Annotated in this window: 100 protein-coding genes, 8 pseudogenes and 1 riboswitch (2 of these 109 running past the window's edge); of the genes and pseudogenes, 50 read left to right on the top strand and 58 right to left on the bottom strand. The window is 62.3% G+C overall.

The features are described from left to right. Together PSH87_RS26915 and PSH87_RS26910 are read right to left on the bottom strand one after the other, a co-directional pair. Positions 1-392, bottom strand: the 5' end (the start) of a protein-coding gene (locus PSH87_RS26915; protein ID WP_305431724.1) for a DUF3482 domain-containing protein. Its footprint begins 976 nt before the window's first position; 392 of the gene's 1,368 nt are visible here — the first part of the coding sequence; it begins with the start codon at positions 390-392; its stop codon lies beyond the left edge, outside the window. Continuing rightward, positions 385-1,755 (bottom strand): DUF2868 domain-containing protein, encoded by a 1,371-nt coding sequence (locus PSH87_RS26910; RefSeq protein WP_305431723.1) that lies wholly within the window; start codon positions 1,753-1,755, stop codon positions 385-387. Before PSH87_RS26910 ends, PSH87_RS26915 begins: the two co-directional genes overlap by 8 nt. Positions 1,756-1,824: 69 nt before the next feature. Here PSH87_RS26910 and PSH87_RS26905 point away from each other — a divergent pair, with 69 nt between their 5' ends. Further along, positions 1,825-2,337, top strand: coding sequence for a dihydrofolate reductase (locus PSH87_RS26905; RefSeq protein ID WP_305431721.1), 513 nt, complete (start codon positions 1,825-1,827; stop codon positions 2,335-2,337). Positions 2,338-2,431: 94 nt separating this feature from the next. On the opposite strand, the gene PSH87_RS26900 is transcribed toward PSH87_RS26905, so the two are convergent. After that, positions 2,432-3,823 carry an L-cystine transporter gene (locus tag PSH87_RS26900; protein ID WP_305431720.1) on the bottom strand — a complete coding sequence of 464 codons (1,392 nt, stop codon included), beginning with the start codon at positions 3,821-3,823 and terminating at the stop codon, positions 2,432-2,434. Between the two features lie 239 nt (positions 3,824-4,062). On the opposite strand from PSH87_RS26900, the gene PSH87_RS26895 reads away from it, so the two are divergent. The 4 genes from PSH87_RS26895 to PSH87_RS26880 all read left to right on the top strand — a co-directional run bounded on the left by PSH87_RS26895 (position 4,063) and on the right by PSH87_RS26880 (position 9,381). Then, positions 4,063-5,121: a haloacid dehalogenase-like hydrolase gene (locus PSH87_RS26895; protein WP_370695286.1), complete on the top strand. Its 1,059-nt coding sequence runs from the start codon at positions 4,063-4,065 to the stop codon at positions 5,119-5,121. A 206-nt stretch (positions 5,122-5,327) separates the two neighbouring features. Next, positions 5,328-5,861, top strand: coding sequence for an RNA polymerase sigma factor (locus PSH87_RS26890; protein ID WP_305431719.1), 534 nt, complete (start codon positions 5,328-5,330; stop codon positions 5,859-5,861). Continuing rightward, positions 5,858-6,805, top strand: coding sequence for a FecR family protein (locus PSH87_RS26885; protein WP_305431718.1), 948 nt, complete (start codon positions 5,858-5,860; stop codon positions 6,803-6,805). Before PSH87_RS26890 ends, PSH87_RS26885 begins: the two co-directional genes overlap by 4 nt. Before the next feature lie 134 nt (positions 6,806-6,939). Next, complete coding sequence (locus PSH87_RS26880; protein WP_305431716.1) at positions 6,940-9,381, top strand: TonB-dependent siderophore receptor; 2,442 nt, start codon at positions 6,940-6,942, stop codon at positions 9,379-9,381. Positions 9,382-9,587: 206 nt separating this feature from the next. Here PSH87_RS26880 and ilvD read toward each other — a convergent pair whose 3' ends face one another. Then, a complete protein-coding gene (gene ilvD, locus PSH87_RS26875; protein ID WP_017734762.1) occupies positions 9,588-11,429 on the bottom strand; it encodes a dihydroxy-acid dehydratase in 1,842 nt (613 codons plus the stop codon). 289 nt (positions 11,430-11,718) lie between these two features. Between ilvD and PSH87_RS26870 the strand changes: the two genes are divergently transcribed. After that, positions 11,719-13,452: a DUF4153 domain-containing protein gene (locus PSH87_RS26870; protein WP_305431714.1), complete on the top strand. Its 1,734-nt coding sequence runs from the start codon at positions 11,719-11,721 to the stop codon at positions 13,450-13,452. Here PSH87_RS26870 and PSH87_RS26865 read toward each other — a convergent pair. Next, positions 13,427-14,602, bottom strand: coding sequence for an MFS transporter (locus tag PSH87_RS26865; protein WP_305431713.1), 1,176 nt, complete (start codon positions 14,600-14,602; stop codon positions 13,427-13,429). The genes PSH87_RS26870 and PSH87_RS26865 overlap by 26 nt on opposite strands. Before the next feature lie 194 nt (positions 14,603-14,796). Next, positions 14,797-15,993 (bottom strand): class I SAM-dependent rRNA methyltransferase, encoded by a 1,197-nt coding sequence (locus PSH87_RS26860; protein WP_003213799.1) that lies wholly within the window; start codon positions 15,991-15,993, stop codon positions 14,797-14,799. Between the two features lie 279 nt (positions 15,994-16,272). Here PSH87_RS26860 and PSH87_RS26855 point away from each other — a divergent pair, with 279 nt between their 5' ends. Together PSH87_RS26855 and mutM are read left to right on the top strand one after the other, a co-directional pair. Next, positions 16,273-17,085, top strand: coding sequence for an HDOD domain-containing protein (locus PSH87_RS26855; RefSeq protein ID WP_177325309.1), 813 nt, complete (start codon positions 16,273-16,275; stop codon positions 17,083-17,085). Between the two features lie 22 nt (positions 17,086-17,107). Continuing rightward, entirely contained in the window at positions 17,108-17,920 is an 813-nt protein-coding gene (gene mutM / locus PSH87_RS26850) for a bifunctional DNA-formamidopyrimidine glycosylase/DNA-(apurinic or apyrimidinic site) lyase (protein ID WP_017734767.1), read from the top strand. Positions 17,921-18,025: 105 nt separating this feature from the next. Here mutM and PSH87_RS26845 read toward each other — a convergent pair whose 3' ends face one another. The 5 genes from PSH87_RS26845 to PSH87_RS26825 form a co-directional block, all read right to left on the bottom strand. Next, positions 18,026-18,277 carry a YfhL family 4Fe-4S dicluster ferredoxin gene (locus PSH87_RS26845; RefSeq protein ID WP_017734768.1) on the bottom strand — a complete coding sequence of 84 codons (252 nt, stop codon included), beginning with the start codon at positions 18,275-18,277 and terminating at the stop codon, positions 18,026-18,028. Positions 18,278-18,379: 102 nt separating this feature from the next. Beyond that, positions 18,380-18,859 carry a pantetheine-phosphate adenylyltransferase gene (gene coaD / locus PSH87_RS26840; RefSeq protein WP_003176711.1) on the bottom strand — a complete coding sequence of 160 codons (480 nt, stop codon included), beginning with the start codon at positions 18,857-18,859 and terminating at the stop codon, positions 18,380-18,382. A gap of 103 nt (positions 18,860-18,962) precedes the next feature. Next, positions 18,963-20,558, bottom strand: a complete 1,596-nt coding sequence (locus tag PSH87_RS26835; protein WP_305431712.1) for a GMC family oxidoreductase — start codon at positions 20,556-20,558, stop codon at positions 18,963-18,965. Positions 20,559-20,724: 166 nt separating this feature from the next. Continuing rightward, a complete protein-coding gene (locus PSH87_RS26830; protein ID WP_305431711.1) occupies positions 20,725-21,270 on the bottom strand; it encodes a twin-arginine translocation pathway signal protein in 546 nt (181 codons plus the stop codon). 28 nt (positions 21,271-21,298) lie between these two features. Beyond that, the gene (locus PSH87_RS26825) at positions 21,299-22,726 is read right to left on the bottom strand and encodes a coniferyl aldehyde dehydrogenase (protein ID WP_305431710.1); all 1,428 of its coding nucleotides are present in this window, start codon (positions 22,724-22,726) and stop codon (positions 21,299-21,301) included. A gap of 147 nt (positions 22,727-22,873) precedes the next feature. Here PSH87_RS26825 and PSH87_RS26820 point away from each other — a divergent pair. Then, positions 22,874-23,547, top strand: a pseudogene (locus tag PSH87_RS26820) (TetR/AcrR family transcriptional regulator). A 33-nt stretch (positions 23,548-23,580) separates the two neighbouring features. Beyond that, positions 23,581-24,435, top strand: a complete 855-nt coding sequence (locus PSH87_RS26815; RefSeq protein ID WP_305431709.1) for a sulfurtransferase — start codon at positions 23,581-23,583, stop codon at positions 24,433-24,435. A 118-nt stretch (positions 24,436-24,553) separates the two neighbouring features. Here PSH87_RS26815 and PSH87_RS26810 read toward each other — a convergent pair whose 3' ends face one another. From PSH87_RS26810 to PSH87_RS26795, 4 genes are read right to left on the bottom strand one after another with little or no spacing between them, the layout of a single operon-like run. Then, the gene (locus tag PSH87_RS26810; RefSeq protein ID WP_305431708.1) at positions 24,554-25,549 is read right to left on the bottom strand and encodes a hydrolase; all 996 of its coding nucleotides are present in this window, start codon (positions 25,547-25,549) and stop codon (positions 24,554-24,556) included. 14 nt (positions 25,550-25,563) lie between these two features. Further along, positions 25,564-26,172, bottom strand: coding sequence for a 16S rRNA (guanine(966)-N(2))-methyltransferase RsmD (rsmD, locus tag PSH87_RS26805; protein WP_305431707.1), 609 nt, complete (start codon positions 26,170-26,172; stop codon positions 25,564-25,566). Then, positions 26,172-27,662 (bottom strand): pitrilysin family protein, encoded by a 1,491-nt coding sequence (locus PSH87_RS26800; RefSeq protein WP_305431706.1) that lies wholly within the window; start codon positions 27,660-27,662, stop codon positions 26,172-26,174. Before PSH87_RS26800 ends, rsmD begins: the two co-directional genes overlap by 1 nt. Beyond that, the gene (locus PSH87_RS26795) at positions 27,655-29,010 is read right to left on the bottom strand and encodes a pitrilysin family protein (protein WP_026136941.1); all 1,356 of its coding nucleotides are present in this window, start codon (positions 29,008-29,010) and stop codon (positions 27,655-27,657) included. The genes PSH87_RS26800 and PSH87_RS26795 overlap by 8 nt, the downstream gene beginning before the upstream one ends. 234 nt (positions 29,011-29,244) lie before the next feature. Here PSH87_RS26795 and ftsY point away from each other — a divergent pair, with 234 nt between their 5' ends. The 4 genes from ftsY to rpoH all read left to right on the top strand — a co-directional run bounded on the left by ftsY (position 29,245) and on the right by rpoH (position 33,283). Next, positions 29,245-30,612 carry a signal recognition particle-docking protein FtsY gene (ftsY, locus tag PSH87_RS26790; RefSeq protein WP_305431705.1) on the top strand — a complete coding sequence of 456 codons (1,368 nt, stop codon included), beginning with the start codon at positions 29,245-29,247 and terminating at the stop codon, positions 30,610-30,612. Continuing rightward, positions 30,609-31,280 carry a cell division ATP-binding protein FtsE gene (gene ftsE / locus PSH87_RS26785; RefSeq protein ID WP_017737950.1) on the top strand — a complete coding sequence of 224 codons (672 nt, stop codon included), beginning with the start codon at positions 30,609-30,611 and terminating at the stop codon, positions 31,278-31,280. The genes ftsY and ftsE overlap by 4 nt, the downstream gene beginning before the upstream one ends. After that, positions 31,277-32,302 (top strand): permease-like cell division protein FtsX, encoded by a 1,026-nt coding sequence (gene ftsX, locus PSH87_RS26780; RefSeq protein ID WP_017737951.1) that lies wholly within the window; start codon positions 31,277-31,279, stop codon positions 32,300-32,302. Before ftsE ends, ftsX begins: the two co-directional genes overlap by 4 nt. Positions 32,303-32,428: 126 nt before the next feature. Further along, positions 32,429-33,283 carry an RNA polymerase sigma factor RpoH gene (gene rpoH, locus PSH87_RS26775; protein WP_305431704.1) on the top strand — a complete coding sequence of 285 codons (855 nt, stop codon included), beginning with the start codon at positions 32,429-32,431 and terminating at the stop codon, positions 33,281-33,283. 178 nt (positions 33,284-33,461) lie between these two features. On the opposite strand, the gene mtgA is transcribed toward rpoH, so the two are convergent. Beyond that, the gene (gene mtgA / locus PSH87_RS26770) at positions 33,462-34,184 is read right to left on the bottom strand and encodes a monofunctional biosynthetic peptidoglycan transglycosylase (protein ID WP_305431703.1); all 723 of its coding nucleotides are present in this window, start codon (positions 34,182-34,184) and stop codon (positions 33,462-33,464) included. A 70-nt stretch (positions 34,185-34,254) separates the two neighbouring features. Between mtgA and PSH87_RS26765 the strand changes: the two genes are divergently transcribed. From PSH87_RS26765 to trmB, 4 genes are all read left to right on the top strand, one after another. Next, a complete protein-coding gene (locus PSH87_RS26765; RefSeq protein ID WP_017737954.1) occupies positions 34,255-34,632 on the top strand; it encodes a DUF423 domain-containing protein in 378 nt (125 codons plus the stop codon). Positions 34,633-34,703: 71 nt separating this feature from the next. Further along, a complete protein-coding gene (gene thiS / locus PSH87_RS26760; RefSeq protein WP_305431702.1) occupies positions 34,704-34,904 on the top strand; it encodes a sulfur carrier protein ThiS in 201 nt (66 codons plus the stop codon). 52 nt (positions 34,905-34,956) lie between these two features. Beyond that, complete coding sequence (locus tag PSH87_RS26755; protein WP_003234615.1) at positions 34,957-35,751, top strand: thiazole synthase; 795 nt, start codon at positions 34,957-34,959, stop codon at positions 35,749-35,751. An 8-nt stretch (positions 35,752-35,759) separates the two neighbouring features. Continuing rightward, on the top strand, positions 35,760-36,485 hold the full coding sequence (trmB, locus tag PSH87_RS26750) for a tRNA (guanosine(46)-N7)-methyltransferase TrmB (protein ID WP_017737956.1): 726 nt from the start codon (positions 35,760-35,762) through the stop codon (positions 36,483-36,485). A 143-nt stretch (positions 36,486-36,628) separates the two neighbouring features. Here the strand turns inward: trmB and PSH87_RS26745 are convergent, their stop codons facing one another. From PSH87_RS26745 to PSH87_RS26705, 9 genes and pseudogenes are all read right to left on the bottom strand, one after another. Next, complete coding sequence (locus PSH87_RS26745) at positions 36,629-36,952, bottom strand: DUF3392 domain-containing protein (RefSeq protein WP_010207241.1); 324 nt, start codon at positions 36,950-36,952, stop codon at positions 36,629-36,631. A gap of 18 nt (positions 36,953-36,970) precedes the next feature. Then, positions 36,971-38,174 (bottom strand): annotated as a pseudogene (gene hemW, locus PSH87_RS26740) (radical SAM family heme chaperone HemW). Further along, complete coding sequence (gene rdgB, locus PSH87_RS26735; protein ID WP_017735311.1) at positions 38,171-38,767, bottom strand: RdgB/HAM1 family non-canonical purine NTP pyrophosphatase; 597 nt, start codon at positions 38,765-38,767, stop codon at positions 38,171-38,173. Before rdgB ends, hemW begins: the two are co-directional and overlap by 4 nt. Continuing rightward, entirely contained in the window at positions 38,764-39,198 is a 435-nt protein-coding gene (locus PSH87_RS26730) for a DUF4426 domain-containing protein (RefSeq protein ID WP_017735310.1), read from the bottom strand. Before PSH87_RS26730 ends, rdgB begins: the two co-directional genes overlap by 4 nt. A 21-nt stretch (positions 39,199-39,219) precedes the next feature. Next, a complete protein-coding gene (gene metW, locus PSH87_RS26725) occupies positions 39,220-39,840 on the bottom strand; it encodes a methionine biosynthesis protein MetW (protein WP_017735309.1) in 621 nt (206 codons plus the stop codon). 7 nt (positions 39,841-39,847) lie between these two features. Continuing rightward, the gene (locus PSH87_RS26720; RefSeq protein ID WP_305431700.1) at positions 39,848-40,987 is read right to left on the bottom strand and encodes a homoserine O-acetyltransferase; all 1,140 of its coding nucleotides are present in this window, start codon (positions 40,985-40,987) and stop codon (positions 39,848-39,850) included. Between the two features lie 187 nt (positions 40,988-41,174). Further along, a complete protein-coding gene (locus tag PSH87_RS26715; protein ID WP_305431698.1) occupies positions 41,175-41,762 on the bottom strand; it encodes a YggT family protein in 588 nt (195 codons plus the stop codon). A 27-nt stretch (positions 41,763-41,789) separates the two neighbouring features. After that, the gene (gene proC / locus PSH87_RS26710; RefSeq protein ID WP_305431696.1) at positions 41,790-42,608 is read right to left on the bottom strand and encodes a pyrroline-5-carboxylate reductase; all 819 of its coding nucleotides are present in this window, start codon (positions 42,606-42,608) and stop codon (positions 41,790-41,792) included. 33 nt (positions 42,609-42,641) lie between these two features. Continuing rightward, complete coding sequence (locus PSH87_RS26705; protein ID WP_017735305.1) at positions 42,642-43,328, bottom strand: YggS family pyridoxal phosphate-dependent enzyme; 687 nt, start codon at positions 43,326-43,328, stop codon at positions 42,642-42,644. 57 nt (positions 43,329-43,385) lie between these two features. On the opposite strand from PSH87_RS26705, the gene PSH87_RS26700 reads away from it, so the two are divergent. Beyond that, entirely contained in the window at positions 43,386-44,420 is a 1,035-nt protein-coding gene (locus PSH87_RS26700) for a type IV pilus twitching motility protein PilT (RefSeq protein ID WP_305431694.1), read from the top strand. Between the two features lie 151 nt (positions 44,421-44,571). Here PSH87_RS26700 and PSH87_RS26695 read toward each other — a convergent pair whose 3' ends face one another. Next, positions 44,572-45,201, bottom strand: a complete 630-nt coding sequence (locus tag PSH87_RS26695) for a C40 family peptidase (protein ID WP_032864999.1) — start codon at positions 45,199-45,201, stop codon at positions 44,572-44,574. A 249-nt stretch (positions 45,202-45,450) separates the two neighbouring features. Here PSH87_RS26695 and PSH87_RS26690 point away from each other — a divergent pair, with 249 nt between their 5' ends. Further along, positions 45,451-45,879, top strand: coding sequence for a TM2 domain-containing protein (locus tag PSH87_RS26690; protein ID WP_017737767.1), 429 nt, complete (start codon positions 45,451-45,453; stop codon positions 45,877-45,879). A gap of 163 nt (positions 45,880-46,042) precedes the next feature. Here PSH87_RS26690 and PSH87_RS26685 read toward each other — a convergent pair whose 3' ends face one another. From PSH87_RS26685 to gshB, 7 genes and pseudogenes are all read right to left on the bottom strand, one after another. Next, positions 46,043-47,314, bottom strand: coding sequence for a dihydroorotase (locus PSH87_RS26685; protein ID WP_305431693.1), 1,272 nt, complete (start codon positions 47,312-47,314; stop codon positions 46,043-46,045). Beyond that, positions 47,311-48,317 (bottom strand): annotated as a pseudogene (locus PSH87_RS26680) (aspartate carbamoyltransferase catalytic subunit). Before PSH87_RS26680 ends, PSH87_RS26685 begins: the two are co-directional and overlap by 4 nt. Positions 48,318-48,340: 23 nt before the next feature. After that, the gene (pyrR, locus tag PSH87_RS26675; RefSeq protein ID WP_017739434.1) at positions 48,341-48,847 is read right to left on the bottom strand and encodes a bifunctional pyr operon transcriptional regulator/uracil phosphoribosyltransferase PyrR; all 507 of its coding nucleotides are present in this window, start codon (positions 48,845-48,847) and stop codon (positions 48,341-48,343) included. 73 nt (positions 48,848-48,920) lie between these two features. Further along, a pseudogene (gene ruvX, locus PSH87_RS26670) lies at positions 48,921-49,356 on the bottom strand (Holliday junction resolvase RuvX). Next, positions 49,356-49,926 (bottom strand): annotated as a pseudogene (locus tag PSH87_RS26665) (YqgE/AlgH family protein). The pseudogenes ruvX and PSH87_RS26665 overlap by 1 nt, the downstream one beginning before the upstream one ends. Before the next feature lie 94 nt (positions 49,927-50,020). Then, positions 50,021-50,926, bottom strand: a complete 906-nt coding sequence (locus PSH87_RS26660; protein ID WP_305431691.1) for an energy transducer TonB — start codon at positions 50,924-50,926, stop codon at positions 50,021-50,023. Between the two features lie 77 nt (positions 50,927-51,003). Further along, positions 51,004-51,957, bottom strand: a complete 954-nt coding sequence (gene gshB, locus PSH87_RS26655) for a glutathione synthase (protein WP_017739431.1) — start codon at positions 51,955-51,957, stop codon at positions 51,004-51,006. 239 nt (positions 51,958-52,196) lie between these two features. On the opposite strand from gshB, the gene pilG reads away from it, so the two are divergent. From pilG to PSH87_RS26605, 10 genes are all read left to right on the top strand, one after another. Then, positions 52,197-52,604: a twitching motility response regulator PilG gene (gene pilG / locus PSH87_RS26650; RefSeq protein WP_026137140.1), complete on the top strand. Its 408-nt coding sequence runs from the start codon at positions 52,197-52,199 to the stop codon at positions 52,602-52,604. Positions 52,605-52,650: 46 nt separating this feature from the next. After that, on the top strand, positions 52,651-53,016 hold the full coding sequence (gene pilH / locus PSH87_RS26645; RefSeq protein WP_017739429.1) for a twitching motility response regulator PilH: 366 nt from the start codon (positions 52,651-52,653) through the stop codon (positions 53,014-53,016). Between the two features lie 12 nt (positions 53,017-53,028). Continuing rightward, on the top strand, positions 53,029-53,553 hold the full coding sequence (locus tag PSH87_RS26640; protein WP_017739428.1) for a chemotaxis protein CheW: 525 nt from the start codon (positions 53,029-53,031) through the stop codon (positions 53,551-53,553). After that, entirely contained in the window at positions 53,550-55,601 is a 2,052-nt protein-coding gene (locus PSH87_RS26635) for a methyl-accepting chemotaxis protein (protein ID WP_017739427.1), read from the top strand. Before PSH87_RS26640 ends, PSH87_RS26635 begins: the two co-directional genes overlap by 4 nt. 160 nt (positions 55,602-55,761) lie before the next feature. Further along, positions 55,762-61,581 (top strand): Hpt domain-containing protein, encoded by a 5,820-nt coding sequence (locus PSH87_RS26630; RefSeq protein ID WP_305431689.1) that lies wholly within the window; start codon positions 55,762-55,764, stop codon positions 61,579-61,581. Beyond that, positions 61,574-62,029 (top strand): chemotaxis protein CheW, encoded by a 456-nt coding sequence (locus tag PSH87_RS26625; RefSeq protein WP_017739425.1) that lies wholly within the window; start codon positions 61,574-61,576, stop codon positions 62,027-62,029. The genes PSH87_RS26630 and PSH87_RS26625 overlap by 8 nt, the downstream gene beginning before the upstream one ends. 344 nt (positions 62,030-62,373) lie before the next feature. Further along, positions 62,374-62,610, top strand: coding sequence for a DUF6124 family protein (locus tag PSH87_RS26620; protein WP_017736389.1), 237 nt, complete (start codon positions 62,374-62,376; stop codon positions 62,608-62,610). 61 nt (positions 62,611-62,671) lie between these two features. Then, a complete protein-coding gene (locus PSH87_RS26615; protein ID WP_305431688.1) occupies positions 62,672-63,301 on the top strand; it encodes a nucleotidyltransferase domain-containing protein in 630 nt (209 codons plus the stop codon). Beyond that, on the top strand, positions 63,264-63,698 hold the full coding sequence (locus tag PSH87_RS26610) for a hypothetical protein (protein WP_017736387.1): 435 nt from the start codon (positions 63,264-63,266) through the stop codon (positions 63,696-63,698). The genes PSH87_RS26615 and PSH87_RS26610 overlap by 38 nt, the downstream gene beginning before the upstream one ends. Before the next feature lie 85 nt (positions 63,699-63,783). Next, positions 63,784-64,401: a hemolysin III family protein gene (locus PSH87_RS26605; RefSeq protein WP_017736386.1), complete on the top strand. Its 618-nt coding sequence runs from the start codon at positions 63,784-63,786 to the stop codon at positions 64,399-64,401. Positions 64,402-64,526: 125 nt separating this feature from the next. Here PSH87_RS26605 and PSH87_RS26600 read toward each other — a convergent pair whose 3' ends face one another. Then, a complete protein-coding gene (locus PSH87_RS26600; RefSeq protein WP_305431687.1) occupies positions 64,527-65,429 on the bottom strand; it encodes a LysR family transcriptional regulator in 903 nt (300 codons plus the stop codon). Positions 65,430-65,537: 108 nt separating this feature from the next. Here PSH87_RS26600 and PSH87_RS26595 point away from each other — a divergent pair, with 108 nt between their 5' ends. From PSH87_RS26595 to PSH87_RS26585, 3 genes are read left to right on the top strand one after another with little or no spacing between them, the layout of a single operon-like run. Beyond that, complete coding sequence (locus PSH87_RS26595; RefSeq protein WP_305431686.1) at positions 65,538-66,770, top strand: D-amino acid dehydrogenase; 1,233 nt, start codon at positions 65,538-65,540, stop codon at positions 66,768-66,770. A 10-nt stretch (positions 66,771-66,780) separates the two neighbouring features. Next, entirely contained in the window at positions 66,781-67,131 is a 351-nt protein-coding gene (locus PSH87_RS26590) for a RidA family protein (RefSeq protein WP_305431685.1), read from the top strand. Between the two features lie 24 nt (positions 67,132-67,155). Beyond that, the gene (locus PSH87_RS26585) at positions 67,156-68,058 is read left to right on the top strand and encodes a transporter substrate-binding domain-containing protein (protein WP_017736382.1); all 903 of its coding nucleotides are present in this window, start codon (positions 67,156-67,158) and stop codon (positions 68,056-68,058) included. A 137-nt stretch (positions 68,059-68,195) separates the two neighbouring features. Here PSH87_RS26585 and PSH87_RS26580 read toward each other — a convergent pair whose 3' ends face one another. Further along, positions 68,196-68,918: a 16S rRNA (uracil(1498)-N(3))-methyltransferase gene (locus PSH87_RS26580; RefSeq protein ID WP_305431684.1), complete on the bottom strand. Its 723-nt coding sequence runs from the start codon at positions 68,916-68,918 to the stop codon at positions 68,196-68,198. A gap of 87 nt (positions 68,919-69,005) precedes the next feature. Further along, positions 69,006-70,412: an adenosylmethionine--8-amino-7-oxononanoate transaminase gene (locus PSH87_RS26575; RefSeq protein ID WP_305431683.1), complete on the bottom strand. Its 1,407-nt coding sequence runs from the start codon at positions 70,410-70,412 to the stop codon at positions 69,006-69,008. Positions 70,413-70,662: 250 nt separating this feature from the next. Here PSH87_RS26575 and PSH87_RS26570 point away from each other — a divergent pair, with 250 nt between their 5' ends. Then, on the top strand, positions 70,663-71,214 hold the full coding sequence (locus PSH87_RS26570) for a cytochrome b (RefSeq protein WP_017735709.1): 552 nt from the start codon (positions 70,663-70,665) through the stop codon (positions 71,212-71,214). Positions 71,215-71,246: 32 nt separating this feature from the next. Beyond that, positions 71,247-71,825, top strand: a complete 579-nt coding sequence (locus PSH87_RS26565; protein ID WP_017735708.1) for a YceI family protein — start codon at positions 71,247-71,249, stop codon at positions 71,823-71,825. 251 nt (positions 71,826-72,076) lie between these two features. Here PSH87_RS26565 and PSH87_RS26560 read toward each other — a convergent pair whose 3' ends face one another. From PSH87_RS26560 to ahcY, 5 genes are all read right to left on the bottom strand, one after another. Continuing rightward, the gene (locus tag PSH87_RS26560; RefSeq protein ID WP_017735707.1) at positions 72,077-73,966 is read right to left on the bottom strand and encodes a DEAD/DEAH box helicase; all 1,890 of its coding nucleotides are present in this window, start codon (positions 73,964-73,966) and stop codon (positions 72,077-72,079) included. A gap of 221 nt (positions 73,967-74,187) precedes the next feature. After that, positions 74,188-74,979 (bottom strand): ABC transporter substrate-binding protein, encoded by a 792-nt coding sequence (locus tag PSH87_RS26555; protein WP_017735706.1) that lies wholly within the window; start codon positions 74,977-74,979, stop codon positions 74,188-74,190. Between the two features lie 63 nt (positions 74,980-75,042). After that, the gene (locus PSH87_RS26550) at positions 75,043-76,125 is read right to left on the bottom strand and encodes a hypothetical protein (protein WP_017735705.1); all 1,083 of its coding nucleotides are present in this window, start codon (positions 76,123-76,125) and stop codon (positions 75,043-75,045) included. An 84-nt stretch (positions 76,126-76,209) separates the two neighbouring features. Beyond that, positions 76,210-77,055: a methylenetetrahydrofolate reductase [NAD(P)H] gene (gene metF, locus PSH87_RS26545; RefSeq protein ID WP_207040492.1), complete on the bottom strand. Its 846-nt coding sequence runs from the start codon at positions 77,053-77,055 to the stop codon at positions 76,210-76,212. Between the two features lie 170 nt (positions 77,056-77,225). Beyond that, positions 77,226-78,635: an adenosylhomocysteinase gene (ahcY, locus tag PSH87_RS26540; protein WP_305431681.1), complete on the bottom strand. Its 1,410-nt coding sequence runs from the start codon at positions 78,633-78,635 to the stop codon at positions 77,226-77,228. Positions 78,636-78,656: 21 nt separating this feature from the next. Continuing rightward, a riboswitch (S-adenosyl-L-homocysteine riboswitch) is annotated at positions 78,657-78,763 on the bottom strand. A gap of 198 nt (positions 78,764-78,961) precedes the next feature. Here ahcY and PSH87_RS26535 point away from each other — a divergent pair. From PSH87_RS26535 to PSH87_RS26525, 3 genes and pseudogenes are all read left to right on the top strand, one after another. After that, positions 78,962-79,366 carry an acyl-CoA thioesterase gene (locus tag PSH87_RS26535; protein ID WP_207040494.1) on the top strand — a complete coding sequence of 135 codons (405 nt, stop codon included), beginning with the start codon at positions 78,962-78,964 and terminating at the stop codon, positions 79,364-79,366. 99 nt (positions 79,367-79,465) lie between these two features. Further along, positions 79,466-81,378: pseudogene (locus PSH87_RS26530) on the top strand (patatin-like phospholipase family protein). Between the two features lie 59 nt (positions 81,379-81,437). Further along, the gene (locus PSH87_RS26525; protein ID WP_017735700.1) at positions 81,438-82,325 is read left to right on the top strand and encodes a formate/nitrite transporter family protein; all 888 of its coding nucleotides are present in this window, start codon (positions 81,438-81,440) and stop codon (positions 82,323-82,325) included. Here PSH87_RS26525 and PSH87_RS26520 read toward each other — a convergent pair. After that, positions 82,319-83,578 (bottom strand): sodium:proton antiporter, encoded by a 1,260-nt coding sequence (locus PSH87_RS26520; RefSeq protein WP_017735699.1) that lies wholly within the window; start codon positions 83,576-83,578, stop codon positions 82,319-82,321. The two genes, PSH87_RS26525 and PSH87_RS26520, sit on opposite strands and share 7 nt — an antisense overlap. 192 nt (positions 83,579-83,770) lie before the next feature. On the opposite strand from PSH87_RS26520, the gene PSH87_RS26515 reads away from it, so the two are divergent. Continuing rightward, a complete protein-coding gene (locus PSH87_RS26515; protein WP_305431680.1) occupies positions 83,771-84,157 on the top strand; it encodes an MAPEG family protein in 387 nt (128 codons plus the stop codon). 126 nt (positions 84,158-84,283) lie between these two features. Here the strand turns inward: PSH87_RS26515 and PSH87_RS26510 are convergent, their stop codons facing one another. Continuing rightward, positions 84,284-85,480, bottom strand: a complete 1,197-nt coding sequence (locus tag PSH87_RS26510) for a murein transglycosylase A (RefSeq protein ID WP_305431679.1) — start codon at positions 85,478-85,480, stop codon at positions 84,284-84,286. A 129-nt stretch (positions 85,481-85,609) separates the two neighbouring features. On the opposite strand from PSH87_RS26510, the gene PSH87_RS26505 reads away from it, so the two are divergent. After that, complete coding sequence (locus PSH87_RS26505; RefSeq protein WP_017735696.1) at positions 85,610-86,059, top strand: cytochrome c; 450 nt, start codon at positions 85,610-85,612, stop codon at positions 86,057-86,059. A gap of 6 nt (positions 86,060-86,065) precedes the next feature. On the opposite strand, the gene PSH87_RS26500 is transcribed toward PSH87_RS26505, so the two are convergent. The 5 genes from PSH87_RS26500 to PSH87_RS26480 form a co-directional block, all read right to left on the bottom strand. Next, entirely contained in the window at positions 86,066-86,461 is a 396-nt protein-coding gene (locus PSH87_RS26500) for a DUF1090 domain-containing protein (RefSeq protein ID WP_207040500.1), read from the bottom strand. 42 nt (positions 86,462-86,503) lie between these two features. Further along, complete coding sequence (gene ligB / locus PSH87_RS26495; RefSeq protein WP_305431675.1) at positions 86,504-88,168, bottom strand: NAD-dependent DNA ligase LigB; 1,665 nt, start codon at positions 88,166-88,168, stop codon at positions 86,504-86,506. A gap of 95 nt (positions 88,169-88,263) precedes the next feature. After that, positions 88,264-88,614 (bottom strand): hypothetical protein, encoded by a 351-nt coding sequence (locus PSH87_RS26490; RefSeq protein ID WP_017735694.1) that lies wholly within the window; start codon positions 88,612-88,614, stop codon positions 88,264-88,266. 219 nt (positions 88,615-88,833) lie between these two features. Continuing rightward, positions 88,834-90,024: a methionine adenosyltransferase gene (metK, locus tag PSH87_RS26485; RefSeq protein ID WP_017735693.1), complete on the bottom strand. Its 1,191-nt coding sequence runs from the start codon at positions 90,022-90,024 to the stop codon at positions 88,834-88,836. A gap of 19 nt (positions 90,025-90,043) precedes the next feature. Next, the gene (locus tag PSH87_RS26480; protein WP_026136660.1) at positions 90,044-91,039 is read right to left on the bottom strand and encodes a metalloregulator ArsR/SmtB family transcription factor; all 996 of its coding nucleotides are present in this window, start codon (positions 91,037-91,039) and stop codon (positions 90,044-90,046) included. A 260-nt stretch (positions 91,040-91,299) separates the two neighbouring features. On the opposite strand from PSH87_RS26480, the gene tkt reads away from it, so the two are divergent. From tkt to fba, 6 genes are all read left to right on the top strand, one after another. Then, on the top strand, positions 91,300-93,297 hold the full coding sequence (gene tkt / locus PSH87_RS26475; protein WP_305431674.1) for a transketolase: 1,998 nt from the start codon (positions 91,300-91,302) through the stop codon (positions 93,295-93,297). 163 nt (positions 93,298-93,460) lie between these two features. Beyond that, positions 93,461-94,516 (top strand): erythrose-4-phosphate dehydrogenase, encoded by a 1,056-nt coding sequence (gene epd, locus PSH87_RS26470; RefSeq protein ID WP_305431673.1) that lies wholly within the window; start codon positions 93,461-93,463, stop codon positions 94,514-94,516. A 17-nt stretch (positions 94,517-94,533) separates the two neighbouring features. Next, complete coding sequence (locus PSH87_RS26465; protein WP_017735689.1) at positions 94,534-95,697, top strand: phosphoglycerate kinase; 1,164 nt, start codon at positions 94,534-94,536, stop codon at positions 95,695-95,697. Between the two features lie 29 nt (positions 95,698-95,726). Then, positions 95,727-95,954, top strand: coding sequence for a hypothetical protein (locus PSH87_RS26460; protein ID WP_017735688.1), 228 nt, complete (start codon positions 95,727-95,729; stop codon positions 95,952-95,954). 47 nt (positions 95,955-96,001) lie between these two features. Then, entirely contained in the window at positions 96,002-96,337 is a 336-nt protein-coding gene (locus tag PSH87_RS26455) for an MliC family protein (RefSeq protein WP_017735687.1), read from the top strand. A 276-nt stretch (positions 96,338-96,613) separates the two neighbouring features. Further along, the gene (fba, locus tag PSH87_RS26450) at positions 96,614-97,678 is read left to right on the top strand and encodes a class II fructose-bisphosphate aldolase (protein ID WP_017735686.1); all 1,065 of its coding nucleotides are present in this window, start codon (positions 96,614-96,616) and stop codon (positions 97,676-97,678) included. 66 nt (positions 97,679-97,744) lie between these two features. Here fba and PSH87_RS26445 read toward each other — a convergent pair whose 3' ends face one another. The 3 genes from PSH87_RS26445 to PSH87_RS26435 form a co-directional block, all read right to left on the bottom strand. Then, entirely contained in the window at positions 97,745-98,284 is a 540-nt protein-coding gene (locus PSH87_RS26445) for a hypothetical protein (RefSeq protein WP_157356487.1), read from the bottom strand. A 254-nt stretch (positions 98,285-98,538) separates the two neighbouring features. Further along, complete coding sequence (locus tag PSH87_RS26440) at positions 98,539-98,829, bottom strand: fructose-bisphosphate aldolase (RefSeq protein ID WP_370695335.1); 291 nt, start codon at positions 98,827-98,829, stop codon at positions 98,539-98,541. 99 nt (positions 98,830-98,928) lie between these two features. Next, entirely contained in the window at positions 98,929-99,594 is a 666-nt protein-coding gene (locus PSH87_RS26435; protein ID WP_305431669.1) for a polysaccharide lyase family 7 protein, read from the bottom strand. 310 nt (positions 99,595-99,904) lie between these two features. Between PSH87_RS26435 and PSH87_RS26430 the strand changes: the two genes are divergently transcribed. Genes PSH87_RS26430 through PSH87_RS26420 form a run of 3 tightly spaced genes read left to right on the top strand, consistent with a single transcriptional unit; the run spans position 99,905 to position 102,869 of the window. Continuing rightward, on the top strand, positions 99,905-102,010 hold the full coding sequence (locus PSH87_RS26430; RefSeq protein WP_017735683.1) for a bifunctional diguanylate cyclase/phosphodiesterase: 2,106 nt from the start codon (positions 99,905-99,907) through the stop codon (positions 102,008-102,010). A 42-nt stretch (positions 102,011-102,052) separates the two neighbouring features. Continuing rightward, a complete protein-coding gene (locus PSH87_RS26425; RefSeq protein WP_017735682.1) occupies positions 102,053-102,553 on the top strand; it encodes a M48 family metallopeptidase in 501 nt (166 codons plus the stop codon). A gap of 19 nt (positions 102,554-102,572) precedes the next feature. Next, entirely contained in the window at positions 102,573-102,869 is a 297-nt protein-coding gene (locus PSH87_RS26420; protein ID WP_017735681.1) for a helix-turn-helix domain-containing protein, read from the top strand. Positions 102,870-102,975: 106 nt separating this feature from the next. Here the strand turns inward: PSH87_RS26420 and PSH87_RS26415 are convergent, their stop codons facing one another. Continuing rightward, positions 102,976-103,428 (bottom strand): GNAT family N-acetyltransferase, encoded by a 453-nt coding sequence (locus PSH87_RS26415; RefSeq protein WP_305431664.1) that lies wholly within the window; start codon positions 103,426-103,428, stop codon positions 102,976-102,978. A 177-nt stretch (positions 103,429-103,605) separates the two neighbouring features. Between PSH87_RS26415 and PSH87_RS26410 the strand changes: the two genes are divergently transcribed. After that, positions 103,606-104,343, top strand: coding sequence for an ABC transporter substrate-binding protein (locus PSH87_RS26410; protein WP_305431662.1), 738 nt, complete (start codon positions 103,606-103,608; stop codon positions 104,341-104,343). Positions 104,344-104,448: 105 nt separating this feature from the next. On the opposite strand, the gene yccS is transcribed toward PSH87_RS26410, so the two are convergent. From yccS to PSH87_RS26380, 6 genes and pseudogenes are all read right to left on the bottom strand, one after another. Then, complete coding sequence (yccS, locus tag PSH87_RS26405) at positions 104,449-106,632, bottom strand: YccS family putative transporter (RefSeq protein ID WP_017735678.1); 2,184 nt, start codon at positions 106,630-106,632, stop codon at positions 104,449-104,451. A gap of 205 nt (positions 106,633-106,837) precedes the next feature. Continuing rightward, positions 106,838-108,016, bottom strand: coding sequence for an NAD(P)/FAD-dependent oxidoreductase (locus PSH87_RS26400; RefSeq protein WP_305431660.1), 1,179 nt, complete (start codon positions 108,014-108,016; stop codon positions 106,838-106,840). Between the two features lie 143 nt (positions 108,017-108,159). Continuing rightward, entirely contained in the window at positions 108,160-109,497 is a 1,338-nt protein-coding gene (dbpA, locus tag PSH87_RS26395; RefSeq protein ID WP_235865629.1) for an ATP-dependent RNA helicase DbpA, read from the bottom strand. Positions 109,498-109,627: 130 nt separating this feature from the next. Continuing rightward, positions 109,628-111,056: pseudogene (gene mdtD, locus PSH87_RS26390) on the bottom strand (multidrug transporter subunit MdtD). Positions 111,057-111,093: 37 nt separating this feature from the next. Beyond that, positions 111,094-111,943 (bottom strand): annotated as a pseudogene (locus tag PSH87_RS26385) (alpha/beta fold hydrolase). A 257-nt stretch (positions 111,944-112,200) separates the two neighbouring features. After that, positions 112,201-113,165 carry the 3' portion of a TldD/PmbA family protein gene (locus PSH87_RS26380; RefSeq protein ID WP_305431658.1) on the bottom strand. Its footprint extends 352 nt past the window's final position, so only the last 965 of its 1,317 coding nucleotides appear in the window; its start codon lies beyond the right edge, outside the window; it ends in the stop codon at positions 112,201-112,203.

Here is a 113,165-nt window from a genome sequence, read left to right as displayed (position 1 = left end):
GCCAGCACCGGCTCGCGGGCGTCGATCACATACAGGCCGGCGTCCGAGGCCAGCAGTTGGCGCAGTACCTTGGCTTCCTGTTCGAAACGCTGGCGCGCTTCGCTGCCTTCCAGGAACCGCGCCAGGCGCGCCGGGCCGTCGAGGCGCTCGCCCGGGCGGTCCAGGCGTTCCAGGTAGTCGAGCAGGGCGATGGCATCTTCCAGGCCGGGGGTGTCGTACAGCTCCAGCAAGGCTTCGCCGTCCACCGACAGGCGCGCCCCTTCGACATGCCGCGTGGTGCTGGGGCGATGGGACACTTCGCCAAAGCCCACGTCGCGGGTCAGCGTGCGCAGCAGCGAAGTCTTGCCGACATTGGTGTGGCCGACCACGGCGAGTTTCAGTGGTTTAGTCATGCCCGGTCTCCAGCCAGTTCAGCGGCGCGCAGTCGGCGAAGGGCAGTTCCAGCTGTCGCAGTGCGGTGTGCCAGTCGCCCAGGCGCTCGGCGTCCAGCGCCTGGCCGTGGGGGGCTTGCAGCAGCCACACGCGGGTTGCGCTGGCGCTGCGCGCAAGTTCGGCGATCAACGCCAGGCTGCCGCGATCCGGTGAGCGCCGTGGGTCGCAGGCGATGGCCAGGCGCGCGGGCGGGAAGCGCGTGAGTTGCTCCAGCAGCTTGTGGCGCGATTCGCGGCTGTCGAGGATGCCCGCATCTTTGACGTTGGCCGGCAGCTGGGGCGGCCATGGGTGCTGATCGTCCAGTTCAATGGCCACCAGCAGGGCGCCGGCGCTTTCCAGTTCGCTGACGCCGCTGCTGACCTGATGCAGTTGGTCCGGTGCGGCGTCGTTGACGCCGAGGCGTTCGCTGCTGGGCATCAGGCGTTCGCGCAGTTGGCTGTAGCCGGGCAGGTTGAGGTCCAGGTGCAGGGCGGCGCGCCCGCGTTGCCAGCGCCACAGGCAGAGCAGGGCGAGGATCAGGCGCGGCAGCAGGCCGTAGACCAGCAGCACGCCGACCAGCCACGCGGCCCAGGACTGGCGGGCGCTTTCGATATTCAAGGCGGAGTCGCCGCTGGCGCGGATCATTTCGACCGTCGGCACATTGAAGCCGAGCAGGGTGGGCAGGCTGCCCAGGGCCTGGGTCGCGGCAACGAAGGTGTCGGCGCTGAGGATGGTGGTTTCCCACACGAAGCCGTAGCGGCGCGTGGCGAGCAGCATCAGCAGAATCACCAGCGCACTGAGCAATGCCAACAGCCACAGGCCGTTGACCAGCACACCGACGGCCCAGCGATTGAGTTTTTGCCGTTGCAGCAACAGCAAAAGCGCCGGTGCCAATTGTGCGGCCTTGGCGTCGCGGGCGAGCTTTTCGCTGAGCCACAACCACAAACGCCCGAGGCTGGCGCCGTGTTCGCCGGCAAACAGCAGGCCCAGGGCCCAGCTTATGAGCAGGATCAGGTTCAGGCCGAGCAGGCTGCCCAATGCCCAGAACACATTCACCGGGGCCAGGCCGTTGCCCATTGCGGCGAAGGCCAGGCCCGCGCCGCTGAGTACGGCGACGACCGCCAGCAACACCAGCGCCAGGCGTGCGCCTTGCAGCCAGCGGGTCAGGGCGGAGGTCAAACCATCGCGCTCGGCCAGGTGCAGGGCGCGCCGCTGGATGCGCGTCGGCAGGTCGCCCCCGGCCGCGCGGGCCAGGCGGTTGGCTTCCTGGTCTTCCAGGTTGCCGGCGTGTTCTTCGCGCAGGCGTACTGTTTCCGTCAGCCAGAGTGTGTGCAGGGGAGTCACGCGCCGTCCTGTTGTGTGAGTGAGCCTGGAGCATAACCCCTGGCTCGTGGCTCTGGTATTCTCGTCGCCATGAAAAAAACTCTCCCTTTAAGCCTGATCGCAGCCCTCGGTGAAAACCGCGTGATCGGCGTCGACAACAGCATGCCCTGGCATTTGCCGGGGGATTTCAAATATTTCAAGGCCACCACGCTTGGCAAGCCGATCATCATGGGGCGCAAGACCTGGGACTCCCTCGGTCGACCGTTGCCGGGGCGCTTGAACATTGTGGTCAGCCGTCAGACCGATCTGGCGCTTGAAGGTGCGGAAGTTTTTCCGTCGCTGGAGGCTGCGGTGGAGCGCGCCGAAGAATGGGCACTGGCCCAGGGCGTGGATGAGCTGATGCTGATCGGCGGCGCGCAGTTGTATGCGCAGGGGCTGGAGCAGGCGGATCGCCTGTATTTGACGCGGGTGGCGTTGAGCCCGGAAGGGGATGCTTGGTTTCCAGCGTTTGATTTGAACCAGTGGAAGCTGGTGTCGAATGTTGAGAACCCGGCGGAAGGTGACAAGCCTGCTTACAACTTTGAGGTTTGGGAAAAGGCCTAAGAGTATCGCAGGCAAGCCAGCTCCCACATTGGACCGAGTATTTCTAAACAACTCGGTCAACTGTGGGAGCTGGCTTGCCTGCGATAGCGGTCTATCAGGCCTGCGCTAACTCAGCATGCTCATCCGCATCCAACAGCGCCTTATCCGTCTGCCCCATGATCTGGCTGGTAATCGCCCCCGCCGTCATCGAACCGTTCACGTTCAGCGCCGTGCGGCCCATGTCGATCAGCGGCTCCACGGAAATCAGCAACGCCACCAGTGACACCGGCAAGCCCATCGCCGGCAGCACGATCAGCGCGGCAAATGTCGCACCGCCACCCACGCCGGCCACACCGGCCGAGCTCAAGGTCACAATCGCCACCAGGGTCGCGATCCACAGCGGGTCCAGCGGGTTGATGCCGACGGTCGGCGCCACCATCACCGCCAACATGGCCGGGTAAAGACCCGCGCAACCGTTCTGGCCGATGGTCGCGCCAAACGAGGCGGCGAAGCCGGCGATGGACTGCGGGATACCCAGGCGACGGGTCTGCGCCTCGATGCTCAACGGGATCGCCGCTGCGCTGGAGCGGCTGGTGAAGGCAAAGGTCAGCACCGGCCACACTTTACGGAAGAAGCGCAGCGGGTTGACCCCGGCCAGGGACAGCAGCAGGCCGTGCACCACAAACATCAGGCCCAGGGCCAGGTACGACACCACGACGAAACTGCCAAGCTTGATGATGTCTTGCAGGTTGGAACCGGCGACCACCTTGGTCATCAGCGCCAGCACACCGTAGGGCGTCAGCTTCATCACCAGGCGCACCAGGCGCATCACCCAGGCTTGCAGGGTGTCGATGGCGTTGAGGACTTTCTGGCCTTTTTCCACGTCATCCTTGAGCAGTTGCAGCGCGGCAACCCCCAGGAATGCAGCGAAAATCACCACGCTGATGATCGACGTCGGCTTGGCCCGCGCCAGGTCGGCGAACGGGTTGGACGGCACGAACGACAGCAGCAACTGCGGGATATTCAAGTCGGCGACCTTGCCCGCGTAATCGCTCTGGATCACTTGCAGGCGCGCCATTTCCTGGGTGCCGGCCACCAGGCCTTCGGCGGTGAGGCCGAACAGGTTGGTCAGGCCGATGCCGATCAACGCCGCAATCGCGGTGGTGAACAGCAGGGTGCCGATGGTCAGGAAGCTGATCTTGCCCAGGGACGCGGCGTTGTGCAGGCGCGCCACAGCGCTGAGGATCGAGGCAAATACCAGCGGGATCACGATCATTTGCAGCAATTGCACGTAGCCATTGCCGACCAGGTCGAACCAGCCGATGGACGCCTTGAGCACCGGGTTGCCGGCGCCGTAAAGGGTATGGAGCGCCACACCAAACGCCACGCCCAAGGCCAGGGCGAACAGCACCTTCTTGGCGAGGCTCCAGTTTGTGCGGCGGGTTTGTGCCAGGCCCAGTAACAGGGCCACGAACACCAGTAAGTTGAGAATCAGGGGCAGATTCATTAGAGCTCCGTCAGAGGCTGCCAATCGCGTGAGCCTGCGATTGCGAACCGGAAAGCCTAACAGCTTGAAATATATTGATTTAATACCGATATGGAATGGAGACTGTCGTTTTTGGAATAAGCATTTGACGCTCAGGCATATGCGGTTGGCGGGATCAGGACGCAAGCGGTCGCGCTCGGGCGGTAACTGTCACAGGGATTTGTTAGCGTCGAGGTTTTTCACTCAGGGAGAAAACGCATATGAAGCTCGCTTCGAGACTGTTTGCCGCCGCACTGTGCCTGGGCCTTGCCGGCCACGCCATGGCCGCCACCGAGTTGAAACACTGGCCTGCCCCGGCGGCCAAGCAACTGAACGAGATGATCGCCGCCAACGCCAACAAGGGTAACTTCGCGGTGTTCGACATGGACAACACCACTTACCGCTACGACCTCGAAGAATCCCTGCTGCCCTACATGGAAAACAAGGGCCTGATCACCCGCGACAGCCTCGACCCGTCGCTCAAGCTGATGCCGTTCAAAGACACCGCCGAGCACAAGGAAAGCCTGTTCAGTTACTACTATCGCCTCTGCGAAGTGGACGACATGGTCTGCTACCCGTGGGTTGCCCAGGTGTTTTCCGGCTTCACCCTCAAGGAGCTCAAGGTCCAGGTCGACGAGCTGATGGCCTCCGGCAAGCCGGTGCCGGTCAGCTATTTCGAAGGCGACGTGGTGAAAAAATCCGAAGTGCAGCCGCCGAAGATCTTCACCGGCCAGCAGGAGCTGTACAACAAGCTGATGGAAAACGGCATCGACGTGTACGTGATGACCGCCGCCTCGGAAGAGCTGGTGCGCATGGTCGCGGCCGATCCGAAGTACGGCTACAACGTCAAACCCGAGAACGTCATCGGCGTGACGACCCTGCTCAAGGACCGCAAGACCGGCGAGCTGACCACTGCACGCAAACAGATCAGCGCGGGTAAATACGACGAGAAAGCCAACCTCGGCCTGGAACTCACGCCGTACCTGTGGACCCCGGCAACCTGGATGGCCGGCAAGCACGCGGCGATCCTCACCTACATCGACGAATGGAAAAAACCGGTGCTGGTGGGCGGCGACACGCCAACGAGTGATGGCTACATGCTGTTTCACGATGTGGACGTGGCCAAGGGTGGCGTGCACTTGTGGATCAACCGCAAGGACAAATACATGACCCAACTGAATGGCATGATCGCCAAGCATGCGGCGGCGCAGGCCAAGGAAGGGTTGGCGGTGACGGCGGACAAGAATTGGGTGATTGTGAAGCCTGACGACATCCAGTAACACCGAGTTGCCCTTATCGCAGGCAAGCCAGCTCCCACATTTTGACCGTGTGAACCCGATCAAGTGTGGGAGCTGGCTTGCCTGCGATAGCGCCCTAAAGAACACCCCCAAACCCACAGCAAAAAATAGATATCAATTGCGAACCAATCTCATTCTTTGCTAGCGTGCACACCTCCTGAACCCCCCGTTCCTCTCAAGGTAGTGCCGTGCTCTCCTGGAATTCGCAGATCGCGCGCCTGTTCGCGGAGCAGAAGAAAGCCCTCGAAGCCTTCGTCACCCGCCGCACCGGCAGCGCCCAAGTGGCCGCCGACCTGACCCAGGAATCGTTCCTGCGCCTGGCGCGCCTGGATTCCGGCGAGAAGATCGACAACCTCCCCGCCTTTCTCTTCACCATCGCCAGCAACCTGGTGCGCGATCACCAGCGCCAGGCCATCCGCCGTGAGCGCCTGGACGCCGGCGAGCCCAGCGAAGAGCTGCCGTGCACCAACCCAGGTGCCGACGAACAATTGGCCGCCTACCAACAGGAACAACTGATGCAGGACGCGATCCTGGCGTTGCCCGAAGCGACTCGGCAGATCTTCCTGCTCTATCATGTCGACGAACTTTCCTACCGCGAGATTGGCGAACGCCTGTCGATCACCCCGCGTAGTGTGGAATACCAATTGCGTCGCGCCTTGATTGAATGCCGCGCGTACATCAAGACGCGGCTTGCCTGCGATGCACAAGGACGTCGGCCATGACCGCCACACCCACTGCCGACGAGCTGTTTGAACAAGCGTCCGGCTGGTATTTCCGCTTGCAGGCCGAGGACGTGACGCCGGCTGAAATGGACGCCTTCGCCGCCTGGCTCGGCCAAGGCCAAGCCCAGGATGACGCCTGGCAGGAAGTGCAGGCGCTGCTGGGCGGCCTGCGTGAGCCGGCCCGGGTGATCCGCCGCGCCGAACAGGCCGCCTGGCGCAAACCGCTGCGGCGTTGGGCGTGTGCCGCCGCGGTGTTGTTGGCGGTTGGCCTGACCGTGCAAAACACCCCCTGGCTCGACCGCCTGCGCGCGGATTACGCCACCGGCACCGGTGAGTCGCGCACCGTCGAGTTGGCCGACGGTTCCCAGCTGCAACTCAATACCGACAGCGCGATTCAAGTGCGCATGAGCGCGGGTGAGCGTCAGATTCGTCTGCTGAGGGGCGAAGGCTTTTTCAGCGTGACCAAGGACCCGGCGCGGCCCTTCGTGGTGCAGTCCGGTGAGGGCTGGGTCAAGGTGGTCGGCACCCAGTTCAGCGTGGCGCGGCGTGATGCGCAGACGCGGGTGCAGGTGGCCCAAGGCAAGGTGCAGGTCAGTGCGGGCAGCGGTGACACGGTGTACCTGGAGCCGGGGCGGGCGGTGGAGTATCAGGGCCAGCACCTCGCCGAGGTCCACGGCTTCGATCCGGCCAGCGGCTTTGCGTGGCGCCAGCGGCAGTTGGTATTCCGCCAGCAGCCGTTGTCGGAAGTGGTCAGCGAACTGAACCGCTACTGGCCGGGCAAGACCCTGGTGCTCGGCGACGCGCTGCGCAATCGCGTGGTCTCCGGCGTGTTTGAAATCGACAAACCGGATGCGGTGATCAAGGCGCTGGAATACACCCTCAACCTGCGCGCCGAGCATTACACCCCGTATTTGCTGGTGTTGCGCGAAGGCAAAGCGTCCTGACGGCAACTTTTTTCAAAATAGTTTCAGGGTTTCTCCGTGAGCCATCGTCCTTGATCACTGAGGCGCAAATAGTAAGCACTCTCAAGTAGTGCGGCGCCGATCACCGACTTTTTTTGCACCGGGGAGCACCATCCATGGCACACCGATACGCCGCACGGCCCTTGCTGGCACTGGCCATTTCCATGGCCAGCGGCATTGCGCCGCTGTACTTGCAGGCCGCTGAGAGCACGCAGGCCCAGACTTACCGCTTCGATATTCCTGGGCAAAGCCTGGACGGCGCGTTGGCGGCGTTTTCGGCGGTGACGCGGATTCAGGTGCTGGTGTCCGGTGAGTTGACCCAGGGCGTGACATCCCCAGGTGTGCGCGGCAGCTTGGGCCAGCGCGAGGCCCTTGGCTTGTTGCTGGGTGGCACGGGGCTGAACGCGGCGTTTATCAATGCCGACACCGTGACCCTGGAAAAACCCGTGGCCAGCGGTTCTGCCCTTGAAGTCGGTGCAACAACCATCAGCGCCGAACGCCTGGGTGCTACTACCGAAGGTACAGGTTCCTACACCACCGGCGCGGTGACCATCGGCAAGGGCGAGCAGAAACTCAAGGACATCCCGCAGTCGGTCAGTGTCATGACCCGCAAGCAGATGGATGACCAGAACACCACCAAACTGTCCGAAGTGGTCAAGCGCACCCCCGGCCTGACCGCGACCAAATCCCCCGGCCCCGGCATGTTCATCTTCTCCCGGGGTTTCGAGATCGGCACCCTGCAATACGATGGCGTAGGCATCCCGCGTAACACCTACACCCTGGGCAGCTACCTCACCGAAAACATGGCGATCTACGACCGCGTCGAAACCCTGCGTGGCCCGGCCGCGTTGCTGCAAGGCGCCAACAGCCCCGGCGGCACCATGAACCTGGTGCGCAAGCGCGGCCAGCAGGCGCCCACGGTGACCATCACCGCCAAGGCCGGCTCCTGGGACCACTATGGCACTCAAGTCGACGTCGGCGGCCCGATGAATGCCCAAGGCACCTTGCGCGGCCGTTTCGTGGCGGATTACGACACGACCAACTCTTTTGTCGACTACGCCGGCGGCTGGAATCAGACGGTCTACGCGGCGGTGGACTACGACTTCACGGCAGACACCACCGTCGGGGTCGGCATCAGCAACCAGAAAGGCCATTCGCGGCCCAACTTCATGTCGCTGCCCCGTTACGCCGACGGCAGCGATATCGGCTTGCCGCGCTCGACCTTTGTCGGCGCCAGCTGGAACCGCAACGTCAACAACCAGACCCAGGTGTTCGCCGACCTGGAGCATCGCTTCAACGATGACTGGAAGGTGAAGGCCGCGTTGGTGGCGATGGACGAGCACAACGACGCAACCTACCAGGCGACGTGGGATACCATCCCCAACGGCGGCGGCACCGTGCGTTATATCGACTGGGTCACCGACTTCAACACCAAGAGTCGCGGCGCGGATGTGTACGTCGATGGCAAGTTCGACGGCCTGGGTTTCCAGCAGGAAATGATCCTGGGCGCCAACTATTCCAAGCTCACCACCGACGACCTGTGGGCGCGGGCGGCCACGCCGGGCGCGGATATCTTCAACATCGACCACAACCGCCCGCAGCGCGACAAATACCAACTGTTCAAGGACGGTTGGGGCTCCAAGAGCTGGTATGACGTTCGCCAGAAAGGCATCTATGGCACCTGGCGCGTGAAGCTGCTGGACCCGCTGACCCTGATCGTCGGCGCGCGCACCAGTTGGTATGAGTTCTCCTACATCGGCCAGAGCGGTATCAAGGGGACTTATGGCGCGCCTGAAGCCAGCACCACCCAAACCAACGGCAAGGTCACGCCGTACACCGGTCTGGTCTATGAACTGAACGACCAATGGTCGGCCTACGCCAGCTACGCCGACGCGTTTGAACCACAGACCAACCAAACCACGTCCCACGCGATCCTCAAGCCCATCGAAGGCAAGAACTACGAGCTGGGGATAAAGGGCGAATTGGCCGATGGTCGCCTCAACACCTCGTTTGCGATCTTCCGCTATGACCAGGAAAACCGCGCGGCCCAAGACCTGCAAGGGCCGCAGAACTGCAACGGTTGGTACTGCTCGGTGGCTTCGGGCAAAGTCCGCAGCCAGGGCTTTGAAGCCACGTTGAGCGGCGAAGTGCTGCCGGGGTTGCAGCTCAATTCCAGCTACACCTACAACACCACCAAATTCCTCAAGGACGACGACTACGAAGGCAAGATCTTCAGCACCTGGACGCCCAAGCATTTACTCAAGGTCTGGGGTGATTACCAGCTGCCGGGTGACTGGCAGAAATTCAGCGTCGGCGCCGGCGTGACCGCGCAAAGCAGCACCGAGGCCTACGACCGCACGTTCAGCGTGCCGGGCAATGCGCTGTGGGATTCGCGGGTGGCGTACAAGATCAACCAGGAATTCACCGTGGCGGCGAACCTGAACAATATGTTCGACAAGAAGTACTACATCCCGGCGTATAACGCGAATTGGGGCAGTAACTACTATGGCGATCCGCGTAATGTGATGTTCACCATGACCTACACCCCGCAGTTCTAAAGCCTTACACCAACCCCCTGTGGGAGCTGGCTTGTGTGGGAGCGGGCTTGCCCGCGATGGCGGAGTGTCAGGCGATACATGTGTTGGCTGACACTCCGCCATCGCAGGCAAGCCAGCTCCCACAGTTCGATCTCCAGTGTTCTGGAGGATTTGTACCAGGCAAAAAAATGCCCCGCACTTGGCGGGGCATTTTTTATGGGCGGGGCTTACAGGCCGTCAAGCATCGCCTTGTTGCGCACAGCACCCTTGTCGGCACTGGTGGCCAGCAGGGCGTAGGCCTTCAGCGCGGTGGTGACTTTGCGCGGACGCTTCTCCACCGGCTTCCAACCCTTCTTGTCCTGCTCGACCCGGCGTGCGGCCAGTTCTTCGTCGCTGATCAACAGGTTGATCGAACGGTTCGGAATGTCGATCAGCACCTTGTCGCCATCCTGCACCAGGCCAATCGCGCCGCCGGCAGCGGCTTCTGGCGAAGCGTGGCCGATGGACAGGCCCGAGGTGCCGCCGGAGAAACGGCCGTCGGTGAGCAAGGCGCAGGCTTTGCCCAGGCCTTTGGACTTCAGGTACGACGTCGGGTAGAGCATCTCCTGCATACCCGGGCCGCCTTTCGGGCCTTCGTAGCGGATGATCACGATGTCGCCTTCCTTCACTTCGTCGGCGAGGATGCCGCGCACCGAGCTGTCCTGGCTTTCGTAGATCTTGGCACGGCCTTCGAAGACATGGATGGACTCATCCACACCGGCGGTTTTCACCACGCAGCCGTCGAGGGCGATGTTGCCGTACAGCACGGCCAGGCCGCCTTCCTGGGAGTAAGCGTGCTCGACGCTGCGGATGCAGCCGTTTTCACGGTCGTCGTCGAGGGTGTCCCAACGGGTCGACTGGCTGAACGCGGTTTGCGTCGGGATGCCGGCCGGGCCGGCCTTGAAGAAGTGGTGCACGGCTTCGTCGTCAGTCTGGGTGATGTCCCACTTGGCGATGCCTTCGGCGAGGGTCTTGCTGTGCACGGTCGGCAGGTCGGTGTGCAGCAGGCCGCCACGGGCCAGCGAGCCGAGGATCGAGAAGATCCCGCCGGCGCGGTGCACGTCTTCCATGTGGTACTTCTGGATGTTCGGCGCGACTTTGCACAGTTGCGGCACGTTGCGGGACAGGCGGTCGATGTCGCGCAGGTCGAAATCGATCTCGGCTTCCTGGGCGGCGGCCAGCAAGTGCAGGATGGTGTTGGTGGAACCGCCCATGGCGATGTCCAGGGTCATGGCGTTTTCGAACGCCTTGAAGTTGGCGATGTTGCGCGGCAGCACCGACTCATCGTTGTCGTGGTAGTAGCGCTTGCACAGCTCGACGATGGTGCGGCCGGCCTGCAGGAACAGCTGCTCGCGGTCGCTGTGGGTGGCCAGGGTGGAACCGTTGCCCGGCAAGGCCAGGCCCAGGGCTTCCACCAGGCAGTTCATCGAGTTGGCGGTGAACATGCCGGAGCACGAACCGCAGGTTGGGCACGCGCTGCGCTCGTATTCCGCGACCTTCTCGTCAGAAGCGCTGGAATCGGCGGCGATGACCATGGCGTCCACCAGGTCGAGGCCGTGGGAGGCCAGTTTGGTCTTGCCGGCTTCCATCGGACCGCCGGAGACGAAGATCACCGGGATGTTCAGGCGCAGGGAGGCCATCAGCATGCCGGGGGTGATCTTGTCGCAGTTCGAGATGCACACGATGGCGTCGGCGCAGTGGGCGTTGACCATGTACTCCACGGAGTCGGCGATGATCTCGCGGCTCGGCAGGGAATACAGCATGCCGTCATGGCCCATGGCGATGCCGTCGTCCACGGCGATGGTGTTGAATTCCTTCGCTACGCCGCCAGCGCGTTCGATCTCGCGGGCGACCAGTTGGCCGAGGTCCTTGAGGTGGACGTGGCCCGGTACGAATTGGGTGAACGAGTTGGCAATCGCGATGATCGGCTTCTTGAAGTCGTCATCTTTCATCCCCGTGGCACGCCACAGTGCGCGGGCGCCGGCCATGTTGCGGCCGTGGGTGGATGTTTTCGAGCGGTAATCTGGCATGGAGCACTCCGGGCGGCTAATCACTTACTAATCAGGTGCGGAAAAGGGAGTGAGCTTCTATTGACGTCAGGAACACCCGAAAAATGGCCGTGTGTCCGGAAGTTGCCACTCGCGTCGCGGGATCGCCGCTTGCTTGGGCCTCGAGCTCATAAACCCGCCGGGGGATGACTGGCGATGAATAGGGCCGATTCTACACCGCTGGCGGCTGGAGGGAACGGGGCATTACAGGGCCTGCGGCTTTGTTTAGACTGGCGGCCTTTTGCCCTCCCCCCACTCCAAAGGAACTGGAATGCCCGGTATCAATCGTTTTCTTGGGTTCTACCTGCTGATCGGCCTGGTCCAGGGAATCGCCTTCTATTACTCCGACCAGCTTTATCGCGTAAACGAAGCGCTGTTTTTTGTCACCTACACCCTGGTCCTGGTAGGCGGCACCACGTTGCAGTTGCTCGGGGAAAAAGTCCGACACTGGCGTTCGTTGTTGCCGACGCTGGTGTTCACCCTGCTGATGGGCGGCATGACGCTGTGGGTGTGTTACGGCGTCGAGCATATCGGCGACAACCGTTGGGCGATCAACTCGTGGTTTATCAGCGTGGTGGTGCTGAGCTACGTCTGCGCCAGCTTCCTGTTCGCCTGGCCTAGCGCCAAAGGCCAGCGCTGGCGCTATGAAGACCTGTTCCAGCAAGCCTGGAACAGCGTGTTTATCGTGCTCTACGCGCTGATCCTGGTGGGGCTGTTCATGGCCTTGCTCAAGCTGTGGAGCCGATTGTTCCTGATGCTGGGCATCGAGTTTTTCGAGCGGCACTTCTGGAGTGAGTTGTTCCTGTGTTTCGCCCTGCCACTGGTGTTCGCGCTGGGCATGTACCTGGCGGCGCGCAGCGAGAAGGTCATCGGCCAGATGCGCAGCATGCTGCTCAGCGCCTGTGGGTTGCTGCTGCCGCTGATCGCGCTGATCAGCGTGCTGTTTACCCTGGCCCTGCCGTTTACCGGGCTCGAGCGGATCTGGGCCACGGGCTACTCCACGCCGATTCTGCTGGTGTTGGCCGGTGCGCAGTTGTTCCTGCTCAATGGCGTGTTCCAGGATGGCCGGCAGCCTCGGCCCTATCCCCGGTGGTTGACGCGGTTTATCGAGTTGAGCCTGTTGTGCCTGCCGGTCCTCGCGGCGCTGGCGTTTTATTCGAGTTGGCTGCGGGTCGAGCAATATGCCTTGTCGCCGCAGCGCTTCATCGCGTTGGCGGCGGCGTTGTTGTGCGGTTTGTATGGCCTGGCGGCGGTGTGGGCGGTGGTGTTGCGTAAGCCTGTGTGGCTGGGCAACTTGCGCGTGACCAACCCGGCATTGGCGTTGCTGTTTTGTGCGCTGGTGGTGTTGATCAACACGCCGCTGCTCAACCCGATACAGATCAGTGTGAATGATCAGGTGCAACGCTTGCTCGACGGGCGCACCAAGGCCGCGGCCTTTGACGCGCACTACCTGCGTTTCGGCCTGGAAAAGGCGGGTGAAGAGGCTTACGCCAAGCTGCAGGAGGATCTGGATAAAGAGCGCATTCTCGACGCGGACTCGCGCCGTATTTTGCGCGAGCGGATGGACGACACGGCGCTGAGTTTCAGCGAGCAATACGCCAAGGAGCGCGCCCAGCGGCCCAAGGCCGAACTGGAATGGATCGGCCCCAAGCCCAAGGGCAGCGAGCAGTTTGCCGAACTGAGCCTTGAAACCGACTCACCGTGCGAGTCCAACTGTGTGTTGTGGGCGGTGGACCTCGACCTGGATGGCCAGCCCGAAGTGCTGGCGATTCCGAACACCGGCTACCGCCACGATGCCAAGCCACCGCGCATCTTTGCCCTGGATGAGAAGGGCAAGTGGGACGATCGTGGCCCACTGGTCTGGACGCAACTGCCGGACGGCTACGTGGACACCGAAATGCTGATCCACGACATCCGCATCGGCCGGATCGAGCTGGTCAAGCCGCGTTACCGGCAGTTGCAGACCAGTGACATGCTGCTCACGCCGGTAATGCGCGAGCCGTAGTCTGCCGATTGGTCACCAGCCCCCAGAAGCTGAGCACGATGAAACTGAGGGCAATGGTCAGCAGCAGATGCTCGCCGGCCTGAGCCAACGCCGCGCTGCTGACGGCGGCGGTGAGAAACATGATGCTGTTGCCCGCCGACGCGGCCGTGCCGGCGCTGCTGGAAAACAGCAGCATCGCTGCGGAAATCGCGGCGGGTCGTACCAGCGTCACGGCGAGGGCGCTGATCAGCATCGGGATCAGCAAGGTCACCGTGGTGATGGCGTGCAGACTGACCATCAAGGTCAGCAGTAATCCGGCGACGCTGAGCAAACCGAGGCCAATATTGATCTGCCGCGACAGCGTGATGCGCTTCTGCAAATACGACGCCGCGACGCCACCGAGCAGGTAGGCCACGCCGTACACCATCAGCACCAGCGCGTATTGGTATTCGGAGAGCTGCAGCGTGTCCATGAAGATCAGTGGCGTCACGCTGATCAGCGCGAAGTAGCAGGTGAACACCAGCGCGGCGATCCACCAGTAGCGTAGGAAATCGCGATTTTTGCCGACGGCTTTCAGCGTGCCGATGATGGAAACGGCGGCGCGGTGCGGGCTGGCGGCCTTCGACGGCAGGATGCAGGCCGCGTGGATCAACATGCCCAACGCCATCAGGGCAAAGCCGTAGAAGCTGCCTTGCCAGTCGAAGGTGGTTTGCAGCCAGGAGCCGATCAGCGGTGACAGCGCGACAAACGAGCCGCTCAAGGTCATGTAATACAGGCGCACGCGGGCGCGGTCTTGTTCGTCGAACAGGTCTTCCACCAGCGCGTGGCCCAGGACGAAAAATCCACAACCCATGGCCTGCACGCTGCGAAACAGCAGGAAGCTCAGGTAGTCCGGCGCCAGTGCGCAACCGATGGCGCCAAGGATCGACAGGCTGATGCAGCCGACCAGCACTTCCTTGCGCCCCCATTTATCCGACAGCGGCCCGGCGACCAGTTGCGAGACCGCAAAGACCAGGGTGAACAGGCTGATGGACAGCGCGACGTCGGCGGTGGGCGTATCGAAGTGGGCGGACAGGGCGGGGAAGGAGGGCAGCAGGATATTGATCGGGAAGAAGCTGATCAGGGAGATGCAGGTGATGAGGATGAAGCGCGAGAGGGTGGGCCCAGACATTGTTTTTGTTTTCCCGGAGTAAAACCAGAAAACCGATACTAGTCTGCGGAAAATGGAATTCAATCAAATTCCAGACACACCACAAAAAAGTGTGGGAGCGGGCTTGCCTGCGATAGCGGTGTATCTGATACACCGCTATCGCAGGCAAGCCAGCTCCCACATTGACCTAGCCAACCTTTTGAGCTGTGCGCGACTTAGCTGTTAGGCAGCAGGCGGCACGTGATGCTCTTGATGTAACGCGTCTCGGCAATCGCCGGGTGCACCGGATGGTCCGGGCCCTGGCCGCCACGTTCCAGCATCTGGATATTGCGGTCCAGGTGGCGGGCGCTGGTCAGCAGGATGTTTTGCAGGTCGTCTTCCGGCAAGTGCATGGAGCACGACGCGCTGACGAGGATGCCGTCCTTGCTGAGCAGGCGCATGGCTTGCTCGTTCAGGCGGCGGTAGGCGCCTTCGCCGTTCTTCATGTCTTTTTTGCGCTTGATGAAGGCCGGAGGGTCGGCGACGATCACGTCGAAGCGTTCTTCGCTGGCTTTCAGTTCTTTCAACGCTTCAAACACGTCGCCTTCGATGCAGGTCATCTTCTCGGCAACGCCGTTCAGCGCCGCGTTGCGCTCGACGCCGTCGAGGGCGAAGGCGGAGGCGTCGACGCAGAACACTTCACTGGCGCCGAAGGCTGCGGCTTGCACGCCCCAACCGCCGATGTAGCTGTACAGGTCGAGCACGCGTTTGCCTTTGGCATACGGGGCCAGGCGCGCACGGTTCATGCGGTGGTCGTAGAACCAGCCGGTCTTCTGGCCCTGGATCACCGGGGCTTCGAATTTCACGCCGTTTTCTTCCAGCGCGACCCACTCCGGCACCAGGCCGAACACGGTTTCGACGTAGCGGTTGAGGCCTTCGGCGTCGCGTGCGGCGGAGTCGTTCTTGAACAGGATGCCGCTTGGCTTGAGCACTTGGGTCAGTGCGGCGATCACGTCTTCCTTATGGGCTTCCATGGTCGCCGAAGCGATCTGCACCACCAGGATGTCGCCGAAACGGTCGACCACCAGGCCTGGCAGCAGGTCGGAGTCGCCGTAGACCAGGCGGTAGAACGGCTTGTCGAACAGACGGTCACGCAGGGACAGGGCGACGTTGATGCGGTGCACCAGCAGCGACTTGTCCAGCGGCAACTTGATGTCGCGCGACAGCAGGCGCGCGCAGATCAGGTTGTTCGGGCTCATGGCCACGATGCCCAGGGTCTTGCCGCCGGCCGCTTCCAGGATAGCCTGGTCGCCCGCCTGGAAGCCGTGGAGTGGGGTGGCGGCCACGTCGATTTCGTTGCTGTAGACCCACAGGTGGCCGTTGCGCAAACGACGATCGGCGTTGGCTTTGAGACGCAGGCTTGGCAGGGACATGACGTCGCTCCGGAAAAAAGAGCGGGAGTATACCTGTTGCACGCTGTTTCATGTGGGAGCTGGCTTGCCTGCGATGCAGGCGGTGCGGTGTATCTGACGTACGGTGGTGAGGCTATCGCAGGCAAGCCAGCTCCCACATTGGATCGGGTTTCAGTTCAGGTTATTGAGGTGTCGGTCAGGTTTGCTTAGAGGTTAGAATCCCCGCCTAGTCCAGAGTAAGTACTTATGTCCCAAGAGCTATCCGCCGAACAGATCCAACAGGCCCTGCAAGGCATCAGTGTGCCGCCTCAGCCGCAGATCATGGTGGATCTGCAGATGGAGCAGTACATGCCCGACCCGGACCTGGAAGTGATCGCCCGGCTGATTGCCCAGGACCCAGGCCTGTCCGGCGCATTGCTGAAGATCGTCAACTCGTCGTATTTCGGCCTGAGCAACAAGATCGCCTCGATCCAGCGCGCCGTGAACCTGCTGGGCAGCCGCTCGATCATCAACCTGATCAACGCACTGTCGATAAAGGGCGAGATGAGCGATGACACCATCGTCACCCTCAACCGTTTCTGGGACACCGCCCAGGACGTGGCCATGACCTGCCTGACCCTGGCCAAGCGCACCGGCGCCCAGGCGGTGGACGAAGCCTACGCCCTCGGCCTGTTCCACGATTGCGGCGTGCCGCTGATGCTCAAGCGCTTCCCCAATTACATGGCGGTGCTCGAAGAGGCCTACGCCAACGCCGGCCCGGACTGCCGCGTGGTGGATACCGAGAACAACGCGTTCAACACCAACCATGCGGTGGTCGGCTACTACACCGCGAAATCCTGGCGCCTGCCGCAGCATGTGACCGACGCCATCGCCAACCACCACAATGCCCTGGCGATTTTCAGCGATGAATCGTCGCGCAATCCGCAGCTGAAAAACCTGCTGGCGATCCTGAAAATGGCCGAGCACATCTGCTCGTCCTACCGTGTGCTGGGCAACCAGTCGGTGGACCATGAGTGGAATGCCATCAGCCACCTGGTGCTGGACTACGTGGGCCTGTCGGACTACGACTTCGAAAGCATGAAGTTGTCGATCCGCGAACTGGGCGCACACTGACCCTTCCGTTTACGAGGTACCTATGCCCGAGTTGCCCGAAGTCGAAACCACCCGGCGTGGGATTGCGCCGCACCTGGAAGGCCAGCGCGTCAGCCGCGTGATCGTGCGCGAGCGGCGCCTGCGCTGGCCGATCCCGGAAGATTTGGATGTGCGCCTGTCCGGGCAACGCATCGTCTTGGTGGAGCGGCGGGCCAAGTACCTGTTGATCAACGCCGAAGTGGGCACGCTGATCAGCCATTTGGGCATGTCGGGCAACTTGCGGTTGGTGGAAGTCGGGCTGCCGGCGCTCAAGCATGAACATGTGGACATCGAGCTGGAGTCGGGCCTGGCCCTGCGCTACACCGACCCACGGCGTTTTGGCGCGATGCTCTGGAGCCAGGACCCGCACAACCACGAACTGCTGCTCCGCCTGGGACCGGAGCCGTTGACCGACCTGTTTGACGGTGAGCGCTTGTTCAAACTGTCCCGTGGCCGTTCGATGGCGGTGAAGCCGTTCATCATGGACAACGCGGTGGTGGTGGGCGTGGGCAATATCTATGCGACCGAAGCACTGTTTGCGGCGGGGATCGATCCGCGTCGCGAGGCGGGCGGTATCTCGCGAGCGCGTTATTTGAAGCTGGCGATCGAGATCAAGCGCATCCTGGCCGCTGCGATCGAGCGGGGCGGTACGACATTGCGCGACTTTATCGGTGGGGATGGGCAGCCGGGGTATTTCCAGCAGGAGCTGTTCGTTTATGGCCGGGGGAACGAGGCGTGCAAGGTGTGCGGGACGGAGTTGCGCAATGTGATGCTGGGGCAGCGGGCGAGTGTGTTTTGCCCTAGGTGCCAGAGCTGATTGCTGTGTGAGGGCTGATATCGCTATCGCAGGCAAGCCAGCTCCCACATTTTGACCGTGTGAACCCGATCAAGTGTGGGAGCTGGCTTGCCTGCGATGAGGCCCTTAAGCCTTGCCAGTAATCTTGCGGTACTTGTCCATCAACTGCTCTTCCGTCTCCGGATGCGCTTCATCCAGTGGAATGCAATCCACCGGGCAGACCTGCTGGCACTGCGGTTCGTCATAGTGGCCGACACACTGGGTGCACAGGTTCGGGTCGATCACGTAGATCTCTTCACCCTGGGAAATGGCAGCGTTCGGGCACTCGGGTTCGCAGACGTCGCAATTGATGCAATCGTCGGTGATGATCAGGGACATGGAAACTCCTGCCAGGGCTGTCAGCCAGGGCATCTGAAAACTAATGCGCGCAATTGTGCCGCATTGGCGCCCGCAGTGCGAGCGGGCGCCGATCAGGCGGTCTTACTTCTTGAAGCGCAACGTCAGCGCATCGGCCACGGCTGGGTGGACGAACTTGGTGATATCTCCGCCCAAAGCGGCGATTTCACGGACCAACGTCGAGGAAATGAACGAATAACGTTCCGACGGCGTGAGGAACAGGCTTTCCACGTCCGGCGCCAGTTGGCGGTTCATGTTGGCCAGCTGGAATTCGTATTCGAAGTCCGACACCGCGCGAAGACCGCGCAGGAACACATTGGCGTTCTGCTCTTTGGCGAAGTGCGCAAGCAGCGTGGAAAAGCCCACCACTTCCACGTTGGGCAGGTGCTTGGTGACCTCACGCGCCAGTTCCACGCGCTGTTCCAGGGGAAACAGCGGGTTTTTCTTGGGGCTGGCTGCGACCGCGATGATCACATGGTCGAACAAGCGTGAGGCGCGTTCGACCAGATCGCCATGGCCTTTGGTAATCGGGTCGAAGGTACCTGGGTACAACACTCGGTTCATCGCGTCGTCCTGGCGGAGTCCGTTGGGGAACCGGATGGTATCGCAGCCATCCCGGTCGGCCAAGTCGACTTATGTAGATAGACGCCGCGTATCCGACGTTTTTTCACGCTGTTTTCAGACGTTCGGCCAACGCGGTCGCCAGTTGCGCGGTCAATCCATACACCGACAATTGCGGGTTGGCCCCAATGCTGGTGGGGAACAGCGAACCGTCGTGGATCGACAGGTTGCGCAATTGATGATGGCGCCCGAGGCTGTCGGCCACCGCATTTTTCGGGTCTTCGCCCATGGCGCAACCGCCCATCACATGGGCGCTGCCCAGGCAGGTGCGGTGCAGTTCCAGGTTGAGGTCGTCGATCATTGCGCGGGCTTCGCCCAGGGTTTTCACGTAGCGCGCATCGTGGTGCAGCGGCTTGACCGACTTGGCACCCGCCGCGAACTGGATCTCGGCCATGCTGTGGAAGGCCCGGCGCAGGCCGTCCCAGGCGTAGTCCGAGACCTGGTAGTCGAGCACCGGCGTGCCGTCACCGCGCAGATCCACGGTGCCGCCGGGGCTGTCGGGGTGAAAGCCGTCCCGCAGCAGCGCGAGCATGGCGTGGGTGTTGGGCAATTGGCTCATGTCCAGGGCGTTCTGTTCGCCATAGCCGCCCAGCAGGGTGCTGGCCAACGCGGGATGTAGGGGCGGTGCTTCCAGCTTGTACGACATTTTGCCGGTGGTGCCGTCCTGCCATTGGAAATGGTCGGAATATATCGATTGCGGCGCGCCGTAGAACGGGTTGATCACCTCGTCGAACAGCCCCGCCGAGAAATTCACCAAATGCAGGAAGGTGCGTTTGCCCACCCGTGAATGCGGGTCGGGAGCGTCCGAGCGCATCAGCAGCGCCGGGCTGTTGATGCCGCCGCCGGCGAGCACGTAGTGCTTGGCTTTCACCGTGATCTTGCGACCGGTGGGCGCCACGCACAGCGCGTCCATGGCCACGCATTCCAGGCTGCTGATGGTGTCGCCGCTGTATTTAAGGCGTTCGGCGCGGGCCAGGTAGAGCAACTCGCCGCCGGCTTCCAAGGTGGATGGGATGGTGGTCACCAGCATCGACTGCTTGGCGTTGACCGGGCAACCCATGCCGCAATACCCCAGGTTGAAGCAGCCACGCACATTGCGCGGGATCACATGCCAGCTGTAGCCAAGCTTCTCGCAGCCTTTGCGGATCACGTCGTTATTGGGGTTGGGCGGCATGGCCCACGGCGCGATGCCCAGGCGTTGCTCCATTTTTTCGAACCATGGCGCCATCTCGGCGCTGCTGTGGCCCTTCACCGCGTATTCGCTGGCCCAGTGGGAAAGGGTGGCGTCCGGCGTGCGAAAGCTCGACGTCCAGTTGATCAAGGTGGTACCGCCCACGGCCCGGCCTTGCAGGATGGTGATCGCGCCGTCCTTGCTCATGCGGCCGATGCCTTCCTGGTACAGGCTGGTGTAGGCCTCGTCCTCAAGCAGCTTGAAATCGCTGCTGGTCTTGAGCGGGCCTTCTTCGATCAGCAGCACCTTGTAGCCGGCGGCGCTGAGGATCTCGGCGGTGGTACCGCCGCCGGCGCCGCTGCCGATGATGGCAACGTCGGCTTCCAGGGTCAGGTCGCTGTCGAGGGCGGCGCCGTTGTGGGTTTTCCAGCCACGGGCGAGGCCTTCACGGAACAGATCGGGTACGGGCATAGGAATGCACTCTTGTTTTTATACGAAGTTGAGTTCGGACAAACACTGCAAACCCCTGTGGGAGCGGGCTTGCCCGCGATGGCGGTGTGTCAGCCACTACAACCTTCACTGATGTACCGCTATCGCAGGCAAGCCAGCTCCCACAGTTTTAATTGGGTTTTCAAGGCTAGATCTTGGGTGGCCCGGGGTAGCCGCAATGGGCCCACGACACCGGCTGGAAGTACCACGCCATGATCACCAGCTTGAGCAACGAACCCTGGCCCATGCGCAGCAGGTTCAGGTAGCTGTTCTCCCAGCGATGCAGGAAGGTGCGGATCTGCTCGCTGCTGGCGTTTTCCCAGCCGCCCCAGATCCCGGTCAGCGGCCCACGGGTGATGCCCATGCCCAGCACGTCAAACAGTTGCTGGGTGAGCTTGAACATCTCCGGCGACAGGCGTTGCAGGCTGAAATCGAGCTTTTTCAGGGTGTCTTCGATCCCGTTGGTGACGGCCTCGGCGCTGGCCACGCCTTCGAGCAGCACCGGAATCACGGCGCGCAGGAACGGCAGGTCGCTGCTGCGCAACATCACAAAACCGCTGGCCGGTGTGCTGCTGGAGCAGCCGCTGAGGCTGGCGCCGAGTCCGGCGGTGGCGAGGAAGGCGCTGGCGCACAGGCCGATTTTCAAGACGCCGCGCCGTGACAGCGCGGGTGTTTCAGTCAGGCTGGGGTTCATTTTTATTGTTATCCCGAGAGTGGTGTTATCAGCGGATAAACAGCTTCTGGATCAACTTCTGGATCGCCTTGCCATAAGGCGGGTAGATCAACTTCGCCGCGTTCAGGCGTTGCTTCACCAGCACGCCTTTGGCTTTGCTGAACGTGAGGAAACCTTCGTGGCCGTGGTAGTGGCCCATGCCCGAGGGGCCGATGCCGCCGAACGGCATGTCGTCCTGGGCCACGTGCAGCAGGGTGTCGTTCAGGCATACGCCGCCGGAATGGGTCTCGTGGAGTACGCGGTTCTGTTCGCCCTTGTTGTAGCCGAAGTAATACAGGGCCAGTGGGCGAGGGCGCTGGTTGATGTAGGCAAAGGCCTGGTCGAGGCCGCGATACGGCACGATCGGCAGCAGCGGGCCGAAGATTTCGTCCTGCATCACCGTCATGTCATCGCTGACATTCAGCAACAGGCTGTGGGCCATGCGCCGGGCCTGGCCCTGATCAAACAGCGGAATCAGCGTGGCGCCCTTGTCGGTGGCGTCCTTGGCGTAGGCATTGAGCCGCGCCAATTGCCGTTCGTTGATGATGGCGGTGTAGTCCGGGTTGTCGGCCAGGGTCGGATAAAATCCGCGAATCGCTTGGGTGTAGGCCTCTATGAAACCCTCCACGCGATCTTCCGGCACCAACACGTAGTCCGGCGCCACGCAGGTTTGCCCGGCGTTCAAGGCCTTGCCGAAAGCGATGCGTTCGGCGGCGTCCTTGAGCGGCACATCGGCAGACACGATGGCCGGCGACTTGCCGCCCAGTTCCAGGGTGACCGGCGTGAGGTGTTCGGCTGCCGCGCGCATCACATGCTTGCCGATGCTGGTGGCGCCGGTGAACAGCAGGTGGTCGAAGCGCAGCCGGGAAAACGCGATGCCCATATCGGCCTCGCCGAGCACCACGCACACCAGGTCTTCGGGGAAGATCTTCGCCAGCAGCTTTTTCAGCAGCTCGCCGGTGGCCGGGGTGGATTCGCTGAGCTTGAGCATCACCCGGTTGCCCGCCGCCAACGCCCCGACCAGCGGGCCAATGGCCAGGTACAGCGGGTAGTTCCACGGCACAATCACGCCGACCACGCCCAGCGGCTGGTAGATGACCTTGGCGGACGCGGGCTGGAAGGCAATGCCTACAGCGCGGCGTGAAGGTTTCATCCAGTCTTTGAGGTGTTTGCTGGCGTAATGGATGCCGTGCAGGCTGGGCATCAGTTCGGCGAACAGGGTTTCGTCGGCGCTGCGGTGGCTGAAATCCTGGCTGATGGCGTTGATCAACGCCTGGCGTTCGTTGCTGAGCAAATCGCGCAAGGCCTTGAGCCATTGCTGGCGTTGGCCGGCCGGCGGCATCGGGTTGGCCGCGTAGGCGCGTTGTTGGGCGTCGAACAGGTCCTGGAGGTGTTCCAGCGCCTGGGAATCTTGCAGGTAGGCAACGTTGGCAGACATGGCGCAGTTCCCGGTTGTTATAGGTCTGCCTGGATTTTTAGAGTCATTGCTCTAAATTGTCAAATAACATTGCAGCAACATGCAGTTTTATCCAGGCCGGGATAGGCCGTAAGATGCCCCATCACGTGTATAGAAGCTGATTCCCCTATGGCACCACGAGTAAAGACCAGCGAGCGCATTGTGCAAACCAGCCTGGAGCTTTTTAACCAGCAGGGCGAGCGCAGTATCAGCACCAACCATATTGCTGCCCATATGGAAATTTCCCCGGGCAACCTGTACTACCACTTCCCCAACAAGCAGGCGATCATCGCCGTGCTGTTTCGCGAATACGAAGCCCTGGTGGACAGTTTCCTGCGTCCGCCCGAGGGGCGCGCCGCCACCGTCCAGGACAAACGTTTTTACTTGCAGGCCTTGCTCGCCGGCATGTGGCGCTATCGTTTCCTGCACCGCGACCTTGAACACCTGCTGGAGAGCGACCCGGGAACTGGCCACCGGCTATCGGCGTTTTTCCCAGCGCTGCCTGATCCAGGGCAATGCGATCTACCGGGGGTTCGTCGATGCCGGCATCCTCAATATGGACCCGATCCAGACCGAAGCCCTGACCCTCAACGCGTGGATCATTCTTACGTCGTGGGTGCGCTTCCTGTGTACCACCAATGAAAATTCCGCCCACCTGAGCGCCGAGGCGATCAAGCGCGGGGTGTACCAGGGTGCTGGTGCTGGAGGCCGGGTTTGTCACGCCCGAGGCCAAGGACGCGGTCGACGCGTTGTTCAAAGAGTTTTACGTGCCGTTGAATCAGGCACTGGAAGAAGTGAAGTAGGACCTTTCCCGAATCTGTCCACAGGAGTCCGTCATGCCGCTTGCCCAACTGATCAGCCCCCAGCAATTGGCCGAGCGCCAGCAGTCGCCTGGGCTGGTGATCCTTGATTGCCGCTTTGCCCTTGAAGACCCGGATTACGGGCGTTGCAGCTACGCCGAAGGGCATATCGAGGGCGCGCAATATGCTGATTTGGAGCGCCACCTCAGTGGGCCGGTGACCAAGGGCGTGACCGGTCGTCACCCGTTGCCAGCCGCGGAGACGCTGGTGCAGCAACTGCGGGCGTGGGGCATCAATGCCGATACCGACGTGGTGCTGTATGACGACGGCCCCGGCGCATTTGCCGCCCGGGCGTGGTGGTTGCTGGCGTGGTTGGGCAAGCGTGATGGCGTGTTTATCCTCGATGGCGGCCTCAAGGCCTGGCATGCGGCGGGTTTGCCGTTGAGCCTGGATGCGCCAGTCATCGAGCCCGGGACCTTTGCCGGCACGCCGGACAACCATTTGTTGCTGGACGCTGAACACCTGCAAAAGCGCCTGGGCCAGCCGGGCCTGACCTTGCTCGATGCCCGTGCCCAGCCGCGCTTTCGCGGTGAGGTGGAGCCGATCGACCCGGTCGCCGGGCATATTCCGGGGGCGCAGTGTGCGGCGTTCAGTGAAAACCTGGGCAGCGATGGACGGTTTTTGCCGGTTGAGCAGCTCAAGCAACGGTTTGCGGATCAGTTGCAAGGTCGTTCACCGGATGAGCTGGTGGCCTATTGCGGTTCGGGGGTGACGGCGTGTCATAACCTGTTTGCCCTGAGCCTGGCGGGGTATCCGTTGGGTAAGTTGTATGCGGGGTCGTGGAGTGAGTGGATTACTGATCCGGCGCGGGAAATCGCTACAGGCGACTAAAGCACAGGGTGAAAACCCAATCAAAATGTGGGAGCTGGCTTGCCTGCGATAGCGGTGGGTCAGCTACACATGTATCAACTGACACACCGCCATCGCAGGCAAGCCAGCTCCCACAGGTTTAACCGTGTTGTGTCAGTAGCCATCGGGGGATGCGGTGTTCGAGGTAGTAGCTTGGGCGCTTGAGTGATCCGCCGACAAATCCCACGTGACCGCCTTTTGCCAGTAATTCAAATTCGGTGCAATCCGACAACTCACCAGCCTCCGGCAAGCTGTGGGCAAACACAAACGGATCATCCGCCGCATGAATGATCAGCGTCGGCGTACGAATCTCACCCAGGTAATAGCGACTCGACGCGCGGCGATAGTAGTCCTCGGCACTGAGGAACCCGTGCAACGGCGCCGTCACGCGCCCATCGAAATCCCAGAACGTGCGCATCTTCTCCAGCGAACCCAAGGCTTCCAGGGTCTTCAGCCCGTCCGCGCGGCCGTCCTGCAGGAACCGACGCTGCTTGACGCGGATATACGTCAGCATTTCCCGCATGAAGTGCTTCTGATAAACCCGCGAAAAGCCCAGGCCGATACGGTCCGCGCATTGATCCAGGCGAAACGGCACCGACACCGCTGCCGCGCCCTGCAACCCCGCTGCCGCGCCGGTCTCACCCAGGTGCTTGAGCAACACATTGCCCCCCAGCGAGTAACCCACCGCATACAGCGGCGCCAACGGTCGCTTGGCACGCAGATGAGCAATCGCGGCGGCCAGGTCTTCGCTGGCGCCGGAGTGATAGCTGCGCGCTAACAGGTTCGGCTCCCCCGAACACCCACGCCAGTTCAGCGCTGCGCTGGCCCAGCCTTGGCGGGCGAGGGCTTTTTGCAGGCCGGCGACGTAGGGCGAGTTGGATGAGCCGGTCAGCCCGTGCAGCACCAGCACCAACGGCGCCTGGGCGTCGTGGGGGCCGTGCCAGTCGAGGTCGAGGAAGTCGCCGTCGTCCAGCCACAGGCGCTCGCGTTGGCGTTCGATGTGGGTCGTGGGGCGCCACAGCGGCCCCCACAGCGTTTGCAGGTGGGGGTTGCCGAGGCCGAAGGCGGGTTTGAATGTTTCAGCGCAAGGCTTCATGAAGCTCTCTACGGTCACTCGACCAAACGGTGCCACAACGCGTAATACACCCGACCGGACTTCTGCTCCCGGTGCAGGCGCCACGCACCCGGCAGGCCCAGGGTGGAAGGCGCGGTCTCGCTTTCAGTGTAGATCCACGCATCCGGCGCCAGCCATTGGCGTTCTTCAAGCAGCGCACACACGGTCGGCAGCAGGTTCTGGTTGAACGGCGGGTCGAGGAACACCACGTCGTACTCGCTGGCCGGCTGGGTTTCCAGGTAGCGCAGGGCGTCGGCGGTTTGCACCTGGCCGTTGGTGCAGCGCAGGGTGCCCAAGTGTTCCTTGAGGCTGGAGACCGCGACATTGCTGGCATCCAGCGCCTGGGCCTGGGCGGCGCCACGGGACAGCGCCTCCAGGAACAACGCGCCGCTGCCGGCGAACGGGTCCAGCACCTTGGCGCCGCCGATGTACGGTGCGAGCCAGTTGAACAGGGTTTCACGCACGCGGTCTGGCGTTGGGCGCAGGCCCACGACGTCGGGGAAGCTCAGCTTGCGGCTGCCCCATTCACCGCCAATGATGCGCAGTTGGCCCACGCCGTTGTGGACGTTGTGGACGGGTTTTTTCGGGCGAGATGTACTGGCCATTAATGCTCCGGGACCCCGAGCGGCTGCTCGGCGGGTTTATCAGTAGGGGGCGGTAGTGGCTTTTGCGCAGTGGTCGGGCCGGCGGTCACGATGACCATCTTGTCGGCGCTCAAGTGTTTGTTCATGGCAGCCTTGACCTGGTCTACGGTCAGGGCCTGGGATTGTTTCATGAAATCTTCCAGATAGGTCAGCGGCAGGTTGTAGAAACCCATCGCGCCCAGCTGCCCGACGATATCGGCGTTGCTCGCGGTCGACAGCGGGAAGCTGCCGGCCAGCTCGCGCTTGGCGTCATCCAGTTCTTTTTGGGTCGGGCCGGTCTTCAGGTAGTCCGCCACCACATCCTCAACCAGGCGCAGGGTACCGCCGCTCATTTCGGCGCGGGTCTGCAGGTTGATCATGAACGGGCCGCGTACCTGCATCGGTGAGAAACCGGAGTACACGCCGTAGGTCAGGCCGCGTTTCTCGCGCACTTCGCTCATCAGACGCGTACCGAAGCCACCGCCGCCGAGGATCTGGTTGCCCAGGGACAAGGCTGCGTAGTCCGGGTCGGCGCGGTCGATGCCGAGTTGGGCGAACAGCAAATGCGTCTGCTTGGACGGAAACTCGATATGGCTCAGGCCGGCTTTAGGCTCGGTGGGCTGGGCGATCTTCGCCAGCGCCGGGCCCTTGGGCAGCGATGCCGACACCTTGGCCGTCATGGCTTCGGCTTCGGCGCGGGTCAGGTCGCCGACCACCGCAATCACCGCATTGCCAGCGGCATAGGCCTTGGCGTGGAAGCCCTGCAACTGCGCGAGGCTGATCTTCGGCACGCTCTCTGGCGTGCCTTCGCTTGGGTGCGCGTAAGGGTGGTCGCCGTACAGGCGCTTGAACAGCTCCAGGCTGGCCAGCTTGGCCGGGTTCTGCTTCTGGTATTCGAAGCCGGCGAGGATCTGGTTCTTGATGCGCGCCAGGGAGTCGGCCGGGAAGGTCGGCTTGCCGATCACCTCGTCAAACAGCGACAGGGCGGCGTCGCGCTTGTCGCCGGCGCTCAGGCTGCGCAGGGACACCAGCGCCATGTCGCGGTAGGCACCATTGCCGAAGTCGGCGCCCAGGCCTTCGAAGTCGCGGGCGATCTGGCTGACATCCTTGCCTGGCACGCCTTCGTTGAGCATGGCGTTGGTCATCAGCGCCAGGCCTGGCACGGCGCCGTCCTGGCTGCTGCCGGCGGCGAACAGGATGCGCAGGTCGAACATCGGCAGTTCATGGGCTTCGACGAACAGCACCTTGGCGCCTTCGGCGGTGGTCCAGGTTTGCACGTCGAGCTTGCGGTTGGTTGGCGCCTTGCCATCCAGTTCCGCCAAGGATTGCAGGGTGCTGGCCGATTGGGCCTTTTCCAGCGCCGGGCTGGCGATGGATTCGCTCGGGCGCAGGAAATACACGGCGCCGGCGGCGAGCAGGGTGACGGCGATCAGGCCGGGTAGGATCAGGCGGCTGCTTTTGCGATCACTCATGAGCGGTCTCCTCAGGCAGGACATGGGCGACGCTGAGGCGTTCGCGGGTGAAGTAGGTGCGCGCGGCTTTCTGGATATCTTCCGGGGTCACGCTTTGCAGGTCGGCAAGCTCGGTGTCCATCAGCTTCCAGGACAGGCCGACGGTTTCCAGCGAGCCGATGGCCGTGGCCTGGCTGGTGATGGAGTCACGCTGGTAGACCAGGCCGGCGATGACCTGGGCGCGGATGCGTTCCAGCTCGGCGGCGGTCGGTGGCTTGGCCTTGAGTTCATCTAGCAGGCGCCACAGGCCGGCTTCGGCTTGGGCGATGGTCTTTTTCTTCTGCTGGTTCGGCGTGGCCGAGAGGGTGAACAGGCTGTCGCCACGGGTGTAGGCGTCGTAGTTGGTGGAGGCGGCGGAAACCAGTTCTTCTCCGCGCTCCAACTGCTCGGAGATACGGGCGCTGTAGCCGCCGTCCAGCAGGGCGGAGATCAGGCGCAAGGCCTGGACCGAGCGTTTGTCTTCGGCGGTGACCAGGCCGGGCACGTTGAAACCGAGGATCACGCTGGGCAGTTGGGTCTGCACTTTCATGGTCAGCAGGCGTTCGCCGGGCTCGGCCAGCTCCATCGGGACCTTGGCCGGTGGCACGTCACGCTTGGGGATCGGGCCGAAGTAGCGCTGGGCCAGGGTCTTCACCTCATCCGGGGTGACGTCGCCGACCACCACCAGGGTAGCGTTGTTCGGCACGTACCAGGCTTGGTACCAGTGGCGCAGCTCTTCGACCTTCATGCGCTCCAGGTCAGCCATCCAGCCGATGGTCGGCGTGTGGTAGCCGCTGGCCGGGTAGGCCATGGCCTTGAAGCGCTCGTAGGCCTTGGACATGGGATTGTCGTCGGTGCGCAGGCGGCGTTCTTCTTTGATGACCTCGATTTCGCGGCTGAACTCGTCGGCCGGCAGGCGCAGGCTGGCCATGCGGTCGGCTTCGAGCTCGAAGGCCACGCCCAGGCGATCACGGGCCAGCACCTGGTAGTAGGCTGTGTAGTCGTCGCTGGTGAAGGCGTTTTCTTCGGCGCCGAGGTCGCGCAGGATCAGCGAGGCTTCGCCGGGGCCGACCTTGGCGCTGCCCTTGAACATCATGTGCTCCAGGGCGTGGGACAAACCGGTCTGGCCCGGGGTTTCGTAGCTTGAACCGACCTTGTACCAGACCTGGGAAACCACCACTGGCGCGCGATGGTCTTCGCGTACGACGACCTTGAGGCCGTTATCCAGGGTGAATTCATGGGTGGGTTGTGGATCGGCAGCCAAGGCTGAAAGAGGCAGACAAACTGTGCTGAACAGCAGGCCTGCGGCGCGGCGGGCTAGAGCATTCATTCGTTTTTAAACCTGTTGGGCTGCCCGCTTGGTCTTAGCGTCGGCGGGCGAAGAGGTGCTAGGATACTGGTCGGAATTACGGACGGCCACTGCGGCAGTCCTGTTAAGGCCCGATTTAGGCCTTACAAGATGTTGCGCATGAACGAGCTGGCTAAAAAACAGTCTGTTACGCATCGAATTTTATTTACCGACGTGCCCCTCTGGCGCGTCGCTACCTTGAGATAGCCGTCCTCCATGTTTGGTTCCAACGACGACAAGAAGACCCCAGCTGCGGCTGGCGAGAAGAAAGGCCTGTTCGGATGGCTGCGCAAAAAGCCGCAGGAAACCGTCGTCGAACAGCCACAGGTTCAACCTGAGCCTATTCCTGAGCCCATCGTAGAAGCCGAACCGGTCGCAGAGACCCCGGCACCGGTGGTGTTGCCGCTGGTTGAGCCGGTGTTGCAGCCGGTGGTTGAGGTTGAGCCGGAACCAGAGCCCGAACATAAGCCGTGGCCTGAACTGCCAGTGGCCGAAGAGCCCGTGGCGCTGGTTGAAGACGTCCAGGCTGAACACATCGCACCGCCGATCCCTGCCGTGGTTGAACCGGTAGCCGCAGTGGTTGAAGCCGCACCAGTCGTAGAAACAGCCGTTCCTGCTGTGGTCGAGCCCGAACCCGTCGCCGCCGAAACCGGCAAGACCGGTTTCTTCGCCCGCCTCAAGCAAGGCCTGAGCAAGACCAGCGCCAGCATCGGCGAAGGCATGGCCAGCCTGTTCCTCGGCAAAAAGGTCATTGACGACGAGCTGCTGGAAGACATCGAAACCCGTCTGCTCACCGCCGACGTGGGCGTCGAAGCCACCGCCGTGATCATCCAGAGCCTGACGCAGAAGGTCGCGCGCAAGCAGTTGACCGACGCCGACGCCCTGTACAAATCCCTGCAGGCCGAGCTGGCCGCGATGCTCAAGCCGGTGGAAGCACCGCTGGTGATCACGCCGAACAAGCCGTTCGTGATCCTGGTGGTGGGCGTCAACGGCGCCGGCAAGACCACCACCATCGGCAAGCTGGCGAAGAAGCTGCAATCCGAAGGCAAGAAAGTCATGCTGGCAGCGGGCGACACCTTCCGCGCCGCAGCGGTAGAACAGCTGCAAGTGTGGGGCGAGCGCAACAAGATCCCGGTAATCGCCCAGCACACGGGCGCCGATTCCGCCTCGGTGATCTTCGACGCCGTGCAAGCCGCCAAGGCGCGCAACATTGATGTGCTGATCGCCGATACCGCCGGTCGCCTGCACACCAAAGACAACCTGATGGAAGAACTGAAGAAAGTCCGCCGCGTGATCGGCAAGCTCGACGCAGACGCTCCGCACGAAGTGTTGCTGGTGCTCGACGCCGGCACCGGGCAGAACGCCATCAGCCAGGCCAAACAATTCAACCAGACGGTGCAACTGACCGGCCTGGCATTGACTAAGCTCGACGGCACGGCCAAGGGCGGCGTGATCTTCGCCTTGGCCAAGCAGTTCGGCCTGCCGATTCGTTATATCGGCGTCGGTGAAGGTATCGACGACCTGCGTACCTTTGAAGCCGAACCCTTTGTCCAGGCACTTTTCGCCGAGCGGGAGCGTCCATGATTCGATTCGAACAGGTCGGTAAACGCTATGCCAACGGGCATGTGGGCTTGCATGAGCTGAGCTTTCGAGTGCGTCGCGGCGAATTCTTGTTTGTCACCGGCCATTCCGGCGCCGGTAAAAGCACCTTGTTGCGCCTGCTGCTGGCCATGGAACGCCCGACCACCGGCAAGCTGCTGCTGGCCGGCCAGGACCTGGCCACCATCAGCAATGCGCAGATTCCGTACCTGCGCCGCCAGATCGGCGTAGTGTTCCAGAACCACCAGTTGCTGTTCGATCGCACGGTGTTCAACAACATTGCCCTGCCATTGCAGATCCTCGGGCTGTCCAAGGCCGAGATCGTCAAGCGCGTGGATTCGGCCCTGGAGCGCGTGGCGCTGTCGGACAAGACCGACCTCTACCCCGGCGACCTGTCCACCGGCCAGCAACAGCGCGTCGGCATTGCCCGCGCCATCGTCCACCGCCCGGCCTTGCTGCTGGCGGACGAACCCACCGGTAACCTCGACCCGCGCTTGGCGGCCGAGATCATGGGCGTGTTCGAAGACATCAACCGTCTGGGCACCAGCGTATTGATCGCCAGTCACGACCTGGCGCTGATCGCCCGCATGCGCCACCGCATGCTGACCCTGCAACGCGGCCGCCTGATCGGTGACGGGGAGGCTGGCGTATGAGTGCTACCCGCAGCCCTAAAGTCTCCGAACGCGTGGCGCCGAAACCGGCCGACCCGCAACCGCAGAAAAAGAAAAAACACGACGAAGACGACGGCCCGGATTTCGGCACGCTGCTGCGCGCCTGGATCGAAAGCCACCGCGCCAGCCTGCTGGACAGTCTGCGTCGCCTGGGCAAGCAGCCGATCGGCAGCTTTTTCACCTGCCTGGTGATGGCCGTGGCCCTGAGCCTGCCGATGGGCTTGTCGCTGCTGCTCAATAATGTGGAGCGCCTTGGTGGTTCCTGGCAGCGTGCGGCGCAGATTTCCCTGTACCTCAACATCGATGCCAGCACCAAGGAAGGCGAAGGCCTGCGTGACGACATCAAGAACCTGCCGGGCGTAGCCGATGCCGAGTACATCAGCCGCGACCAGGCCCTTGAGGAGTTCCAGCAACAATCCGGCCTGGGCGAGGCGCTCAAGGAGCTGCCGCAGAACCCGCTGCCGGGCGTGGTGCTGGTGACGCCGAATGAAGTCGACAAGCCCGCACTGGAAGCCCTGCGACAAAAACTCGCAGAGATGCCCAAGGTGCAACAGGCGCAACTTGATCTAGTCTGGGTGGAGCGCCTGGCGGCGATCCTCAAGCTGGGCGACCGCTTCGTGTTCGGCCTGACGGTGCTGTTGGTGTCTGCATTACTTTTGGTGATAGGTAATACCATTCGTCTTCATATTGAAAACCGTCGCACCGAGATAGAAGTGATTAAACTGGTCGGCGGCACGGACAGCTATGTGCGTCGGCCTTTTCTGTACATGGGCGCGCTTTATGGCTTCGGCGCCGGGATTTTGTCCTGGGGCGTGCTGGCGTTTGGCCTGGACTGGCTGAACGACGCGGTTGTCGGGCTGGCTGGCTTGTACGGCAGTGATTTCGCCCTGGCGGGCGTGCCGGTAGCCGATGGTCTGAGTCTCTTGCTTGGCGCGGTGCTGTTGGGGTATATCGGTGCGTGGATTGCGGTCGCTCGTCATTTACGCGAGCTGGCACCGAAGTAGTTAATGTCAGATTAATGTGGTTTCGTTTGTATTGACCGTATCAGCGGTTTAGGGAACTTGTCCTACGGTTCCCGGTCAATTTTCGCAGTGCTGAACTGCACGAGTTATGTAAGTCGGAGGTTTCGTATGACCACTTCTTTGCAACCTGCTTATGCTCTGGTCCCAGGTGCAAACCTGGAGGCGTATGTGCACACGGTCAACAGCATTCCATTGCTGACGCCCGAGCAGGAGCGTGAACTGGCCGAGAGTCTCTACTATGAGCAGGATTTGGGGGCGGCTCGGCAGATGGTGCTCGCCCACCTGCGTTTTGTCGTACATATCGCCCGTAGCTATAGCGGCTACGGCCTGGCGCAGGCTGACCTGATCCAGGAAGGCAACGTTGGCCTGATGAAGGCGGTGAAACGCTTCAACCCTGAAATGGGTGTGCGCCTGGTGTCGTTTGCCGTGCACTGGATCAAGGCGGAAATCCACGAGTTCATCCTGCGCAACTGGCGCATCGTGAAAGTCGCGACCACCAAGGCCCAGCGCAAACTGTTCTTCAACCTGCGCAGCCAGAAAAAACGCTTGGCGTGGCTGAACAACGAGGAAGTCCACCGCGTGGCCGAAAGCCTCGGCGTGGAGCCCCGTGAAGTACGCGAGATGGAAAGCCGCCTGACCGGCCATGACATGGCCTTCGACCCAGCCGCCGAAGCGGATGACGACAGCGCCTTCCAATCGCCGGCCAACTACCTGGAAGACAACCGCTACGACCCGGCGCGTCAACTGGAGGATGCGGACTGGAGCGACAACTCCAACCACAACCTGCACGAAGCGCTGGAAGTGCTGGACGACCGTAGCCGCGACATCCTCTACCAGCGCTGGCTGGCAGAAGACAAAGCCACGCTGCACGACCTGGCGCAGAAGTACAACGTGTCGGCCGAGCGGATTCGTCAGCTTGAGAAGAGCGCGATGAATAAGCTGAAACTGTCGATCGCTGCTTAAAACGCTGCGATAAACCAAAAAAATGCCCCGATCGAAAGATCGGGGCATTTTTGTTTATCTTCACGCAGTTCCTGTGGGAGCTGGCTTGCCTGCGATAGCGGTCTATCAGCCAGCCCATCTGTATCTGACAGACCGCTATCGCAGGCAAGCCAGCTCCCACAGTTGGTTTTGCAGTGTGTCAGTCGGACCAGGGGGCCTTGCGGGTGTTGTTGAGTTCGAGCAGGTAGCCATCGCCGCCCAACTGACTCATCTGCTGACGAATCCACGCCGCCCGCCTGGCCACATACGCCGTCGGATGGCTGGCACTCCACACCCTTGGGTTGGGCAACACCGCCGCCAGATAACTGGCCTGCTGACGGGACAGGGCCTTGGCACTCACGCCAAAGTGATGCCGCGCCGCCGCTTCTGCGCCAAACACGCCTTCATCCCATTCCACGCTGTTGAGGTACACCTCAAGAATCCGCTGCTTGGGCCACAGGATTTCGGTCAGTGCGGTAAACCAGGCCTCCAGGCCTTTGCGCAGGTAACTGCGGCCGGCCCACAGGAACAGGTTTTTCGACACCTGCTGGCTCAAGGTGCTGGCGCCGCGAATCGAACCGCCGCGCTCGTTGTGCAGGATCGCCGCCTGGATCGCGCCGAAGTCAAAGCCCCAGTGCTGGGGGAAGCGCTGGTCTTCACCGGCCATCACCGCCACTTTCAGCTCGTCGGAGATCTCATCCCACGGCACCCAGGTGCGTTGCAGGTCAATGGGCTCGCCGTCGAACCAGGATTCGATCTTGCGCTCCACCATCAATGCCGTGAACGGCGGCGGCACGACACGCAACAGCAGCACCAGCAGGACACTGCCGATGGCAAACCATTTCACGACTTTGAGAAAACGACTGAAGAGGAGACGCAGCATAGAGATGGCTTGGCCGAACCCGTTGAGCGGGCCATTATACAGACCCTGCCCCTTGTGACTGGAGTTCCTCATGCTGCGTGGCTTTCTGATGTTGGCGGCCTTTTTCGGCTTCACCGGTGTTGCCCTTGGCGCCTTCGCCGCCCATGGCCTGAAAAACCGCCTGAGCGCCGAATACCTGGCGATCTTCCACACCGGCGTCACCTACCAACTGGTGCACACCCTGGCCCTGTTCGGCGTGGCGCTGCTGGCGGCGCACCTGCCGGGGCGCCTGGTCACCTGGGCGGGCGTTTCATTTGCCGTCGGTATCCTGCTGTTCTCCGGCAGCCTGTATGTGCTGACCATGACCGGCATCAGCAAGCTCGGCATCATCACCCCGTTTGGCGGCCTGGCGTTCCTGCTCGGCTGGTTCCTGCTGGGCCTGGCGGCGTTCCGCTTGCAAGCCGCCTGACCAAGGGACTTGGGTCAGCCACGGTGATCGGGCTAGAATGCTGGCCCCTAAAAACGATGGCGGCCCGCGGCATGCGCATTCAGTTGAACGGCGAACCCTTTGAACTGCCCGACGGCGAAACCGTTGCGGCCCTGCTGACCCGCCTGGACCTGGCCGGGCGTCGCGTCGCAGTGGAGCTCAACCTGGATATCGTCCCGCGCAGCCAGCACGCCGAGACCGCGCTCAGCGAAGGTGACCAGATCGAAGTGGTCCACGCCATCGGCGGCGGCTAGTCGCGCAGCTTCCTGAATTCTGCAGAACCTCACCCCATTCCGAGGATTTCCCATGAGCATCGTTCGTAGCGACAAGCCCTTCGTCCTGGCCGGTCGTACCTACCAGTCCCGTCTGCTGGTCGGCACCGGCAAGTACCGCGACATGGAAGAAACCCGCCTGGCCATCGAAGCCTCGGGCGCCGAGATTGTCACCTTCGCCGTGCGCCGCACCAACCTGGGCCAGATCGAAGGCGAGCCGAACCTGCTCGAAGTGCTGTCGCCGGATCGCTACACCTTCCTGCCGAACACCGCCGGCTGCTACGACGCCATCGAAGCCGTGCGCACCTGCCGCCTGGCCCGTGAGCTGCTCGACGGCCACAACCTGGTGAAGCTGGAAGTGCTGGCCGACCAGAAAACCCTGTTCCCCAACGTGATCGAAACCCTCAAGGCCGCCGAGACCCTGGTCAAGGAAGGCTTCGACGTGATGGTCTACACCAGCGACGACCCGATCATCGCCCGCCAACTGGCCGAAATCGGCTGCATCGCCGTGATGCCGCTGGCCGGCCTGATCGGTTCCGGCCTGGGGATCTGCAACCCGTACAACCTGCAGATCATCCTGGAAGAAGCCAAGATCCCGGTGCTGGTGGATGCGGGCGTGGGCACTGCCTCCGACGCGACCATCGCCATGGAGCTGGGCTGTGACGCGGTGCTGATGAACTCGGCCATCGCCCATGCCCAGCAACCGATCATGATGGCTGAAGCCATGCAACATGCGATCGTCGCGGGCCGCCTGGCCTACCTCGCTGGCCGCATGCCGAAAAAACTCTACGCCAGCGCCTCTTCGCCGCTGGATGGTCTGATCAAGTAAGAGCCATGATGACTGAATCAAACGAAACGCCGAACACCGTGGAAGAAGGCGACGAGTCCAAGCACCGCCGCATCAAGAGTTTTGTGATGCGCGCCGGTCGCATGACCGAAGGCCAGCAAAAGGGCCTGGAGCAAGGTACGCCGCTGTTCGTGTTGCCGCTGGCGGATGCGCCGGTGGACTACGACCAGGTGTTTGGCCGTTCGGCCCCGCGTTCCCTGGAAATCGGCTTTGGCATGGGCCACTCCCTGCTGGAAATGGCTGCGGCCTCGCCGGAGCAGGATTTCATCGGCGTTGAAGTGCACCGTCCCGGTGTCGGCGCGCTGCTCAATGGCGTGCTGACGCAAGGCCTGACCAACCTGCGGGTCTACGACTGCGACGCGATTGAAGTGCTCAACCGCTGCATCGCCGACAACAGCCTCGACCGCCTGATGCTGTTCTTCCCGGACCCCTGGCACAAATCCCGTCACCACAAGCGCCGCATCGTCCAGGCCTCCTTCGCGGAACTGGTGCGCAGCAAGCTGAAAGTGGGCGGCATCCTGCACATGGCCACCGATTGGGAACCGTATGCGGAATACATGCTGGAAGTGATGGATGTAGCGCCTGGCTATCGCAACCTGGCTGAAGACGGCAAATGCGTGCCACGCCCGGCCGAGCGGCCGATCACCAAGTTCGAACGTCGCGGCGAGCGACTGGGGCATGGTGTGTGGGACTTGAAATTCGAGAAGGTTGACTGACAGCACGCGGTCAAAACTGTGGGAGCTGGCTTGTGTGGGAGCTGGCTTGCCTGCGATAGCATCACCGCGGTCTTACTGATAGACCGAGGTGTCTGCATCGCAGGCAAGCCAGCTCCCACATTTGTTTTGCAGTGTGCTTGAGGTTAGCGGCGGTCTGCTACTACGCCGATCAGTACCAATACAACCACCAACACCGGCGCCAAACTGTAGTTATTGAACTGGCTCAACCCCCGCACAATCCACGGCGTGGCGTAGATCAACGCCGCACCGCTGCCAATCATGCACAGCAACGCCATCAGCGGTACGCGCAACGCACCGGCCACGCTGCCCAGGCGGGCTTCGACCCAGCCCTTGATATCGGCGCCAAACAGCACCAGCAAGCAGCCCACCAATGCCAGGGAGATTTCCGACAGGTTGCTGCGGCTCCAGCGGGATACGGTGGCGAGCAGGTCGAGTACCAAATCCATTCGATTTCCTTAAGAGCGTCAGCTCAAAAACGTCTGCAACAGGTCATTGAGAAAGAGTTGCCCGCGGTCGGTCGCCGCCAGGGCGTGACGGTTCGACCTGCATTAAGCCACTTTGTTCGGCCTCGCGGCGGCCTTCGTCCAGGCTGGCCAGCGCAAGGCCGGTACGCTCCGCGTACAGCTTGGCTTCGACACCTTCGGTCAGGCGCAAGGCGTTCATCAGGAACTCGAACGGCAGCTCCTCATTGGTCAGTTCCTTCGCGCCGGCCTGGAAGTTTTTTGCCGGGTTGAGGTAGTCCTTCGGCGCTCGGGTCTTCCAGGTGCGCACGATGCGCCCGTCCGGGTGGCTGAGCTTGCCGTGGGCGCCGGCGCCGATGCCGATAAAGTCGCCAAAGCTCCAGTAGTTCAGGTTGTGCCGCGCCGGGCGACCCGGCTGGGCATAGGCCGACACTTCGTACTGTGCGTAACCGTGTTCGGCGAGCAGCGCCTGGCCGGCTTCCTGAATATCCCACAACGTGTCGTCTTCGGGCAGCGCAGGCGGCTGGTTCCAGAACACCGTGTTGGGTTCGAGGGTCAGCTGATACCAGGACAAATGGGTCGGCTTCAGCGCGATGGCCTGGCGCAGGTCGCTCAAGGCGTCGTTCAGGGACTGATCGGGCAAGCCGTGCATCAGGTCCAGGTTGAAGTTGTCGAACCCGGCCTGGCGCGCCATGCCCGCCGCGCGGATGGCTTCATCGCCATTGTGGATGCGGCCCAGGGCCTCGAGTTTTTCCTGCTGGAAGCTCTGGATGCCGATGGACAGGCGGTTGATCCCCAGCTTGCGGTAGGCCACGAACTTCTCTTGTTCGAAGGTGCCGGGGTTGGCTTCCAGGGTGATCTCGATATCGCCGGCAAACGGGATGCGTGCTTCCACACCCTTGAGCAAACGGCCCAGGGCCGCCGCACTGAACAGGCTCGGCGTGCCGCCACCAAAGAAGATCGAACTCAGCTCGCGCCCGTAAACGGCGTGCAAGTCTTGATCGAGGTCGGCCAGCAAGGCGTCCACGTACTCCTCTTCCGGCAGCACTTTGCTGGCGGTGTGGGAGTTGAAGTCGCAGTAAGGGCATTTGCGCACGCACCACGGAATGTGGATGTACAGCGCCAGGGGCGGCAGCAGGGGCAGAGCCGCCCGTGGTGTTTGCGCGCCGCCGTGGATCAGCGGCTGCGCAGAGGTGTTTTGGGTCATTTCAGGCTCAGGCGTTGGCGCAGCAAATCCATTGCGCGGGCGCGGTGGCTGATCTGGTTCTTGTCGGCCGGGCTCAGTTCGGCGCTGGAGACATTGCGCTCCGGCACCCAGAACAGCGGGTCGTAGCCAAAGCCATGTTCACCGCTGGCGGCATGCAGGATGCGCCCGTGCCACAGGCCTTCGCAGAGGATCGGCAACGGGTCGTCGGCGTGGCGCACCAGGGCCAGCACGCAGACGAACTGCGCGCCGCGCTCGGCGTCCGGCACGTCCTTGAGGGCGTCCAGCAGCTTGGCGTTGTTGGCCGCGTCGCCCTTGCCATCGGCATAACGCGCCGAATAGATGCCCGGGGCGCCGCCGAGGAAGTCCACCGCCAAACCCGAGTCATCGGCCAGCGCCGGCAGGCCGGAGATGCGTGCGGCATTGCGGGCCTTGAGGATGGCGTTCTCGACGAACGACAGGCCGGTTTCTTCCGGCTCTACCTGGCTGAACTCGCCAATCGAGCGCAAGTGCACCGATTCGCCGAGCATGGCCTGCAGTTCCTTGAGTTTGCCGGCGTTATGGCTGGCCAGTACGAGTTGGGTGAGTTTCATCATTCGGCCGGGAATTGTTCTTGGTTGAATTGGAAGCTATGGGCTTTGCCACCGGTTTCAACGTTGATGGTAAACGTCTTGTATTCACGCTGCGTGACGGAGTAGGGCGCCAGGTAACTGACCCCGCTTTTCTCGGTAATCTGCTTGAAGGTCAGGACCTCGCTCTTGCCGCCCAGGTCCTTGATGGTGCCGGTCACTTGCGCCGCTACCGGGGCAACGCCCTTGATCACGGTCACGTTGATCAAGCCCTTCTCTTTACTGCGCACCACGCCGATCTTCTGGGCGGTTTCCGGAGGCAGGAAGCTGGAGGTGAAGGTGTTGTAGTGGACGGTGATATCACCGAAGTCTTTCTTGCGATTAGCGTCGATAGAGTCCGCTGCGATGGCGCTGGCGCCCAGGCATGCGGTCAATAGAAAAATAGCCAAGCGACTCATGATCATCCCTCTTGAAAATGATTAGACGGCAATCTTGTGGTCGGTCAGGCCAGGGCTGCTGACCCGGTAGATACCAATTTCGCCCAACAGGTTGGGCCATAGTTTACTCGCCCAGCCGTGGCGATGCTGTTGATCGACGGCAAGGCGGTTGATGACCTTGGCTTCACGCTCGCCACACAGGGCTTCGAAGTCTTCAAAGGTGCAGAAGTGGATGTTCGGCGTGTTGTACCACGTGTATGGCAGAAAATCCGAGACTGGCATGCGGCCCTTGGTGGCCAGGTACCAACGGCAACGCCAATGCCCGAAGTTGGGAAAGGTGATGATGCACTGGCGGCCGACGCGCAGCATTTCGTCAAGGATGCGGTCCGGGTAGTGCACCGCTTGCAGGGCCTGGGTCATCACCACGATATCGAAGCTGTTGCTGGCAAAGTTGCCCAGGCCCTTGTCCAGGTCCTGCTCGATCACGTTGATGCCCTTGGCCACGCACTGGGCGATGTTGTCCGGGTCGTTTTCCAGGCCGTAGCCGGTGACTTGCTTGTTGTCCCGCAGCCAGCTCAGCAGTTCGCCATCGCCGCAGCCCAGGTCGAGCACGCGGCTGCCGGCGGGGATCCAGTCTTGGATAATGTCCAGGTCGGCTCTCATGGCTTTCTCACAATACGATTCGGTTCATGTAGTTGCTGAACGCTTGCAGGTAGCGCGGGATCGGGATCAGGAAGGCGTCGTGGCCTTGCGGAGCGTCGATCTCCAGGTAGCAGACGTCTTTGCGCGCGGCCATCAGGGCATCCACCAGTTCGCGCGAGCGCGCCGGCGAGAAGCGCCAGTCGGTGGTGAACGAAATCACGCAGAACTTGGCCGTGGCGTGTTCGAAGGTTTTTGCCAGGTCGTCGTCATGGTTGGCCGCCGGGTCGAAGTAGTCCAGGGCCTTGGTCATCAGCAGGTAGGTGTTGGCGTCGAAACGCCCGGAGAATTCCTCGCCCTGATAACGCAGGTAGCTTTCCACCTGGAACTCGACGCTGTGGAAGTCGTAGTTGAGCTTCTCGCTCTTGAGGCCACGGCCGAATTTCTCGCCCATGGAGTCATCGGACAGGTAGGTGATGTGCCCGACCATCCGCGCCAGCATCAGGCCGCGCTTGGGGATCACCCCGGCTTCCTGGAACGAACCGCCGTGGAACTCGGGGTCGGTGAGGATGGCCTGGCGCGCCACTTCGTTGAAGGCGATGTTCTGCGCCGACAACTTCGGTGCCGAGGCGATGGCCAGGCAATGGCGCACGCGGTCCGGGTAGCTGATGGTCCATTGCAGCGCCTGCATGCCGCCCAAGCTGCCGCCAATCACCGCCGCCCATTGGGCAATCCCGAGCAGGTCGGCCAGACGGGCCTGGCTGTGCACCCAGTCTTCCACGGTCAGCACCGGAAAGTCGGCGCCGAACGGCTTGCCGGTTTCCGGGTTGAGGCTGCTGGGGCCGGTGGAGCCGTTGCAGCCGCCGAGGTTGTTCAGGCTGACCACAAAGAATTTGTGGGTGTCGATGGGCTTGCCGGGGCCGATGCAACTGTCCCACCAACCGGGTTTACGGTCGTCGGCAGAATGGAAACCGGCGGCGTGATGATGGCCGGACAGGGCGTGGCAGATCAGCACGGCGTTGCTGGCCGTGGCGTTCAGTTGGCCGTAGGTCTCGTAGATCAGGTCATAGGCCGGCAGCGAACGACCGCAGGCCAAGGCCAGCGGTTCGCTGAAGTGCGCCACTTGGGGCACGACCAGTCCAACAGAATCGGGGGGGAAGGCAGCTGGCATCGACCCTGCTCTCGTTTAAATGAGGCGTAAGTCTAAAGAGCGGGGCCCCTAGCGGCAAGCAAACCCTTCCCGGCCGATCGTTCCCACGCTCTGCGTGGGAACGCCGCTTGTGACGCTCTGCGTCACGCGATGGGACGCAGAGCGTCCAGGCTGCATTCCCACGCGGAGCGTGGGAACGATCAGCGTGTCAGATCAGCCCGAACAGCATTTTAGGCATTGCTGCAAAGTCAGCCAGGTACGGGATCACCCAACCCTGGATCAACTGGATCGCGATGAACGCGAAGATCGGCGAGATGTCCAGGCCGCCCAGGTTCGGGATCCAGCGACGGAACGGCGCCAGTACCGGCTCGGTGATCTGGTACACCAGCTCGGCGCCAGGGCTGCGGCTGCCCGGTGCGACCCAGGACAGGATCACGCTGATGATCATCGACCAGAAGATGATCTTCAAAAACAGCGAGAAGATGCCGATCAGCGCCCATGGCAACAGCAGCACGGTGTAGGGCAGGAAGCCCTTGAGCAACAGCACCACGGCAAACAACAGGATCTGCAACAGCAGCGCCAGCACCAGCGACGACATGTCCAGGCCGAACATGCTGGGCACGATCCGGCGCAGCGGCTTGAGCAGCGGCTGGGTGGCCTTGACCACGAATTGGCACAGCGGGTTGTAGAAGTTCGCCCGCACCAGTTGCAGGATAAAACGCATCAGCACGATCAGCAGGTACAGGCTGCCCAGGGTCTGGATGATAAAAATAAGCGCGTCATTAAGGCCAAGCATGTTTGATTCCTTGATTGGGACGACTATTTATTTGCCCAGCTGCTCGGCCATTTCCGCCGAACGATGTGCCGCGGCACCCAGTGCTGTTTCCACCAGGGCTTCAAAGCCCCCGGCCTGGAAGGATTCGATGGCGGCTTGCGTGGTGCCGCCCGGCGAGGTCACGCGGCGGCGCAATTCGGCGGCGTCGACGTCGCTGGTCACGGCCATCTTGGCTGCACCCAGTGCGGTTTGTTCCGACAGTTGCTTGGCGATTTCCGCCGGCAGGCCCAGTTTCACGCCAGCGGCAGTCATGGCTTCGATCAGCAGGAAGAAATACGCCGGGCCGCTGCCGGACACGGCGGTGACCGCATCCAGTTGCTGCTCGGTGTCCAGCCACAGGGCGATGCCCACGGCGGACAGCAGTTCCTGGGCTTGATCCCGTTGCGCGGCGCTGACTTCGCCGGTGGCGTACAAGCCGCTCACACCCTGGCGCAGCAGCGACGGGGTGTTGGGCATGCAGCGCACGATCGGCTGGGCGCCGAGCCAGTTGTTCATGCTGGCGCAGGTAATGCCGGCGGCGATGGACACCACCAACTGCTGCGGTTGCAGGCTTGGGCGCAGGCTTTCGCACACGGCTTTCATGGCCTGCGGCTTGACCGCCAGGACGATCACATCGACGCCCTGGATGGCCTCGGCGTTGTCGGCAAAGGTCTCGATACCGTGTTCGGCGCTGACACGGGCGCGGGTGTCGGCGCCGGGGTCGCTGGCGCGGATCTGCGCGGCATCCAGGCCTTTGGCCCGCAGGCCACCGATCAGGCTGGCCGCCATGTTACCGGCGCCGATAAAGGCAATACGCGTGTTGCTCATGACAGGTCCTTATTCAGTGAAAAGTCAGCCATTTCACGGCTGGCCGTAGTCGCGGGCGCCAAACAGTGCAGTACCGATCCGCACCCAGGTGGCGCCTTGGGCGATGGCTGACTCAAGGTCGTGGCTCATGCCCATGGAAAGTGTGTCGAGCGGCAGATTCAAACCGGCTTGCAGCTCGCGCACCGTGGCGAAGGCTGCATCTTGCGCGGCACGATCGTCAGTCGGCTCGGGAATCGCCATCAAGCCCCGCAGCTGCAAGCGCGGCAGCGCGCTGATCGCCTGGGCCAGGGCCGGCAGGTCGGCGGGCGTACAGCCGGACTTGCTGGCTTCGCCACTGACGTTGACCTGGATGCAGATGTTCAGCGGTGGCAGGTCGGCCGGGCGTTGTTCGGACAGGCGTTGTGCGATTTTCAGGCGTTCCACGGAATGCACCCAAGCGAAGTTCTCGGCGATAGCGCGCGTCTTGTTCGATTGAATGGGGCCGATGAAGTGCCAACTCAAGGGCAGGTCGGTTAATTCGGCCTGTTTGCCCAGGGCTTCCTGCAGGTAGTTCTCGCCAAAATCGCGCATCCCGGCGGCGTAGGCTTCACGCACGGCCTGGGCGGGTTTGGTCTTGCTCACGGCCAGTAGATGGATGCTGCTGGCGTCGCGTTGCACGGCGTCGGCGGCGGCGCGGATACGCTGGCTAACCCGCTCGATGTTGTCTGCTATCGTGGACATTCAAGATGCGCCCGTGGACATGGAGTCCGCGGCATTCTACTGGAAATGGAAAGCCCTATGGATATCACTGAACTGCTGACGGCAGGCGTGCGCCGTGGCGCATCCGACCTGCATTTGTCGGCCGGCCTGGCGCCGATGCTGCGTGTGGACGGCGAGGTCTGGCCGCTGGACTGGCCGGTGCTGTCGGCGCCCCAGGTGGCGGATTTGCTCAGCCCTTTGCTCAATCAACACCAGCAAAAGGATTTCGAAACATCTCTTGAAATGGACTTTGCCTTCGAACTGCCGGGCGTGGCGCGGTTCCGGGCGAATGTGTTCCAGCAGGATCGCGGCATGGGCGCGGTGTTTCGCACCATTCCCCATGAGGTCCAGAGCGTGCAAAGCCTTGGCCTGGGGGACGTCTTCCAGCGTATCGCCCAACTGCCCCGTGGCCTGGTGCTGGTCACCGGGCCGACCGGTTCGGGCAAGTCCACCACCCTGGCGGCGATGATCGACTACCTCAATCAGCACCGGCGCCAGCACATCCTCACCCTGGAAGACCCCATCGAATTTATCCACAGGCCAAAAACCGCGCTGATCAACCAGCGCCAGGTGCACCGTGATACCCACAGCTTTGCGGCGGCATTGCGTTCGGCGCTGCGGGAAGACCCGGATGTGATCCTGGTGGGGGAGTTGCGCGACCTGGAAACCATCCGCCTGGCCCTGACGGCCGCTGAGACCGGGCACCTGGTGTTTGGCACCCTGCACACCGCGTCGGCGGCAAAGACCGTGGATCGGCTGGTGGATGTGTTCCCGGCGGGGGAAAAGGCCATGGTCCGCTCGATGCTGGCGGAGTCGTTGCAGGCGGTGGTGTCCCAGGTGCTGGTGAAGAAACTCGGCGGCGGGCGCGTGGCGGCTCACGAGATCATGCTGGGCACACCGGCGGTTCGCAATCTGATTCGTGAGGACAAGGTGGCTCAGTTGGTCTCGGCGATCCAGACAGGTGGAGCGTTGGGCATGAAGACGCTGGATATGAGCTTGAAGGCGCTGGTGGGCGAGGGGCTGGTCAGCCGGGAGGATGCGCGGGAGAAGGCGAGGGTGCCGACCGATATCTAGAAAACACTGATATCAATGTGGGGGCTGGCTTGTGTGGGAGCTGGCTTGCCTGCGATAGCATCTCCTCGGTCTAACTGATACACCGAGGTGCCCGCATCGCAGGCAAGCCAGCTCCCACACAACCAGCGTCACATTTTATTTCAGCGTTGGATCAGCGCTGTACGACCCGCAGGTTGCTGTTCTGCTCTTTCGGCAGCACCCGCTTGGCAATCACATAGTTCTTGTCCCAGAACGGCTTCTTCAGCGTGTCGATGCTTACCGACTTGCCACGACGCGGTGCGTGGATGAAGCGGTCGTTGCCCAGGTAGATGGCAACGTGGTTGACCTGGCGGCTCTTCAGTTTGAAGAACAACAGGTCGCCCGGCTTCAAGTCCTTGCGATCAACCTTCTGCCCGTGGCCGGCGGCCATGGCATTGGACGTGCGCGGCAGGTCCACTGCGGCAACGTCGTTAAACGCATATTTCACCAGGCCACTGCAATCGAACCCTTTACTTGGGCTGCTGCCGCCCCAACGATAAGGGGTACCGAGCACGTTGACGGCGCGGCTGAGGACATTGCTGCTTTGCTTGGTGTTGACGCCGACCAGGCCGCTGGCATGGGCCTTGCTCACTTGAGTCGGGCGGTTGACGGTCAGCTTGACCGCCTTGGTGGTGCCGGGTGTGCTGTGAACTTTAGGGGTGAAACCATTAACGTTCGGAAGTCGTTGCTCACGATTGGTGGCGTGGGCGGCCAGTGGCATTAATAGGCAAATGGTTAGCCATGTCTTGAAAAATGGTCGCATTAGGCGTGGCTCTTTTTGGTTTGCGCGCAACTTTATAACAGCTTTTTGTGTCGTTATAAGGCCGTTTGTCGATTGAACCTTGGGGTCAAAGTCAGCAAAAACGCGACGAATCGCCGCAATTGTCCTACACAAGTCAGGTGGCACAAGGCTTTGCGGGAGGGAAGATACCATCGGCCACACGTCGGGCGCCCGTAAAAAAGTCACAAAGAAAATGAAAATATTTATCTATCGAGGCAAAAGAGGTACGCGATGAACACCTATCGGCAAGATGTTTCCCAGCACGACACGCACAGTAAGGTGATCGGTTACCTGCTCTGGATTTTCGGATTTACCGGCGCGCACCGCTTCTATTACGGCAAGCCCGTGACCGGCACGATCTGGTTTTTCACCTTCGGCCTGCTGGGCATTGGCTGGCTGATCGACCTGTTCCTGATCCCGGCCATGGACCGTGAAGCCGACCTGCGGTTTACCGCCGGGCCGATCGAATACAACGTGGCCTGGATTCTGTTGACGTTCCTGGGGGTGTTCGGTGTGCACCGCATGTACCAGGGCAAATGGATCACCGGTTTGATCTACCTGCTGACCGGTGGTTTGTTCCTGGTGGGGGTGCTGTATGACTTCTGGACGTTGAATACGCAGATTTCGATCCGCAATGCCGAGCGCAATGGCGGCCGCTGAGTTTCTAGAGGTCTAGACAGAACCCACTGTGGGAACAGGCTTGTGTGGGAGCTGGCTTGCCTGCGATGCAGGCACCTCGGTGTGTCAGGCAGACCGAGGTGATGCTATCGCAGGCAAGCCAGCTCCCACATTGAACCGTGCCCACTGTTAGGTATGGGGCTTATCAGGCCTGGTAGGTGATCCGGCCGTCGACCAAGGTGTAACGCACCGCCGCCGGCAGGCTATGGCCCATGAACGGGCAATTCTCACCCTTCGACAGCCAATGCTCGCCCGCCACGGTGGAACTGGCCGGGTCGAACAGCACCACGTCCGCTGCCGCACCCACTGCCAATTTGCCAGCTGGCAGGCGCAAGGCCTCGGCCGGGCCCGCACTCAGGCGTGCCAGCAGTGTCGGCAAGTCCAGCAGGCCTTCTTCCACCAACGTCATCGCCAACGGCAACAACAGCTCGACGCTGCTGATCCCCGGCTCTGTCGCGCCAAACGGCGCCAGCTTGGCATCACGCTCATGGGGTTGGTGGTGGCTGGAAATCGCCGAAACCACACCGGATTTAACCGCCGCCCGCAAACCGTCACGGTCGGCCCGAGTGCGCAGCGGCGGCTGCACGTGGTACAGGCTGGAGAAGTCGATCAGCGCCTCGTCCGTCAGAATCAGCTGATACAACGCCACATCCGCCGTCACCGGCAAGCCACGGGCCTGGGCCTGGGCGATCAGGGCCACGCCCCGTGCGCTGGTCAGCTGGCTGAAGTGCGCGCGCACGCCGCTTTGTTCCACCAGGAGCAGGTCGCGGGCCAGGGCCACGGTCTCGGCGGTCTCGGGGATGCCCGGCAGGCCGAGGAAGCTGGCCACGGCGCCTTCATGGGCCAGGCCGCCTTCGGCCAGGTCGCGGTCCTGGGAGTGGAAGATCACCGTCAGGTCAAAGGTGGCCGCGTATTCCAGGGCACGCAACAACGTACGGGTGCTGCGGAAACTCTCCAGGCCGTTGCCGAAGGCCACGCAACCGGCGTCGCGCAGGGCGATCAGTTCGGCGAGTTGTGCACCTTCCAGGCCTTTGCTCAGGGCGCCGATGGGGAACACTTTGCAGTTGCCGGCTTCACGGGCGCGGTCGAGGATCAGCTCGGTCACTGCCGAGGTGTCGAGGATCGGCTTGGTGTGCGGCGGGCAGCACAGGCTGGTCACGCCACCGGCCGCAGCGGCGCGGGTTTCGCTGATGATGCTGCCTTTGCGGCTGTAGCCCGGTTCGCGCAGGGCGACGTTCAGGTCCACCAGGCCAGGCGCGGCCACCAGGCCTTTGGCGTCGATGGTTTCCACCGGGCTGAAACCGGTAGGTGCAGCGCCGATGGCAATGATCTTGCCGGCTTCCAGGTGCAGATCGGTAACTTGATCCAGGCCACTGGCTGGATCGATGACGCGGGCGCCGAGGATGCTGAGCTTCACTGGGCGTTCTCCTGCTCGAATTGACGTTGCGCGGTTTGCCCGCTCATGGCCATGGACAGCACGGCCATGCGGATGGCGATGCCGTAGGTGACCTGGTTCAGGATCACCGATTGCGGACCGTCGGCCACCGCCGACTCAATCTCCACGCCACGGTTGATCGGGCCCGGGTGCATCACGATGGCATCCGGCTTGGCGCCGGCCAAACGTGCGGTGGTCAGGCCGAACAGGCGGTAGAACTCACCTTCGCTCGGCAGCAGGCCACCGGCCATGCGCTCGCGTTGCAGGCGCAGCATGATCACCACGTCCACATCCTTGAGGCCTTCGGCCATGTCGGTGTAGACCTTCACGCCGTACTGCTCGATACCCACCGGCAGCAGGGTTTTTGGCGCGATCACGCGGATGTCCGGGCAACCCAGGGTTTTCAGGGCCAGCATGTTCGAGCGCGCCACACGTGAGTGCAGGATGTCGCCGACGATGGCCACCGAAAGGTTTTCAAAGCTGCCCTTGTGCCGACGGATGGTGAGCATGTCGAGCATGCCCTGGGTCGGGTGGGCGTGACGGCCATCGCCGCCGTTGATGATCGCGACCTGCGGGCACACGTGCTCGGCGATGAAGTGCGCGGCGCCGGAGTCAGCGTGGCGCACCACGAACATGTCGGCGGCCATGGCTTCGAGGTTGCGCAGGGTGTCGAGCAGGGTTTCGCCCTTGCTCGCCGACGAGGTGGACACGTTCAGCGTGATCACGTCGGCCGACAGCCGTTGGGCCGCCAGTTCAAAGGTGGTGCGGGTGCGGGTGGAGTTCTCGAAGAACACATTGCAGATGGTCTCTTGCCGCGCAGCAGCGGGACCTTCTTCACCGCGCGGCCACCGACTTCGAGGAACGAGTCGGCGGTGTCGAGGATTTCAGTGAGCAGCTCGCGGGGCAAACCGTCGAGGGACAAGAAGTGTTGCAACTGACCCTGAGCATTGAGCTGCAGCGGGCGCTTGGCATCTAGAGGCGTCATCGCGGGGACTCTTTACAAGGGGTTTAAAGGGCGAGGTCTTGCAGTTCGAGTTCGAGCGGCGTGGGACCGGACAATTTTACCCGCTGGTGGGGCGCCAGCGACAGCGTCGCGCCGACCACATCCGGGCTGATCGGCAATTCGCCGGCGTCCAGGTCCAGCAGGCAGACCAGCGTCACGCTGGCCGGGCGGCCGTAGTCGAACAGTTCGTTCATGGCGGCGCGGATGGTACGGCCGCTCATCAGCACGTCGTCGATCAGCACCAGGTGCTGGCCTTCGATCTCGAACGGCAGGGCCGAAGGGCGCACTTGCGGGTGCAGGCCGTTCTGGCTGAAGTCGTCGCGGTAGAAGGACACGTCCAGGGTGCCGAGGGGCGAATCGCTGCCCAGCGCTTCCAGCAATGCCTGGGCGACCCACACACCGCCGGTGCGAATGCCGATGAAGCGCGGCTCGCTGATGTTGCGGTGTTCCAGATGGGCCGTGAGGCGGGTGGCCATCTGGCTGATCAGTTCGGCGGGGTTCGGCAGGCTCATGCAGGCTCCTTCAGGACCTACGCGCAGGCAAGGTCCGGGCTCAAACGTAAAAAGACGCGGCAAGCCGCGTCAGTCAGGATTCAAATAAAGCGGTGTTTTCATCCAGCCAACCCTGCAACAGCAAGGCGGCGGCGATGGCGTCCACGGGGTTGTCGCGGTAGCTGCCCTTCTGGCCGCCACGGTCGCGGCGTTCACCCTTGGCTTCAAAGGTGGTCAGGCGTTCATCGTGGGTATAGAAGGGCAGGTTGTAGCGGCCATTGAGGCGGCGGGCGAATTTTTCGGCGCGCAGGCACATGTCGCTGGGGGTGCCGTCCATGTTCAGGGGCAGGCCGACCACCACGGCGTCGGGCTTCCACCTTGATCAGGGCTTCGACCTGGTTCCAGTCGGGTATGCCGTTCTGGGCTTTCAAGGTGCACAGCTCGCGGGCCTGGCCGGTGATGACCTGGCCGACCGCTACGCCGATCTGTTTGGTGCCGTAGTCAAAGCCGAGGATCAAACGCAAGGCCATCAGGCGTGCCCCGCCTGGCTGGTCAGCAGGTTGAGGTTGACGCGCAGCTTGGCGGCGGCCGCCTCCAGGCGCAGCTCGACGGGGGGTGTTGAACAGGATGTCGGCGTCAAACGGGCAGCTCAGCCAGGCGTTGCTGGCCAGTTCCGCTTCCAGTTGCCCGGCTTCCCAACCGGCGTAGCCGAGGGTGATCACGCTTTGTTCGGGGCCCACGCCGTCGGCGATGGCGAACAGCACGTCCTGGGACGTGGACAGTGACACACCGTCAAGGTCGACCGTGGCCTGGAATTTCGGCCCGGTGGGGTGCAGCACAAAACCGCGATCGGTCTGCACCGGCCCGCCGATGTAGATCGGCACATGCTGGCAGCGGGCCGGCGGGTCGATCTCCGGGCGCAGTTGCTCAAGAATGTCCGCCAGGTTCAGCGCTTGCGGGCGGTTCACCACCAGCCCCATGGCACCATTGGCCGTGTGCTCGACGATATAGGTCAAGGTCTGCGCAAAGTTCGGGTCGGCCATGTGGGGCATGGCGATCAGGAATTGGTGCTTGAGGTAGGTCGGGCTGACGTTTTTCATGTCCGCTAGTGTGGCGTTGGAGGGGCGAACTGACAAGCCTGATCATCGGTGGGCACCCGCCTGTGGCGAGGGAGCAAGCTCCCTCGCCACGGGGTTAGTTGCTGGAGAGGCGGTCGCCCTTGGCGAACTTCCAGGTGCGGATGATTTCCAGGCGGTCGATATCGTTCAAGTCCCCGGTAAACGGCGCAAACGGTGCAGCCAGGCGCACGATGCGTTGGGCGGCCTGGTCCAGCAGCGGTTGGCCGGAGGATTCGAGCACCTGCACCTCATATAACGAACCATCGCGGTTGATCGACACCAACAAGCGCAAATTGCCATATATCTGCTGGCGGCGGGCTTCGTCCGGGTAGTTGAGGTTGCCGATGCGCTCGACCTTCTTGCGCCACTCGTCCTTATACCAGGCGCCCTTGTCGCGCATGGTCGAGGCCGCGTTCAGGCGGTAGATACGCGGGCGCTTGGCATAGAGCTGTTGTTCATTGGCCAGTTCGGCTTCCAGGCTAGAGATCTGGTCGGATAGCTGCGAGCTGTCGAAGGTCGGTGCCGGCTTGGCGGGCTCGGGTTTGGGCTCGGTCTTGGCTTTTTCGGGCTGGGTCGCGGCTTTTTGCGGCTTGGGCGCCACGGTGGTCACGGTGGCCTTGGGCGCTGCCTGCTTGACCTCTGGCTTGGGCGTCGGTGGCGGGGTGACTTTATTGACCTTGTTGTCCTGGAACGGCGCCACTTCGGTGGTCTTGGGCACCGCTTTCTTGTCCAGGGTGCCGCTGCCCTGCTGGTTGTCCTGGGCGAGAAAGTCGGCCTTTTCGGGCGCCTTTTCGCTCTTGAACGTGGCGAGGGTGATTTCCAGGGTGCGGGTGATCTGCTTGGGCTCGACCAGGGTGAAGCCGATGCCGAGGATCAGGGCCAGGTGAATCAGCGCCGCCAGGAACAGGGTGAATCCGAGCCGATCAGCCGGGCGCACGCCGCTGTGGGAGAGTTCGGGAGGCAGATCGGACGGGAGTGTCATGACAAAGGAACCAACATCGCGCGTTTCACAGGTGGCGCATGATAACGCAATGTTGGTTTGTGTCCGGCTGTTCTATGTCACTTGGCTTGCAGCTTGCGCTCGATGGCGGCCATCAGCATCTCACCGATGTTGGTGCCGAACGCGTTGTCGATCTCGCGGATGCAGGTGGGGCTGGTGACGTTGATTTCCGTCAGGTGCTCGCCGATGACGTCCAAGCCTACAAACAGCAGTCCCTTTTCCCGCAGGGTTGGACCCACTTGCGAAGCAATCCAGCGGTCCTTGTCCGACAACGGCCGGGCTTCACCACGGCCACCGGCCGCCAGGTTGCCCCGGGTCTCGCCGGCTGCCGGGATGCGCGCCAGGCAGTAATCCACCGGCTCGCCGTCGATCATCAGGATGCGCTTGTCGCCGTCCTTGATCGCTGGCAGGTAGGCCTGGCCCATGATCTGCTGGGTGCCCAGGGCCGTCAGGGTTTCGAGGATCACCGACAGGTTCGGGTCGCCGGCGCGGTGACGGAAGATCGAGGTGCCGCCCATGCCGTCCAGCGGCTTGAGGATCACATCACCGTGCTTGGCGGCAAACTCACGCAGCACGTCGGCGCGGCGGCTGACCACGGTCGGCGGCGTGCACTGTGGGAACAGGGTGGCAAACAGCTTTTCATTGCAGTCGCGCAGGCTCTGCGGCTTGTTGACGATCAGCACGCCGGCGCGCTCGGCCTGCTCCAGCAGGTAGGTGGAGTAGACGAACTCCATGTCGAACGGCGGGTCCTTGCGCATCAGGATCACGTCGAGGTCGCTCAGCGGGCTGTCGATTTCGTCCTGCAACTCGAACCACTTTTCAGGGTTGGCGAACACCTGCAGCGGGCGCATGCGTGCACGCGCCTCGCCGTCGCCCTGGTACAGGTCGCGCTGTTCCATATAGAACAGGGTCCAGCCGCGGGCCTGGGCGGCCAGGAGCATGGCCAGCGAGCTGTCCTTTTTATAGGAAATGCTGGCGATAGGGTCCATGACAATGCCGACGCGAACGCTCATGGGGGATTTCCTCTAGCAAATTAGGGCGCATAAAAGTGGCGTCAGAGTGGCGCTGCGGCTGTTGTGGGTCAAGGAAAAACCACCTGGCCGGTTGCTCGATAGATTGCGCCCGGAGACTGTGCTAAAAAGACTGCCACGGCGCAGCAGCCCTTGAGTTCCAAGGCTTGCGGCGCCCATCCTGTGCAACATCAGGCAGTACACACCGAAAACCGATTCGCTGTGGCGATGGTAGAGCAGATATGGAACAGCATTCCAACGCCTTGAGAGTGATGGTGATCGACGATTCAAAGACGATCCGCCGCACCGCCGAAACCCTGTTGAAGAACGCAGGGTGCGAAGTCATCACGGCCATCGACGGTTTCGATGCCCTGGCGCGGATTGTTGATCATCACCCGCACATTATCTTTGTCGACATCATGATGCCGCGCCTGGATGGCTATCAGACCTGCGCCCTGGTGAAGAACAACCCGGCGTTCAAGTCGATCCCGGTGATCATGCTGTCCTCCAAGGACGGCCTGTTCGACAAGGCCAAGGGGCGTATCGTCGGTGTCGATCAGTTTTTGACCAAGCCGTTCAGCAAGGAAGAACTGCTGGGTGCGATCAAGGCCTATGTGCCTGCCTTCGCCGCAGTAGAACAAGCACACTGACACCGCCCCACAAGGGCCGGCGTCTACCAAGTTAGTGGGGAAAACCATGGCACGTGTTCTGATCGTCGACGATTCGCCGACCGAAATGTACAAACTGACCGGCATGCTGGAAAAGCATGGCCACGAGGTTCTCAAAGCCGAAAACGGCGCGGACGGCGTGGCCCTGGCCCGCCAGGAAAAACCCGACGCCGTGCTGATGGACATCGTGATGCCGGGCCTCAATGGTTTCCAGGCCACCCGTCAGCTGTCCAAGGAGCCGGAAACCAACGGGATCCCGATCATCATCATCACCACCAAGGATCAGGAAACCGACAAGATCTGGGGCGCGCGCCAGGGCGCCAAGGATTACCTGACCAAGCCGGTGGATGAAGAAACCCTGATCGCCACCCTGAACAAGGTGCTGGCCGGCTGACGGCAGGCGATCATGACCGAGTCGCAAACCGCCTTCGAGCTGTTGCTGGACATCGACCGCCGCTGCCGCTTGCTGGCCGCCGACCTGCCGTCCCAGGAAACCCGCCAGCAGGGTTGGAGCGGGATCGGGTTTCGCGTGGGTGCGCATTGGTTCGTCGCGCCGATGGGCGAAGTGGCCGAAGTCCTGCATGAGCCACGTTGCACTTTAATGCCCGGGGTCAAGGCCTGGGTCAAGGGCGTGGCTAACCTGCGTGGGCGCTTGTTGCCGGTGATGGACCTGGGTGGGTTCCTCGGCCAGGCGCTGTCCAAGGCGCGCAAGCAACGGCGTGTGTTGGTGGTGGAATACAACGACCTGTTTGTCGGGTTGTTGGTGGACGAGGTGGTGGGTATGCAGCATTTCGCACAAGACGCGCTGTTGGCGAACGCCAGCGCCGGCGCGCCATTTATCCAGGGCCAGTTCGACGGCGACCAGCTGTGGCAGGTCTTCAGCCCCTTCGCTCTGGCCCAGGCCCCAGGCTTCATGGATGTCGCCGCATGACCACCGCTACCACGCCCAAACCCCAGGCCGGCTCGCGCAGCCGCTCACAGATCATCGTGCTGTTTATCGCGCTGATCGTGTTCATCATGCTGCTGTTCGCCAACTTCGCCTACCTCAACACCCAGTCCACCTACGACAAGCAGTACATCGGCCACGCCGGTGAATTGCGCGTCTTGTCCCAGCGCATCGCCAAGAACGCCACCGAAGCCGCCGCCGGCAAAGCGGCCGCGTTCAAACTGCTGGGGGATGCGCGCAACGACTTCGCCCAGCGCTGGGGCTACCTGAAAAAAGGCGACCCGGAAACCGGCCTGCCCGCCGCGCCCAGTGCGGTACGCGCCGAGATGCGCGCGGTGCAGACCGACTGGGAAGCGCTGCTGAAAAACACCGACGCGATCCTTGCCAGCGAACAGACCGTGCTGTCCCTGCACCAGGTGGCCGCGACCCTCGCCGAAACCGTGCCGCAATTGCAGATGGAATCGGAAAAGGTCGTCGATATCCTCCTGCAACGCGGCGCTCCGGCCAGTCAGGTGGCGTTGGCCCAGCGCCAATCGTTGCTGGCCGAGCGCATCCTCGGTGCGGTCAACACCGTGCTGGCCGGCGACGAAACTGCCGTGCAGGCCGCCGACGCCTTTGGCCGCGACGCCAACCGCTTCGGCCAGGTGCTCAACGGCATGCTCCAGGGCAACGCCGGGCTGCGCATCACCCAGGTCGAAGACCGCGACGCCCGCGCGCGGCTGGCGGAGATTTCGGAGCTGTTCGAGTTTGTCTCCGGCTCCGTGGATGAAATCCTCGAAACCTCGCCGCAACTGTTTCAGGTGCGCGCCTCGGCGAGCAATATCTTCAACCTCTCGCAAACCCTGCTCGATGAAGCCTCGCACCTGGCCACCGGCTTTGAAAACCTCGCCAGCGGGCGCACCTTCGACACCATCGGCGGCTACGTCCTCGGTTTGCTGGCGCTGGCCTCGATCATCCTGATCGGCCTGGTGATGGTGCGTGAAACCAACCGCCAGCTGCACGAAACCGCCGAGAAGAACGAGCGCAACCAGAACGCGATCATGCGCCTGCTGGATGAAATCGAAGACCTGGCCGACGGCGACCTCACCGTGACCGCCTCGGTAACCGAAGACTTCACCGGCACCATCGCCGATTCGATCAACTATTCCGTGGACCAACTGCGCGACCTGGTCGCCACCATCAACCTCACCGCCGGCCAGGTTGCCGGCGCGGTGCAGGACACCCAGGCCACCGCCATGCACCTGGCCCAGGCCTCGGAGCATCAGGCCCAGCAGATTGCCGAAGCGTCCACGGCGATCAACCAGATGGCCCAGTCCATCGACCAGGTCTCGGCCAACGCCGCCGAATCCTCGGCGGTGGCAGAGCGCTCGGTGGAGATCGCCAACAAGGGCAACGAGGTGGTGCACAACACCATCCACGGCATGGACAACATTCGCGAGCAGATCCAGGACACCGCCAAGCGCATCAAGCGCCTGGGCGAGTCGTCCCAGGAGATTGGCGACATCGTCAGCCTGATCGACGACATCGCCGACCAGACCAACATCCTCGCCCTCAACGCCGCGATCCAGGCCAGCATGGCCGGGGATGCCGGGCGCGGTTTTGCGGTGGTTGCCGATGAAGTGCAGCGCCTGGCCGAACGCTCGTCCGCGGCCACGCGGCAGATCGAAACCCTGGTGCGGGCGATCCAGGCCGACACCAACGAAGCGGTCATCTCCATGGAGCAGACCACCACCGAAGTGGTGCGCGGTGCACGGCTGGCGCAAGACGCCGGCGTGGCCCTGGAAGAGATCGAAGGCGTGTCGAAAACCCTGGCGGCGCTGATCCAGAGCATCTCCAATGCGGCGCAGCAACAGACCTCGTCGGCGGGGCAGATCTCGCTGACGATGAACGTGATCCAGCAGATCACCAGCCAGACGTCGTCAGGCTCGACCGCCACCGCCGAGAGCATCGGCAATCTGGCAAAGATGGCCAGCCAGTTGCGCAGGTCGGTGTCGGGTTTCACCTTGCCACCTGCAAAGCAGGCCGACCATTGAAATGCGGAACCCCTGTGGGAGCTGGCTTGCCTGCGATAGCGGTCTTCCAGTCGACATCTGTTTAGCTGACCCACCGCCATCGCAGGCAAGCCAGCTCCCACAATAGATCTCCATTGTTCCTGGCAATACCTGCAACTCAAAAATTCTCACCGGAGTGAATATGGTTGATCGGCACGACTACGTGGCCCTCGAATGGGTCAAGGGCGACATTGCCGAAACCCTGAAACAGGCCCGTTCGGCGCTGGACGCGTTTGTCGAAACCGGCGACAGCGCCGTCATCGGCCAGTGCCTGGCCGGTATCCACCAGGTGCATGGCGCCCTGCAAATGGTCGAGTTCTACGGCGCGGCGTTGCTGGCCGAAGAGATCGAACACCTGGCCCTGGCGTTCCAGGCCGGGCAGGTCAGCCAGCGCGACGAAAGCATCCGCCTCCTGCAACAGGCCCTCAGCCAACTGCCGCTGTACCTCGACCGCGTCCACAGCGCCCGCCGCGACTTGCCGCTGGTGGTGCTGCCGCTGCTCAACGACCTGCGCAGTGCACGGGGTGAAAGCCTGCTGTCGGAAACCAGCCTGTTCAGCCCGCAACTGCTGTCGATCGCACCGCTCTCCGACGAAGCCCTGGCCCAACGCGCGACGCCCGACCTGCAAGCGCAACTGCGCCAGTGGCACCAACTGCTGCAACAAGCCCTCGCCGGGTTGCTGCGCGAAGACCATGGCCCGAGCAACCTGGAAGACATGGCGCGGGTGTTCGCCCGCCTCGAAGCCCTGTGCCAGGGCGCGCCGTTGTTGCCGCTGTGGCAAGTCACCTCGGCGCTGGTCGAAGGCATGCTCACCGGCGTGGTCGCCAACAGCCCGGCGCTGCGCAGCCTGCTCAAGGCCAGTGACAAACAACTCAAGCGTCTGCTGGCCCAGGGCATCGCGGGGATCAACCAGCCGGCCCCGGATGACTTGCTCAAGAGCCTGTTGTTCTACGTGGCCAAAGTCACCCGGCCGACGCCGCGCATGCAAAGCCTCAAGGAACGTTACGGCCTGGATGAAGCCTTGCCCGACAGCGCGGTGGTGGATGCCGAGCGCGCGCGGCTGGCCGGGCCGGATCGCAATGCCATGGGCTCGGTGCTCGGCGCCTTGTGCGAAGAACTGGTGCGGGTCAAGGAACGCCTCGACCTGTTCGTGCGCAGTGACCGCCAGCACACCAGCGACCTCGATGCACTGCTCGCGCCGCTGCGGCAGATCGCCGACACCCTCGCGGTGCTGGGTTTCGGCCAGCCGCGCAAAGTCATCATCGACCAGCTCGCCGTGGTGCTGAGCCTGGCCCAGGGCCAACGTGAACCCAGCGACGCCGTGCTGATGGACGTCGCCGGCGCATTGCTCTACGTCGAAGCGACGCTGGCGGGCATGGCTGGTACGGTCGAGCCCGATAGCCGCGAAGAAAGCCGCTTGCCCACCACCGACCTGACGCAGATCCACCAGTTGGTGATCCGCGAATCCTGCCAGTGCCTGCGCCAGGCCAAAGAGCTGGTGATCGACTGCCTGGAAGCCGATTGGGACCCTCAGCGCCTGGAATCCCTGCCGGAACTGCTCAGCCAGGTGCGCGGCGCGTTGGCGATGATCCCGCTGCCACGGGCGGCGAGCCTGATGCGCGGGTGCACCGACTACGTCGATGAAGAACTGATGCTCAATGACACGGCGCCGTCCGCGGACGACCTGGCGCATTTCGCCGACGTGATCAGCAGCCTGGAGTACTACCTCGAACGCATGCTCCAAGACCCCGACGCCGACGGCGAACGGGTCTTGGAAACCGCCACCCAGGCCTTGGCGGCGCTGGGTTACCTGCCGGCGGAAAAACCCTGGCGCCAAGCGCTGGTGGCGCCGGACGGTGCGTTGTCCACCGAGGCGGCGCCGAGCCAGTCGCAGTTCGACGCGCTGGCCAACCCGACGTCGCGCCTCAACCCGCCCGCGCTGCAACGCCCGGGCAGCCTGCTGCCGCCACCGGCCGACGAAGAACCCATCGACGACGAACTGCGTGAAGTCTTCCTCGAAGAGACGGATGAAGTCCTTGAAGTGCTGCACCGCCACCTGGCGAGCGCGGCCGATAAAGCCGCCCTGGGCGAAATGCGCCGGGCCTTCCACACCTTGAAAGGCAGCGGCCGCATGGTGCGTGCCCTGGTCTTGGCGGAGCTGGCCTGGGCCGTGGAAAACCTGCTCAACCGTGTGCTGGAACGCAGCGTGGCCCTGGGCCCCGAGGTCCAGCAGGTACTGGATGAAGCGGTGGCCCTGCTGCCGGAACTGATCGCCGACTTTGCTACCGACGACCAACACCAGCGCGACGAAGTCGACGCCCTGGCCGCCCGCGCCCACGCGTTGGCCAGTGGCACCGCCGTGCCGGCTGCCGAACCCCATGACCCGATGCTGCTGGAGATCTTCCGCAACGAAGCCCAGAGCCATCTGGACAGCCTCAACCACTTCCTGCAACAAGCCACCGAACACATGCCGCTGCAAGTCAGCGATGAACTGCAACGCGCCCTGCACACCCTCAAGGGCAGTGCGTACATGGCCGGCGTGCTGCCCATCGCCGAACTGGCGCGGCCGCTGGATCACCTGACCCGCGAATACAAGGCGCACCGCCTGCCGCTGGACCTGGATGAAGTGGAGCTGTTGCTGGAGGCCGAAGGCCTGTTCCAGCGCGGCCTGCGCCACTTGGATCGCGACCCGCTGGCGCCGATCAAAGGCGCGCCGGACCTGATCGAGCGCATCCAGGCCCTGCTCGACCGGCAACTGGCCGCCTTGCTCGACGCGCCCAACACCGGCCTGCGGATCAAGCGCGACCCGCAACTGATCGCCAACTTCCTGGCCCAGGGCATGGACATCCTGCTCGACGCCGAAACCCTGCTGCGCCGTTGGCAGCAGCACCCCGGCGAGCGCCAGGAACTCACCGCGCTGCTGGACGAGCTGACCACGCTGGGGGAGGGCGCGCACATCGCCGACCTGCACGCCATCGACGAACTGTGCGAAGCCTTGCTCGACCTGTATGGCGCCGTGGAAGAGAGCAGCCTGGCGGTCAGCGAGCGCTTCTTCCATGAGGCCGAACTGGCCCATGAAGCGCTGATCAACATGCTTGACCAACTCGCTGCCGGCCAGGAGATCAGCCCGGTGCCGGCGCGCCTGCAAGCCCTGCGCGAGCTGCTGGACGAAGCCCTCGACCCGTCCGCCACCGGCCTGGTCAAAAGCGACGGCAGCCGCGCGCTGAGCATCGCCGAACTGGGCGCCGCCACGGCGCAGCTGGAGCAGGACACGGCGGTGGACGATGAGATCGTCGAGATCTTCCTCGAAGAAGCCGTGGACATCCTCGACAGCGCCGGGCAGTCCCTCAAGCGCTGGCTGCTGGAGCCCGACGGCGTCGCGCCGCTGTCCTCGCTGCAACGGGACATGCACACCCTCAAGGGCGGCGCGCGCATGGCCGAAATCGCCCCGGTGGCCGAGCTGGCCCATGAGCTGGAAAACCTTTACGAAGGCTTGGTGGACCGTCGCTACAGCTACTCTGCCGAGTTGTCCCAGGTGCTGATGGCCTGCCACGAACGGCTGGCCCTGCAACTGGACCAACTGCAACAGCAGCAGCCCCTGAGCGACAGCGCGGAGCTGGTGGCCAAGGTGCGGGCATTGCGCCAGAGCACGCCACCGGCCGCTGCGGCCCAGGCCGTGGAAAGCCCCGGCGCCGACCCCGAGCTGCTGGATATTTTCCTCGAAGAAGCCGCCGATATTCTCGACAGCTCCGGCAGCGCCCTGTTGCGCTGGCAGGCCGAACCGGGCAACCGCCAGGAAGTCGAAACCCTGCTGCGTGACCTGCACACCCTCAAGGGCGGCGCGCGCATGGTCGAGATCGGGCCGATTGGCGATCTGGCCCACGAGCTGGAATTTCTCTACGAAGGCTTGTCGGCCGGCTTGCTGGCGCCGTCGGCGGAATTGTTTGCCCTGCTGCAAGGCTGCCACGACCGTTTGGCGCAGATGATCGACGCGGTGGCGGACGGCTTGCCGGTGGGTTCGGTGGACAAACTCATCGAGCGCATCAAAAGCCTGGTGCACCCGAGCGCTGAGCCGGTGGTGCCGGTGGCGTTGCCGGCGAACAAGGCTGAGGCGGTGGTGGAGCCTGCGGCCGACATGGTGAAGATCTCCGCCGAGTTGCTGGATGACCTGGTCAACCTGGCGGGCGAAACCTCGATCTTCCGTGGCCGCATCGAGCAGCAGGTCAACGATGCACGCATTGCGCTGAGCGAGGTGGAAACCACCATCGAGCGCATGCGCGACCAACTGCGCCGCCTCGACACCGAAACCCAGGGCCGCATCCTCAGCCGCCAGCAGGCCGAGGCCGAACGCCTGGGTTATGAAGAATTCGATCCGCTGGAAATGGACCGCCATTCCCAGTTGCAGCAACTGTCGCGGGCGTTGTCCGAATCGGCCTCTGACTTGCTCGACCTCAAGGACACCCTCGACCGGCGCAACAGCGATGCCCACGACCTGTTGCAGCAACAGGCGCGCATCAACACCGAGTTGCAGGAAGGCCTGATGCGCACGCGCATGGTGCCGTTCGAACGCATGCTGCCGCGCCTCAAGCGCATCGTGCGCCAGGTGGCGGGCGAGCTGGGCAAGGACGTGGAATTCATCGTCGGCAACGCCGAAGGCGAGATGGACCGCAACGTGCTGGAACGCATGGCGGCGCCGCTGGAACATATGCTGCGCAACGCCGTGGACCATGGCCTGGAATCCCGCGATGCGCGCCTGCTGGCGGGTAAGCCGGAGAAGGGCCGTATCACCCTGGACCTGACCCACGAAGGCGGCGACATCGTCTTCGACATGCGCGACGACGGCGCCGGTGTGCCGCTGGAAGCGGTGCGGCGCAAGGCGATCAAGCGTGGTTTGCTTGCGCCGGACCAGGAGATCAGCGACCGCGATGTGTTGCAGTTCATCCTGCAGCCGGGGTTTTCCACGGCGGAAAAGATCACGCAGATTTCCGGGCGCGGCGTGGGCATGGACGTGGTGCATGAAGAAGTGCGCCAACTGGGTGGCTCGATGTTTATCGAGTCGACGCCGGGGGTGGGCGTGCACTTTCGCATTCGCTTGCCGTTCACCGTGTCGGTCAACCGCGCATTGATGGTGCAGTGCGCGGACGATCAATACGCGATCCCGCTCAACACCATCGAAGGCCTGGTGCGGGTCATGCCCCATGAACTGGCCGGGCACTATCAGCAAGACCCGCCGCGTTACGAGTACGCCGGCCAGCGCTACGAATTGTTCTACCTGGGCGACCTGCTGCACACCGTCGGCCGCCCGAAACTGCTCGGCCAATACCAGCCGGTGCCGGTGTTGTTGGTGCAGTGCAACGAGCGGCGCGTGGCGATCCATGTGGATGCCATGGCGGGCACGCGGGAGATCGTGGTCAAGGGCCTGGGCCCGCAGTTTGCCGGGGTGCAGGGCTTGTCCGGCGCGACCATCCTCGGCGATGGCCGCGTGGTGCTGATCATCGACTTGCTTGCACACATCCGCGCGCGCCAACCGGCCTTGCCGGCGCAGGCGGTGGATGCGCCGCTGGTGCTCAACGACCCGCTGAAAAAACGCCCGCTGCTGGTGCTGGTGGTGGACGACTCGGTCACCGTGCGCAAAGTCACCAGCCGCCTGCTGGAACGCAACGGCATGAACGTACTCACCGCCAAGGACGGCATCGACGCCATCGCCGTGCTCGAAGAACACACCCCGGACCTGATGCTGCTCGACATCGAAATGCCGCGCATGGACGGCTTCGAAGTGGCCATCCAGGTGCGCAACGACCCGCGCCTGATGCGCCTGCCGATCATCATGATCACCTCGCGCACCGGCCAGAAACACCGCGACCGCGCCATGGCCATCGGCGTCAACGACTACCTCGGCAAGCCGTACCAAGAGTCGGTGCTGCTGGAAAGCATCGCCTACTGGAGCAAGTCCCATGCTTGACCACCGCACCAGCCAACTCACCGGCCTGCTGCTGCCATTGGCCGACCGTCATCTGGTGCTGCCCAACGTGGCCATCGCCGAACTGATCGACTACCAGCGCGGCGAACCCGCCAGTGACGCGCCACCGTGGTACCTGCGGCAAGTGACCTGGCGTGACCGGCAATTGCCGTTGATCAGCTTTGAAGCGGTGTGCGGTGAAGCGGTGGTGACGGGGGAGCGTTCGCGGATCGTGGTGCTGAACACCTTGGGTGGGCGGCCGACGTTGAAGTTTATTGCGTTGGTGATCCAGGGGATTCCGCGTTCGTACAAACTGGATAGCCAGTTGAGTTATGTGGATGTGCCGTTGTGTGCGCTGGAGCTGGCGGCGGTGCAGGTGGGGGAACATGTGGCGAAGGTGCCGGATTTGTTGGGATTGGAAGCGCTGTTGGTGGAGTCCGGCCTGGCCTGATCGCAAGCCCTGTGAAGATCGAATGTGGGAGCTGGCTTGCCTGCGATAGCGGCATGTCAGTCAGTGCATCAACATCTGATACACCGCTATCGCAGGCAAGCCAGCTCCCACAGTGGATCTTCACAAGGCTTGAGTGCTGTGCGACGGTGGGCGATGCCTCGGATTTTTCCTGCAAGATTTTGGGCCAGGCATGAACTTGTCGCGTGCAGTCGGCGCGCCTAGTCTTCGTCCCGTCATCGCGAAAAACGGTGACACGGACGTGCAAGTCCGAAAAATCTGTTTAGGCGTACACGACGCCTACGTCTAAAGGCGTTCCTGACTGATCCATTAAGGAACCGCGCATCATGTCGAAGCCACTCTCATCCAATATCTTCACCATCAATCCCAATCAAGAAACCGAAGCCCTGCTGGTCAACGCCAGCGAAACCCTGTCGTCCCTCAACGCCATGACCTGCAACCTGGCCTTCGACCTGGACACCTCCCAGCGCGCAATCATGCTCGGGATCCAGCAAATGGCCGAGCTTGGGCAGTTGTTGGTGGATCGAGCGCTGGAACAGATTTCCCCCTCATCTGCGGCTTAAAGCTTGATCGTTCCCAAAAAGGGACCTATCGTTCCCTTTTTGGGACTGATTGGCCTCTGCCATGCACACCTTGTCGCTCAGCGCTGCACTTTTCACCGTTACCCAGCAAAAGGTGCTGGGCCTGCTTTTCGGCAAGCCCGATCAAAGCTTCTTCACCAATGAAATCGCCCGCTGGGCCCTGGTGGGCAAGGGCAGCCTTACTCGCGAACTGGAGCGCTTGCAGTTGGCGGGCATCCTGAGCATGACGCGCCAGGGCAACCAGACCCACTACCAAGCCAACCCCCAATGTCCGATCTACTCGGAGTTGCTGGCCATCGTGCGTAAAACGCTGAGCCTGGACGCGCCATTGCGCACTGCACTGGCACCCTTCGCCGAGCAACTGACGTGGGCCTTCATCTATGGCTCTATCGCCAAGGGCGAGGCGCACTCATCCAGTGACATAGATCTGATGCTGATTGGCGAAAGCCTCAACTACAGTGAGGTCATGGAGCAGCTCATGCCGCTGGAAGAGCGACTGGGCCGCACCATCAACCCAACGCTTTACACCCCTGAAGACTGGATCGGCAAATGGAATGCCGGGAACAGTTTTGTGCAGCGGGTCGTGCAGCAGGACAAGATCAATCTGATGGGGGGCAACCCCCTGGAGTCCACGGATGGACAGCAAGGCAAACCTGGAGAATCTGCAACGTAGTGGCGGCCTGAAAGCTGAACCGCCAGACCGTAAGGAATGCGATGGGTTGATGCGCTCAGCCCGGGATCGTCTGAAAGACGCGAGCACGCCACAGTTATCGTTTGCCAGTCGTTTTGACCTGGCTTACAACGCCGCCCACGCCATCGCCCTGACGGCCTTGCGCCTGCAAGGTTATCGTTCTGACAAACGTTATCTGGTCTTTCAGTGCCTGATCCACACCCTCGGTGCGAGCAAGGTGCAGGTGCGGTTATTGGCGCTGTGCCATGAGCGTCGGAACCTCGCGGAATATGAAGGTTACATGGACGAAGATGAAGCGCTGCTGGGCCAACTCATGGACGGCGCGACGGCGATGTCAAGTCGTGTGGATGACTTGCTTGCGGGTCATGAATGGACGTGAGCCGCTCACAACCCCTTGCACTCTCCCCCACAACGCTGGACCCTTGCCTCCTCAATCGCTAACGAGCATCGGAGGTCAATGGCGCATGTATCACGGTGAACGATTCAACGCCTGGAGCCACTTGCTCGGCGCGGTGGCAGCCTTTGCGGGGGCGGTGTGGATGTTGGTGGTGGCGAGCCTGGATGGCAGCCCGTGGAAGATTGTCAGCGTGGCGATCTATGGCGTCACGCTGCTGGTGCTGTACAGCGCGTCCACCGTGTACCACAGCGTGCGTGGGCGGCGGAAAGAGATCATGCAGAAGGTCGATCACTTTTCGATCTACCTGTTGATCGCCGGCAGTTACACGCCGTTTTGCCTGGTGACTTTGAGAGGCCCGTGGGGCTGGACGCTGTTCGGGATTGTGTGGGGGCTGGCGGTGATTGGCATCTTGCAGGAGATCAAGCCGCGTTCCGAGGCGCGCATCCTGTCGATCGTGATCTATGCGGTGATGGGCTGGATTGTGCTGGTGGCGGTCAAGCCGTTGATCGCCGCGCTGGGAGTGGCGGGGTTTACCTGGCTGGCGGCGGGTGGGGTGCTGTATACCGTCGGCATCATCTTTTTTGCGCTTGAGGATCGGCTGCGGCATTCCCATGGGATCTGGCACTTGTTTGTGATTGGCGGGAGTTTGCTGCACTTCGTGGCGATCATGCGGTATGTGCTCTGACGGCTGACAAAAATCCAAATGTGGGAGCTGGCTTGCCTGCGATAGCGGCCTGTCAGTTGATACATGTTCAGCTGACCCACCGCCATCGCAGGCAAGCCAGCTCCCACACTGGATCTTTGGTGTACTTATAAACGCTGCAGGAGTTCTTGGGCTCGCTGGCCAAATATTCCCAACAACTTCGCCAACATATGCGGCGGCGGCTCATCCGCGCGGGTCAGCGCATACAGCGTGATCGGCAGCGGCGGTGTCAGCGTGCGGATACAGGTAGTGGCGGTCGAGGCGCCGAGGGCGGTGAACGGGTCGATCACCGTGAGGCCGGCGCCGGATTCCACCATGGCGCGGGCCAGGGAATAGGTTTGCACCGAGATCGTGACCCGTGGCGGTGGATCGACGTTTTCCAGGTAGCTGTCGAGTTTGGCTGCCAGCGGATCGGCGCTGGACAGGCCGATCAATGCCGTACCTGCCAGGTCCGCCAAGGGCAGCGGCGCGCTCAGTTCGGCGTCGGTCCAATAGCCTTTGGACGCCAGCGCCACCAGCACGCCATTGGCCAGCACTTGCGTGGTCAACCCCGGATGCCCGGAGAAGTTGAGGGTCAGCGCCAGGTCGATCTCACGCATCAGCAGCTTCTGCACCAGCTCGCGGCTATGGTCGCTGGACAGCTCGCAGGCCATGTCCGGGTAATCACGTTTCCACTCCAGGATCGCCGGCGGCAGCAGTGACAGCGCCAGCGCGGGGATGGCGCCGATGCGCACGCTCTGGCCCGGTGCGCGGCGCAGGCTTTTGGCCAGGCGTCGCACGCCTTGCAGGCTCTCGGTGACTTTCTCGACTTCGCGCTCCAGCGCCAGCGCTTCCGGGGTGGGCTGCAATTTGCCGCGCACCCGCAGGAACAGCGGGAAACCCAGCTGCAACTCGGCGTGTTGCAACACCTTGGTCACCGCCGGTTGCGACACGTGCAGCAACTGCGCGGCGGCGCTGACGGAGCCGGTCTGGCGGATGGCCTGGAAGATTTCGATATGACGCAGGCGCATGGCAAGTCCATAACCTTTGTTTATAGGTGGCCCATCTTTATTCATTGTCGGTGGCCTGTCACCTGCCCCTAGTCTTGAGCCCTCTTAATTCAACGATGGGTGGCGGGGATGGGCAGGCAGGTTTGCATCATCGGCGGCGGGGTTATCGGCTTGGCGAGCGCCTATGCGCTGGTGCGCGCCGGCCATGAAGTGACGGTGATCGACGCCCGCGAGAGCCTGGGCAGCGAGACCAGCTTCGCCAACGGCGGGCAATTGTCCTACCGCTATGTCGCGCCGCTGGCCGATGCCGGCGTGCCGCTGCAAGCCATTGGTTGGTTGCTGCGCGGTGACTCGCCGCTGAAGCTGCGCCCGCGTCTCGACCCGCAGCAATGGCGCTGGATGGCTGCGTTTCTCGGCGCCTGCCGCGGCTCGGTCAACCAGCGCAATGCCGCGCACCTGCTGCGCCTGGCGTCGCTGAGCCAGACCACGTTGCAGCAATGGCGCGAGGATGATCGCCTGGACGGTTTCGACTGGCGGCGCAATGGCAAGCTGGTGACCTTTCGTAACGCCAATTCCTTTGAACATGCCCGCAGCAAGGTCGCCGATATCCTGCAACAACAAGTGCTGTCGGCCGCCGATTGTGAACGCCTGGAGCCGGCGTTGGCAGGTGGCGGTTTTGTTGGCGGGATCTACACGCCGAACGAAGAGGTGGCCGATTGTCATGCCTTCTGCCAGCGCTTGGCGGCGCGGCTGGAAGCGTCCGGGCGTTGCCGGTTTTTGCTGGGGCGCAAGGTCAGCGGGCTGCGTCACGCGGACGGCGTGGTGCAGGCCATCGAGTTGGGTGATGAGGTGATGCCGGTCGAGCAACTGGTGCTGGCCGCCGGTTATCGCAGCGCCGCGTTGGGCGTGTCGCTGCCGTTGTATCCGTTGAAGGGCTACAGCCTCAGCGTGCCGATTGGTGCGCAGCACCGGGCGCCGAAAGTGAGCATCACCGACTATGACCGCAAGATCGTCTACGCGCGCATCGGCGAGCAATTGCGGGTGGCGGCCATGGTGGATATCGTCGGTTTTGATGCCAGCCTCGAACCCAAGCGCCTGGCACTGATGAAACGCCAGGCCGTTGAGACTTTCCCTCTGGCCGGCGACTACGCCCATGCCGTGGAGTGGGCCGGCATGCGCCCGGCCACCCCCACCGGCGTGCCGCTGATTGGCGCCAGCCAGTACCGCAACCTGTGGCTGAACCTCGGCCACGGTGCGCTGGGTTTTACCCTGGCCTGCGGCAGTGGGCAACTGCTCGCCGAACTGATCGGCCAACACGTCCCTTCCATCGATATGCAGGGCCTGGCGCCCCGCGCCGCTTAAGGATGCAGCCATGACCATCAACCGAATCAGCAGCAACGAGCGACTGTCCGGCGCCGTCACCTTCAAGGACCTGGTATTCCTCTCGGGCCAGGTTCCGGGTGACGGCCTGGACGTGGCCACGCAAACCCGCGAAGTGTTGGCCAAGATCGACGCGCTGTTGGCCCAGGCGGGCAGCGACAAGGACCATCTGCTGAATGCGACGATTTACTTGAAAGACATCGGCAGTGGTTTTGCGCCGATGAACGAGGTGTGGAGCGCATGGTTGTCGCCCGGCATGGCGCCGACGCGCACCAACCTGCAAGCCGAACTGGCGCGCCCGAGCGTGCTGGTGGAAATCAGCGTGATCGCTGTACGTCACTAACTCAAAGACCAACGGAGAATAACAATGAAAAAGATCCTGTTGACCGGCTGCACCCTGGGGCTGTTGTTGGGCGCACAGGCCCAGGCGAATCAGGCACCGCTGGACGGCGCGCTGGCCAAGATCGCCAGCGCCCAGTCCATCACCCTGGGTTATCGTGATGCGTCGGTGCCGTTTTCCTACGTGGGCGATCACAGCGGTAAACCCATGGGGTATTCCGTGGAGTTGGCGAACAAGATTGTCGAGCGTGTCCAGCAGAAAACCGGGGTGGCCGACCTGAAGGTGAAGTACAACCTGGTGACCTCGCAAACCCGCATCCCGCTGGTGCAAAACGGCACGGTGGACCTGGAGTGCGGCTCCACCGGGGTGACCGCCGAGCGGCAGAAGCAGGTGGCGTTTTCCTACGGGTTTATTTATGTGAAGGGCCAGTTGCTGACCGGCAAGGACAGCGGCATCAAGGGTTTCGCCGACCTGGCGGGCAAGAACGTGGTCACCACGGCCGGCACCACCAACGAGCGGTTTCTCAAGAGCTACAACGCCGAGCACAAAGCCAATATGTTCGTGATCAGCGCCAAGGACCACGGCGAGGCGTTCAAGATGCTGGAAACGGGCCGCGCGGCCGCGTTCTACATGGATGACGCGTTGCTCTATGGCGAGCGCGCCAAGGCCAAGGACCCGCACAATTGGGTGGTGGTGGGCGAGGAGCAATCCCGGGAAATCTACAGCTGCATGGTGCGCAAGGATGACCCGCAGTTTCTCGCGGTGGTCAACGAGACGCTGGGGGATTTGTATCGGAGCGGGGAGATCAATGGGATTTACCAGCGCTGGTTTGAACAGCCGATTCCGCCCAAGGGCTTGAACCTGGAGTTCCCGATGACCAGTGAGTTGAAGGCGATTATTGCCAAGCCAGTGAGTGATCCGGTGGAGTAGTCGCCTGGCAATCCAATCAAAATGTGGGAGCTGGCTTGCCTGCGATAGCGGTGGTTCAGTCAGCACATCTTTTACTGACACACCGCTATCGCAGGCAAGCCAGCTCCCACAGTTTTAATTGGGTTTGCACAGGGGCGTTAGAAATCGCCCCAAAGTTGTTGAGCTACTGCCAGTGCAACGACGGGCGCAGTTTCAGTACGCAACACCCGCGGCCCAAGGCGCGCGGCGTGGTAACCGGCAGCTTGGGCAACCTCGACTTCGCCATCGGTCAACCCACCCTCGGGCCCGATCAAAAACGCCAGGCTTGCAGGCTTGGCATGGCTGACCATCGGCTCGGCCACCGGGTGCAGCACCAGCTTCAAATCCGCCTCGGTCTGCTTCAACCAATCCGCCAGCAGCAGCGGCGGGTGAATCACCGGCACCGTCGAACGCCCGCATTGCTCGCAGGCGCTGATCGCCACTTGGCGCCAGTGCAGCAGGCGTTTGTCGGCGCGTTCGTCCTTGAGGCGTACTTCACAGCGCTCGCTGAAAATCGGCGTGATCGCGTTGACGCCCAACTCGGTGGCTTTCTGAATCGCCCAATCCATCCGCTCGCCACGGGACAGGCCCTGGCCGAGGTGGATGTGCAGCGGGGATTCGGTCTGGCCGTCGAAGCGCTCGGTGAGTTGCACGGTGACGCGCTTTTTGCCGACTTCCAGCAGGCTGCCGAGGAACTCCTGGCCGGAGCCGTCGAACAGTTGCACGGCGTCGCCTTCGACCATGCGCAACACGCGGCTGATGTAGTGCGCCTGGGCTTCGGGCAACTCAACGTCACCGAGGAGGCTCAGCGGGGTGTCGGTGAAAAAACGGGACAGTCTCATTTCTGTTCTCTGAAGTGTGCAGGGCGGACGCGGAGCGTCCAAGGCTGCATTCCCACGCGGAGCGTGGGAACGATCAAGGGTGGGGAATCAGCCCGGGTCGCGGAAATCTGGGTGGAAGTCCTTCGGCACCGCAACACTCACGCTGCTGTTGGTGGCGATATCGATCCCTTCACTGGCCACCTCGGCGAGGAAGTCGATCTGCTCCGGCGTAATCACATACGGCGGCAGGAAGTACACCACGCTGCCCAGCGGCCGCAGCAGCGCGCCGCGTTCCAGGGCGTGTTCGAACACCTTCAGGCCACGGCGTTCCTGCCACGGGTAGGCGGTCTTGGTGGCTTTGTCCTGGACCATCTCGATGGCCAGCACCATGCCGGTCTGGCGCACTTCCGAGACGTGGGGGTGGTCCACCAGGTGCGCGGTGGCGCTGGCCATGCGCTGGGCCAGGGCCTTGTTGTTTTCGATGACGTTGTCTTCTTCGAAGATATCCAGCGTCGCCAACGCCGCCGCGCATGCCAGCGGGTTGCCGGTATAGCTGTGGGAATGCAGGAAGGCGCGCAGGGTCGGGTAGTCGTCGTAGAAGGCGTCGTACACGTCATCGGTGGTGACCACGGCCGCCAGCGGCAGGTAGCCGCCGGTCAGGGCCTTGGACAGGCACAGGAAGTCCGGGCGGATGCCGGCCTGTTCACAGGCGAACATGCTGCCGGTGCGGCCGAAGCCCACGGCGATTTCGTCGTGGATCAGGTGCACGCCGTAGCGGTCGCAGGCTTCGCGCAGCAGCTTGAGGTACACCGGGTGGTACATGCGCATGCCGCCCGCGCCCTGGATCAGCGGCTCGATGATCACCGCGGCGACGGTGGCGTGGTGCTCGGCCAGGGTCTGTTCCATCACCTGGGCCATCGTGCGCGAGTGGTCTTCCCAGCTCACGCCCTCGGGGCGCAGGTAGCAATCCGGGCTGGGCACCTTGATGGTGTCGAGCAGCAGCGCCTTGTAGGTTTCGGTAAACAGCGGCACGTCGCCCACCGACATCGCGGCGATGGTTTCGCCGTGGTAGCTGTTGGTCAGGGTGACGAAGCGCTTTTTGTTCGGCTGGCCACGGTTGAGCCAGTAGTGAAAGCTCATTTTCAGCGCGACTTCGATGCAGGACGAACCGTTATCGGCGTAGAAGCACCGGGTCAGGCCCTCGGGCGTCATCTTGACCAGGCGCTCGGACAGCTCGATCACTGGCTGGTGGCTGAAGCCGGCAAGGATCACATGCTCAAGCTGATCGACCTGATCCTTGATGCGCTGGTTGATGCGCGGGTTGGCATGGCCGAATACGTTGACCCACCAGGAACTGACGGCGTCGAGGTAGCGCTTGCCTTCGAAGTCTTCCAGCCACACGCCTTCGCCCCGTTTGATCGGGATCAGCGGCAGTTGCTGGTGGTCTTTCATCTGGGTGCAGGGATGCCACAGCACCGCGAGGTCGCGTTGCATCCACTGGTTGTTCAAGCCCATCGTTCATCTCCTCGAAGCCACAATCGCGCAAGCCTATGCAATGGGCGGCTGTGTCACAACCCATTACGGATGAATTGGCAGTAAACGCAGGACGGTCTGTCACGTTTCTTCGGGATAGTCCTTAATCCGAGGTTAATTTAGGCTTCATACCCTCAAGATCGCATTTCTCGATATTTCAAAGCGAAATTTTCCGCTTTAATTCGATAGGTAACGCGCTAGTCTTGGGCGCAGCTCTTACGGGATTAAGTACATGCAGTTACGCAATTCACCGGCCCGCTACGGCTGGGTCAGCATGGTTTTGCACTGGGGCGTCGCCCTGGTGGTGTTTGGCTTGTTCGCATTGGGTTTGTGGATGGTCGGCCTCGACTACTACAGCGCCTGGCGCAAAGACGCGCCGGACCTGCACAAGAGCATCGGTATCACACTGTTCGCCATCATGCTGGTGCGCATCGTCTGGCGCCTGGTCAGTCCGCCGCCGCCACCGCTGGCCAGCTACAGCCGCATGACCCGCCTGGGTGCCGCGTTTGGCCACGGGTTCCTGTATCTCGGGCTGTTTGCCGTGATGATCGCCGGTTACCTGATTTCCACCGCAGACGGTGTCGGTATCCCGGTGTTTGGCCTGTTTGAGATTCCTGCCTTGGTTTCCGGGCTACCGGACCAGGCAGATACCGCGGGCGTGGTGCACTTGTACCTCGCCTGGGTATTGGTGGTCTTCGCCGGGTTGCACGGCGCGGCTGCCCTGAAACACCACTTCATTGATCGTGATGTGACCCTGACGCGAATGCTGGGGCGCAAAGCCTGATGTTCAACCTCGACTCACAAGGAATAGAAAGCATGTTGAAAAAGACTCTCGCCGCTCTGGCACTTGGTTCTGCGCTGTTGTCCGCAGGTTCGGCGATGGCCGCTGACTACAAGATCGACAAGGAAGGCCAACACGCCTTCATCGATTGGAAAATCAGCCACCTGGGCTACAGCTTCATCCACGGTACTTTCAAGGACTGGGATGGTACGTTCAGCTGGGATGCCACCAAGCCTGAAGCCAGCAAGATCGCCGTCGATGTGAAAACCGCCAGCCTGTGGTCCAACCACGCTGAGCGTGACAAGCACATCGCCAGCAAAGACTTCCTGGACGTTGCCAAGTTCGCCGACGCCAAGTTCGTGTCTACCGCGGTTAAATCCACCGGCGACAAGACGGCCGACGTGACTGGCGACCTGACTTTCCACGGCGTGACCAAGCCTGTGACCTTCAAGGCTACCTTCAACGGTGAAGGCAAGGATCCATGGGGCGGCGAACGTGCTGGCTTCAACGCCAAGACCACCGTCAACCTGAACGACTTCGGCATCAAGGGCCCAGGTCCTTCTTCGCAGACCGTTGACCTGGACATCTCGCTGGAAGGTGTGAAGCAGAAGTAATTTCTGTTTTTACACGGAAAAACCGGATCCTGAGGATCCGGTTTTTTTATGCCTGGAATGCAATCAATGTGGAAGCTGGCTTGTGTGGGAGCTGGCTTGCCTGCGATAGCATCACCCAGGTGTTACTGACACACCGAGGTGCCCGCATCGCAGGCAAGCCAGCTCCCACAGAAGAGCCTATTCGTTTTTGTTGAGGCAAAAAAAATGCCCCGCCTTGTGAGAGGCGGGGCATTTTTATGAGGCGTTGAAACTCAGCGGTTGCGAGTCAGCAGCGCTGGTTTCTCACCACGAGGGCGGCCTGGCAGTTGATCCAACTGCTCAGGTGTCGGGAAGCGATCAGCCTTCGACTCCTTGTGGATGATCTTTGGTGCCGGGCCACCGCGCGGGTTCTGCACCGCTGGTTCGGACGAACGCGGCTGGTCGTCACGGGCCGGGCGGCGGTTGTTGCTGCGCGAATCTTCGCGACGGGCCTGGCCATCACGTGGTGCACCGCTGCGTGGGCCGCTGCGCTTGGCCGGTGGCGTACCGGTGGTGCCGCCGCTGCTGTTGCGCGGTGCGTTCTGGCGACCGCCCTGCGGTTGGCCGCTACGTGGCGCACCGGCGCCCGCGCCCTGTGCCGGAGCACCTGGACGACGGCCACGGCCCTGGGCCGGTTTGGCCTGGGGCACGTAGTCCACGCGGTTGCCGAAGTTGTCCACGTCGTCGTCGAGGAACTCGTCCGGGGCGCGGTCAGCGGCGGCGCGTGGTGGCTGTTGGCTCGGCTGGCGCTGTTCGCGGGCCGGGGTGCCTTCACGGGGCTTCTGTTCGCGGGCTGGGCGTTCGCCACGGCCATTGGTGGGCGCTTTGTCCTTGCCGCCCTTGTCCTTGCCCTTGTCGCGACGGCCACCGCCACCACCGCCGCCGTTCGGGCCATCGCCCTTCGGACCGCGTGGGTTGCGTGGGTTACGCACGTCCGGACGCTCGCGCACTTCTGGCTTTTCGGCCTCTACGGCGCTGGCATCGAAGCCCATCAGGTCGCCGTCGGCGATTTTCTGCTTGGTCATGCGTTCGATGCTTTTCAGCAGTTTTTCTTCGTCCGGCGCAACCAGCGAGATGGCCTCGCCCGAACGACCGGCACGGCCGGTACGGCCGATACGGTGCACGTAGTCTTCATCGACGTTTGGCAGCTCGAAGTTGACCACGTGTGGCAGTTGGTCGATATCCAGGCCGCGGGCGGCGATATCGGTGGCCACCAGGATGCGCACGCTGCCGGCCTTGAAGTCGGCCAGGGCTTTGGTGCGCGCGTTCTGGCTCTTGTTGCCGTGGATGGCGACGGCGGTGAGGCCGTGCTTGTCCAGGTACTCGGCCAGGCGGTTGGCGCCGTGCTTGGTACGGGTGAAGACCAGCACCTGTTCCCACGCGCCGGCGGTGATCAGGTGGGCCAGCAGCGCACGCTTGTGGCTGGCAGGCAGGCGGAACACGCGTTGCTCGATCCGCTCGACCGTGGTGTTCGGCGGCGTGACTTCGATGCGTTCCGGGTTGTGCAGCAGCTTGCCGGCCAGGGCGGTGATGTCGTTGGAGAACGTGGCCGAGAACAGCAGGTTCTGGCGTTTGGCCGGCAGGCGGGCGAGGACCTTTTTCACGTCATGGACAAAGCCCATGTCGAGCATGCGGTCGGCTTCGTCCAGCACGAGGATTTCCACGTGGGACAGGTCGACGCTGCCTTGGCCGCACAGGTCGAGCAAACGACCCGGGCAGGCAACCAGTACGTCTACGCCACGGGACATGGCCTGAACCTGTGGGTTCATGCCGACGCCGCCGAAGATGCAGGCACTGACGAACTTCAAGTCGCGGGCATACAGCTTGAAGCTGTCGTGCACCTGGGCGGCGAGTTCGCGGGTGGGGGTCAGGACCAGTACGCGCGGTTGGCGCGGGCCGTGACGCTGGGATTTGTCCGGGTGACCATTGGGAAACAACCGCTCCAGAATCGGGAGGGCGAAGCCGCCGGTTTTACCAGTACCTGTCTGAGCCGCAACCATCAGGTCGCGACCTTGCAACACGGCGGGAATGGCCCGCTGTTGCACCGGAGTAGGCTCGGTATAGCCCGCTGCCTCGATGGCGCGGACTAAAGCCTCGGAGAGACCGAGGGAAGCAAAGGACATGAGTAATCCTGTTTTAGTTAGGGCTTGGCCCAAAGGGATAATCTTGCCGGGCGTGAATGACGCTTAGGGGAGCGTTATCCCGTCCGGTCCTGCTGCGTCTGGCGGGCACTCCACCGGCTCGCGCGGGCTGAAAGCTGCGCTGTAGCGGGGTTGGGTGCCTTTTTCAAGACCTCAGCGGCCGGGCGTAAGCCTGGCGGAAAGGCCGGAGTATAACAGAGCAATCACGGCGCGCTGCTTTCCTGCTGCTCAACGGCGTGTTCAGAGGCCGTAATGGCTTGGAATCCACCGTATTTGGCGCTCAGGGCGATGTATGCGGGCTCCTGCTTGAAACGCTTGAGTTCGGCGGCGAAGCGCTGCACCAGCAGGTCCATGCCGGCGCCACGGCGCACCGCGAGGAATTGCTGCTGGCGGCTGACCACCACCGGCGCCTGGCTGACCTTGCCCTCCAGGCCCAACGCCTTGATCACATGCTGGCCGACGCGCCGATCGGTAATCACCAGATCGATGCGCCCCAGCAGCAATTTGCCGAAGTTGGCTTCATGGCTGGGGGCCGGCTCGCGGTTGAACAAGCTGGACTCGCTGAATGCACCGCCATACAGGTAGCCCGGCGAAGTGCCGACGGTGAGGCCGCGCAGGTCGTCGAGGCTGTTGGCGGGATGAGGATGTTCGTTGGCGTAGAACAGCACGAACTCGACTTCCGACAGCGGTTCGCTGGGGTAGAGCAACTGCGTGTCGCGCTCGTGGCTGTGGAAAATATCCAGCGCGCCGTCGGCGTGGCCTTGGTCGAGCATCGCCAGGCAGCGCTTCCAGGGCAGGAACTGCCAGTCGACATCGACCCCCAGGCGTTGGAACACGATCACCGTGGTTTCGTAGTCCAGCCCGCGCATGCTGCCCTGGTCATCGTAGACATAGGGCGCCCAGGGCTCGGTGACAATGCGCAGTTTCTCGCCATAAGCCGCGAGGCTCAGGCAAGTGAAAAGGGCAGCGGTCGCAAGCTTCAGGATCACGGGCATGCCCTGAGGTTACGACGCTGGGGCCCTAAAGAAAAGCTCTGGCACGAGCATCTGCGGCCCGCGCTATTTTGTCGGCGAGGTCATCAGGTGTTCGTAGATCGCCGCGCGGCGCTCGCCCAGAATCAGGCGCACCAAGGGGTTGGCGAACCAGTGCTCCAGTTGATGGGCATCCACCGGGCACTTCTGCCGCTCGGCCTGGTTTTGCTTGGCCTTGTCCCACCAAACCGGGCCGCACGCCTGGTCGAACTCGTTTTCGTGCTCGTAGCAGCCGTAGAGGATTTCGCGGATGAACTGCTGCTTGCGCTTGGGCAGGGCCAGGGTGATCAGCTTGTACATCAGGCGTTGCAGGCGCGGTGGACGCGGCAGGTGCGCGGAGACCTTGCGCGTGTCGGCCAGGGCGTGGGCGCAGGTCGGGGCGGCGCCATGCTTGGCGATCCACGCCTTGACCTTGGCGCGAAACAGCTGCTTGCGGCTCCAGTAGTGGTGGATCAGGTCCGGGCACTGGCGCACGTTGACGGTGCGGTAGGCCACCACCGACAGGCAGAACTCTTCCAGGGTGTAGGCGCCCTGAGCCAGGGGGAACAGTTCGTCCATCAGTTCGATGGAGCGGTCCAGCAAATGCGCGTCCTGCTGCGCCAGGCCCATCACGCCGGAGTTGAGCAGCGGCATGTCGTCATCGGCCAGGCCCTTGTCGGCCAGAATTTTGGCCAGGGCGCTGTACAGCACGCTTTCGCGGTTATCGCCGTACTTGGCGTGGAAGGCGTTGCACAGCACCGTGCCGGGCGCGACGCGTTCGAACAGGGCCATGGGCGAGTCGTGGAAAAACGTGTCGGTGTCGATCAGCAGCGCACGTTCCGAAGTTTCGAGGACCTGGCGCAACAGCACATGCTTGGTGCGGAAATGGTAGCCGTGGGGCTCGCTCCAGCGTTGGCGGGTGGCGTCGTCCAGGGTGTGGACGTGCACCGGCAGGTCGCGATAGGGCGCGGGGTTGTCGCTGAACACCTGGATGTCCAGTGGCATGTCCTGGGGGCCGCCCAGGTGGGACAGGGCACTGGCGATGCTGAATACCGCTTCCTGATGGTAGGTCTCGGCGCCGAATACCAGGTAAACCAGCTGCGGGCGGGGAGTCGGGGATGCTGTATTCATGTACTGCTGGCTTCCATTCCGGGAGTATTAAAACGACAAAGGCCCTCGCGTTGACGAGGGCCCGGGTGCAACTGCGAACAGACCTTAGCGGGGCAGCTTGAGGTTGTTCCAGATTGCCAGGCTAGGATCGGCCTGGTTGAGGGTATAGAAGTGCAGGCCGGGCGCGCCACCTTGCAACAAACGTTCACACATTTCGCTGATGACCTGCTCGCCGAACGCCTGGATGCTTTTGACGTCGTCGCCGTAGGCTTCCAGTTGTTTGCGCACCCAGCGTGGGATCTCGGCGCCGCAGGCGTCGGAGAAGCGCGCGAGCTTGCTGTAGTTGGTGATCGGCATGATGCCCGGCACGATCGGGATGTTCACACCCATGGCCCGTACACGCTCGACGAAGTAGAAGTAGCTGTCGGCGTTGAAGAAGTACTGGGTGATCGCGCTGTCGGCGCCGGCGTTGGCCTTGCGCACGAAGTTCTGCAAATCGTCTTCGAAGTTGCGTGCCTGGGGGTGCATCTCCGGGTAGGCCGCCACTTCGATATGGAAGTGGTCGCCGCTTTCTTCGCGGATGAAGCTCACCAGGTCATTGGCGTAGCGCAGCTCGCCGCTGGCGATGCCCATGCCGGACGGCAGGTCACCGCGCAGGGCGACGATGCGCTTGATGCCGGCAGCCTTGTATTGGGTCAGCAGGCCGCGCAGGTCGGCCTTGCTGTCGCCCACGCACGACAAGTGCGGAGCGGCGGGAACTTTGACTTCGCTTTCCAGCTGCAACACGGTGTTGATCGTGCGGTCACGGGTCGAGCCGCCGGCGCCGTAGGTGCAGGAAAAGAAGTCGGGGTTGTAGCTGGCCAACTGCTTGGCAGTCGCCATCAGTTTTTCATGCCCAGCATCGGTCTTGGTCGGGAAGAACTCGAAGCTGTAGCGACGGTCTTGGGACATGGTCGTATCCTTGGAAACTCAAAAAACCGGAAGGTGTTCACCGTCAATGTGGGAGCGGGCTTGCCCGCGATTGCAGTGGATCAGTCGAGACATTCTTCAACTGACCCACCGCCATCGCGGGCAAGCCCGCTCCCACACAAGCCCGCTCCGACAAGGAGAGAGCGGGTTACTTAGTAGCGGTAAGCGTGCGGCTTGAACGGACCTTCAACGGTCACGCCGATGTAGTCGGCCTGGGTCTTGGTCAGTTGAGTCACCACGCCGCCGAAGCCGCGGACCATTTCCAGGGCCACTTCTTCGTCGAGTTTCTTCGGCAGTACTTCCACGGTCAGGCGCTCGGCTTTCTGGGCCGGCGACAGGTCGGCGTATTTCTGGCCGAACAGGAAGATCTGCGCCAGTACCTGGTTGGCGAACGAGCCGTCCATGATGCGGCTAGGGTGGCCAGTGGCGTTGCCCAGGTTAACCAGGCGGCCTTCGGCCAGCAGGATCAGGTAGTCGTCGTTCTGTGGGTCGAAATCGCCCGCACCGGTACGGTGAACCTTGTGTACCTGTGGCTTCACTTCTTCCCATGCCCAGTTCTTGCGCATGAAAGCGGTGTCGATCTCGTTGTCGAAGTGGCCGATGTTGCAGACAACAGCGCGCTTCTTCAGGGCTTTGAGCATGTTTGCGTCGCAAACATTGACGTTGCCGGTGGTGGTCACGATCAGGTCGATCTTGCCCAGCAGGGCCTTGTCGATGCTCGCTTCGGTGCCGTCGTTCTGGCCGTCGATGAACGGCGAAACCACTTCGAAACCGTCCATGCAGGCTTGCATGGCGCAGATCGGGTCAACTTCGGAGACTTTAACGATCATGCCTTCCTGACGCAGGGACTGGGACGAACCCTTGCCCACGTCACCGTAGCCGATCACCAGGGCTTGCTTGCCCGACAGCAGGTGGTCGGTGCCGCGCTTGATGGCGTCGTTCAGGCTGTGACGGCAGCCGTACTTGTTGTCGTTCTTGCTCTTGGTCACCGAGTCGTTGACGTTGATGGCCGGGATTTTCAGCTCGCCCTTGGCCAGCATGTCCAGCAGGCGGTGTACGCCGGTGGTGGTTTCTTCGGTCACGCCGTGGACGCGGTCGAGGATCGCCGGGTATTTCTTGTGCAGCAGCTCGGTCAGGTCGCCGCCGTCGTCGAGGATCATGTTGGCATTCCAAGGCGCGCCATCCTTGAGGATGGTTTGCTCCAGGCACCACTCGTACTCTTCTTCGGTCTCGCCTTTCCAGGCGTAAACCGCGATACCGGCAGCGGCGATGGCAGCAGCGGCCTGGTCTTGGGTCGAGAAGATGTTGCAGGACGACCAACGCACTTCGGCACCCAGGGCAACCAGGGTTTCGATCAGCACGGCAGTCTGGATGGTCATGTGGATGCAGCCGAGGATCTTCGCGCCCTTGAGCGGTTGCTCGCCGGCATATTTGCGACGCAGACCCATCAGGGCTGGCATTTCGGATTCGGCGATAAAGGTTTCGCGACGGCCCCAGGCAGCGAGGGACATGTCGGCGACTTTGTAGTCGGTGAAATCTGCAGGCGTGTTGACAGCGCTCATAGAGAGCCTCCATTCGTAGTGTGCGAATGGGCGCCGTTGTGCGTTTAGTATCTGGCCAGGTGATAACAGCCGGACAACGCCCCATCCGAGCCTGACAGGTTGAACCTGCTGCAGCGCCCCTCGGACAGGTGGCGGGAAAACGGTAACAATTTGATATGACCGTTTTGAAACGGCGCCGATTATAGCCGTGTGCGCCAGACTTCCCAAGCCTTTCTGTCGGACACATGAAGATCCCTCATGGGCGTGATAGGCAATGCCTCATAGAGCTCTGGCGCGGCCTCTGCCATGATGTCGCCCATCATTCGGCAAGACGCTTTGGAGTGACCATGAACTTCCACACCCGCAAATGGGTAAAACCCGAAGACCTCAACCCCAACGGCACCCTGTTCGGCGGCAGCCTGCTGCGCTGGATCGACGAAGAAGCGGCGATCTACGCGATCGTCCAACTGGGCAACCAGCGCGTGGTGACCAAGTACATCTCCGAAATCAACTTCGTCAGCGCCTCGCGCCAGGGCGACATCATCGAACTGGGCATCACCGCCACCGAGTTCGGCCGCACCTCCATCACCCTGACCTGCGAAGTGCGCAACAAGATCACACGCAAAAGCATCCTCACCGTGGAAAAAATGGTCTTCGTCAACCTCGGCGAAGACGGCTTGCCGGCGCCCCACGGGCGTACCGAGATCAAGTACGTGAAGGACCAGTTCCAGGACGACAGCGTCTCCGAGTAACCCCATCGCGGTTTGATTTGCGTTGCCAAATCATTCCGCGTGGATCTTTCCCAGGCTCTCTCATCACTCAGGACTACATCCTGTAGCGAGAGCCTGTGTATGAAAGTGTCCAATTCTCCTGTTCAAGCCCAAGCCCCGGCGCCACACACCCTCGACCAGAGCGTGAAGACGCCTCTGCTCGAGAACGTGGGTCCACGCAAGTTGAGCCTCCATCGCCATAACGATGGGCGAGTGGATGTCGATGTGTCACCGCCACCGCCCAGCCACCTGGTGCTCAGCGGCGGCGGCGCCAAGGGCATCGCCTTCCCGGGAATGGTGCAGGCACTGGAAGATGGCAAGAAGCTGCAAGGCGTGAAGGTGATTTCCGGCTCGTCTGCCGGGGCGATTTCCTCCACATTGCTTGCCAGTGGCATGAACGCTAAAACGTTCGGCGAGCTGTCGAACAGCCTCGACCTGCCCAGCCTGCTCAACAGCAAAGACCCGGTGACCGCCTGGCTGCAAAACATCAGCTCCGAACTCGGCAAGCTCGCCGGGCGTTTGCCGGGGGCGGCCGGCAATATCACCCAACTGTTGCTGACCATGCTGCCGCGCTTGCAAACCGAGGCTTCACCCCTGGAAGAGATGATGCGCAACGAGTCGCGCAAGTCGATCCTCGCCCACATCGCCGACATGCCCAGGGAAACCCGGCCCGGCGAAGTCATGAAGATTGCCGACAGGCTGAGCGCCGGTGGCGGGCCAACCTTTCGCGACCTTGAAGTGTTGAGCCACCATATTCCGGCGATCAAGCAACTCAACATCACCGGCACCGGCATGTTTGACGATCGCCCGCAATTGGTGGTGTTCAATGCCAGCCTGGCCCCGGACATGGATATCGCCCGCGCCGCCCGTATTTCGGGCTCGCTGCCGGGGTTGTTCAAGAGCCCGCAAGAGCAAGGCCATGGGTTTCAGCAAGTGGCCGAAGTCACGGCGTTCCAGGACGGTGGATTGCTCGCCAATACGCCCGCGCCCGGCGTGGTCGGGTCATCGCAGCCGCAAGACCCGTTGAACCAGCCTGAGTCGCTGGTCGTCAAGTTTGAGTCCGACGAGGCGAAACCGAAAAAAAGCGGCGGGTTCTTCAGCAACATCGTCGATCGATTGACCGGCACGCCACACAGCGCTGCCGGGGCTTATCAAGCCGAGCGACTCAAGGCGTATGCCGAGCAGACGGTGACCTTGCCGCTGAACACGGAACAAGGCGACTTTCGCGGCATGTTCAACGGCACCGTCAACTTCACCATGACGCCCGAGCAGAAAAAACATCTGCAGGCAAAGGCCCATCAGGCGGTGACGGCTCATCTGGGGACACGGGAAAAGGCGCGCGAGCAGCATTCGTACGCGTCAATGGAGAGCGCGGTACTGGCGATGGATGACACCTTGCTGGCTAGCGTCCAGGACCAGCTGAAAAAAGACCCGGCCGCTGCGGATGCGCTGACGTTTCGAAAGACCGCGCAGCAAGCCTTGCAAGCCTTGAACAGTGCCGTGAGCGACGCCAATCGGACCAGCAATATCCTGACGATCACCCCGAAGATCGCGGCAGCGCTGCGCAATCTGGATACGCTGGCCCGTCGACCTGAGCACGTCGAGTGGCTGGGGCGGCACCTGAATGCGGCAGGGCAGCCCAACTTCCAACAACTGTTGCAGGTGGCCGCCAAGCAGGGCACGGGTTCACCCTTGTCCAAGGTGATGACCCATGCTGTCGCCGAAATGAAAAGACGCGACATCGCGGTGAAAGCCGAGAACTTCACCCCGGGAGGTCATCTACCCGTCGCTTTTCCGCCCGGGCCAGCCGGCGTCCAACGTTGAACTGTTGCACCGGGTCGCCCTCAAGCTGGCCAATGCCACCCACGCCAGGTGAGTTCAACGCCGCGCTTGAAGACATTGTTCAAAACTATAAGGCGCGTAATAAACCGTGGAGCAAACCGATCAGTTCCACCACCGTGGAAATGGCCAAGGCCTGGCGTATTCCGCTTTAAATGAACAGCTACCGTCACGGCGTGTCGTAGCTACAGGCACCCCTTGGACGCACGCGATCATGGCCACTCAAACAGACGGCAAGACCCCCAACCTGTCGCAGGAAGAACAGGCCGATGTGGACAAGAACCAGCCGCCTCGCGCGGCGGTTCTACATGAAATCATCCGGACCCAGGGCGACCAGGAGCTGGAGCGCAATGTGGCCGCGTTGTGGTGGTCTGCGCTCGCCGCCGGCCTGACCATGGGCCTGTCGCTGATGGGCATGGGCCTGCTCAACTCGCGCCTGCCGGACGGCGAGGAATTCAAGGTGATCGCCAGCTTCGGCTACTGCGCAGGTTTCCTCGCGGTGATTCTTGCGCGCCAGCAACTGTTCACCGAAAACACCCTGACCGCCGTGCTGCCGGTGATGAGCAAACCCACCCTGGCCAATGCCGGGCGCCTGTTGCGGCTGTGGTCGGTGGTGCTGGTGGGCAACCTGTGCGGCACCTTGCTGGTGGCCTACGTGATGCTGCACTTGCCGATCTTCGACACCAAGACCGACCTGGCCTTCCTTGAGATCGGGCGCAAGGTCATGGAGAACGATCCCGGGCAGATGTTTGCCAAGGGCATCGTCTCCGGCTGGATGATCGCGACCATGGTGTGGATGATCCCGTCGATGGAAAGCGCCAAGCTGTGGATCATCATCCTGATCACCTACCTCATGGCCTTGGGTGACTTCACCCACATCGTCGTCGGCTCTGCCGAAGTGTCCTACCTGGTGTTTGCCGGCGAATTGCCATGGAAAGACTTCTGGCTGGTGTTCGCCGGGCCGACGTTGGCGGGCAATATCATCGGTGGCAGTTTTATCTTTGCGCTTATCAGTCATGCGCAGATTCGTAGTGAAAGCAGCCTGCCGAACAAGAAGACTGCGGACCCGAGGCATCCGCAGCCGACTCGCAAGGATCAGTGAGGCTCGGCGCTGGCCTGGGGGTCATCGCGGGTCACGCGCTTGACCAGCTTGCCGATGCTCAAGCCCTGCAACAGGATCGACGACAGCACCACGATGTAGGTGATGCTCAGCAGCAGGTCCCGCTCAGGACCCAGCGGCAGGGCCAGGGCCAACGCTACCGATACCCCGCCGCGCAGACCGCCCCACGTGAGGATGCGGATGGTACCGCGCGGCACCGTTCGCCAGCGGCGCAGCAGCAAGATCGCCGGAGCCACTGTCAGCAGGCGCGAAAGCAGGATGGCCACCGCGAGCAAGCTGGCGGCGAATACATGCAGCCAGTTGAAGGGCAACAGCAGCAACTCCATGCCGATCAAGGCGAACAGCAGGGCGTTGAGCATGTCATCGAGCAATTCCCAGAAACCGTCGAGGTAGCGGCGCGTCATGTCGTTCATCGCCAGCTTGCGGCCCAGGTTGCCAATGATCAGGCCCGCGACCACCATCGCAATCGGCGCGGAGACGTGCAGTTCGGTGGCCATTGCCGAACCGCCGATCACCAGGGCGAGGGTCAGCATCACCTCGATCTGGTGCTGCTCGATGCTCTTGATCATCAGGTACACGAGGTAGCCGATCAGGCCGCCGAACACCACGCCGCCCAGCGCTTCATGGGCGAATAGCATGGCTGTGGCGCCCACGGTTGGCGTCTCGCCCAACTGCGCGATGCCCAGTAACACGGTAAACACCACTACCGCCGTGCCGTCGTTGAACAGCGACTCGCCGACGATGGTGGTTTTCAAAGGTTTCGAGGCGTTGGCGGTACGCAGCACACCCAGCACCGCAATCGGGTCGGTGGGCGAGATCAGTGCGCCGAACAGCAGGCAGTAGAGGAAGCTCACGTGCCAGCCAAACAGGGCGAAGATGTAATACGCCAGGCTGCCGATCACCACGGTGGCGATCAACACGCCGAAGGTCGCCAGCAGGCCGATGGGCCAGCGGTAGCTGCGCAGGTCGCTCAGGTTGACGTGCAAGGCGCCGGCGAACAACAGGAACGAGAGCATCCAGTTCATCAGCAGGTCGCCGAAGTCGATCTGGCCGATCAGTTGCTGGATGCGTTCTTCCAGGCCTGGGTAGCCGATAAAGCTCAGGCCTTGCAGAATCAGGGAAAACACCAGGGCCGTGACCATCACGCCGATGGTGGGGGGCAGGCCGATAAAACGGAAGTTCACATAGGTGAGCAGGGTGGTGAGGCAGATGAAGGCGGCGACAAGTTCAAGCATCCGGGGTCCTTGGAGGTTGGGTGTGGGTGCATCAGTGGGGGATGGACCGCAGCAGCGGCGTGATGTTGCAAGGCAAGCGTGAAATGGCGGATAGAACCTTTGGTGGTGTAGCGGTTCATAGCGGGGAGTGCGGCTTGCGATATTTAGTGCTAAAACTCTAATTTCTGTTTGAAAACAAAAAAGGAATCAGTGATGACGGTGGCCTTCTGGTGTGTGTTGATCGCAATTTTCCTGCCTTACCTGTGCACGGGGGTGGCCAAGTTCAGCGGCGGCAAGTTCGGGCCTCGGCAGAACCATGACCCGCGTGCGTTCCTGGAAACCCTCGATGGGTTCGCCAAACGCGCCCACAACGCTCAGCTCAACAGTTTTGAAGTCACCCCGGCGTTTGCGGCGGCGGTGATCATCGCGCACCTGGCCGGTACGGCGGAGTTGGTGACGATCAATGTGCTGGCGGTGTTGTTTATCACCAGTCGCCTGTTGTACATCATTTGTTATGTGGCGGACTGGGCGATCCTGCGTTCGCTGGTGTGGTTCGCGGGGATGGCGTTGATTGCGAGTTTCTTCTTTATCTCGATCTAACGGGTGATAACGATCCCCTGTGGGAGCTGGCTTGCCTGCGATAGCGGTACATCAGTGCCGAATGTGCTGGCTGACACTCCGTATTCGCGAGCAAGCCCGCTCCCACATTTTGCCCTTCAGCGCTTGTCAGCTCCCGGTAGTGACTTCCGGCACTTGTGGCAATGCCGCGCCCTTGGGCCACAACATCCAGATCTGCCCCTGCTGCTTCATATTCCCCGCCAGCTCACCTGCCGCCGCGCCGGTGCCCCAGAACAAGTCCGCCCGCACTTCGCCAGTAATGGCACCGCCGGTGTCCTGCGCGGCCACGGGCCTGGCGATGGGCGAGCCATCCGGCTTGGTGGTCGATAGCCACAACAGACTGCCCAACGGAATCACCTTGCGGTCCACCGCCACGCTGTAGCCGGCGGTCAGCGGCACGTTCAACGAGCCGCGTGGGCCTTCGTTGCTGTCGGGGCGGGCGCTGAAGAACACGTAGCTGGGGTTGCTCGCCAACAGTTCCGGGATGCGCTGCGGATGGGCCTTGGCCCAGGCGCTGATGGCGCCCATGGTCACGTCTTCTTTTTTCAGTTCACCTTGCTCCACCAGCCAGCGGCCGATAGGGCGGTAGGGGTAGCCGTTCTGGTCGCCATAGCCCACACGCAGTTGGCGCCCGCCGGCTAGTTGGATACGGCCCGAGCCCTGGATTTGCAGGAATTGCAGGTCCATTGGATCGGTCAGCCAGGCAATCGGCTTGGCGGTCGAGCCTTGGCCGTTGATCGCGCTGGCATCGTCGTAGGGCTTGAGCACGCGACCTTCGAGCCGGCCGCGCAGGCGCTTGCCCTTGAGTTCGGGGTAGATGCTTTCCAGGTTGACGATGATCAGGTCATCCGGCACGCCGTATACCGGCACATGAGCCTTGGCCGTCTGGGTCAGGCTGCCGGGGTAGACCGGTTCGTAGTAGCCGGTGATCAAGCCGTTTGGCGTGTTGTCTGCCGAGCGCAGGCCGAACACGTCCAACTGCTCCTTGAGAAAACCACGCACTGCCGAGGCGTTCGCCGGCACGCCTGTCGCCGCCGCGCAGGTCGCGCCCCAGATCGGGTCGGCCTTGAGGCGTTGGCAGGCGCTGCGCCAGGATTCAAAGCCGGCCAGCAAGTCACTGTCGGATACCGCAGGCAGCGCCTCCCACGGCGCACTGACATAGGTGGCAACGGCGTGAGGTTTGGCGGGCTCAGGCTTGAGCGCCTCTTTGGCTGTTTCTTTACCCGCGTCACAGCCGGCCAGCAGCGCGATCATCGGCAGAGCCCACGCCAGGCGGCGGGCCCAGGGGGTGAAGGTGACATTCATACACGCACTTCCTGAAGCGATTGCCCGCGCGGTGACGTTTGCGAGCAACCCTTATTATTAATAGGGCTATTGGTCTTTACGGGCGGGGCGAGGATACTGGCCGCCGTTTCCCGTGACCCTGAAGCCACCATGACTTTTAAAAGACTGACCGTTGTATTGCTGGCCTGCCTGACACTGTCCGCCTGCGGCGGCGTCGATCCGAATTCGCCCCTGGGCCAGCGCAAGGCGATCTTCAAGCAGATGCTCAAGACCGGCGAAGACCTGGGTGGCATGTTGCGTGGGCGCATCCCGTTCGACGGCGCGAAATTCGCCGAAGGCGCGGTCAAGCTGGATGCGTTGTCCCATGAGCCCTGGAAACATTTCCCGAGCGTGCGTGAAGAAGATCACACCAGCGCCAAGGACGATGTCTGGCAGAAACAGGCGCAGTTTCTGCAACTGGCCCGCGACCTTGAAGCCGCCACCGGTGAATTGGTGACCGCCAGCCAGGTGCAGCCTTACAAGGCCAGCAACCTGGGGCCGGCGGTGCAGAAAGTCGAAGATGCCTGCAGCGCCTGCCATAAACAGTTCCGGGACCACTGACCGGTATTACTTGTCGAGGTCTTCCACCGCGTCCTGCAATTCCTTGCGCGACTGGGCGAGCTTGTCCTTGCGCTTGTTGATCTTCTCGGCATCGCCTTTTTTCATCGCCTTGTCGAGGTCGGCCTGACGGCGGCTGACTTCGTGCTTGGCGTCGAGCACCTTGTTTTCACGCTCTTTCTTCAAGGACGCGTCGGTGCAATTGGCGGTGACTTCGCTCAGGGCTTTTTCCAGGCCCGCTTGCTGGGCGCTGTTGCCGTGGGCCTTGGCCTGTTCGATCTGGGCGCTGATGGCCTGGCGCTTGGCGGCGCAACCGGTGAGTTGTGGCGCTTCCTGGGCCGCCAGCAGCGGCGTGGCCATGAAGGTTGCGACGGTCAGCAGGGCAAAAGGGGCGAGAAATTTCATAGGGGGGCTCCAAGGTCGCAATCTGATGACGGGGCAGAGGGCTCAAAAGCCATCTATACCCGCCACGCGTAGTGTTTCAGCCAGGGCCTGTACCTGCGGGTCGCGAAAAAAAGCGCTCAATTGCGCCGCGCGACCCGGGCCGATGCCGTCGATGGCCAGCCAGGCCTGGGTGTCTCGGGCGACCAGCGTTTGCCAGCCGCCTTCCAGGTTGTTACGTGCAGCAGGCGGTACGCCGAGGGCTTTCAGCCATTGTGCAAAGGGCCGTTGGCGTGCGCTGTGCAGGCTATCGAGCAGCCGCGCACGGCTGCTGTCACCGAAGCCATCAATGTTAGCAAGCTCTGCCGCATCCAGGGTCAACCAATCGAGAAAGCCTGCGATTAGACCGGCCTGGATCAATACGTTCCAGGTCTCGGCGCCCAAATGAGGCAATGACAGGCCCTGGTTGCCGCTGAGCCAGGTGAGACGGGCCAGCAGTTGTTCTTCGCAGCCTGGGTCCAGTTGCCAGCAGCTCAGGGCGTGAAAGTTCGCGGGGTCGGGCACTGGCAGGTCGATCCGTGTGGTGTTGCGCAGGATCACCTGGTCCAGCCGTGGGATCACCTGGCCTGCCAGGCTGATGGACACCTGGTCGCCGGGGCGTATGTCCAGGGCTTGCCAGCGTTTCAATGAGCCGACGCTGACGCGGGCGATCTGCCGGTCATCCAGCCGCACCGGCTCCAGTTCGAGGATGGGCGTGATACGTCCGGTGCGCCCGATGTTGAAGCGCACCTTGCGCACCAGTGCCAGGGCCTGGCTGATCGGGTACTTCCACGCGACTGCCCAATACGGCGTGCTGGTTTTCCAGCGCTCGGCGGGCGCGCGCATCGCCTGGTGCAGCACCACGCCATCGCTGGCGAAGGGCAGTGGGTGGTCATACCAATAGGTGCGCCAGTGCGCGGCATCGTTGATGTGCCGGACAGGCTGGCTATAGCGCTGGCTATCGGGGAAGCCCCAGCGCGCCAGTGCGGCCAGGCGTTCGGTGAATGAAGGCGGCCCCTCGGGCCAGGCCCACACAAACAGCCCGATATGTGCGGCTTCGGTGTCGCTCAGGTGCTGGCGGTTCATCATGCCCGCCACCTTGCTGCGGGTATTGAGCCCGCCGCGAGCCGATTGCACGTGATCATTCAGGCGCCAGTAGAGTTCGCCTTGCAGCACCAGGTCGATGGGCTCCGGCAGTTGCTGGACAATGCCCGGGATCTTGCGGGCCGAGGTCGACCAGTCCTGGCCCAGCGCGCCGTCGCCGCGGCTGATCACCTGGCTTAGCCGGCCCTGTCGATACACCAGGGTCACGGCGACGCCATCGACCTTGGGCTGGATCCATACGTCCTGGCGCGTGCCCAGCCATGTGCCGACGGCCTGTTCATCCAGCAATTTTTCCAGGCCGGTGTGGGCAACCGGATGGGGCAGGGTGCCCCGCGAACTGGCCAGCGGGTTGTCGGTGGGCGCGGCAGTTCGGGGCAAACATTGGCGCCAGCGAGCCAGACGCTGGCGGGCCTGGTCGTAGAGCTCGTCGTCGAGCGGGGATTGGCCGAGCCGGTGATAGCTGTCATCCCACCGGCGTATCTGTTCGGCCAGGGTGTTGACCTGTGCGCGGGCGTCATCCGGGCAGTTTTCGGCCCAGGCTGAACAGGCCAGCGCGCTGAGTAGCAGAACCATCAGTAGTCGCATCATGAGCATCCTTGCTCGGAAGGGGCGCCCAGCGTAAATGATCCGCACGCCCACAAAAAAGCCCCGACAGTGCGGGGCTTTTTACCGGGTGTTTCTGCTTACTTGAACAGACCGCCCAGGGCTTTCACGGCGTCGTTCTTGTCGGCCTTGGCTTCAGTGGTTTGCTGCTTGGCATCCACTTTGGCCTGGCCTTCGGCGAGTTTGTCACAGCCTTTGCTGACCTGATCCTGCGCAGCTTTATAGGCCTTGACCGACAGCGTGTCGTTCTTGGCTTCGGCGGCATCGATCTTGGCTTGCAAGTCTTTGGCGTGTTGCTGGCAGTCGCCGGTTTTGCCACTCAGTTGGGAGCTGAGGGCGCCGCCCAGTGCGCTCAGGTCGGTGCCGGCGTGAGCTGGCAGGGCGAACAGGCTGAGCAGAAGGGCAGCAGGGGCGAGCGTGGAGATGCGCATGAAAAACCTCAATGTTCGATTGCTTGCGCGCTGGTGGATCCCGGGCTGGCGCAAGGCAATATCCAAATAAGGTGAAGGGCCCGAGAGGGCGCGGATTCTAGAGGGCCATTATTTGGCCTGCAAGGTTTGGATCCAAAAAATGTGACAATCGCCGCGAATCACCCGGCAATAAAAAAACCTGCCGGGCGAACCCGGCAGGGTTTTGGATGCCGCGAGTGCTTACAGGCCGGCAGCGACGCGCAGGTCGTCGGCGCGGTCGGTTTTTTCCCAGGTGAACGTGGTGAAGGTGTCGTCGCCGACGGTCTTCTGTGCAGGCGTGCGACCGAAATGGCCGTAGGCTGCGGTTTCCTGGTACATCGGGTGCAGCAGGTCGAGCATGGTGGTGATGGCGTACGGGCGCAGGTCGAAGATCTCACGCACCAGCTTGACGATCTTGTCGTCGCTGATCTTGCCGGTGCCGAAGGTATTCAGTGAGATCGACGTAGGCTGGGCCACACCAATCGCGTAGGAAACCTGAATCTCGCAACGCTCGGCCAGGCCGGCCGCGACGATGTTCTTGGCCACGTAACGACCGGCGTAGGCGGCCGAACGGTCAACCTTGGACGGGTCTTTACCGGAGAACGCGCCGCCGCCGTGACGGGCCATGCCGCCGTAGCTGTCGACGATGATCTTGCGGCCGGTCAGGCCGCAGTCGCCCACCGGGCCGCCGATGATGAACTGGCCAGTCGGGTTGATGTGGAACTGGGTGTCCTTGCTCAGCAGTTCGGCCGGCAGCACGTGCTTGACGATCAGCTCCATCACGCCTTCGCGCAGGTCGGCGTAGGACACGTCCGGGTTGTGCTGGGTCGACAGGACCACGGCGTCGATACCGACGACTTTGCCGCCTTCGTAACGGCAGGTCACCTGGGACTTGGCGTCCGGACGCAGCCATGGCAGCAGGCCGCTTTTGCGGGCTTCGGCCTGGCGTTGTACCAGCTGGTGCGAGAAGGTGATCGGTGCTGGCATCAGCACGTCGGTTTCGTTGCTGGCGTAGCCGAACATCAGGCCCTGGTCGCCGGCGCCCTGATCTTCAGGCTTGGCGCGGTCGACACCCTGGTTGATGTCGGGGGACTGCTTGCCGATGATGTTCATCACGCCGCAGGTGGCGCCGTCGAAACCGACGTCGGAGCTGTTGTAGCCGATGTCGGTGATCACGTCACGGACGATCTGCTCCAGGTCAACCCAGGCGGTGGTGGTCACTTCGCCAGCGATGATCGCTACACCGGTTTTCACCAGAGTCTCGCACGCCACACGGGCGAACTTGTCTTCAGCAATGATGGCGTCCAGCACCGCGTCAGAAATCTGGTCGGCGATTTTGTCCGGATGCCCTTCAGACACGGACTCGGAGGTGAAAAGGGAGTATTCGCTCATCTCGATGTTTTCCTGATATTTACCGATGGTGAGTGTCGCCAGCCGGTCGCTGAAAATGGCGGACCTGGATCTGGAAACCATTACGTAAACCTACATAGAGGCTTTCCCCGGGAACGAGTCCCGCAGCGGTGGCCCAACGGGCCAGATCGTCCTGTTCAAAACCCAACCAGAGATCACCGCAGGCCTCCCTGGCCCAATTCTGGTTGTGGCTGCATAAATCCGTAACCAGCAGGCTACCGCCGGGGTGCAGCAGCCCGGCCATTTGCTTGAGGGCGTCGGCGGGGGCGGCGAAATGGTGCAAGACCATGTTCAGCACCACGCAGTCGGCCTTGGTCGATGCGCTATTGAGCGCATCGGCCAGTTGCAGCGTGACATTGCCCAACGCTTCGCGCTCGCACAGCTGGCGCGCCAGTTCGAGCATCGCCGGGCTGTTGTCCAGCGCGGTGACTTGCTGGAAGCGTCGCGCCAGCTCCGGCAGGAAACCGCCATCGCCAGGGCCGACTTCCAGCGCCGTGGCCCCATCACTGAAGCTCAGCTTGTCCAGTAGCGCCAGTACGCTTTCGCGGTATTGGGCCAACCCGGCGATCAGATCCTGTTGGGCGCGAAACTTCTCGGCGACCCGTGAGAAAAAGTCCTGGCTGGCCGCCGCGCGTTGCCCGTGGACCTGGCCGATGCGGGCTTGCACATCGCCCGGCAGGCCCAGGCTGTCCACTTCGTCGAGCAGGGCAGCGTGCAGCTTGCCGCCCAGCAGTTCGGTGTGGGGCAGGGCGCGACGGTAGAAAATCGCATTGCCCTCGCGGCGGGTGGCCACCAGGTCGGCCTGGGCCAGCACCTTCAAGTGGTGGCTCATGCCCGACTGGCCGATGGCGAAGATCTGCGCCAGTTCCAGTACGCCAAACGAGTCGTTGGCCAGTGCGCGCAGCACGTTCAGGCGCAACGGGTCGCCAGCGGCCTTGCACAAGGCTGCCAGTTCATCGCCGTCGTCGGGACGCAGGGAGGGCACGGGTAGATTCATAATGGCCAGCAGTCTAGAGACGGGGGGTAATCCCCGCAAGGCCAATATCAAAAAGTTTTGATATTGATCGATAAGTGGCGGTTATAAGCGACCGCGATAACCTTTAGACGAACGGGTGACCGGTTTCTGCAAGGGAATGACGCCCCAAGTACAGGAAAAACCGCACAAGTGACTATCTGTCATTGCCCGCAGGCGGTGGCTGAGGGAAAATGCCGGTCCTTTTTTCCGTTTCTTTTATACAAACCCCCAGGAGATCAGCGATGCCCAGCCGTCGTGAGCGTGCCAACGCCATTCGTGCCCTCAGCATGGATGCCGTGCAAAAAGCCAACAGCGGCCATCCCGGTGCCCCGATGGGCATGGCGGATATCGCCGAGGTGCTTTGGCGTGACTACCTGAAGCACAACCCGACCAATCCATCGTTTGCCGACCGTGACCGCTTCGTGCTGTCCAACGGCCACGGCTCGATGCTGATCTATTCGCTGCTGCACCTGACCGGCTACGACGTCACCATCGACGACCTGAAAAGCTTCCGCCAGCTGCACAGCCGCACCCCGGGTCACCCGGAATTCGGCTACACCCCAGGCGTCGAGACCACCACCGGTCCCCTGGGCCAAGGCCTGGCCAACGCCGTGGGTTTCGCGCTGGCGGAAAAAGTCCTGGGCGCGCAGTTCAACCGCCCTGGCCACGACATCGTCGATCACCACACCTATGTGTTCCTGGGTGATGGCTGCATGATGGAAGGCATTTCCCACGAAGTCGCTTCCCTGGCCGGTACCCTGGGCCTGGGCAAGCTGATTGCCTTCTACGATGACAACGGCATCTCCATCGACGGCGAAGTCGAAGGCTGGTTCACCGATGACACCCCGAAGCGTTTCGAAGCCTACAACTGGCAGGTGATCCGCAACGTCGACGGTCACGACCCGGAAGAGATCAAGACCGCCATCGACACCGCGCGCAAGAGCGCGCAGCCGACCCTGATCTGCTGCAAGACCACCATCGGCTTCGGTTCGCCGAACAAGCAAGGCAAGGAAGACTGCCACGGCGCCCCACTGGGTGACGCGGAAATCGCCCTGACCCGTGCTGCGCTGAAGTGGAACCACGGCCCGTTCGAAATCCCGGCTGATATCTACGCCGAGTGGGATGCCAAAGAAGCTGGCCGCGCAGTGGAAGCCGAGTGGGACCAGCGTTTCGCTGCCTACTCCGCCGAATTCCCTGAGTTGGCCAACGAGCTGGTCCGCCGCCTCGCCGGTGACCTGCCCGCCGACTTCTCGGAAAAAGCCTCGGCCTACATCGCCGAAGTCGCGGCCAAGGGCGAGACCATCGCCAGCCGTAAAGCCAGCCAGAACACCCTGAACGCCTTCGGCCCGTTGCTGCCGGAAATCCTCGGTGGTTCGGCCGACCTGGCCGGTTCCAACCTGACCCTGTGGAAAGGCTGCAAAGGCGTATCGGCTGAAGACGCCAGCGGCAACTACATGTACTACGGCGTACGTGAGTTCGGCATGAGCGCCATCATGAACGGCGTGTCCCTGCACGGCGGCCTGGTGCCTTACGGCGCGACCTTCCTGATGTTCATGGAATACGCGCGCAACGCCGTACGTATGGCTGCGCTGATGAAGAAGCGCGTGATCCACGTCTACACCCACGACTCCATCGGCCTGGGCGAAGACGGCCCGACGCACCAGCCGGTCGAGCAACTGACCAGCCTGCGTACCACGCCGAACCTGGACACCTGGCGCCCAGCCGACGCGGTGGAATCCGCCGTGGCCTGGAAGCACGCCATCGAGCGTAAGGACGGCCCTTCGGCGCTGATCTTCTCCCGTCAGAACCTGCAACACCAGGTGCGTACCGACGCACAGATCGCCGACATCGCCCGTGGCGGTTACGTGCTGAAAGACTGCGACGGCGAGCCGGAGCTGATCCTGATCTCCACCGGTTCCGAAGTGGGCCTGACCGTTCAGGCGTACGACAAGCTGACCGAGCAGGGCCGCAAGGTTCGTGTGGTTTCCATCCCGTGCACCAGCGTGTTCGAGGCCCAGGACGCCGGCTACAAGCAATCGGTTCTGCCGTTGCAGGTCAGCGCGCGTATCGCCATCGAAGCGGCTCACGCCGACTACTGGTACAAGTACGTGGGCCTGGAAGGCCGCGTGATCGGCATGACCACCTACGGTGAGTCGGCGCCGGCGCCAGCGTTGTTCGAAGAGTTCGGTTTCACCCTGGACAACATCCTGGGTCAGGCTGAAGAGCTGCTGGAAGACTAAGTCAGTCTGCGTTGTCTGCACTGGCGCTATCGCGGGCAAGCCCGCTCCCACAGTGGATCGGGTTCACACAGTTGGAATTGTGAACCCATTCAAGTGTGGGAGCGGGCTTGCCCGCGATGGCGTCAGAGCACGCAACACCGAACTAACCTTGATCGAGAACCCCATGCCCCAACCGCGTCCCTACAAAGTTGCACTCAACGGCTACGGCCGCATTGGTCGTTGCGTCTTGCGTGCTCTGTTCGAGCGAGGGGCGGCAGCCGGGTTTGAAATTGTCGCGATCAATGATCTGGCCGACATGGCCAGCATCGAATACCTGACACGCTTTGACTCCACCCACGGCCGGTTCCCCGGTGAAGTGCGGGTCGAAGACGACTGTCTGCATATTAATGGCAACTGCGTGAAGGTCCTGCGCAGTGCCACCCCCGAAGGCATCGACTGGAAAGCCCTGGGCGTCGACCTGGTGCTGGAATGTTCCGGTGTCTACCACACCCGTGCCGATGGCCAGCGTTTCCTCGACGCCGGCGCGCCGCGTGTGCTGTTTTCCCAGCCGATGGCCAGCGAGGCGGATGTCGACGCCACCATCGTCTACGGTATCAACCAGGATTGCCTGACCGGCACCGAGCTGCTGGTGTCCAACGCGTCCTGCACCACCAATTGCAGCGTGCCGCTGTTGCGCCTGCTGGACCAGGCTATCGGCCTGGACTACGTGTCGATCACCACCATTCACTCGGCGATGAACGACCAGCCGGTGATCGACGCCTACCACCACGAAGACCTGCGCCGCACGCGCTCGGCGTTCCAGTCGGTGATTCCGGTGTCTACCGGCCTGGCGCGGGGCATCGAGCGACTGCTGCCGGAACTTGCCGGGCGAATCCAGGCCAAAGCCGTACGGGTGCCGACGGTGAACGTGTCTTGCCTGGACATCACCATGCAGACCGTGAGCGACACCGATGCGACGGAGGTCAACCGGATCCTGCGCGACGCCGCCACCAGCGGCCCGCTTAAAGGCCTTTTGGCCTACACCGAGTTGCCCCACGCCAGTTGTGATTTCAACCATGACCCGCATTCGGCGATTGTCGATGCCAGCCAGACCCGCGTTTCCGGCCCACGGCTGGTGAACATCCTGGCCTGGTTCGACAACGAATGGGGCTTTGCCAACCGCATGCTGGATGTTGCAGGCCACTATCTGCACATCGCTACCCAACAACCTCAACAGTAATTCAGGAACTGCGACCCATGACCGTGTTGAAGATGACCGACCTCGATCTGCAAGGTAAGCGCGTACTGATCCGCGAAGACCTCAACGTCCCAGTCAAGGACGGTGTTGTCACCAGCGATGCGCGAATCCTGGCCTCGCTGCCGACCATCAAGCTGGCCCTGGAAAAAGGTGCGGCCGTGATGGTCTGCTCCCACCTGGGTCGTCCGACCGAAGGTGAGTTCTCCGCCGAAAACAGCCTCAAGCCTGTAGCCGATTACCTCAGCAAAGCCCTGGGCCGCGACGTGCCGCTGGTGGCTGACTACCTGGGCGGCGTTGACGTCAAAGCCGGCGATATCGTGCTGTTCGAAAACGTGCGCTTCAACAAAGGCGAGAAAAAGAACAGCGACGAACTGGCCCAGCAATACGCTGCGCTGTGCGACGTATTTGTGATGGACGCCTTCGGCACTGCGCACCGCGCCGAGGGTTCTACCCACGGCGTGGCTAAGTTCGCCAAAGTCGCGGCTGCTGGCCCGTTGCTGGCGGCTGAACTGGATGCACTGGGCAAGGCCCTGGGTGCGCCGGCGCAACCGATGGCCGCTATCGTGGCCGGTTCCAAGGTGTCCACCAAACTGGACGTGCTCAACAGCCTGAGCCAGATCTGCAACCAGTTGATCGTCGGCGGCGGCATCGCCAACACCTTCCTGGCCGCAGCCGGTCACCCGGTGGGCAAGTCCCTGTACGAGCCGGACCTGCTGGACACCGCCCGCGCCATCGCCGCTAAAGTCAGCGTGCCATTGCCGGTCGACGTGGTCGTCGCCAAGGAATTCGCCGAAAGCGCCGCCGCTACCGTCAAGCTGATCGCTGACGTGGCCGACGATGACATGATCCTGGACATCGGCCCGCAAACCGCAGCCAACTTCGCTGAACTGCTGAAAGCTTCCCAGACCATCCTGTGGAACGGTCCGGTCGGCGTGTTCGAGTTCGACCAGTTCGGCAACGGCACCAAGGTGCTGGCCAAGGCCATCGCTGAAAGCTCGGCATTCTCCATTGCTGGCGGCGGTGACACCCTGGCGGCCATCGATAAATATGGCGTTAGCGATCAGATCTCCTACATTTCTACCGGTGGCGGCGCGTTCCTCGAATTCGTCGAGGGCAAAGTGTTGCCGGCCGTGGAAGTGCTGGAAACCCGAGCCAAAGGCTAAAGCGGGTGATGCGGAAAAGGAGTCTTCCCATGATCAAGTCGTTGGCACTGGTGATCGCCGCAGGCCTGTTGGCCGGCTGCGGCAGCACGCCAAACGCGGCGCCCGAGGCCGGAACGCCTGGGGCGCAGGCGAAAAAAAGCTGCTACCAGGCTGACTGGCAAGCCGAGACCATGCCGGTGATCAACAAGCGCATCGGCAACGAGCGTCTGGAGAAATACGACGCCGCGCCCAACGGTCAGGAACAGGGTTGTCCTTGACGGGTCTGATCAACTGGCGGCCACGGGTCGCCTCACGAGGATTGGCAATGAAAGGCGTTTTCGCCCTGGCAGCCCTGGCCCTGTTGGCCGGCTGCAGCAGCATGAACATGTTCAACAGCAAGGCAGAAACTGCCGACAAGTGGACCACCTGGACCTGCGACAGCAAGGCCGAGGTCAACTGGCGCTTTGCCAATGCGGCTAAATCCGAGGTGGATGTACGCCTCGGCGGTTCCGATCAGGTCTACCGCCTGAAACAAGACGTGGCCGCCTCGGGTGTGCTGTACGCCAACGACCAATTGGCGTTTCACACAAAAGGTGAGGAAGGCCTGGTTTACTGGGTGGCCACCGATGATTTGATCGGCCGTGGCTGCAAGGCCCAATAAGAACTCGATCTCAAGACAAATGAGATCCAAATGTGGGAGCGGGCTTGCCCGCGATAGCGGTGGGTCAGCCGACGAATTCGGTAACTGTCACACCGCCATCGCAGGCAAGCCAGCTCCCACATTGACCCCGTTTCAAATTCAGATTGGTTGAATCCAATCAGCAATAACGATTCAGCAAGCCAGGCATGCAAACCCTGGCCTGCAATAACTTGAATAGCAGCCGCCGCTACGGCAGGCTTGCACGATTAACGACCCTCGACCGGGAGAGACAACACAATGGCACTTATCAGCATGCGTCAAATGCTGGACCACGCAGCCGAGTTCGGCTACGGCGTCCCAGCCTTTAACGTCAACAACCTTGAGCAGATGCGCGCCATCATGGAAGCCGCTGACAAGACTGACTCCCCCGTGATCGTCCAGGCTTCGGCCGGTGCCCGCAAATATGCCGGCGCGCCGTTCCTGCGTCACCTGATCCTCGCGGCCATCGAAGAATTCCCGCACATCCCGGTGTGCATGCACCAGGACCACGGCACCAGCCCTGACGTGTGCCAGCGCTCCATCCAACTGGGCTTCAGCTCGGTGATGATGGACGGCTCCCTCGGCGAAGACGGCAAGACCCCAACCGACTACGAGTACAATGTGCGCGTCACCCAACAAACCGTCGCCCTGGCCCACGCCTGCGGCGTGTCGGTTGAAGGCGAGCTGGGCTGCCTGGGTTCCCTGGAAACCGGCATGGCCGGCGAAGAAGACGGCATTGGCGCCGAAGGCGTGCTGGATCACAGCCAGATGCTGACCGACCCGGAAGAAGCTGCTGACTTCGTGAAAAAGACCCAAGTTGACGCCCTGGCCATCGCCATCGGCACCAGCCACGGTGCCTACAAGTTCACCAAGCCGCCTACCGGCGACGTGCTGGCCATCGACCGCATCAAGGAAATCCACAAGCGCATCCCCAACACCCACCTGGTGATGCACGGTTCTTCCTCGGTACCGCAGGAATGGCTGGCGATCATCAACCAGTACGGCGGCGACATCAAAGAAACCTACGGCGTACCGGTTGAAGAAATCGTCGAAGGCATCAAGCACGGCGTGCGCAAGGTCAACATCGACACCGACCTGCGCCTGGCGTCCACCGGTGCGATGCGTCGCCTGATGGCTACCAATCCGAGCGAGTTTGATCCGCGCAAATTCTTCGGCGCTACCGTGACGGCCATGCGTGACGTGTGTATCGCGCGCTACGAGGCCTTTGGCACTGCCGGCAACGCTTCGAAGATCAAGCCGATCTCGTTGGAAGCGATGTATCAGCGGTATTTGAAGGGTGAGTTGAACGCTAAGGTGAATTGAGCCTTACTGTTTGAAAAAAAGCCCGCAGTGATGCGGGCTTTTTTTGTGGGCATTTAAGGGGGCGCGCTAGGTTGCATCTGTCTGCATGGCGTTACTCCATCCCGAAAAAGTACTACCGTTGTCACCTGTGTACCTGACGACGATATTGATAAAGCCCGGTCGGACATTACCAATCCCACCAGAAAAGGTCCCGTCGGCCCGTATTGGGAGAGAGCCCAGGAATACACCCGTACCCGCTTCGTGCACATCGACTCTTGTATAGGGCGTTCCTGTGCCTTCAACGAATATCGATGAATTATTGCCCAGCAACTTCGAAATCACAGGATCCGCGCTTTGCCCGGTCGCAGGAGCAGCTGTATCGGGGTGTTCTCCGTTAGTGACGGCCCACTGGCTCAGGTCGCCGTCGTTAGGAATAGGCAGCCATATTCCGAAGGCGCCGTAAATATCAGCATACCCAGTACCGACGTTTCTCCATGTTGCAACCACACCCGCAAACTCTTTGTGCCATACCTGCAGGGCAGCGTTGGGCTGAGCGGGGGGAGTTGTACTCATGACGTTTGTGTCTGCGCCGCTGTTGGTTGAAAGCTTGAATGGGTGAAGGGCCATGATCGGTATCTCGCCGAGAGGTGAATGGGGGGCAGTCTGTAGGCGCCCAAAAATCCAACAGGCTCATATTCACGTCCTCCAGTCCTTTCGTAACCTGTGATATCTGACAGCTACCCATACTCCTTCGCTATATCCAGGCGCGTTTGCATTCCGCGTTTATCAATCGGTTAATTGAATGCAGAGAGTGATAATCAGAGGTAGGTGGTGAACAAAGAGCCCGCGCAAATGCGGGCTTTTTTATGGGCGGGATTTGATCAGGCGGCGTCGGGTGTATCAAACCCACGATGTTCAATCACGCGGAACACATCGCTCACGTCCTGCACCAGAATGCGTGCAATGTTGGCTACGTTATTCAAGTCACGCTCGGCGAAGTCAGGCAGGCTGGTGCAAGCCATCAGGTTGAGGTGTCCCAGGGCGGCGTTGAGGCGTTCGCGCAGGCAGGCGTACCGCAACGGCCCTGTAGGACGCAGAACCCTTGTGGGAGCCGGGCTTGCCCGCGATGGCGGTGGGCCAGTCACCGAAGATGTTGCCTGATTGGCCGCCATCGCGGGCAAGCCCGGCTCCCACAGGGATCATTGGCGTGTTCAACAAGGTGATTGATCGCTGGCTCGTTAGGACGCGGCCTACACGACAGTGAGCAATGCTCAGTCGTGATCAATATCCAGCTTGGCAAACGTCACCCGTGCGCCTTCCTTGCTGTTGCCGCTGTTGTCCTGCACATACACCCCCGCCTTGAAATACAACGGCTTGGCGCCCCACGCCGCACCAATGCGCTCGTTCCACTGCCCATCAGCGGCATACACACTGAGCAATCCAGCCTTATTCAGATTAATGACATAGGTAAAACTCTTCTCCAGCGGCACATTGGAGGCGACGGTTATCACCCGCCCTTCACCATCATCCGGGCGCATGCGCACCTTGGCGACGATATTGCCGGTCTGGGTCTTCTCCTTGAATTGATACTCCAGCTTGATCAGTGGCTTCTGGCTGTCATACGCATGAATCTGCCCGATAACGACTTTGCCGGAGGAGGGCACCTGGTTGACCTCCAACGTGGCCCGCAGGAAGTTGTTCGCATCCGGGTAGGTCCAGTTGCGCAAGCGCCCATCGGCGTAGGTCTCGCGCAATTCGCTGCGTGGGTAAATGGCGTTTTCCGTGCGAGTGCCGGTCACTGGCGTCCAGAATTGCACGTTGCTGCCTTCGGCCTGGAAGTACTGGTCGTTGAAGCCGCTCATCAGCTTCGGCGTGTCGATGGTCGCGGGTGGCGAGCCGACTGGGATGCTGAGGTTCCAGGTGGAAAGATCGATCATGGTGTAGGCCTTTTACAGAAGGTGAAGGCTTTGGCCCGTGGGCCAGACGGGTTCTTTATAGGCGGTGGTCCTACGGTTGTTAAACATTTTCTGACGATTTATTGGCGCCAAAGGAATGCCAAAAAGCCATGTTTCCCATGATTCGTGGCCTGTAGGGGTTGACCGTTAGTCGGCTTCCTGAGCTTTGCGTCAATGATGGCATCCACGTCACTTCTGCTTTAACGGAACCGGGTCTAGAGTGAGCCCTCAGGGTTTGTCCGGGTTTTCTCTCAAAAATGACCGGAATGGCTCCTTAAGGAAGAGACGTAGCATGGATTGCGCTCCACACAACGGCGATGGCAGTTCGGTTCTTCTGGTGGTCGATGACTACCCGGAAAACCTCATCAGCATGCGTGCGCTTTTGCAGCGTGAAGACTGGCGGGTAATGACCGCCGCGTCCGGGCTGGAAGCGCTGGAATTGCTGCTGGCCCACGAAGTCGACCTGGTTTTGCTCGACGTACGCATGCCCGGCATGGACGGGTTTGAAGTGGCGCGGCTGATGCGCGGCAGCCAGCGCACACGCATGACGCCGATTATTTTCCTCACGGCGCACGCCCAATCGCCCGCCGCGGTGCTGGAAGGTTATGCCAGCGGTGCGATCGACTACCTGTTCAAGCCATTCGACCCGCATATCCTCAAGCCCAAGGTCCAGGCGCTGCTGGAGCACCAGCGCAATCGCCGGGCCTTGCAGCGCTTGAGCCATGACCTGGAATCGGCCCGCGCCTTCAATGCGTCGGTGCTGGACAACGCCGCCGAAGGCATCCTGGTGGTGGGCGAGGGCAGCGTGATCCAGTACGCCAACCCGGCAATTTCGCGGCTGCTGAATGCGACGATGGCCGAGTTGCAGGGCGAGAGTTTCCTGAGCTTCCTGCAAAAGCCCCATGTGCCCGCCTGGCTGAGCTTCCCGATGTACGAGGCGTATTGCAGAGGCGAGACCTGGCGCCAGCACGACGCCATTTTGCGTACCAGCCGTGGTCAGCAGGTGCCGGTGGCTCTTTCCAGTGCGCCGTTGCCCAGCGAGCAGAAGGCCATGGTGGTGACGGTGCTGGACATGTCCGAAGTGCGCCACCTGCACCAACAATTGGAATTTCAAGCCGTCACCGACCCGCTCACCGGCCTGCTGAACCGCCGCGGTTTCCATCAGGCCGTGGAAAGCACGTTGCTGCGCAGCGAACGTAACGACCACGCGCTGGTGTTGCTGTACCTGGACCTCGACGGTTTTAAACGGGTCAATGATTCGTTGGGGCACGATGCGGGGGATCGGGTGCTGCGCTGGGTGTCGGAGCAAATGCAGGCGTGCCTGCGTTCCGGTGACATCCTGGGGCGCATGGGCGGGGATGAGTTCACCGCGTTGCTGGAGCTGGAATTCGCCGAACAAGCGGCCAAAATTGCAGAAAAACTCATCGAACGTGTATCGATCTGCCAACAGATCGAAGGCCTGGATGTGATGCTTGGAGTGAGTATCGGCATCGCCACCTTCCCCGATTGCGGCGCGGACTTGAGTGGCCTGCTGCGTGCAGCGGACATCGCCATGTACGAAGCCAAGCGCGCAGGGCGTCAGCAATATCGTTATTACGACCAGGAAATGAACGGCCGCGCCCGCTCACGCCTGATGCTCGAAGACAGTGTGCGCACCGCCATCGAGAACAAGGATTTCACCTTGGTGTACCAGCCTCAGGTGTCGGTGGAGGATGGGCGCCTGCGTGGCGTCGAGGCGTTGTTGCGCTGGCAGCACCCCAGCGTCGGCGATGTGCCGCCGGGGCTGTTTTTGCCACTGCTGGAGGAGGCGCGCCTGATCAGCCAGTTGAGCGCCTGGATCTACCTGCAAGTCGCGGCCCAGCGCCAGGCGTGGCAATCGACCTTCGATCCTGAGCTGGTGCTGAGCGTGAGCCTGAGCAGCAACCAGTTCAATATGCCCAACCTCGCGGCCCAGCTGCAGCAGGTGCTGGAGCGCCATGGTTTGCAGGGGCGCCAGTTGGAGGTGGAGATTGGCGAAGACAGCTTGACCAGCAACCTGGAAGAGTCCGCCAAGCAGCTCAAGCTGCTGCGCCAGGTGGGGGTGCGCATCGCCCTGGATGATTTCGGCATGGGCCATTGTTCCCTGGCCCATCTGCGGGACCTGGATTTCGACACCCTCAAGCTCGACCCGCAGCTGGTCTCGCGCCTGCCGGGTTCGCCACGGGATGCGGCGATGGCGCGCAGCATCATCGAGCTGTGCGGGCATTTTGATGTGCTGGTGGTCGCCGAAGGCGTGGCGACGCAGGCCCAGGCCGAGTGGCTCAAGGCCAATGGTTGCCCGTTTATCCAGGGGCCGTGGGTGGCGCAGCCGTTGATGGCGCAAGAGATCGTGGCCTGGACGCCCCCTCGCCTGGGCTGAATTCGCTACACTGGCGGCCATTCGAACCCTGTTGCAGAGCCCATGACCGCGCTGAAATACCTCCAGGCCTATCCCGCTGCGCTCCAGGAGCAGGTGCGCCAATTGATCGCCAAAGACCAATTGGGCGCCTACCTGGAGCAGCGTTACCCCGAGCGCCACGCCGTGCAAAGCGACAAGGCCCTGTACGCCTACGCGCTGGCCTTGAAGCAGGAACACCTGCGCAACGCGCCGGCCATCGACAAAGTGCTGTTCGATAACCGCCTCGACCTGACCCACCGCGCCCTCGGCCTGCACACCACGATTTCACGGGTGCAGGGCGGCAATCTCAAATCCAAGAAAGAGATCCGCATTGCCGCGCTGTTCAAGGACGCGGCGCCGGAGTTCCTGCGCATGATCGTGGTACACGAGCTGGCGCACTTCAAGGAATCGGACCACAACAAGGCGTTCTATAAACTCTGCGACTACATGATGCCGGGCTACCATCAGGTGGAATTCGACCTGCGGGTGTACCTCACGTATCGCGACCTGCAAGGCAAACCCTGAGCGCACAAGGCGATTGACCATGGATGTGAGCAAGACCAAGAGCAGCTTCTACCGCCGCCTGTATGTGGCGTATCTGATCGACAGCGGCCTGGCCAGCAACGTGCCGGCGCTGACCGACGTGACCGGCATGCCCCGGCGCACGGCGCAGGACACGATTGCGGCGTTGGCGGACTTGGACATCGTGTGTGAGTTCGAGCAGGAAGACGGTGCGCGCAACCATGCGGGGCAGTATCGGATTCGCAGCTGGGGGGCGATTGATCGGGGGTGGATTGCGGCGAATCTGGCTTCGGTGAAGCAGGTGTTGGGGTATCCCTGAAGGTTTGTGGTGAGGGAACTGGCGCTATCGCAGGCAAGCCAGCTCCCACATTTGGACGGTGTTCACAAATCAAACTGTGGGAGCTGGCTTGCCTGCGATGAGGCCCTCAAACCCGCCGCATACCAATATGTGGAATGTCATCCTCCAGATACTCTTCCCCCGCCACCACAAACCCATACCGCCCGTAATACCCCTGCAAATGCGCCTGGGCCGACAGAAAGATCGGCGTCTCGGGCCAGATATCTTCAATGCGCTTGAGCGTCTCTTCCATCATCAGATGCCCCAGCCCGGTGCCGCGCGCCACCGGCGCCACGATCACCCGGCCAATCACCACGTCACCGCCCTGGGACTCCGGGTCCAGCAGGCGCAGGTAGGCCACCAGCTGGTCATCCTGCCAGGCCATCAGGTGGTGGGTGTCGCCGTCCAGGTCCTGCCCGTCGATGTCTTGATAGACGCACTTCTGCTCAACGACGAACACCTCGCCGCGCAGGCGCAGGATGGCGTACAGCTGCTCCTTGCCCAGGTCAGTGTGATGTTTGCAGACCCAATCGACTGTCATGGCGAGTTCTCTTATCAGTAGGTGTTCTGGATAGTAAGCGCGGCAGCCGTTTGTGTCTAAATTCGCTATTTTTTGTGAGTGAAATCAATTTGCCATCATTGAGTGCATTCGCCGCCCGTTTCTTTGTGTAATCTTGAGCTACTGTTAGAACCTCTGGGCCCGCCAAGGACGTTGAGCATGCCGCGATTGTTTCGTGCCGTTGCTTTGATTGGAGTGTTGTTGCTGGCCCAGCCGGCGTTCGCCCAGCGTTTACGCCTGGTCGCGGATGCCTGGCCACCCTTTACCGATGCCACCTTGATCAATGGCGGCCTGGCCACCGACATCGTCAGCACCGCCCTGGCCCGCGCGGGCTACGCCAGTGACTTCGAACAGGTGCCCTGGGCCCGGGCGCTGATGGGCGTGGGCGACGGGCGTTATGACGTGCTGGTCAACGCCTGGTACGACGATGCCCGCACGCACCTGGGGCAGTTTTCCGGCGAATACCTGCTGAACCGCGTGCGTTTTATCAAGCGCCGTGACGATCCCATCGACTTCAAAAACCTGGCGCAGTTGCACGACTACCCGATTGCGGTGGTGCGCGGTTACGCCTATTCGGCGGCGTTCGACGGCGATGTGCAGTTGCAGAAGGTGCCTGTGCACAACTTCTCCATGGCCGTGCGCATGCTCGCGGCGCAGCGGGTGCGGCTGACGGTGGAGGATGAATATGTGGCGCGGTATTACCTGTCACGTGAGTCGGCCAAGGTGCGCAATGCGGTGGAGTTTTTACCGACGCCGTTGAGTGAAAACAGCCTGCATATTCTGGTGAGCCTGAAGAACCCGGAGCATGCGCAGATCGTGGCCGGGTTTGATCGGGAGATTGCGCGGATGAAGGATGATGGCAGTTATGCGCGGTTGATGAAGGCGCATGGGATGTAGGGCCTGTGCGGGCCCCATCGCGGGCAAGCCCGCTCCCACATTTGGAATGCATTTGTCTGTAGGAATGCGGTCCCCTGTGGGAGCGGGCTTGCCCGCGATAGCGATCTAAGCCTCGCCCGTCTCTTTGATCAAATGCGCGGCCAGAGTCCGCAACGGCCCCAACTGCCGACAAATCAACGCCAACTGCGTCTGCACCAACCGCTGCCCTTCATCGATCTCATCCGGCATCTGCTCCAGCTCCGCCGCCAGTGCTTCCTCGGCGTCACTCTGAATCGCAATCGGCTGCTTGTTTGCCAGCCCCGTGGCGATCTCATCGATGCTCGCCGCCAACGTATTCCCCGCGCCATCGATCAGATGCTCACGCACCTCCGCCGGCAACTGGGTTTCACGGTGGGCGCCGAGCCCCGACAAGTAGCTGAGCAAGGTGTGGGACAACACCAGGAAGCGGAAGCCCACATCGGCCTCCTTACGGAAGTGCCCCGGTTCCATCAGCATGTTTGCCAGGGTCGTGGACAGCGCCGCATCGGCGTTGTGCGCGTTGCGTCGCGCCAGGCGGTAGGCGAGGTCGTCGCTTTTGCCGGCGGCGTATTGCTGCATGATCTGGCGCAGGTAGATGCTGTTGCAGGTCAGGGTATTGGCCAGCACTTTGTTCAGGCGCCGGCCTTGCCAGTCGGGCAGGAACAGGAACACCGCCAGGCCGGCGATCAGGCTGCCGAGCAAGGTATCGAACAACCGTGGCAGGAATAAACCGTAGCCATCACCGACCTGGTTGAAGCAGAACAGCACCATCAGGGTGATCGCCGCCGTGGCCAGGGTGTAGCGGGTGGTGCGGTTGATAAAGAACACCAGGCCAGCGGCGATGGCGAACATCGACTGCACCAAGGGGCTCGGGAACAGGTCGAACAGCGCCCAGGCCACGGTGAGGCCGATGGCGGTGCCGATGATCCGCTGGCCGAGCTTGCGCCGCGTGGCGCCGTAGTTCGGTTGGCAGACGAACAACGTGGTGAGGATGATCCAGTAGCCCTGGGACGCATGGATCGCATGCAGCATGCCGTAGCCGACGGTCAACGCCAGGGACAGACGCAGCGCATGGCGAAACAGCAGCGACGTCGGCGTCATCTGCGTGCGCAGGCGCGTCCACATTTCCTTGAGGTTGCGCGGGGCGCGGTCCAGCAGGTTGCTGTCGGTGGCTTCCGCCAGGCGGTCGGGGTTGCTCGCATCGCCCAGCAGGCGGTCCAGCGTGGACAGGTTGGCCGCCAGCGCGCGCAACGAACGCAGGAGCCCGCGCCACGCCGGGTTGCTCTGGATACGCAGGTGTTCCAGGGACGCGTTGAGGTCGCCGAGGGCTTCGGCGAAGCTGTCGTCGTAGATGAACGGCTGGCGCAGTTGGATCGACTCGGCCAGGGTCTGGCAGGCCTTGCCCTGCTGGCGCAGCAGGCGCTGGCAGCGGAACAGCACGTCGCTGTGGAAGAAGGCTTCGGCCAGGGCGTTGTAAGGGTAGTGCGACGAGCTGGCGCGTTCGTGGATGTCCTGGGCGAGGAAGTACAGCTTGAGGTAGCGACTGACCTTCGAGCCCGGTCGTCCATTGCCCACGCGGTGCAGGATGATTTCCTTCGCGGCATTCAGTGCAGCCACAACCCGCCCATTTTGCTGCGCCAGTTCCAGGCGGCGCGCTTCCACATCCAACTGGCGGATCGGTTCGAACAGCGAGGATTTGAGCTTGAGGTAACGCCCCAATTCGCGGAACAAGCGCGCCAGGCTCTGCTGCACCGGCTGGTTGGAAAACAGCGCCTGCCACAGCACCGACAAGGCGCCATACCACGCGGCGCCGGCCACCAGCAGCAGCGGCTCATGCCAGAAATCCGAGACCGCGCCACCGCGCTGGTCCACGCCGATCATGGTGTACACCGAGAGGATCAACGTCGCCGAGGCAATCGCGCCATATCGCTCGCCCAAGGCACCGAGCATGGTCAGGCAGAAGGTGGCCAGGGCCAGGGAGATCGCGAAAATCCACGGGTAGGGGAACAGCAGCTCCACCGACAGCGCGGCAATGCTGAAACACACCAGCGTCACGGCCAGGGCGTTGAGACGGCCTTGCCAACTGTCATCGGTCTCGGCCAGGGCGCTGGCGATAATCCCCAGGAACAGCGGGATCAGCAGCGTCATCTCATCCTGATACCAGCACAGCGCCATGCTGCCGGTAAGGGCGATGAATACCCGGATGCTGTAGCTGAATTTATCCAGCGCCCAGAGACGGCGCAGGGACTGCTTGAACGAGGTCGATGACATGAAGGCTGGAGTCTTCCGGGACGATGCCGTTAAGTTGGCGCATCAGTGACGCCACGGCAAGGGTCGCGATCACATCTGCTGGCAATTATTTCAGCAACACCACAAAACACTGTGGGAGCTGGCTTGCCTGCGATGGCGGCAGTGAATTCACCACCGCTATCGCAGGCAAGCCAGCTCCCACAGTTTGACCGCGTACAGTCTTTGGTCAGGCGTATTGCGCGGCGGCGTAGCCTGAAGCCCACGCCCACTGGAAGTTGAACCCGCCCAGGTGACCGGTCACATCCAGCACTTCGCCAATAAAGTACAAGCCAGGGCTTTTCAGCGATTCCATGGTCTTGGACGACACTTCCCGCGTATCCACCCCACCCAGCGTCACTTCAGCCGTGCGATAGCCTTCGGTGCCCGCCGGCACCAACTGCCAACTGCCGAGTTTCTGCGCAATGTCGGCAATCTCCGCATGGGTGTACTGCTTCATCGGCTTGGACACAAACCAGGTTTCCGCCAGCAGGTTGGCCATCTTCTTGGTGAAGATCTCCCCCAGCAGGGTTTTCAGCTCGCTGTTCGGGCGTTCGGCCTGTTGCTGTTGCAGCCACTCGTGGGCGTCGTGGTCGGGCAGCAGGTTGATCTCCACCGTGTCGCCGGATTCCCAGTACGAAGAAATCTGCAGGATCGCCGGCCCGCTCAAGCCCCGGTGGGTAAACAGGATGTTCTCGCGAAAGCTCTGGTCGTTGCAGCTCACCAGGCAATCCACCGAGGTGCCGCTCAACTCGCCACACAAATCCTTGAGCTGGTCGGTGATGGTGAACGGCACAAGACCTGCGCGGGTCGGCAGCAGTTCGTGGCCGAATTGCTTGGCCACCTGATAACCAAAACCGGTCGCGCCCAGTGTCGGAATCGACAGGCCGCCGGTGGCGATTACCAGGGATTCGCAGCGCAGTTCACCCAAGGTGGTCTGCAACTGATAGCCGCCTTCGACTTTGGCGATTTCCTCGATGGACGTGTCCAGGTGCATGCTCACGCCGACCTGGATGCACTCGTCGAGCAGCATGCCGAGGATGTCGCTGGATTTGTTATCGCAGAACAGCTGGCCGAGTTTCTTCTCGTGGTACGGCACGCCGTGCTTGGCCACCAGCCCGATGAAATCCCATTGGGTGTAGCGGGCGAGGGCGGATTTGCAGAAGTGCGCGTTGTGCGAGAGGAAGTTGGCAGGCTCGGTGTACATGTTGGTGAAATTGCAGCGGCCACCGCCGGACATGAGGATCTTCTTGCCGGCCTTGTTCGCGTGGTCGATCAACATCACCTTGCGCCCACGCCCGGCGGCGGTCAGTGCGCACATCAAGCCTGCGGCGCCGGCGCCAATGATCACAACTTCGGTCGAGCGCACAGCAAAGTCCTCACAAAAATATTGATCTGAAATGCAATCAAAACTGTGGGAGCTGGCTTGCCTGCGATGGCGGCGGTGAATTCACCATCGCTATCGCGGGCAAGCCCGCTCCCACAGTTTGATCTCTGTATGGCTTGAGCGCTTTACAGGATGCGCACGCGCAACGAGCGGCCCTTGATCTTGCCGTCATTCAAACGCTGCAATGCCTGCTTGGCGATCCCGCGTTCCACGGCCACAAACGCCTGGAAGTCAAAGATCGCAATCTTGCCCACCTGCGCCCCCGGAATCCCGGCTTCACCGGTCAGTGCACCGAGGATGTCACCCGGACGCACTTTGTCTTTACGCCCGGCAGCAATGCACAGGGTGCTCATCACCGGCAGCAACGGACCACCGCTTTGCGGCTTGAGGTTGTCCAGTTGGTCCCAGTTCAGCGGCGACTTCTGCAGTTGCTCGATGGCCTGGGCGCGGTGTGCTTCGGACGGGGCAACCAGGCTGATGGCAATCCCGGTCTCACCGGCACGGCCAGTACGGCCGACGCGGTGGATGTGGATTTCCGAGTCGCGGGCCAGTTCGACGTTGATCACCATGTCCAGCGCGTCAATGTCCAGGCCGCGTGCCGCCACGTCGGTGGCAACCAGCACCGAGGTGCTGCGGTTGGCGAACATCGCCAGGACCTGGTCACGGTCGCGCTGTTCCAGGTCGCCGTGCAGGCCGACGGCGGAAATGCCCTTGGCCGTCAGGTGGTCCACGGTTTCCTGCACTTGCTGCTTGGTAAAGCAGAACGCCACGCACGACGCCGGGCGGAAGTGCGCGAGGACTTTGGTCACGGCGTCCATGCGCTCTTCCGGCGAGATCTCGTAGAAACGCTGTTCGATCTGGTCGTCGGAGTGGAACGCTTCGGCCTTCACTTGCTGCGGCGCGCGCATGAACTTGGAGGCCAGCTGCTTGATGCTCACCGGGTAGGTGGCCGAGAACAGCAGGGTTTGGCGGCGTGGCGGGGTCTTGCTGATGATGTCTTCGATGGCGTCGTAGAAGCCCATGTCGAGCATGCGGTCGGCTTCGTCGAGGATCAGCGTGTTCAAGCCGTCCAGTACCAGCGAGCCTTTGCGCAGGTGCTGCTGGATGCGGCCCGGCGTGCCGACGATGACGTGGGCGCCGTGTTCCAGCGAGGCGATCTGCGGGCCGAGGGACACGCCGCCGCACAGGGTCAGGACCTTGATATTGTCTTCGGCACGGGCCAGGCGACGGATTTCCTTGGCGACCTGGTCGGCCAGCTCACGGGTCGGGCACATCACCAGGGCCTGGCAGCCGAAGTAGCGTGGGTTGATCGGGTTCAACAGGCCGATGCCGAAGGCGGCGGTCTTGCCGCTGCCGGTCTTGGCCTGGGCGATCAGGTCCAGCCCCTTGAGGATCACCGGCAAGCTTTGCGCCTGGATCTGCGTCATCTCGACATAACCCAGCGAGTCGAGGTTAGCCAACATGGCGGCGGACAGCGGCAAAGTATTAAAAGCGGTGGCGATGGTGGTCACGGGGCTGGCTCTGCAAAACAAAATGTCGCGCAGTGTACCAGCCCTGTGGGATTTTCCCCGCAAGTTCTAGACGAGAAGCCGCTTAATGCTCGATGTGCTGCTCCGGGCTGGCCTGCCGTTTGCCGTCTTTTGGCGACAATTGCAGGAAGATCGCCGCCGCTAGCATCGCCATGATGCCTACCGTGAGGAAGGTCAACTGGAACGCGCCGAGTACGCTTTCCACGCCGTCGTTGCCGGTTTCAGCAGTAAACCCGCCGAGCAACGCACCGGCACAGGCCACGCCAAGGCTCAGGGACAATTGCGCCACCACCGACAGCAGGCTGTTGCCGCTGCTGGCCTGGGCGTCGTCGAGGTCGATCAGGGTCACGGTGTTCATCGCGGTGAATTGCAGCGAGTTGATCGCCCCCAGCACCGCCAACATGCCCAGCAGCAGCGGGTAGGGCGTGTGTTCCGTGACCAGGCCCATGCTCGCCAGCATGATGCCCAGCGCCAGGGTGTTGCCGGTCAGCACGATGCGGTAGCCCAAACGCTCGATCAACGGCCGCGCGATGGACTTGGCAAACATCGCCGCCGCCGCCAGCGGCAGCATGCTCATCCCCGCTTCCGACGGTGAATAACCCAGCGCCACCTGCAACAGCAGCGGCACCAGGAACGGCAACGCGCCGCTGCCCAGGCGCGCAAACAGGTTGCCGAGGATGCCCACGGCAAAGGTGCGGGTCTTGAACAGCACCGGCGAAAACAGCGGGTTATCGATATGCCCGGCGCGCAGCCAGTACGCCGCCAGGCACGCCAGCCCGCCGAACAGCAGCAACATCACCCGCAGGTGCGGCAGGTGCAGTTCGCCCAGGCCTTCCATGGCGATGGTGATCAGCACCATCGCCGCGCCAAACAGCAGGAAGCCGATCCCGTCGAACCGCGTGCGCTCGCTGCCGCGCAGGTCGGGGATGAATTTCCACACGGCGTAGCAGCCGATCATGCCCACCGGCAGGTTGATCAGGAAGATCCAGTGCCACGTCAGGTACTGCACCATCCAGCCGCCCATGGTCGGGCCAAGCAGCGGGCCGAGCAGGCCGGGGATGGTGATGAAACCCATGATCCGCACCAGCTCGGAACGCGGGTAAGCACGCAGCACCACCAGTCGCCCGACCGGCAGCATCAGCGCGCCGCCCAGGCCCTGGATCACCCGCGCGCCGATCAGCATGCTCAGGCTGCTGGACAAGGCGCACAGCAGCGAACCAATGCTGAACAGCATGATCGCGCCAAAGAAGATTTTCTTGGTGCCGAAGCGGTCGGCGATCCAGCCCGACGCGGGGATCAGCAAGGCCACGGTGAGCATGTAGGCAATCACCACGCCTTGCATGCGCAGCGGGTTTTCCGCGAGGTCGCGGGCCATGGCCGGTAACGCGGTGTTCAGGATCGTCCCGTCCAGCGACTGCATGAAGAAGGCAATCGCCACCACCCAGGGGGAGCCAGCGGGCGGTCTTGGCATCGAGCGGGACGCGATTCGGCATAGAAAACCCTTTTTGTTAGCAGGCTATGTGTCGGCGATTATGCGCCATCCGTCGCGCCTTTTCCCACCAGGAAATCCAGCAGTTCACGGTGCACCGCCGTGGCGGCTTCGCTGGATTCGAGGTCAAGCAAGTGACCGGTATGTTCGGCCACGGCAAAGCTGCTGCGGCCCACGTACGCCTTGAACAACCCGGGCTTCGGCGGCCGGCGTGTATTCGTCCAGCGTGCCATTGAGAAAGTGCACCGGTGTTTCAATCCGCTTGAGCGCCGGCAGGTAATTGCCATCGCCCAAGGCCAGCACCTGATGGATATGAAAACGCGCCTGGCGGTACTCGTTGGTGGCCATGGTCGACAGGTGCCGATGGTTGTTGCGCTTGAGCCGCGGCGACAGGTATTTGCCCACCGTCTCGTTGAGCAGATCGCCGACCGCGGACTTGTCATCCGCCTCGATCAACACCCGCACGCGCTCCACGTAATCGAGCATGGCCTGGTTGAGGTTGGGCGCCAGGGCCATCACCACTGAGCTTTGGATCGACGGCGGGTTGTGGGCCAGGGTCAGCAGCGTGGAGATGCCGCCCCACGAGGCCGACACTAGGTGGTTGACCTCGAAGCGCTCCACCAGGGCGCGCAGCATTTGCACTTCGTCGTCCTTGGTCACCAGGTCGAGGTCGGCGTTGTGCTCGCGGGAATAGCCGGAGAAGGGCAGGTCGAAGAGCAATACATTGAAATGCTCGGCCAGGCACTTGCTGGTGCGGGCGAACGAGCGGGTGGTGGACAGCGCGCCATTGACCATCAGCACGGTGTTTTTTTGCGGGTCGTCTCCCAGTTGCTCGACGTGGACGTTGTAGTGCTTGAACAGCTTGTTGATGACGAAACTTCCGTGGTCCATGTCAACGCTCACTTCCTGTGGGTGGCGGTATGCCACTAACCGTTATAGCGAGGTTTTTTGCGGGGGACAACAGAGCACGGGGGAACAGGTGCGAGATGGGATTTCACGGTAGGAATATGGGAATAAAGCGGCCTGAAAACACCGCAAAACAGTGTGGGAGCTGGCTTGCCTGCGATAGCAGTCTGTCAGTCGCCGGATGAGTTGACTGATACACCGCTATCGCGGGCAAGCCCGCTCCCACAGGGGATTTGCTGGGTTTAGAGGGTCAAGGTCAGGCGGTTGACCAAGGCGCCTGGCAGCAAGTTGGAGGAAGTGTTGCGCTGGTCGTACGTACTCGCCGACAACAGCAACTCCCGCTCCGCCGTCAGCGCTTCCAACTGCGAACCCAGCAAGCTGTACACACTGTCATCAAAGCGCATGGTGCTCACCGGCGCCTTGATCTCGCCGTCTTCCACCCAGAACGTGGCAAAGCGCGTCATGCCGGTCAGGCGGGCGGCCGGCAGGTCGGAGTAGTTCAGGTACCACAGGTTGCTGATGTACAAGCCGGTGCCCAACTGCTTGAGGATGTCGGCCTGGGCCAGGCTGCCTGCCGCCATCTGCAAGGCGCTGGGCGCTTCGTCACTGCTCGCGCCGTTGGTGCTCATGCCATATTCGGCGGCGCTGCGGGAGTTGATCAACTCGCCTGCGGCCTTGCCGGCGTTGATCAGCGTCACGTCGCCGCGTGGGTAGCCTTCGCTGGAAAACGCTTCGCTCAGGGAACCGCTGATTTGCTCGCTCACCGTCACCAGCGGGCTCAGGGACTGTTCGCCGGCATACAGCTTTTGCAGCGCACTGCTTTTGCTGGCGATGGCCTGGGCGGAAAAACCGCCCCAGGTGATGAGGTCGATGATTTCTTCCAACGCCGCCGGGGCGAGGTAGGCGCGGTACTGACCCGGCGCCAGTTTGTGCAGCGGGCGGCCGAGGAATTCAAGCTGCTCGCGGGCTTGCTGGAAGCGCGCGGCAAATTCGCGGCTGTCCCAGGTGTGCCCGGCGTAGCTGGCCTTGACCGCTTCGCCGTTGGCGTGGAACAGGCTGAAATCGAAGTTGAAACTATTGGCCTGGTGCCAGCCGAATGCCCCCGACGAACTGGCAAAGCCACGGCTGATGGGACCTGCGGCATAGAAGCCGACCAGGTCCACGCCTTCGGCGGCGCGGCTGATGTCTTCCAGCACCTGGGCCAGCT

Origin of the sequence: Pseudomonas sp. FP453 (assembly GCF_030687495.1) — a bacterium.
GTDB lineage: Bacteria > Pseudomonadota > Gammaproteobacteria > Pseudomonadales > Pseudomonadaceae > Aquipseudomonas.
The sequence above is the reverse complement of the archived record's forward strand: the minus strand, read 5'-3'. Positions and strand labels throughout refer to the sequence as shown.

Excerpts from the sequence above, each read along its gene's own strand:
- PSH87_RS26905 (WP_305431721.1), top strand. The coding sequence starts at position 1,825 with ATGAAAAAAACTCTCCCTTTAAGCCTGATCGCAGCCCTCGGTGAAAAC.
- PSH87_RS26900 (WP_305431720.1), bottom strand. The coding sequence starts at position 3,823 with ATGAATCTGCCCCTGATTCTCAACTTACTGGTGTTCGTGGCCCTGTTA.
- PSH87_RS26895 (WP_370695286.1), top strand. The coding sequence starts at position 4,063 with ATGAAGCTCGCTTCGAGACTGTTTGCCGCCGCACTGTGCCTGGGCCTT.
- PSH87_RS26885 (WP_305431718.1), top strand. The coding sequence starts at position 5,858 with ATGACCGCCACACCCACTGCCGACGAGCTGTTTGAACAAGCGTCCGGC.
- PSH87_RS26880 (WP_305431716.1), top strand. The coding sequence starts at position 6,940 with ATGGCACACCGATACGCCGCACGGCCCTTGCTGGCACTGGCCATTTCC.
- ilvD (WP_017734762.1), bottom strand. The coding sequence starts at position 11,429 with ATGCCAGATTACCGCTCGAAAACATCCACCCACGGCCGCAACATGGCC.
- PSH87_RS26870 (WP_305431714.1), top strand. The coding sequence starts at position 11,719 with ATGCCCGGTATCAATCGTTTTCTTGGGTTCTACCTGCTGATCGGCCTG.
- PSH87_RS26865 (WP_305431713.1), bottom strand. The coding sequence starts at position 14,602 with ATGTCTGGGCCCACCCTCTCGCGCTTCATCCTCATCACCTGCATCTCC.
- PSH87_RS26860 (WP_003213799.1), bottom strand. The coding sequence starts at position 15,993 with ATGTCCCTGCCAAGCCTGCGTCTCAAAGCCAACGCCGATCGTCGTTTG.
- mutM (WP_017734767.1), top strand. The coding sequence starts at position 17,108 with ATGCCCGAGTTGCCCGAAGTCGAAACCACCCGGCGTGGGATTGCGCCG.
- PSH87_RS26845 (WP_017734768.1), bottom strand. The coding sequence starts at position 18,277 with ATGTCCCTGATCATCACCGACGATTGCATCAATTGCGACGTCTGCGAA.
- coaD (WP_003176711.1), bottom strand. The coding sequence starts at position 18,859 with ATGAACCGAGTGTTGTACCCAGGTACCTTCGACCCGATTACCAAAGGC.
- PSH87_RS26835 (WP_305431712.1), bottom strand. The coding sequence starts at position 20,558 with ATGCCCGTACCCGATCTGTTCCGTGAAGGCCTCGCCCGTGGCTGGAAA.
- PSH87_RS26830 (WP_305431711.1), bottom strand. The coding sequence starts at position 21,270 with ATGAACCCCAGCCTGACTGAAACACCCGCGCTGTCACGGCGCGGCGTC.
- PSH87_RS26825 (WP_305431710.1), bottom strand. The coding sequence starts at position 22,726 with ATGTCTGCCAACGTTGCCTACCTGCAAGATTCCCAGGCGCTGGAACAC.
- PSH87_RS26815 (WP_305431709.1), top strand. The coding sequence starts at position 23,581 with ATGCCGCTTGCCCAACTGATCAGCCCCCAGCAATTGGCCGAGCGCCAG.
- PSH87_RS26810 (WP_305431708.1), bottom strand. The coding sequence starts at position 25,549 with ATGAAGCCTTGCGCTGAAACATTCAAACCCGCCTTCGGCCTCGGCAAC.
- rsmD (WP_305431707.1), bottom strand. The coding sequence starts at position 26,172 with ATGGCCAGTACATCTCGCCCGAAAAAACCCGTCCACAACGTCCACAAC.
- PSH87_RS26800 (WP_305431706.1), bottom strand. The coding sequence starts at position 27,662 with ATGAGTGATCGCAAAAGCAGCCGCCTGATCCTACCCGGCCTGATCGCC.
- PSH87_RS26795 (WP_026136941.1), bottom strand. The coding sequence starts at position 29,010 with ATGAATGCTCTAGCCCGCCGCGCCGCAGGCCTGCTGTTCAGCACAGTT.
- ftsY (WP_305431705.1), top strand. The coding sequence starts at position 29,245 with ATGTTTGGTTCCAACGACGACAAGAAGACCCCAGCTGCGGCTGGCGAG.
- ftsE (WP_017737950.1), top strand. The coding sequence starts at position 30,609 with ATGATTCGATTCGAACAGGTCGGTAAACGCTATGCCAACGGGCATGTG.
- ftsX (WP_017737951.1), top strand. The coding sequence starts at position 31,277 with ATGAGTGCTACCCGCAGCCCTAAAGTCTCCGAACGCGTGGCGCCGAAA.
- rpoH (WP_305431704.1), top strand. The coding sequence starts at position 32,429 with ATGACCACTTCTTTGCAACCTGCTTATGCTCTGGTCCCAGGTGCAAAC.
- mtgA (WP_305431703.1), bottom strand. The coding sequence starts at position 34,184 with ATGCTGCGTCTCCTCTTCAGTCGTTTTCTCAAAGTCGTGAAATGGTTT.
- PSH87_RS26765 (WP_017737954.1), top strand. The coding sequence starts at position 34,255 with ATGCTGCGTGGCTTTCTGATGTTGGCGGCCTTTTTCGGCTTCACCGGT.
- thiS (WP_305431702.1), top strand. The coding sequence starts at position 34,704 with ATGCGCATTCAGTTGAACGGCGAACCCTTTGAACTGCCCGACGGCGAA.
- PSH87_RS26755 (WP_003234615.1), top strand. The coding sequence starts at position 34,957 with ATGAGCATCGTTCGTAGCGACAAGCCCTTCGTCCTGGCCGGTCGTACC.
- trmB (WP_017737956.1), top strand. The coding sequence starts at position 35,760 with ATGACTGAATCAAACGAAACGCCGAACACCGTGGAAGAAGGCGACGAG.
- PSH87_RS26745 (WP_010207241.1), bottom strand. The coding sequence starts at position 36,952 with ATGGATTTGGTACTCGACCTGCTCGCCACCGTATCCCGCTGGAGCCGC.
- rdgB (WP_017735311.1), bottom strand. The coding sequence starts at position 38,767 with ATGATGAAACTCACCCAACTCGTACTGGCCAGCCATAACGCCGGCAAA.
- PSH87_RS26730 (WP_017735310.1), bottom strand. The coding sequence starts at position 39,198 with ATGAGTCGCTTGGCTATTTTTCTATTGACCGCATGCCTGGGCGCCAGC.
- metW (WP_017735309.1), bottom strand. The coding sequence starts at position 39,840 with ATGAGAGCCGACCTGGACATTATCCAAGACTGGATCCCCGCCGGCAGC.
- PSH87_RS26720 (WP_305431700.1), bottom strand. The coding sequence starts at position 40,987 with ATGCCAGCTGCCTTCCCCCCCGATTCTGTTGGACTGGTCGTGCCCCAA.
- PSH87_RS26715 (WP_305431698.1), bottom strand. The coding sequence starts at position 41,762 with ATGCTTGGCCTTAATGACGCGCTTATTTTTATCATCCAGACCCTGGGC.
- proC (WP_305431696.1), bottom strand. The coding sequence starts at position 42,608 with ATGAGCAACACGCGTATTGCCTTTATCGGCGCCGGTAACATGGCGGCC.
- PSH87_RS26705 (WP_017735305.1), bottom strand. The coding sequence starts at position 43,328 with ATGTCCACGATAGCAGACAACATCGAGCGGGTTAGCCAGCGTATCCGC.
- PSH87_RS26700 (WP_305431694.1), top strand. The coding sequence starts at position 43,386 with ATGGATATCACTGAACTGCTGACGGCAGGCGTGCGCCGTGGCGCATCC.
- PSH87_RS26695 (WP_032864999.1), bottom strand. The coding sequence starts at position 45,201 with ATGCGACCATTTTTCAAGACATGGCTAACCATTTGCCTATTAATGCCA.
- PSH87_RS26690 (WP_017737767.1), top strand. The coding sequence starts at position 45,451 with ATGAACACCTATCGGCAAGATGTTTCCCAGCACGACACGCACAGTAAG.
- pyrR (WP_017739434.1), bottom strand. The coding sequence starts at position 48,847 with ATGAGCCTGCCGAACCCCGCCGAACTGATCAGCCAGATGGCCACCCGC.
- PSH87_RS26660 (WP_305431691.1), bottom strand. The coding sequence starts at position 50,926 with ATGACACTCCCGTCCGATCTGCCTCCCGAACTCTCCCACAGCGGCGTG.
- gshB (WP_017739431.1), bottom strand. The coding sequence starts at position 51,957 with ATGAGCGTTCGCGTCGGCATTGTCATGGACCCTATCGCCAGCATTTCC.
- pilG (WP_026137140.1), top strand. The coding sequence starts at position 52,197 with ATGGAACAGCATTCCAACGCCTTGAGAGTGATGGTGATCGACGATTCA.
- pilH (WP_017739429.1), top strand. The coding sequence starts at position 52,651 with ATGGCACGTGTTCTGATCGTCGACGATTCGCCGACCGAAATGTACAAA.
- PSH87_RS26640 (WP_017739428.1), top strand. The coding sequence starts at position 53,029 with ATGACCGAGTCGCAAACCGCCTTCGAGCTGTTGCTGGACATCGACCGC.
- PSH87_RS26635 (WP_017739427.1), top strand. The coding sequence starts at position 53,550 with ATGACCACCGCTACCACGCCCAAACCCCAGGCCGGCTCGCGCAGCCGC.
- PSH87_RS26630 (WP_305431689.1), top strand. The coding sequence starts at position 55,762 with ATGGTTGATCGGCACGACTACGTGGCCCTCGAATGGGTCAAGGGCGAC.
- PSH87_RS26625 (WP_017739425.1), top strand. The coding sequence starts at position 61,574 with ATGCTTGACCACCGCACCAGCCAACTCACCGGCCTGCTGCTGCCATTG.
- PSH87_RS26620 (WP_017736389.1), top strand. The coding sequence starts at position 62,374 with ATGTCGAAGCCACTCTCATCCAATATCTTCACCATCAATCCCAATCAA.
- PSH87_RS26615 (WP_305431688.1), top strand. The coding sequence starts at position 62,672 with ATGCACACCTTGTCGCTCAGCGCTGCACTTTTCACCGTTACCCAGCAA.
- PSH87_RS26610 (WP_017736387.1), top strand. The coding sequence starts at position 63,264 with ATGGACAGCAAGGCAAACCTGGAGAATCTGCAACGTAGTGGCGGCCTG.
- PSH87_RS26605 (WP_017736386.1), top strand. The coding sequence starts at position 63,784 with ATGTATCACGGTGAACGATTCAACGCCTGGAGCCACTTGCTCGGCGCG.
- PSH87_RS26600 (WP_305431687.1), bottom strand. The coding sequence starts at position 65,429 with ATGCGCCTGCGTCATATCGAAATCTTCCAGGCCATCCGCCAGACCGGC.
- PSH87_RS26595 (WP_305431686.1), top strand. The coding sequence starts at position 65,538 with ATGGGCAGGCAGGTTTGCATCATCGGCGGCGGGGTTATCGGCTTGGCG.
- PSH87_RS26590 (WP_305431685.1), top strand. The coding sequence starts at position 66,781 with ATGACCATCAACCGAATCAGCAGCAACGAGCGACTGTCCGGCGCCGTC.
- PSH87_RS26585 (WP_017736382.1), top strand. The coding sequence starts at position 67,156 with ATGAAAAAGATCCTGTTGACCGGCTGCACCCTGGGGCTGTTGTTGGGC.
- PSH87_RS26580 (WP_305431684.1), bottom strand. The coding sequence starts at position 68,918 with ATGAGACTGTCCCGTTTTTTCACCGACACCCCGCTGAGCCTCCTCGGT.
- PSH87_RS26575 (WP_305431683.1), bottom strand. The coding sequence starts at position 70,412 with ATGGGCTTGAACAACCAGTGGATGCAACGCGACCTCGCGGTGCTGTGG.
- PSH87_RS26570 (WP_017735709.1), top strand. The coding sequence starts at position 70,663 with ATGCAGTTACGCAATTCACCGGCCCGCTACGGCTGGGTCAGCATGGTT.
- PSH87_RS26565 (WP_017735708.1), top strand. The coding sequence starts at position 71,247 with ATGTTGAAAAAGACTCTCGCCGCTCTGGCACTTGGTTCTGCGCTGTTG.
- PSH87_RS26560 (WP_017735707.1), bottom strand. The coding sequence starts at position 73,966 with ATGTCCTTTGCTTCCCTCGGTCTCTCCGAGGCTTTAGTCCGCGCCATC.
- PSH87_RS26555 (WP_017735706.1), bottom strand. The coding sequence starts at position 74,979 with ATGCCCGTGATCCTGAAGCTTGCGACCGCTGCCCTTTTCACTTGCCTG.
- PSH87_RS26550 (WP_017735705.1), bottom strand. The coding sequence starts at position 76,125 with ATGAATACAGCATCCCCGACTCCCCGCCCGCAGCTGGTTTACCTGGTA.
- metF (WP_207040492.1), bottom strand. The coding sequence starts at position 77,055 with ATGTCCCAAGACCGTCGCTACAGCTTCGAGTTCTTCCCGACCAAGACC.
- ahcY (WP_305431681.1), bottom strand. The coding sequence starts at position 78,635 with ATGAGCGCTGTCAACACGCCTGCAGATTTCACCGACTACAAAGTCGCC.
- PSH87_RS26535 (WP_207040494.1), top strand. The coding sequence starts at position 78,962 with ATGAACTTCCACACCCGCAAATGGGTAAAACCCGAAGACCTCAACCCC.
- PSH87_RS26525 (WP_017735700.1), top strand. The coding sequence starts at position 81,438 with ATGGCCACTCAAACAGACGGCAAGACCCCCAACCTGTCGCAGGAAGAA.
- PSH87_RS26520 (WP_017735699.1), bottom strand. The coding sequence starts at position 83,578 with ATGCTTGAACTTGTCGCCGCCTTCATCTGCCTCACCACCCTGCTCACC.
- PSH87_RS26515 (WP_305431680.1), top strand. The coding sequence starts at position 83,771 with ATGACGGTGGCCTTCTGGTGTGTGTTGATCGCAATTTTCCTGCCTTAC.
- PSH87_RS26510 (WP_305431679.1), bottom strand. The coding sequence starts at position 85,480 with ATGAATGTCACCTTCACCCCCTGGGCCCGCCGCCTGGCGTGGGCTCTG.
- PSH87_RS26505 (WP_017735696.1), top strand. The coding sequence starts at position 85,610 with ATGACTTTTAAAAGACTGACCGTTGTATTGCTGGCCTGCCTGACACTG.
- PSH87_RS26500 (WP_207040500.1), bottom strand. The coding sequence starts at position 86,461 with ATGAAATTTCTCGCCCCTTTTGCCCTGCTGACCGTCGCAACCTTCATG.
- ligB (WP_305431675.1), bottom strand. The coding sequence starts at position 88,168 with ATGATGCGACTACTGATGGTTCTGCTACTCAGCGCGCTGGCCTGTTCA.
- PSH87_RS26490 (WP_017735694.1), bottom strand. The coding sequence starts at position 88,614 with ATGCGCATCTCCACGCTCGCCCCTGCTGCCCTTCTGCTCAGCCTGTTC.
- metK (WP_017735693.1), bottom strand. The coding sequence starts at position 90,024 with ATGAGCGAATACTCCCTTTTCACCTCCGAGTCCGTGTCTGAAGGGCAT.
- PSH87_RS26480 (WP_026136660.1), bottom strand. The coding sequence starts at position 91,039 with ATGAATCTACCCGTGCCCTCCCTGCGTCCCGACGACGGCGATGAACTG.
- tkt (WP_305431674.1), top strand. The coding sequence starts at position 91,300 with ATGCCCAGCCGTCGTGAGCGTGCCAACGCCATTCGTGCCCTCAGCATG.
- epd (WP_305431673.1), top strand. The coding sequence starts at position 93,461 with ATGCCCCAACCGCGTCCCTACAAAGTTGCACTCAACGGCTACGGCCGC.
- PSH87_RS26465 (WP_017735689.1), top strand. The coding sequence starts at position 94,534 with ATGACCGTGTTGAAGATGACCGACCTCGATCTGCAAGGTAAGCGCGTA.
- PSH87_RS26460 (WP_017735688.1), top strand. The coding sequence starts at position 95,727 with ATGATCAAGTCGTTGGCACTGGTGATCGCCGCAGGCCTGTTGGCCGGC.
- PSH87_RS26455 (WP_017735687.1), top strand. The coding sequence starts at position 96,002 with ATGAAAGGCGTTTTCGCCCTGGCAGCCCTGGCCCTGTTGGCCGGCTGC.
- fba (WP_017735686.1), top strand. The coding sequence starts at position 96,614 with ATGGCACTTATCAGCATGCGTCAAATGCTGGACCACGCAGCCGAGTTC.
- PSH87_RS26445 (WP_157356487.1), bottom strand. The coding sequence starts at position 98,284 with ATGGCCCTTCACCCATTCAAGCTTTCAACCAACAGCGGCGCAGACACA.
- PSH87_RS26440 (WP_370695335.1), bottom strand. The coding sequence starts at position 98,829 with ATGGCGGCCAATCAGGCAACATCTTCGGTGACTGGCCCACCGCCATCG.
- PSH87_RS26435 (WP_305431669.1), bottom strand. The coding sequence starts at position 99,594 with ATGATCGATCTTTCCACCTGGAACCTCAGCATCCCAGTCGGCTCGCCA.
- PSH87_RS26430 (WP_017735683.1), top strand. The coding sequence starts at position 99,905 with ATGGATTGCGCTCCACACAACGGCGATGGCAGTTCGGTTCTTCTGGTG.
- PSH87_RS26425 (WP_017735682.1), top strand. The coding sequence starts at position 102,053 with ATGACCGCGCTGAAATACCTCCAGGCCTATCCCGCTGCGCTCCAGGAG.
- PSH87_RS26420 (WP_017735681.1), top strand. The coding sequence starts at position 102,573 with ATGGATGTGAGCAAGACCAAGAGCAGCTTCTACCGCCGCCTGTATGTG.
- PSH87_RS26415 (WP_305431664.1), bottom strand. The coding sequence starts at position 103,428 with ATGACAGTCGATTGGGTCTGCAAACATCACACTGACCTGGGCAAGGAG.
- PSH87_RS26410 (WP_305431662.1), top strand. The coding sequence starts at position 103,606 with ATGCCGCGATTGTTTCGTGCCGTTGCTTTGATTGGAGTGTTGTTGCTG.
- yccS (WP_017735678.1), bottom strand. The coding sequence starts at position 106,632 with ATGTCATCGACCTCGTTCAAGCAGTCCCTGCGCCGTCTCTGGGCGCTG.
- dbpA (WP_235865629.1), bottom strand. The coding sequence starts at position 109,497 with ATGTTGGCTAACCTCGACTCGCTGGGTTATGTCGAGATGACGCAGATC.